This window comes from Micromonospora sp. NPDC048935 (assembly GCF_043197875.1).
In the GTDB taxonomy this organism is placed as follows: Bacteria; Actinomycetota; Actinomycetes; order Mycobacteriales; family Micromonosporaceae; genus Micromonospora.
The window spans coordinates 202,648-314,938 of the sequence record NZ_JBICTZ010000004.1; the positions used below are offsets into that span (position 1 = coordinate 202,648).

Consider the following 112,291-nt stretch of genomic DNA (forward strand, 5'->3'; position numbering starts at 1 on the left):
GACAGCCAGCCCCAGCCCTCCGGCGATCATCGTCGTACCGGCGCCCACGACCAGGGCGCCGAGGTCACCCAGGGCATCGCCGACGAGGGCGGTCGCCGCCGCGCTGCCCGCGGCCGGGAAGTACCGCATGATGCCGGCGGCCACTGTCGGCGGGTCGAACTGTGTGGGCGTGGGTCCGGAACCCGGGAACGACCGGCCGGAGGTGGCCGTGATCGTCCCGTGTGCCGAGGCCGAGCCCGCCGCGAGCGAGCTGCGGAAGGTCGCGGCGGACACGTACCAGATCTACTGGGCGCGCCCGTCCGGCGGCGGCGGATGCCTACAGGTCGACCCCGACCCGAACGGCGAACCATCGACCGCCCACGGGCAGTTGCTGGCACCGCGCGGCTACTGCGATCGTCCGGATCAGCGGTTTGTCCTCGAACCGGTCCAGACGAACGCGGGCCAGGGTTACCGGCTGCACGCCGCGACCGCACCGAAGATGTGCATCGGCCCAGTCGACGGTGGCCGAACGGCGGGCACCGCCGTCGCCCAGGTGTCCTGTTTCAACGACAACGTGCAGGTGTTCCTCTTCAAGCCGTAGCGCCCCCCGGTCCGCGTTTGTGGGAAATTCGTTCCGGGGGCCACGGCTGGCGCTTACTCCGCGTACCGTCGGGGACACGGGAGGCTGGCATGTCGACGGTGGCGGTTACCAGGTTCATCGAGGCGGACGCTGTCGATGTCTGGTGTCTGCTGACCGACCTGCCCGGCCGCGCGGCCCGGCTGACCGCCGCCGGCCCGATCGAGGTGCTCACCCCGGGCCCGTTCGGGCCGGGCACCGCCTGGCGTGAGGAGCGCGCCCAGCCCGACGGCCGCACGCTTACCGAAGAGTTCCTGGTGGTGGAGACATCGGCCCCACACCGGCTGGTGCTCTGTTCCTCCGGTGCCGGCGTGGATTACCGGATCACCTGGAGTCTGCGACAGGTCCGGCGTCGCCGTCGAGGTTGTACGGCGGTCACCGTCACCCACGAGGCCGTGCCGACAGCTCCGTACGGCCGGGTGGTGGCGCTGTTGCTCGGCCACCTCGCCGCGCGGGCGGTCGAGGTGGCGCTCCGGCGCGACCTCGCCGACCTGGCCGTCGCGGCCGGTGCCGGCTCCGTCGAAGCCGCCTGAGCGCGGCCGGTCACCTTCGCCCGCACCTGCGCACGTGGTCGCCGTTACCTGCGCGGGGTCCGGTCGGTTCCGCTGGGTAGGGTGCCGGGCGGAGGTGCGGCATGGGGATCCCGAGGGGCCGACGACGGCTCGCGATGGCGGTCGTGGCGCTGCTCGCGACAGTGGCCGTCGTGGTCATCGGTTACCGGGTGCTCGCGCCGGCCGAGGTGAGCACGGTGGCCCGAGCCGAGTATCCGCCCGCGGCCCAGCCGGCTGCCGGCGTGGTCGGTCGACTGCCGGTCGCCCCGTTGATCGTGGACGGGAGGCTGCGGGTGTACGCCGCGCACCGCCAGGTCTACGCCGACCGGCCGGTGGACGGGCGGTATCGGACCAGCCCGTACTGGTCGTACCGGCGCTGGCCGGCGGAGCTGACCGGGGTGGTGGCCAGCGGCAGCACGGTGGTCAGCCGTTGGTCCGACGGTCGACTTGTCGCGCTCGACGCGCCGACCGGTCGGGTGCTCTGGAGGGCCGACGGCCCGGAGCCCGTCCAGAGCGCGGCAGTGGTGAGGCGTACCGGGGCGGCCACCGTCTGGGACCCGCGAGGGCTGCACCTCACCGACCTTCCGGACCGTCGCACGGTGGTGGTGGTCAGCGGAGACACCGAGGCGCGCGGGGTCGAGGTGAGCGGCGGCCGGCAACTGTGGCGGGTCGACCTGCCCGGCGGTTGCCGCAGTGACGTCGGCACCACCGCCTCCGGGCGGCTGATCGGCCTGGACCGGTGCGCCGGCCCGGCCACTGTCGAGTTCCGGGACGCGGCGACGGGTGCGGTACGCGAACGATGGCGACCGCCGGGTGGGTCGGACGAGTTGGTGGTGACTCCGCTCGGTTGTCGTACCGGCCGGTCGGACTGCCCAGCCCTGCGCACCGCTGGACCGGGCGACGCGGCCGGGCGGGGATGGCTGCTGGGTGCCGGCGAGCCGGTCGCCGCCCCCGCGCTCGATCCGGCCGGGGCCGCGGTGGTGGGTGAACGGGCCGTCGTGGTGCTCGACGGGGTGGCGGTGGGTCGTTCGGCGCGTACGGGTGCAGAGCTGTGGCGGGCGGCCGACCTCGGTGCGGTGCGGGTCCTGGCCGCGCAGCCTGGCCGGGTGCACCTGCTGACCGAGACCAACGAACTGGTGACGCTGGACCCGGCGACCGGGGGGCAACTGTCCCGGTTCTCGCTCAACGTCGGACGGGACGGGACGGGCTGGGCACCCGGGGCGGTGGGGGCCGGGGGCGGCTTCGTCGCGGTGGAACGGCTCCGCAGGCCCGTGGACCCCGACGGAGACGACAAGCGCTACTACCTGACTGCGGAAGCGGTGATCCTGGCCGCCACCTGATCGTGGTGTCTTCGACGCCCGAGGAGCCGAACCGTCCATGCCCTTTGTCCGTAAAGGATATGTTTTTCACGGTTCGGGTTTTTCTCGGGAAGGGGTCGGCGCATGGGCAGGACTTCAGCCAACTACCTCGTGGGCGGCGCGCTGGCCGCCGCCGCGAGCCTCGCGCTGGCGGTCCCGCCGGGGCTGGGTGCGGATCCCGCCTCGGCGCGCGCGTTCGCTGCCGTCCGGGCCGCGCCGTCGGCGGACACCGGCGTCACCTTCGAGATCCTGCCGGCGTCGCCGACGCCCACGCCCACGCAACCCGCACCTCCCACGCCCACGCGACCAACCTCGGCGCCACCCCAGCCCACACCCAGTCACGGTCAACTGCCGGTCACCGGTTCCGGCGGGTCGACGTTGCTGCTCATCGGGCTGGGCGTGCTCCTACTGCTCGTCGGTGGGCTCGCCGCCCGTCGCTGGCGGCGCGTGTGACGTACACCGGCCGTCGGCGGTTGGCGCAAGCCCGCCGCCGACGGCCCGCCTGTCGGGTGGGTCCCGCCGGCGGCTGGCGGAAGCCCACCGGCGGCTGGTCCGTGTGCGGCCCGTCGATGCCGGTGCAAGCCCGCCGCTGGCGGTGGATGCGCTGCGCGGCCGCCAGCGTGGCGTCAGCTTCCGGCCGGGACTCGCTCCCGTGGCGTGCCGGTGGGGGGCCGGGTGGACCGCCGGGATCGGCGGGCCAGCACCGCGAGGCCGGCGATGAGCAGGAGGCCCGCGACGGCCGCCGCCACGATCCAGGCGGACGTCATCCGGGAGATGACGCTGCCCCGCTTGCCGATCTGACCCGCGTCGGGAAACTCGATCCGCGCGGTGATGCTGCGCTTGACGATCCCGCTCTCCAGGTTCACCTCGATCTTCCAGGGCCCGTTCGGCAGCTCGGCCGGTAGCCGGGCGGTGACCTGCCCCGAGCCGCCCGGCGGCAGCGTGACGCCCTGCCCGACCTGGAACGGGCCGGCCCGGCTGCCGGCCGGCCCGTCGCTGAGGGCGACCGAGCCGGTCAGGTCGATGGCACGACCGCCGGTGTTGGTGACCTGGGCGGTCACCGAGGGCACGCCCTCGGGGCCGCGGGCCGGTCGAAGCTCACCGATCGAGAAGTCGGAGACCGGCTCGCCCCCGGGCCCCACGTCGAGATACATCCGGACGCCGACCCGGTGGATCTGGGTGACCTCCCCGTCGGAGCGGGGTGCCGAGGTGGCGGACGCCCAGACCACCCCGTACCGCTCGCCGCGTGCGGCGTCCCGCGGCACCACGATGGTGGCCAGGACCCGGGTCTCCCCCCACGGTTCCACCTCCACGACGGACCTGTCGAGGGTGATCCACGAGGTCAGCTCGTTTGTCGCGCGGCCCTCGCCGAACCTGAACTCGGAATCCTCCACGGTTGCCGCCGCCGGATACACGTCGATGCGGCGTGCTTCGTCGGTTCGATTGCGGATCAGCAGTTGCCGCTTGATGGTGGTGCCCGGCGGCAGGTGATCAACGATGTAGCGCAATGCCCGGGGGTCGTCGCGGCGATTGCTCGGGGCCTCCAGCAGCCGGATTCCGAGGCGGTCGTCGGCGTCAGGCTCGGCCGCGCCGGCCCGGGTCGACAGACCCGGACCGGCGAGGCAGAGCAGCGCCAGAGCGACCGTGACGGTCGACCGGCCCCGGCGGCTAGGCCACCGAATGCGTCACCGTCCCGGTGTAGACGCCCGCGATGCTGTCCAGCGGCACGTTGACGATCAGGGTCGGGTTCCAGGTCGCGGTGTTGCCACCGGTGCCGCCGGTGTGGGTGAACGCCGTGACCGGGGTGACGCTGTCCAGCGGCTCCGCGTCGCCGGAGGTGGCCTGACCCGGCGTGAAGGTGCCGTTGCCGGTGGTCGCGGTCGCCGGACCGGACCAGTAGTCGATCTCGGACGGGAGGACCGTCTCGGGCGGGCTGCCGCCGCCGGTCTGGAAGACCGTGGCGGTCACCGAGGCGACCCAGGAGGCGTCCGCCGCACCCCGGGAATCGTCGACCGTGACCGCGCCGAGTTGGCCGGTGATCGTGCCACCGGGCGCGCCGGTGCCAAGGTCGGCGGTGGCCGGCGCGTCGATGTCGAGGGTGCCGGCGAGCACCTCGAATGTCGTGGTGGTGGTGTCGGTCGGCGCGGCGCTGGCCGGCGCGGCGAGGAATCCCACCATCGCGGCGGCGGCCGCCCCGGCGAGACAGATCTTGGCAGTACGCACTGTTCGTTACCCCGTTCTCGAAGTGAGCCGGCGTGATTCCTCGATACAGCCGGCTACTTCGGAAGATAGGGCACCTAGCGGGCATAAGTGGACAAACAGAACTTATGGCCCGCTCTGGGTCAGGCCAGCGCGGACTCCGCGGCGTTCAGGAACGCGTCGTTCTCGGCCGGGGTGCCGATGGTGACCCGGACCCCGTCCCCGGCGAACGGCCGCACGATCACCCCGCGCGCCTCACACGCCTTGCCGAACGCCACCGCCCGCTCACCCAGCGGCAGCCAGACGAAGTTGGCCTGGCTGGTCGGCACCTCGGGCACGAACTTGCGCAGCGCCTCGGTGACCCGGTCCCGCTCGGCGACGACAAGGGCGCAGCGACGCTCCATCTCCGTCGCCTGGCTCAGCGCGGCGAGCGCCCCGGCCTGAGCCGCCGTGCTGCTGGAGAACGGGGTCGCCACCTTGCGGATGGCGGCAGCCACCACCGGCTGGGCAACGAGCCAGCCCATCCGCAGCCCGGCGAGCCCCCACGCCTTGGACAGCGTGCGCAGCACCGCGACGTTGGGTCGGTCCAGGTAGTCGAGCCCGTCCGGCACCTCCGCGTCGGTGACGAACTCCCGGTACGCCTCGTCGATCACCACCAGCACGTCGTCCGGCACCGCGTCGAGGAACCGGTCCAGGTCGGCCCGGCGTACCGCGGTGCCGGTGGGGTTGTTCGGGTTGCAGACGAAAATCACCCGGGTCCGGTCGGTCACCGCCGCGGCCATCGCCGCCAGGTCGTGCCCGTGCCCGGCGTCGTTGGGCAGCCGCACGCTCGTCGCGCCGCTGGTCGCCACGACGATCGGGTACGCCTCGAAGGACCGCCACGAGTAGAGCACCTCGTCGCCGGGCAGGCAGGTGGCCCGCACCAGGTGCTCGGCGAGCGCCACCGACCCACATCCGGTGGCGATCCGGTCGGCATCCACCCCGTACCGCTGGGCAAGCGCGTCCCGCAGCGCGACCACGCCCATGTCCGGGTAGCGGTGCGAGGTGCTGATCGCCTCGGTGACCGCCTCGACCACGCCGGGCAGCGGACCGTACGGAACCTCGTTGCTGGCCAACTTGATGGCCTCCGGCAGGCCCAACTCCCGAGCCAGGTCGGCGGGACTGCGCCCCGGCACGTAGTTGGGCAGCGCGTCCAGGTCGGCGCGGGTCAGCCGCAGCGCCGGCTGGTGACGTCCGGAGTCGGTCATGGGGTGTCTCCCGGGGGGTGGTTGCGGTCGTTCGAGGAGGTGGGTCCGGTGCGGTGCGGAACCTCGACGACCACCGTCTGCGCGCGCTTGTCGTGCAGCGCCTGGCGCAGCGGGTGGTCGAAGAGTGGCGAGAGGGCGTCGACAAGTTGCAGCACCAGACCGATCCCGGCGCAGTACCAGAGCAGGGTCGGCAGACCCAGCAGGCTCCACCGGCCCAGTGCCCGGCCCATCCCCAGCGGCTGGTCGGCGGCGATCGGCACCGCCCGGATCCGCATCACCCGCTTGCCGACGGTCTGCCCACCAGCGGCCATGGCGGGCACCTCGTACGCCAACCAGAGCGCGGTGGCGACCAGCAGGATCACCACCAGGAGCGAGTTGGCCTGCTGGTCGGGCAACGGCAGGCCCTCGGCGGAGGTGTCCCCCCGCGCCGCCCGCCGGAAGATCTCCTGCCAGTACGGGGTCCACTCCTGCACCCAGCGCCAGACGAACCAGCCGTTCGCCACGATGTTCAGTGCGAAGAGGAGGCCGAAGTCGATGAGCCGAGCAACGAACCGGCGGCCGTAGCCGGCCAGCCGGAGGCCATGCGGCCGTGGCTCGGGCGGTCGCATCGACCAGCCCGGGTGACCGGGAAAGGGCACCCAGCCCGGTTGGCCGGGTTGGGGTGCCCAGCCCGGTTGGCCGGGCAGTGGTCCCGAGCCCGGGTGGCCACCCGGAGGCGCCCAGCCCGGCGGGCCGCCCTGCGGACCCCAGGCCGGAGGGCCGGCCGGTGGCCCCCAGCCTGGGCCCTGCCCCGGCGGCGGGCCGTACCCCGGTGGTGTGCCCTGCTGCGGCGGCCCGCCGGGCGCGACGGCCCCCGGGCCCGAGGTGCCCGCCGCGGCGGGCGCGGCCGAGGTGACCGGCGCGGGCGGCGGCTCGACCGGCGGAGGACCCTCCGGCGGGGTGGCGTCGGCGGGGATCGGCGCACCGAGCCAACCCTCGCCGTCCCAGTAACGCTGGGTCTCCCTGTCGGCCGGGTCGACATACCAGCCGGGCTGAACGCTCACGCCGCCGCTCCGCTTCGCTGCGCGACGGCGCGAGACGCCACGCTGCTGTGCCTGCTGGTTCGCTCGCTGCGCTCGCTCACGCCGCCGCTCCGCTTCGCTGCGCGACGGCGCGAGACGCCACGCTACTGTGCCTGCTGGTTCGCTCGCTGCGCTCGCTCACGTGGACACCTTAACGACGACGGTATCGGCGAACTTGTCATGGAGGCACTGCTGCCACGGCTTGTCCCAGAGTTGCCACAGGCCGTCGACGTAGGCGCCCCCCGGGACCAGCGAGGCTCCCAGGTACTGCACGAGCCAGCGCCGGCCGGCCATCCGCCGGTCCAGCGTGCGGGTCGGGTCGATCGGCACCACGCGCAGCTTCAGCACCTTCTTGCCGAGCGTCTGGCCGTCGCGCTTGAGGTATTCCACGTGGTAGAGCCAGTAGAGCCCGAGCGTCACCACGAAGAGCCCGAGCTGAAGCAGGATGATCGGCAGGAGGAACTCGACGAAGAAGGTGGCCATGTCGGGCTCCACAATTGTGCCGTCCGGGTTGGTCCGGGTCATCTCGGTGAGCATCCGCCACCAGAGGACGAGGAAGAACGGCAGGAACAGCACCAGCGACACGGCACTGGCCAACGCCGTGTCGATCAGCCAGGCGAGCAGCCGGTCGCCGAAGCTCGCCAGCGGCTGACCACCCGGGCTCAGGGTCGGCGGCAGCGGGCCGGGTGGCCCGGCGGGCCACGGTGGCGGGGCGTACCCGGGTGGGGCGTACTGCGGCGGCGCGGCGTACCCCTGGGGGTGTGGTCCGGGCGGCGGCGCGAAGCCGCCGGCGGCGGGCTGAGGCCCACCGACCGGCGGCGTCGGGTACGACGGAGGCTGCGTCACGCTCGCAAGTGTTACAGGTTGCCGCGCGCTTCCTGCTCCCGCTCGATCGCCTGGAAGAGCGCCTTGAAGTTGCCCTTGCCGAAGCCCAGCGAGCCGTGTCGCTCGATCAGTTCGAAGAACACGGTCGGGCGGTCCTGCACCGGCTTGGTGAAGATCTGGAGCAGGTAGCCGTCCTCGTCCCGGTCGACGAGGATCTTGCGGGCCTTCAGCTCCTCGATCGGCACCCGCACCTTGCCGATGCGGGCACGCAGCTCGGGGTCCTCGTAGTACGAGTCGGGGGTGTCCAGGAACTCCACCCCGGCGGCCCGCATCGCGTCGACGCTGGCCAGGATGTCGTTGGTGGCGACGGCGATGTGCTGCGCACCGGGGCCCTGGTAGAACTCCAGGTACTCGTCGATCTGGGACTTCTTACGGGCGATCGCCGGCTCGTTGAGCGGGAACTTCACCTTCCGGGTGCCGTTCGCGACGACCTTGCTCATCAGCGCCGAGTAGTCGGTGGCGATGTCGTCGCCGACGAACTCCGCCATGTTGGAGAAGCCCATCACCCGCTTGTAGAACTCGACCCACTCGTCCATCCGGCCCAGTTCCACGTTGCCGACCACGTGGTCGACGGCCTGGAAGAAGCGCTTCGGCTGAATGCCGGCGGCGATCATCGGCTGCCGGTCCACGATCGGGCCGCGGGCGGCGAAGCCGGGCAGGAACGGGCCGGTGTAGCGGGACCTGTCGACAAGGGTGTGCCGGGTGTCGCCGTACGCGGCGATGGCCGCCATCCGGACCGTGCCGTGCTCGTCGGTCACCTCGTGCGGCTCGACGACGCTGGCGGCGCCCTGCGCGATGGCGTGCGCGTACGCGGCGTCGACGTCCGGGACCTCCAGCGCGATGTCGCTGATCCCGTCGCTGTGCTTCGCCACGTGCTCGGCGCCGTCGGCGTCCGGGCGCACCGCGCCGGTCAGCACGAACCGGGCCGAGCCGCTGGTCAGCACGTACTGGGCGTGGTCGCGGTAGCCCTGCTCGGGGCCCCGGTACGCCACGCAGGTCATGCCGAACGCGGTGGAGTAGTAGTGCGCGGCCTGCTTGGCGTTGCCGACCAGGAAGTGCACGTGGTCGAGGCCCCGGACCGGGAACGGGTCGTGGCTGATGTCGTGGTCGACTGCGCCGACGAGCCGGTCGACGTCGACGTCCTCGGTCGACTGGGGTCGGTCGATCGCCTGGGTCATGATGGCCTCCCTCGCGTACCGGCCGGCCTCGTGGGCCGGTTGTTGACCGAAGGATCGCGGTGCGGGCCACGGCTGGGCAACTGGCCGGGAAAATGCTGGTCAGAATGCGCATTCGGTATGGTCGACACTCGTGAATGGTGAGCAGAATGTACAGCTCGACGCCCTCGACGTGCGCTTGATCGAACTGCTCGCCGAGGAGCCTCGGATCGGGGTGCTGGAGTGCTCCCGCCGGCTCGGGGTGGCCCGGGGCACCGTGCAGGCCCGGCTGGACAAGCTGATCGACCGGGGCGTCATCGGTGGCTTCGGCCCGGAGATCGCACCGGCCGCGATCGGGTTCGGGGTGACCAGCTTCGTCACCCTGGAGATCAGCCAGCGGCACGGCCACGACCCGGTCACCGCCCACCTCGCCGCCATCCCCGAGGTGCTGGAGGCGCACACCATCACCGGCTCCAGTGACCTGCTGTGCCGGATCGTGGCCCGCTCCAACACCGACCTCCAGCGGGTCATCGACCAGATCGTCTCCTCCGCCGGCATCACCCGGGCGTCGACGATCATCGCCCTGGCCGAGCAGATCCCGTACCGCACGCTTCCCCTCGTCCGCAGCGCCGTACGGGCGCTCTAACACCTCGCGCCGCAGAAAGCGCGGCGACACGGCGGCGCGGGCGCACGGAAGATCCGTGATCGTGGCTACGGTGTGCGGGTGGCGAAGGGGAGGGTGCGCGCTGGGCTGCTGGCCGGCCTCGCCGTGGTCGTCGCCCTCGCCGCGACCGGCGTGTGGAATCCCTTCCCCGGCCTGTGGGACTGGGTGGACCGCAGCGAGCCCATCTCCGAGCCCGACGTGGTCTGGCAGCAACGGATCGGCGGCACCCCACGCAGTGTGACGATCGCCGGCGACGCCGTCGTGGTCGAGCAGCGCACCCGGGTGGAGGCGCGCAGCCTGGCCACCGGCGCCCAACTCTGGGAGCGCAAGGCCGACTGGGCGGCGGTCGCCGGCGGTGACCGGGACCCGGTCGTCGCCGTGGGCAAGCTCCTGGTCAAGGGGTACGAGCTGCTCGACCCGGCCACCGGGGCGACCCGGCGACGCGACGACGACGCGGTGGCCGTGTGGACCTACCGCAACCTGCTCCTCGACGCCCGCTGCACGGATGCCACCGACTGCACCCTGAGCGCCTGGGACCCGCGCGGCACCGCGCCGATCTGGACGGCCTTCCTGCCCGGGGTGCACAGCGGCCTGCTCGCCGACAACCCGGGGCTGCGCGGCACCCGCCGGCTCACCGCCACCCGGATCGACGACGGGGTGGCCGGCGCGGAACCTGCGCCGCCGCTGCTCGGCTTCCCGGTGGACGGCCGGGTGCACGTGGTGGACACCGCCACCGGTCGGGTGTTGCAAAATGTCGAACCCGGCCGGGACGAGCGGCTGTCCGTGGTGGGCGGCCGGATGCTGCGGATCGCCGCCCGCTCCCAGGACGGCGCCTGCTATTTCGCCATCTCGGCGCGGGACCCGGCGACCGGGCAGGAGGCGTGGCAGCGGGCCGGGATCAACCTACGGACCGCCGACAGCGCCGGCTGCGTGCAGCGCGAGGACCCGCAGGGTGCGCGGAACGTGCTGATCGGTGTCGGCCCGGACGGCCGCGAGGCGGTCATCGACGGGTACGACGGCCGGCTGCTCTGGGTCGGCGAAGCGGGCACCAAGTTGATCGCGGTCGACGACCGCTACGCGGTGTTCCGGGCAGCCGACAAGCGTTCGGTGGTCGCCCGTCAGCTCGGCACCGACCGGGTGCTGTGGACGCGGCCCGCCAGCGGCAAGGCCGGTGCCGCGCTGACCCCGTACGCGGCGGTGGTCGCGGACGAGAAGCCGTCCCGGTTGGTCGCGGTGGACCCACGCACCGGCCGGGAGTTGGCCGTCCTGCGCACCTCGGCGAACGCCCTCGCGGTCGGCTCGCAGGGCATGATCATTGGTGAGGGGCGCGAGATCGGATACGTCCGCTTCGGTGCTGCCGGAGGCTCGCCCGCTCGCCCGCCCGGCGACGGTGGGAATCCCGGGCCGGGCGGCACCGGCCCCGGTGGGCAGACCAACGGCGGCTGCGGGCCGAAGGGGGAGCTCTGCCCCGATCCGGACGGCGGCAAGGACGGCTGAGTGGCCTGCTCACCGGGTGGGTGAGCGGGCGGCGGGTCCGCGGGATGAGAGCGGCGTCCCAGGACCCGCCCGGCGGGTGGGAGTGATCGACCGGTCTGCCCTAGGCTTGCCGCTCATGAGCAGTGCCGCCGCATTCTCGTACGCCCCCCTGCTGCCGACCGGCCCCGACCAGACGGATTACCGCCTGGTCACCGACGAGGGCGTCGACGTCGTACACGGCCCGGGAGGCCGCCGGTTCCTCACTGTGGAGCCGGCCGCGCTCACCGCGCTGACCGCCGAGGCGATGCACGACATCGCGCACTTCCTCCGCCCCGCGCACCTGGCCCAGCTCCGGGCGATCATCGATGATCCGGCCGCCTCGCCGAACGATCGGTTCGTCGCACTGGACCTGCTGCGCAACGCCAACATCGCCGCCGGTGGGGTGCTGCCGATGTGTCAGGACACCGGCACCGCGATCGTGATGGGCAAGCGTGGCCGGCACGTGCTCACCGACGGCGCGGACGCCGAGGCCATCTCCCGAGGCGTCTACCAGGCATACACCAAGCTCAACCTGCGCTACTCCCAGCTCGCCCCGCTGACCATGTGGGACGAGCGGAACACCGGCAGCAACCTGCCGGCCCAGGTCGAGCTGTACGCCGAGGACCCGGAGGGGCACCCCGACGCGTACAAGTTTCTGTTCATGGCCAAGGGTGGCGGCTCGGCCAACAAGTCGTACCTCTACCAGGAGACCAAGGCGCTGCTCAACCCGACGCGGATGATGCAGTTCCTGGAGGAGAAGCTGCGGCTGATCGGCACCGCCGCCTGCCCGCCGTACCACCTGGCCATCGTCATCGGCGGCACCTCCGCCGAGTACGCCCTGAAGACCGCGAAGTACGCCTCCGCGAAGTACCTGGACGCCCTCCCGACGCAGGGCTCGATGAGTGCGCACGGCTTCCGCGACCTGGAGTTGGAGGCCGAGGTGCTGGAGTTGACCCGCAACTTCGGCATCGGGGCCCAGTTCGGCGGCAGGTACTTCTGTCACGACGTACGGGTGGTCCGGCTGCCCCGGCACGGCGCGTCCTGCCCGGTGGCGATCGCCGTCTCCTGTTCGGCGGACCGGCAGGCGGTCGCCAAGATCACTCCGTCGGGTGTGTGGCTGGAGCGACTGGAGACCGACCCGGCGCGCTTCCTGCCCGACGTCACCGACGATGCGCTCGACGCCGAGCTGGTGGTCCGGGTCGACCTCAACCGGCCGATGGACGAGATCCGCGCCGAGCTGTCCAAATATCCGGTGAAGACCCGGCTCTCGCTGTCCGGCCCGCTCGTGGTGGCCCGCGACATCGCGCACGCCAAGATCGCTGAGCGGTTGGACGCCGGCGAGCCGATGCCGCGCTACCTGCGCGACCACGCCGTCTACTACGCCGGCCCGGCCAAGACCCCCGAGGGGTACGCGTCCGGCTCCTTCGGCCCGACCACCGCCGGCCGGATGGACGCCTACGTGGAGAAGTTCCAGGCCGCGGGTGGCTCGCAGGTGATGCTCGCCAAGGGCAACCGCTCCGGCCAGGTGACCCGATCCTGCCAGCGGCACGGCGGCTTCTACCTCGGGTCGATCGGCGGCCCCGCGGCCCGTCTCGCCCAGGACTGCATCAAGCACGTCGAGGTCCTCGAATACGCGGAGCTGGGCATGGAGGCGGTCTGGAAGATCGAGGTGGAGGACTTCCCGGCCTTCATCGTCGTCGACGACAAGGGCAACGACTTCTTCGCCGAGGTCACCAAGCCGGTGCTCACCGTCGGCCGCCGCTGACCCGACCGGCACCGTCGGTCGCCGCTGACCCGACCGGCACGCGCGAAGGGGCGTCGAGCGAATGCGCTCGACGCCCCTCTTGTCGCCCGTGCTGTACCGACATCGGTGCGCCTGGCCCGCTTCGGCCCCGGGAACGGGCGCACCGCCCCCGTCGGATGCCGTCACCGACAACCCGAAGAGAGTGTCCGATGCACCGCTGCCGATCCGCTCTCACATCGCTCTCGCCTGACTGAGCCGATCCGTGACCGTCGGACTACTCTGCTGGAGGTCGGGCCAGTAAGGCGGGGGAGCAGATGCGGTTCGGGATCCTGGGGCCCCTGCGGGTCGGCGGTGGTGAGTCCACAGTCACCGCTGGTCGTGACCGGATCGTGCTCGCCATGCTGCTGTTGCGGGCCGGCCGGCTCGTGCCGGTCGAAGAGCTGGTCGACGCGGTGTGGGAGGAGCAGCCCCCGGCCACCGCCCGAGCCCAGTTGCAGACCTGTGTGTCGCGGTTGCGCCGCCGCTTCACCGAACTCGGGCTGTCGCCGGAGGCGATCGTCACCGACCCGGCGGGGTATGGCGTCCGTCCCGCACCGAACGACCTGGACGTCGAGGTGTTCGTCCGGGGTGTGGAGGCGGCCCGTGCCGCCGCCGCGGCCGGTCGGCTGGACGACGCGCGTACCGGATTCCGCGCTGCCCTGGCGCTCTGGCGAGGGCCCGCGCTCGGCGGTATCCCGAGCCGGAGCATCCGCCGCCGCGCCCAGGCCCTGGACGAGCAGCGCCTGACCGCGCTGGAGGAGTGCGTCGACGTCGAGATGCGTCTCGGTCGGGGCGTCGAGCTGATCGACGAGTTGGCCGAGAGCGTCGACCAGCACCCGCTGCGGGAGCGACTGCGCGGTCAACTGATGCTCGCCCTCTCCTCGGTCGGTCGGCAGGCCGAGGCGCTGGCGGTCTACCGGGAGGGTCGGCGGTTCTACGCCGACGAGCTGGGCATCGAGCCCGGCGCCGAGCTTCAGGAGCTGCATCAACGGGTGCTCGCCGGGGATCTCGTCCTGGCCGGTCGGGCGTCGTCGCCGAGCGCTCCGGTCCGCTCGCTGCCCCGGGCGATCGGCGACTTCACCGGTCGGCAGCAGACGCTGGCCCGTCTGGTCAAGGACGTGGAGGCCGGCGCGCGGATCCAGCTCATCGACGGGATGGCCGGCAGCGGTAAGACCACCCTCGCCGTGCACGTCGCCACCGCCCTCACGGATGACTACCCGGACGCCCAGCTCTACATCGACCTGCACGGGCACAGCGAGCGCACCCCGCTGACACCGGCCGCGGCGGTGGCCACGTTGCTGCGGCAGCTCGGTGTGCCCGCCGAACGGGTGCCGACGAACCAGGACGACCGGTTGGCGCTCTGGCGCACCGAGTTGGCCGGCCGACGGGCCCTGGTGGTGCTGGACAACGCGGCCACCGCCGACCAGGTGACACCCCTGCTGCCCAACGGCTCGCACTGCCTCGTCCTGATCACCAGCCGGCGCCGGCTGGTCGGGGTGGACGAGGGGCGACCGTCGTCGCTGCCGGTGCTCGACACCGACGAGGCGATCGAGCTGCTCGGGCACGTGGTCGGCGTCGACCGGGTGGCGGCCGAGCCGGAGGCGGCCACCGAGGTCGTCCGCCGCTGCGGGCACCTGCCACTCGCCATCCGGTTGGCCGGTGCCCGACTGGCGCACCGCCCCCGTTGGCGCATCGCCGACCTGGCCGAGCGGCTGACGAGCCGGCCCGACCCGTTGGCCGAGTTCGAAGCGGGTGACAGGTCCGTCGCCCGCGCCTTCGCCCTGTCGTACGCCCAGGTGCCGCCGGCGGCGCAGCGTGCGTTCCGGCTGCTCGGCCTGCACCCGGGGGTACGGTTCGACAACTCGGTCGCGGCAGTCCTCGCCGAGCTGCCCCTGCCCGACGCGCAGGACCTGCTCGACGAGTTGGTCGACGCGCACCTGGTGGAGGAGACGGAGCCGGGCCGGTACCGGCTGCACGACCTGGTCCGCGAGTATGCCCGGACCCTGGTGGCCGAGCCGGAGCGGGCAGCCGAGCGGCGGGACGGCATCGAGCGCCTGCTCGACCACCATCTGCACGTTGCCACGGCGATCGCCCGCACGACGGAACTCTCCTCGCTGCACTCGCTGATCGTGGTGGCGGAGCCGCTGCGCCCCGACCTGGTCGCGCTCGTCGCCGAGCAGGGCCGGGCCTGGCTCGACGAGAACCTGGCCGTGTGGACCGCCCTGGTCCGGTTGGCGGAGACCGAGGATTTCCTCCAGTACTGCTGGCAGTTGGCGAGGGCCTGCTGGTACGCCCAGTTCGAGGGCGGTCGGCTGGACGAGTTGATCGAGACACACACCATCGGCCTGCGCGCCGCCGAGGCGTTGGGTGACGACCGGGCCGTGGCGACGATGCTCAACTATCTGGCCTCGGCCCACTACCGGCTGGGTGATTTTCCCGAGTCGATCCGGGTCATGGAGAGGTCACTGGAAATCTTCCGCCGGCTCGGTCTGCGCCGCGGGTTCCGCAACACGCTCGGCAACCTGGGCAGCTCGTACGCGGCCGACTTCCAGTTCCGCCGTGCCCGGGAGTGCTTCGACGAGGCCAGCGCGGTGGCCACGCGGATGCGCGACACGGTGGCGCTGACGAACGAACTCAACAACCTGTCGTTGACGCTGCTGCTGTGGGGGCGGCACGACGAGGCGCTGCGCTTAGCCCGACGGCACCTGAGCATCGCTCGTGAATTCGGCGACCCGCGCCGGATCGGCAACGCCCTCGGGCATCTCGGGATGATCCGGCATCGGATGGGTGACGTGGTGCCGGCCGCGCGGTTGCTGCGGGTGGCGCTGCGTTTCAAGCGGCAGATGGGCAGCCGGTTCGGTGAGGGTGAGGTGTTGAACGAGATCGGGATGATGGAACGGGAGGCCGGGCGCCCGGAGCAGGCCGCCGAACTGCACCGTGCGGCACTCGTCGCGATGACCGAGGTGGGGGACCGCGTCGCGCAGTGCGGCTCACGCAACCTGCTGGCCCGCGCCATCCTGGACCAGGGCGACGTGACGAGCGCGCTCGACCTGCATCGTCGCGTGCTCGTCGACGCCACCGGGCTGGGCTCCCGATACGAGCAGGGCCGGGCGCTGGAGGGCATCGCCCGCTGCCTGCTGACGACCGACCCGGCCGCGGCGCGCGCACACCTGAGCCGGGCGCTGGTCCTGTTCCGGCAGATCGAGTCACCCGGCCAGCACGAGGTGGAGTGCCTGCTCGCCGAGTTGGGCTGACGGATCATCTGCGAGTCGGCGGTGGGCGCGGCAGGATGGTAGGTGTGACGACTCCAGAGGCGACCGGTTACCGGATCGAACGCGACTCGATGGGCGAGGTGGAGGTGCCCGCCGAAGCCCTGTGGCGGGCACAGACCCAGCGTGCGGTGCAGAATTTCCCGATCTCCGGCCGGGGCATCGAGCCGGCCCAGATCAAGGCGCTCGCCCAGATCAAGGGCGCGGCAGCCGAGGTCAACGGCGAGTTGGGCGTGATCGACGCGAACGTGGCCGCCGCGATCGCCGCCGCCGCCGCACACGTGGCCGACGGTGGTTACGACGACCAGTTCCCGGTGGACGTGTTCCAGACCGGTTCGGGCACCTCGTCGAACATGAACACCAACGAGGTGATCGCCACCCTGGCGAGCCGCGAGCTGGGCTCGCCGGTGCACCCGAACGACCACGTCAACGCTTCCCAGTCCAGCAACGACATCTTCCCGTCCTCGATCCACCTGGCCGCCACCCAGTTCATCGTGGAGGATCTGCTGCCGTCGCTGGCCCACCTGGCGGCGGCGCTGGAGGCCAAGGCTGCGGAGTTCGAGACGGTGGTCAAGGCCGGTCGCACCCATCTGATGGACGCCACTCCGGTCACCCTGGGTCAGGAGTTCGGTGGGTACGCCGCCCAGGTCCGCTACGGCATCGACCGGCTGGAAGGCGCGTTGCCCCGGCTGGCCGAGCTGCCACTGGGTGGCACCGCCGTCGGCACCGGGATCAACACCCCGCTCGGGTTCGCCGCCGCCGTGATCGGCAAGCTGCGCGAGTCGACCGGGCTGCCGTTGTCCGAGGCGCGTAACCACTTCGAGGCACAGGGCGCCCGGGACGCGCTTGTGGAGACCTCGGGGCAGCTCCGTACGGTGGCGGTCGGCCTCTACAAGATCGCGAACGACATCCGGTGGATGGGCTCCGGCCCGCGTGCCGGCCTCCGCGAACTGCGGATCCCCGACCTCCAGCCCGGCTCGTCGATCATGCCCGGCAAGGTCAACCCGGTGGTCGCCGAGGCGATGCGGCAGGTCTGCGCACAGGTGATCGGCAACGACGCGACAGTTGGCTTCGCCGGCTCCCAGGGCGACTTCGAGTTGAACGTCATGCTCCCCGTGATGGGCCGCAACCTGCTGGAGTCGATCCGCCTGCTCTCCGCGGTCAGCCGCCTGTTCGCCGACCGGCTGGTGGCCGGCCTGGTCGCGGACGCCGAGGTCTGCCTGGCGTACGCCGAAGGGTCACCGTCGATCGTCACCCCGCTCAACCGCTACCTGGGGTACGACGAGGCCGCCTCGATCGCCAAGGAGGCGTTGGCCAAGCAGACCTCCATCCGCGAGGTGGTGATCTCCCGAGGTCACGTCGACTCCGGCAAGCTCACCGAGACCCAGCTCGACGAGGCCCTGGACCTGCTCCGGATGACCCACCCCTGAGCTGGGGGTGCCCGCTCAGCGCGTGTCGCCGCGCGGTCTGGCCCAGCCGAGGAAACGGTTGAACAGCGCCGCCGGGTCGGGGCCGTCGTCTGGGTTGAGCCGGTACAGGTCGGCGGCCGCCTCGTGCAGGACCGCGCACAGGTAGACGCTCAACCCGACCCGGTCGTGGGCGTACTCCTGGCGCAGGGTGAGCCGCGCGACCGGGCACGGCCAGGGTGCGGCGCAGACCCGGCACAGCCAGAGCGGTCGCAGGGCCAGGTGCGGTCGACGTGGAGTCGTGGCGCGGTCGTCCGGGGCGGTCCGGGACATGCGGCGGCCTTCCTTGTCGGGCTGAATCGTCTGTGGCGTCACGCCGCGCTCCCCGCGCGTCCCGGGCCGGGCTGCGCGTTCGGGCCGGGCTGCGCGTTCGGGCCGGGCTGCGCGTTCGGGCCGGGTTGTGCGTTCGGGCCGGGTTGTGCGTTCGGGCCGGGCTGTGCGTCCGGGCCGGGTTGTGCGTCCGGGCCGGGCTGCGCCCGGGCTGGGGCTGCGTCCGGGCCGGGCCAAGATCGCGCTCGAACCAGGATGTAGTGGCTTCCGCATGCGAGGAGCCCACTGTTTCCACGACAACCCCGTTGCGTTAGGTGGACCGGCTGTTCGTCAACCGGCACCGCTTCGCCGATCATGGAGTTGTGGTGGGTAACAGAACGCCCGTAAACCCGCAAAGTCGGCACCACAACTCCATGATCGCCAAGCCGGGCCCAACCCGCTCCCCGATCGGGCACCTCCTGTCCCGGGTTGACCCGCCGGCTAGAGCCCTAACGCAACGGTGTTGGTTTCCACGATCGAGCACGATCTTGCGGGGTCAGTCGAGGTTGGTCGGGGCGGTCGGCGTGATTGGGGTCTGGGAGGTGGGACCGCCCGGCACGGGGGAGCGGGCGGTCCCGTGCGATGTCGACAGACCCGGGGGACGGGGAGCGGCGTCGCGCTTCACAGTCTGGTCATCAGACGACTACGGTCGGAAGGGTTTGGTCGCGTCGTCATAGCCACCCTGTGTCGGGTGGCGTCGCCGCTGGCGGCCGACTGGAGTTGATCGTCAGCGGGGTGGAGGGCGGCAGGCATGGCCGATGGGCAGATGACGGCGGCGGCGTTCCTGGTCGCGGAGCTACGCCGGGCGAGGGCTCGGCGGGGCTGGAGTCAGGACGAGTTGGCGAAGGCGGTCAACTACTCGGCGTCGATGGTCAGCGCGGTCGAGCTGGGCCAGCAACAGCCCACCACCAAGTACCTGGAACTCGTCGACCATGCCCTGGACACCGGCGGCCTGTTCGGCCGAATGGCCACCGAGTTGGTCAGCCTGGACAAGGCCCAGGTCTGGTTGCGCGGCTGGCGGGCGATCCTCGCGGAGGCGCGGTCGCTGCGATGGTTCGACCCGCTGCATGTCCCTGGGCTGCTGCAGACCGAAGGTTATGCCCGCGCCATCTTCGAGTCGGACCGCCTACTCGATGCCGACGAGGTTGAGCGTCGACTGGCGGACCGGATGGACAGCCAGCAGGTCCTCTACAGGGATCGCCCGCCGCAGGTGGTCGCGGTGCTTGATGAGTCGGTGCTGAGGCGACGCGTCGGCGGCCGGAAGGTGATGTGCGAGCAGGCTCTGCACCTGGCGCGCTTGGCAACCGAACATCCGCGGGTCCAGCTCCATGTGGTGCCTCGCTCGGCCGAGGAGTATCCCGGCCTGAACGGGCCATTCATCCTTGCCACCGTGGCCGACGGTAGCGACCTCGCCTACCTTGGTGGCCAGATCGGCGGCCAGGAACTCGATCGGCCTGCGGATCTACTGCTTCTACAACGGACCTGGGAAGCTACCCTCGGGCAGGCGTTGCCCCCGCAGGAGTCGATCGAGTTGCTGAGGGAAGTGGCGGAGTCGTGGAGTTGACCCGAGCCAGGTGGCGTAAGAGCAGCCGGAGTGGTTCCAACGACCAGTGCGTCGAGGTGGCGACGAATCTGGGGGACGTGGTCGGGGTGCGAGACAGTAAGGACTCGGACGGGCCCGTGTTGGTTGTCGACGCGTACTCCTGGCGGCTCTTCGTGGTCGCGCCCCCGCGCTGACGTGACCGCCTCGCCCGCGACGGTGGTCGCGGGATTTGTTGGCAGCAACTTCGGCGATGTTGCTGCCTCGGCGCGGCCTGAGGCAACAACTTCCCTGATGTTGTGCGGATCTTGGGCGGGGCGGCGCGGATAAACGGCTCGACGGTGGGGTGCGGCGGCGGGATGATCCCGTGATGAGTGACCTGCCCAACACCGAGCGGTTGCGGTTTCGGCGGTTGGCGATGGCCGACGTGGACGCGCTTGTCGAGCTGGACAGCGATCCCGAGGTGATGCGGTTTCTCAGCGGTGGTGTGGCGACGCCGCTGGAGAAGGTCCGGGATGAGCAGTTGCCGAGGATGCTGGCGCAGTACGAGCGGTGGCCCGGGCTGGGGCGCTGGGCGGCGCTGGATCGGGAGTCGGGCGAGTTTCTGGGGTGGTTCGCGCTCGACCCGTCGGCGGATGGCACCGAGGCCGAGTTGGGCTACCGGCTGCGCCGCTCGACGTGGGGGCGCGGGCTGGCCACCGAGGGGTCGCGGGCGTTGGTCCGGCACGCCTTCGAGATTGTCGGGGTGCGTCGGGTCTGGGCCGAGACGATGACTGTCAACGAACGTTCGCGGCGGGTGATGGTCAAGGCCGGGCTGCGTTACGTGCGGACCTTCCACCTGCAGTGGGACGACCCGATTCCGGGAACCGAGCAGGGTGAGGTGGAGTACGAGCTGCGGGCCGAGGAGTGGCCGACAGCCGGTCAGGAGCGGCCGGCGGCCCGGCGGGCGCGGTAGGCGGTCACGGCGGCACGGTTGCCGCAGCCGGCCTCGCAGAACCGCCGCGACCGGTTGCGGGACAGGTCGATGACCACGTTGTCGCAGTCCGGGTATTCGCAGATCCGCAGCCGGCTCAGCTCACCGGCGCGGACCAGGTCGGCCATGGCCATCGCCGCCTCCACCGCGATCCGGGTGGCCAGCGGCGCGTCGCGGGGCACGGCGTGCAGATGGTACGGCTCGTCGTCGTGCTCGATGAGTTGCGGCAGCGCCCGGTGTTCCAGCAGCAGGCTGTTGACGATGGCGACGATTTCGGACGTCTCGGCGTACCAGATGCGGCGCAGCCCGGGTCGCAACTCTCGGACGGCACGCAGCTCGGCGTCGGTGTGCTCGTGCCGGCCGCTGTAGGAGTAGCGGACGAAGAACGCGTCCAGCGCGGCGACGTCGGGCAGCAGCTCGCCGCCCCGGCCCATGGTGTTGACCAGGGCGGTGGCGGCGATCAGCGAACACTCGGTGTCATGAGCAAATAGCATCTTGACTCCTGTCATGGCTTCCGCCTAGCGTCATCAGCACAAGGATAGTTTGCTCATGACACGGTGCCGACCCGAGGAGCGCGACATGCACTCACGACCTGCTGCCGGCGCCGCGTTGGCGTTGCTCTCCGCGGTCACCTTCGCCACCTCCGGCACCTTCGCCCGTTCACTCATCGAGGCCGGCTGGTCCGCCGAGTCCGCGGTGATCGCCCGGGTCGGCATCGCGGCCCTGGTGTTGGCGATCCCCGCCCTGCTGTCGCTGCGGGGCAGGTGGGCCGTGCTGCGGGGCAACGCCTCGGCCATTGGGCTGTTCGGGTTGCTCGGGGTGGCGCTGGCCCAGGTCTGCTTCTTCAACGCCGTGCGCTATCTGCCGGTCGGTGTGGCGCTGCTGCTGGAATACCTCGGCATCATCCTCGTCGTCGGCTGGATGTGGCTGCGGCACGGGCAGCGTCCCCGCCGGCTCACCGTGGCCGGAGCGGTGGCCGCGCTGGCCGGGCTGGCCTTCGTGCTCGATCTCGCCGGCACCGCCGACTTCCACCCGGTGGGCGTCCTCTGGGGTCTGGGTGCGGCATTCGGCCTGGCCGGATACTTCGTGCTCGCCGGGCGGGTCGACGCTCGGCTGCCCTCGGTCGCCATGGCCAGCGGCGGAATGGCCGTCGGCGCCGCCGTGCTGCTCCTCATCGGGCTGACCGGCCTGCTGCCGCTGCACGCCACCTTCGGTGAGGTCATCTTCGCCGGACAGCCCACCAGTTGGCTGCTGCCCATCGCCGGGCTCTCGCTGGTGGCGGCCGTCGTCGCGTACCTGGCCGGCATCGCCGGCACCCGGATCCTCGGCCCCCGGCTGTCGTCGTTCGTCGGGCTGACCGAGGTGCTCTTCGCGGTGCTGATCGCCTGGCTGTTCCTGGACGAACTGCCCACCGGCTGGCAGCTTTTCGGCGGCGCGTTGATCGTCGCCGGGGTGGCGCTGGTCCGACTCGACGAGCTGCGCGGGACGCCGTCGGCATCCGCGCCCGCCCCGCCCGAGCCGGCGCTGGCGCTCGACGGTCGGTGAGCTGGGGTTCGGCGGTTGGTGGGTTGGGGTTCGGTGGGCTGGCGCTCGGCGGTCGGTGGGTTGGGCCTCGGTGGTTGGTGGGTTGGGGTTCGGTGGGCTGGCGCTCGGCGGTCGGTGGGTTGGGCCTCGGTGGTTGGTGGGTTGCGGTTCGATGGTCGGTGAGCTGGCGTTCGACGGTCGGTGACACAGTGGGGACCGTGCTGACCACTGTGGTGTTCGACGCCGACGAAACCCTGCTCGACCTGCGCCCGGCGGTGACCGGCGGACTGGTGGCCGTCCTCGACGAGATGCGGCGGCGCGCCCCGGCGGCGAGTGAGGTGACACTCGCCGAGCTGGAATCGGACTGGGGTGCGGTCTTCGGTGACCTGAGGACCGCCCCGGTGGCGGAGATCCGCCGTGCCGCGCTGGCCCGGTCGCTGGCCCGCGCCGGGCTGAACGACCACCTGGACGAGGTCGTCGCCCTCTTCTTCGCCCGCCGGTTCGCCCTCACCAGACCCTTCCCGGACGTGCCGGCGGCGCTGGCGACGTTGCGCTCCCGGTACACGCTCGGCTTCGCCACCAACGGCAACAGCCGCACCGAACGCTGCGGGCTCGCCGGCGAGTTCGCCTTCGAGGTGTACGCCCACGACAATCGCCTGCCCAAGAAACCGGCCCCGGAGTTCTACGCGGCGGTGGTCGCCGCAGCCGGGGTGCCAGCCGAGCAGATCGTGTACGTCGGTGACTCGTGGGAGCACGACGTGGTGGCACCTCGGCGGGCGGGCCTGCGATCGGTGTGGTTGAACCGGCATGGGCTGCCTCGTCCGGGCGATCTCATGCCCCATGCCGAAGTGTCCAGCCTGGCCGACCTGCCAGCCGCGCTGGCAGCTCTGCCAGCCGCGCTGGCGGATCTGCGCGTTGACGAGGTCGGTGTGTGAGCCGGGAGGCGGTCGACGCTTGTCGGCGCTCATGATCAACTCGATTTTCATGAAGGCGCGGTGATGGTGCCTGCGGGACACCGGGGTTTCATGAAAACCGAGATGATCGTGGTCATGTGGACGATCCCCGGCGCCATCCGCGGCTGACCAGCGCGTCTTGCACCTCCCGAAGCACCGCCGGGAACTCACCGCTTAACCGACGGCTGGTCACGTGCAGAACGAGCCAACCCCCAGCCACCAACTGATTCAGCCGACGGCGGTCGCGGTGCAGTTGCTCCGCGTCGGAGTGCCACTTCCCGTCGTACTCCACCGCCACCCGATATTGCGGCCAGGCCAGATCGGGGTGCAGGACAACGCCGACGGGCAGGCGTACCGGATGTTGCACCGCGGGGCGCGGAAGCCCACCCAGCACCAACCGCACGCGTAGGTGCGACTCCGGCGGAGATTCGGCTCCGCCGTCGGCCAGGTCGAAGACCCAGCGCGCTCGTCGCCCACCGGGCCGGTCGGCGTTGCGGGCAGCCAAGGCGGCCAGGGTGTCGCGATCGGTCAACCCCTGCCCGAGCAGCGAGTCGACGATGGCGACGGCCCGAACCGGGTCGAGCCAGACAGCCGTTTCCCAGGCGGCCCGCCCAGGGTCGGACCGGGGGATCGGGACATCCCGCTCGCTGGACCCGAGTGTGCTGGCTGCCGCCCGACCAACGCCCGGCCGAGCCGTCACGATCGCCCCTGCTCTGACGGACGCTGCCATCGGGCGGGACAGGTGTCGGGCTGGGCGTGGTGACGTGCCGCCGGCAGGCGGGCGCCCGGCTCCCGTAGGTCGCGCCGCATCACGTGGACGTCCAGCGCTCGGCGGGCGTCCTGTGTCTGGTTGTCGGTTCGCGTCTGGTTGTCGGCTCGCGTCTGGCGGGCGTCCTGCGTCCGGCAGCCGTCCTGCGTCGGGCGGTCGGGTTGCGTCCGTCGGATGGCCTGCGGCTGAGGCTCGTCTGATGGGTGGCAGTCGCCGTGTCGTTGGTGGGGGTGTGGCCGGCTCTGGGGTTTCGCTCGCCATGAGCGGGGTGATGGTGTTGACGTGTACGCGGAGGCCGCGCTGTGGGCCGACCCGCAATGATCGGGGCACGAGGACGTGCACATCGTCGGTGAAACTCGCGGCGTGTTGGACGCCGTGCAGGAAGGCGGCCGACGGGCCGCCGACCACCACTCCGGGTGGTAGCCGAAGGAGTGCGGCGTGACACGCGAGGGCGTGGTCCCGCTCCAGCCGGGCGTCGGCGTAGATGTCGTGGCGCAGCCGCACCCAGGCGGAGTTGCGCAGCTGATGTTCGGTGAGCAGGCCGTCCCGGACAGCGTCGGAGCCGCGGAAGACCTGCCAGGTCAGGGCATCGGGGCGATGCGGACGTGGCGGCATGCCAAGCAGCCTGCCGACTACCGAGTGGCCACCGAAACCCCTGTGGACAGCCCGGCCGGCGCGTTCCGCCGGACCTGTGGACAACCACGAATCCGCCTGCCGATCGTGCTATGGCGCCGGCCCGATCGACCGACACCTGAGCCATTTGGGCCGCCCGCCGGCGATGATCCACTCGCCTTTCTGAAAGTCGGGCGGTCGTTGGCCTTGGGACACCGCGACTTCCGTGAACCCGAGTTGATCAAGCCAGCGGGGCCGGGCGAGGTGGTGGGACGGTGAGGTGAGGCGGCGGCGGGCGGGGCGATGAGGTGGGCGGTGAGGTGAGGTGGGGCGGTGAGGCGGTGAGGCGGTGAGGCGGTGAGGCGGTGAGGCGGCGGGGCGGTGAGGTGGGGCGGGGCGGCGGGGCGGTGAGGTGGGGCGGTGAGGCGGCGGGGCGGCGGGGCGGTGAGGTGGGCGGGGCCGGGTGAGGTGGGGCGGTGGGGCGGGATCAGCTGAGGGCGGCGGCGATGGCTGTCGCGGCGGCCAGCACCTGGGGGCCGATCGTGTCGACGTCCAGCGGGGCGAGCGCGACCACGCCGACGCTGCCCTCCAGGCCGGGTACGCCGAGAACCGGCGCGGCCACCCCGTACGCCCCGGCCTGTAACTCTCCGCTGCTGCTGACCGGCGCAGCCTCCCCGGCTCGACCGGCCAGGATTGCTCGGCCCGCCGCCCCTCGGTCCAGCGGATGCCGTGCCCCGGTGCGGTACGCGACGTGGAACGACGTCCAGCTTGGCTCGACCACGGCCAGGGCGACCCCCTCGCCACCCTCGACGACGGTCAGATGGGCGGTCGCGCCGGCCTGCTCGGCGAGACGGCGAAGTGCGGGCAGTGCCCCCTCGGCGAGTAACGGTTGAGCCCGTCGGGCCAGGTGCAGCAATCCGGCGCCGAGGCGTAGCCGGCCGTCGCCGTCGCGGCGCAGCATGCCGTGTCCGGTCAGCGGGCCGACCAGCCGGTAGACGGCGGCCCGGCCGATGCCGAGCCGGTTCGCGGCCTCGGTGACGGTCAGGCCGCCCGGGGCGTCGGCGACGAGGTGCAGCAGCCGTAACCCACGGTCGAGGGTCTGCGACGTCTCGCCGGCACGCCCCGTGACGTCGTCACCCTGCCTGCCGACGCCGTCGGCCTGCCCCGGAGCCTCGTTGGCGACGGCGCCGGGGCTGGTCGGCGGCTCACCGGCACGTGCGGTCGCATCCACGCCTGGCAGCGTACGACCCGGCACCGGCCGACCCGGACAGGCACGGACAGCTACCCTTGTACGGTGACGCTACGCCTGTATGACACTGCCACCCGATCGGTGCGGGACTTCGTCCCGCGGGAAGCCGGCAAGGTGGGGGTCTACCTGTGTGGTCTCACCCTCCAGGCTCCGCCGCACATCGGTCACCTTCGCTCCGGCGTCAACTACGACGTCCTGCGTCGCTGGCTGCTGGCCGCCGGCTACGAGGTGACCTTCATCCGCAACCTGACCGACATCGACGACAAGGTCCTGGTCAAGGCGGGCGAGCAGGGGCGACCGTTCTGGTCGATCGCGTACGCGAACGAGTTGCTCCTCGCCGAGTCCTACCGGGCGTTGAACGTGCTGCCGCCCACCTACGAACCGCGTGCCACCGGGCACATCCCGGAGATGCACGAGCTGATCACGAAGTTGATCGCCGACGGGCACGCGTACCCGGCGACCGACGGCTCCGGCGACGTCTACTTCGATGTGGCGTCCTGGCCGGCCTACGGGTCGCTGTCGGGTCAGTCTCCGGACGCGATGCAGTCGGCCGGGGACGCTCCCGACCGGGGCAAGCGGGATCCGCGCGACTTCGCCCTGTGGAAGGGTGCCAAACCGGAGGAGCCGGGGGACGCCTACTGGCCGTCACCGTGGGGGTTGGGGCGCCCGGGTTGGCACATCGAGTGCTCGGCGATGTGCTGGCGTTATCTCGGCCCGGAGTTCGACATCCACGGCGGCGGTCTGGATCTGACGTTCCCGCACCACGAGAACGAGATCGCCCAGTCCCAGGCGGCCGGGCTGCCGTTCGCGCGCTACTGGGTGCACCACGGGCTGCTCAGCATCGGCGGGGCCAAGATGGGCAAGTCCGCAGGCAACGCGCTCGACCTGGCGTACGTGGACTCGCTCGGCGTGCGGCCGGTGGAGCTGCGCTACTACTACGCCGCCGCGCACTACCGCTCGGTGATCGACTACTCCGAGGACGCGCTGCGCGACGCGGCGACCGCGTACCGCCGGATCGAGGGTTTCGTGCAGCGGGCGACCGAGCGGGTCGGTGCCGGGCAGCCCGGTGACCTGCCCGGCGGCTTCGTCGCGGCGATGGACGACGACCTCAACACGTCCGCCGCGCTGGCCGTGCTGCAACAGCACATTCGGGACGGCAACACCGCGCTGAGCGCCGGCGACGATGTGACCGTCCGCACCACCCTGGCCGTGGTACGGGCGATGCTGGATATCCTCGGGGTCGACCCCCTCGACCCGGCCTGGACCGGCGGTGGCCGCACGGACGATCTACGTGCCGTGGTGGACTCCCTGATCGCGCTGGCCCTGGAGCAGCGCGCGCAGGCCCGGGGCCGCAAGGACTGGTCCGCCGCCGACGCGGTACGTGACCAGCTCAAGCTGGCCGGCGTGGTGGTCGAGGACACCCCCCAGGGCCCCCGTTGGACTATTGGAGAGCAGGACTGATGGCCGGCAACTCGCAGCGCCGTGGCCGGCGACTGACGTCGAAGGCAGGCGCCCCCAAGGGCACCGGCGGCAAGAACAAGGACTCGTTGGCCGGGCGGGGCCGCACCCTGCCCGCCGACGAGCGGCCGTGGCACAAGGGCTACTCGGGCACCGAGAAGCTGCCCCAGCGCACCGCCTGGAAGCAGGACAAGGAGCGCCGCGCGGCGGCCGAGGAGGGGCGCGCCCCCAAGATCGGCCAGCCGGGCAGCAAGGACACCACCTGGGGCAGGGGCGGCGGTCGGGGCGTACCGGGGGGTCGGGGCGCTGCCACCGGCGGCCGGGGCTCTGCTGGCGGGCGGGGCGCTGCCGGCGGGCGGGGCGGTCCTCGGGTCGCGCCGGGGCGCAAGTCCAACCCGTCCAAGGACACCCCGGAGCTGCTGGTCGGTCGTAACCCGGTGCTGGAGGCGCTGCGCGCCCAGGTGCCGGCGACGGCGCTCTACGTCGCCCAGGGCATCGACATGGACGACCGGATCAACGAGATCATCCGGACGGCCGCCGACCGGGGCATCGCCAACCTGGAGATCAGCCGGGCCGAGCTGGACCGGATGACCGGCGGCGTGCTGCACCAGGGCGTCGGGTTGCAGGTGCCGCCATTCGCGTACCAGCCGTTCGACGACATGGTCGCCGCCGCCCTGGAACAGCAGGCCCCGCTGCTCGTCGCGCTGGACGGTGTCACCGACCCGCGCAACCTGGGTGCCGTGATCCGGTCGGCCGCCGCGTTCGGCGCACAGGGTGTCTTCGTACCCGAGCGACGTGCTGCCGGGATCACCGCGACCGCCTGGCGGACCAGCGCCGGCGCGGCCGCGCGGGTGCCCGTGGCCCAGGTGACGAACCTGACCCGGTCGCTGAAGGCGTGCCGGGACGCCGGCTTCATGGTGGTCGGCCTGGACGCCGACGGCGACACCGACCTGTACGACCTGGAAGCCGCGGTCGGTCCGCTGGTGGTGGTGGTTGGTTCCGAGGGGCGCGGCTTGTCCCGCCTGGTCGGGGAGACCTGCGACCTGACCGTCAGCATTCCGATGATCTCCGAGGTGGAGTCGCTCAACGCCAGCGTGGCCGCCGCGGTCACCCTGGCCGAGGTCGCCCGCCGGCGGGCCGTCGAGCTGTAACGACGTTCGAACGAGGCCCCCTCCCGTGCACGGGAGGGGGCCTCGTCGTCAGATCTGGTGGGTCCAGGCGACGAACAGCACCGCACCGGCCACCGCCATCAGCAGGGTGGTCGGGAGCAGCCAGCGAGGGCTCCGCTCCCCGTCGAGACGACGGGTCAGCCGCTGGTGCACGGTGGCGATGCCGATCAACGCGACCAGGGCGGCGGCGGCCATCGGCAGGCCGACGAGGAAGTGCGCCAGCCACGCGCCGGCCCGGCTCGGACCGCCCCAGGAGTGGTCGTACGGGCCGCGGTCGACGATCCCGTACAGCACCCCGCGCAGCACCATCAGCACCTCGACGCCGAGCGGCAGCAGGGCCACCGCGCCGATAAGCAGGCTGAGCAGCGCGTGACCGAGCACCGCGACCGGGCCGGGCCGCCGGCCGGGCGCGGCGGTGGGTGGCAGGCCGAGTAGCCCGGTCCGCAGGGCCCGCCAGCGTGCGACCGCGGCACCGGCTCCGCCCAGCGGGGCGGTCACCAGCGCGAGCAGGGCGACCGGCACCAGCGTCGCGCAGTAGGCCAGGCTGCGGCCGGCCAGGCGAGCCATCCGGTACGGCCGGAAACGGATCATCGGTTGGGCGGTGGCGGACACGGCGTCTCCTCGGGGTGGGCGTGCCGCGACGCTATGGGCGCGGCCCACCCCGCCGAGTCACCCCACGGAGCCACCTCCGCGCTGGCTCCGTGGTGTGAAAAGCCCTCCCGAGTACGACGACAGGGGCGGCCCGCCGAAGCGGACCGCCCCTGTCGGTTGGGCGTTACGTCAGATCCGGCTGCCGGTGGCGGCGTGGAAGACGTGGCTGCGACCGGCACGCGGCTTGACGAACACGGTGTCGCCCATGTTCGGCATGGTGCGCCGGTCGGTGCGCACGACGAAGCGCTCCGAGCTGCCGCCCAGAGCGGCGTGGCCGTAGACGTTGGCGTCCGAGCCGAGGTCCTCGACAAGCTCGACCACGACCGGCATGCCGCCCTCGGTCGGGCTGACCAGGTCGCAGTCCTCCGGGCGGAAGCCCACGGTCACCTTGCCGTTGCCACCCTCGGAGCGGGCCGCCGCGACCTGCTCGCGGGTCAGCGGGATGCTCAGCTCGGCGAACTCGGCGCCCCGCTCGTTGAGCGCAACGGTCTTGATGTTCATGGCCGGCGAACCCATGAAGCCGGCGACGAACACGTTCGCCGGGGTGTCGTAGAGCGCACGGGGAGTGTCCACCTGCTGGAGGACACCGTCGAGCAGCACCGCGACCCGGTGACCCATGGTCATGGCCTCGACCTGGTCGTGCGTGACGTAGACGGTGGTGACGCCCAGCTTGGCCTGCAGGGACGCGATCTGGGTACGGGTCTGCACCCGCAGCTTGGCATCGAGGTTCGACAGCGGCTCGTCCATGAGGAAGACCTGCGGCTCCCGGACGATCGCCCGGCCCATCGCGACACGCTGACGCTGACCACCGGAGAGCGCCTTCGGCTTGCGGCTGAGGTACTCCTCCAACTGGAGCAGGGCTGCCGCCTCCTTGACCCGCCGGTCGATCTCCGACTTGGAGGTCTTGCGCAGCTTCAGGGCGAACGCCATGTTCTCGTACACCGTCATGTGCGGGTAGAGCGCGTAGTTCTGGAAGACCATCGCGATGTCGCGGGCCTTCGGAGGAAGGTGGGTGACGTCACGCTGGTCGATGTAGATCGAACCGGCGTCGACGTCCTCCAGGCCGGCGAGCATCCGCAGGCTCGTGGACTTGCCACAACCGGAGGGGCCGACCAGGACGAGGAACTCGCCGTCGCCGATCTCGAGGTTGAGCTCGTTGACGGCGGGACGCTCCTGGCCCGGGTAGATCCGGGACGCCTTGGAGTAGGTGACCGTAGCCATGGTGAAGCGCTTCCTTTCACCGGCAGGAACGTGCCGGACGATCCGAGTGAAGGAGCGACAGGCACGTGTCCGTGCCGGTCAGCGGACGGCGGCCCGGTCGCGGGGGCGCCGGGGCTGTCGTCCGTGTGAGTGAACCGTAAACGGCTTTCATCTTGCTGCCAAGGCGGGGCAGCTTCCAACCTCGCCCACGGGGTACGCATTCCGGGCACTCGGGCACGCTCAGCCATCAATCGACGCGTCTGTGGGCCCTCGTGGGTCGGGTTGTTGACGTTTCCCGTGCTCGGGAGGCATCGCGAGCGGGATGTCCGGACGTCACTCGCTATGCTGACCTCGACACACGCGCCCCTGTAGCTCAGCTGGCCAGAGCACTCGCCTTGTAAGCGAGATGTCGCCGGTTCGATCCCGGCCGGGGGCTCCATATCCACAAGGCTTTCCCGCTGGGCGCCGCCCCGAGTCGATCGGCTGGCGGCGATGCCTTGGCGTTCGGATTCACGGAGGGCGGGCGCGCCTACCGCGTCGCGCGGGTGCGTCGCGCGGCGACGTAGCGGCGCATCTTCTCGGCGGTCCCGCAGTCGTCCATGCTGCACCAGCGGCGACTGCGGTTCTTGCTCTCGTCGCTGAAGATGAAGCGGCAGCCTCCGCACCCCTTGATCCGGTCCAGCGCGCCCGTGGTGAGCAGTTGGACCGCCGCGTGCACCACCGGCCGTAGCGGTCGGGCGAGCGTCCGGTCATCTCGCCACACCCACGTGAACGTGCTCCCGCCCGCGAGCTGTGCGTGGCCGAGCGCGTCCGCTTCGTCGTCGCGCAGCCGGGCCAGCGCGGGTGTGCTCGGGGGCCGGCCAGCGGCCAGCGACCGGAACACCTCGTCGAGGTAGTCGCGGATGCCCAACGCCCGCGAGAGGGCAGCGCGGGTGCCGGCCGGATCGTCGCGGGACAGCCGGCGTAACGCTGTCGCCTCCGTTTCGGTGAGGGCGCCCGCGTACACGCCCCACGCGACCAGCTCCGGATAGCCCGTGAGCACGTCGTCGTCCGAGGGCCCGATGGGGGGACCGGAGCGGGTGTTGACGAAGTCCAGGGCGAGGTTGCCGCCCACCAGGTGCATCCGCGTGACGTCCTCGGCTGTTTCCATCAAAACCCACTTTACCAGTTGACCTTCATTGGGCGCGCCGTTAGCTTGTTACTCGCATAGACCGTTTTGGTGGTAACGATCGGGGAGGTCGGATGGGTCGCGGGCGAGCAGTGGGAGCGTTGCTCGGCCTGTCCGGCGGGACGTTCCTCTACACCACCGCCGAGGCGCTGCCGATCGGCCTGCTGCTCCCCATGGCCGCGGACCTCGCCGTCTCGCCGTCGCAGGTGGGCATGCTCGTCACCGCGTACGGCGCGGTGGTCGTCGTCGCGTCGGTCCCGTTGACGGCGCTGGCCAGGAGGATCCCGCGCCGGCGGCTCCTGTCGGCGCTCCTGGCCGGCTTCGTCGTCAGCACCGCGATCACGGTGTTCGCGAGCACGTTCGCGCTGCTGCTGGCCGCCAGGATGGCAACCGCGGCGACCCACGCCCTGTTCTGGGCGGTGGTGGTGCCGGCCGCGGCCGAGCTGTTCCGACCCGGGCTGCGCGGGCGCGTGGTCGCGATCGTGTTCGCCGGCGGCAGCGTCGCCCTGGTCCTGGGGGTTCCGGCGGGCACCTGGCTGGGCGAACGCGCCGGCTGGCGGGTGTCGTTCCTGGCGGTGGCCGGGCTCGGCGCGATCGTGCTCGTCGCGGTGGCCTCGCTCCTGCCGTCGACGCCGCCCGACGAGGGACACGCCGCCCGGGGCGCGACACCCGACGTCCGGCGCTTCTGGCTGCTGGTCGCGGTGGCCATCCTGACGACCGCGGGCGCCATCGCCGCGTACACCTATGTCGCGCTCTTCGTCACCGAGGTCAGCGGGTTCCCCGCCTCGTCGGTGGGTGCCATCCTGCTGGCGCGCGGCGTCGCCAGCGTGCTCGGCATCCTCGCCGTCGGAGCGGTGGTGGACCGCAGCCCGTGGCTCGCCCTGGTCGCGACCATCGCGTTGCAGTCGGTGGCACTGCTCGGGCTGTACGCGATCGGCCACCGGCCGGCGGCTGCCGTGGCCCTGCTCGCGCTGGCCGGGCTGGCGTTCGCGGCGTTCACCGCGGTGCTCGGCGGCGTCGTGCTGCAGGTGGCGCCCGGCCGGTCCGACCTCGCCGCCGCCACCGTCTCCGCAGCCGTCAACGTCGGCATCACCGGCGGTGCCCTGGTCGCCGGCCTCGCGCTACCGGGCCACGGCGTGCACAGCACGGTGCTGCTCGGCGCCCTGCTCGGCTTCGTCGCGCTGCTGCTGATCGCCGGTGGCCTCGCCGGGCGGGTCACCAGCGCATACGCGCAGCGGCGCTGAGTGCCGGCGGTAGCCTGGGGCCGGGCAACGAGCGGAGTGGGACGGGGGCCGATGAGTCGCGCGGTGGAGGAGTCGAACCGGGCGATGCTGCGTGCGCGGGACGCGATGGACCGGGCGTACGCCGAGGCTCTGGACATCCCCGCGCTGGCCCGGATCGCGCACGTCTCCGAGGCGCACTTCATCCGTACCTTCCGGGCCACGTTCGGCGAGACCCCGCACCGCTACCTGCAACGTCGCCGGGTGGAGCGGGCGATGGCGTTACTCGTGGAGACCGACCGGGACGTCACCGACATCTGCTACGCGGTCGGGTTCAGCAGCCTGGGTACGTTCAGCCGGACGTTCCGGCAGATCGTCGGCGCGTCACCCTCGGATTTCCGGCGTCAGCGCGTCGCACCTGTCGACGTGCCGTCGTGCTTCGCCAAAGCCTGGACCCGACCCAGCAGTTTTGGATAAGCAGCAGGTCACGGGCGACCTCTAACGTCATGGGCATGACGATGAACGCGATCAGCCGCTCCCAGATCTACGTCCTCGACCAGGACGAGGCACTCGACTTCTACGTGAACAAGCTCGGCATGGAGGTCAACACGGACCAGGATCTCGGCTTCATGCGCTGGCTGACGGTGAACCTGCCCGGCGACCCGGAGCGGGAGATCCTGCTGGAGAAGCCGGGCCCGCCGGCACTGGACCCGGCCACCGCCGAGCAGGTCCGTGAGTTGCTCACCAAGGGCGCCCTGGGTGGATACCTCTTCATGACCACCGACGACGCCCACAAGACGCACGAGGACCTGGTGGCGAAGGGCGTCGAGATCACCGACGAGCCGACCGAGCGCCCGTACGGGATCGACTTCGGCATCCGGGACCCGTTCGGCAACCGGATCCGCATCGGCCAGATGTTCCCGCGGCACTAGCCGAGCGGACGCGGGTCGAGACCATCGCGTCCGCTGTGTTGCGATGGGCGGCATGGTGACCCGCGTGCTGTACCTGACCCGCCACGCCGAGCAGGATCTGACCGAGCTGGGGGAGTCGGACGCCGGGGAACCGGACACCGGCCTCACCGAGCGCGGTCGGCGGCAGGCCGTCCTGCTCGGCGAACGTCTGCGGGGCCGTCGGTTCGCCGCCGTCCACCACGGGCCGCTGCGCCGGGCCGCGCAGACCGCCGAGCTGGTCGCCACGTCGCTGCCCGAGGTTCCGGTGTACGCGACGGAGTTGGCCGGTGACCACCTCCCGCACGACACGGACCCGGCCGACCTGCCCCCGGCGTACGCAAAGTTCCTGGCCCAGTTCACGGCGGCCGAGCGGGTCGACGGGCCGCGGGTGACGGCGGCGGCGGTGCGCCGGTTCGCCGGGCCGGTCGGCGCGGCAGCCGCCGGCGACGAGCCGGTCCGCGAGTTGGTGGTGACCCACACCTTCCTGATCGCCTGGCTGGTGCGGCACGCGCTCGACGCGCCGGAGTGGCGCTGGCTGGGCCTGAACCTGCACAACGCGGGTCTGACCGTGATCCGGTACCCCTCGGCCGGTCCGCCGAATCTGGTCGCCGTCAACGACGTGGCGCACCTTCCGCCCGAGTTGCGGGGCACCGGTCTGCCCCCGGACTACCTGGTCTGAGTGCCGGTGGTGCGCAACAGCAGTTTGACAAGCGCCTGGGTGGCCGGCGGCGGGGGAGCGTCGGCCGGGCAGTCGGCGTACCCGGTCTCGGTGCCGCCCACGGTGAGCAGGTAGCTGAGCGCGTCCGAGCAGACTGTCGAGCGGGTCGGTTGCCGCGCCTCGGCGGCCAGCCGGGGGTCGGCGGCGAGCCCGGTCAGGCGGCCCAGGTCGGCGGGGGTAAGTCGGCCGGTACGCCGACTGCCGGCCCGGTCCACCGCGGTCCACTGACCGTCCGGCTCGACGGTCACGGCGTCACCACGACCGGCGAAGCCGCCGGAGGTGCGCAAGGTCACCCGGGTCGGCGCGCCACCGGTCCCGGGGCCGACGGTGGCGACGACGGTCGGCGGCGGGGTGGCGGTGCCGGTCGGCGGGGTGGCGGTGCCGGTCGGGCCGGGAGCGGTGGTGGCCGGGGGCGGGAGCGGGGTGGTGGGGGCTCGGGTGACGCCGGTGCAACCGGTCAGGACGGCGGTCAGGAGCGCGATCGTGACTGCGGCCGTCGATACCTGTCTCATCTCCGTCGGACGCGCGACCCCGAGCGTTGGTTCCCCCACCCGGACGGAGGCGGTGCGCGCCGTTTCTGGCAATGTTGGCCGTTGGGATCGCCGTAGCGGCGTGCGCCGCAGTTCGGCCGTAGTGGCGTGCGCCGCCGATCGGCCGCAGTGGCGTGCGCCGCCGATCGGCCGTAGCGGCGTGCCCCGCACAGGGGACGGGGGAGGGGCGGACGTGTCGGACGCGGAGTTGATCGTCGAGGTGACCGGACCGGTCGCGACGGTGGTGATCCACAATCCGGCGCGGCGCAACGCGATGACCGCCACCATGTGGCGTCAGCTCCCCGAGTTGCTCGACCGGCTGGAACCCGACCCCCACGTCCGGGCGTTGGTGCTCACCGGCGCGGGCGACGCGTTCTGCGCCGGTGCGGACCTGGGTGACCTGGCCGAGCTGTTGGACGCCGGCGACACCAGCATCGCGGTGGCCGCCGAGGAACGGCTGGCCCGCTTCGCCAAGCCGACGATCGCTGCCATCCGGGGTGCCTGCGTCGGCGGCGGGGCCCAGCTCGCGGTTGCCTGCGACCTGCGGATCGCCGCGGACGATGCCCGTTTCGGCGTACCGCCGGCCCGGCTCGGGCTGGTCTATCCGGCGCCGACCACCCGCCGGCTGGCCGGGCTGGTCGGCCCGTCCGCGGCCAAGCACCTGCTGTTCACCGCCGAGCTGATCGACGCCGGGCGCGCCCTGCGGATCGGCCTGGTCGATGAGGTGCTGCCGGGCGACCGGCTCGCCGCGCGGCTGGACGAGCTGACCGCGACGATCGCCCAGCGGTCGCCGCTGAGCGTCGCCGCCGCGAAGGAGATCGTCGACGACCGGGCCGGGCCGGCGCGGATCGCCTGGTGGCACCGGAAGGTGTCGACCACCGGCGAGGCCCGGGAAGGGGTCGCGGCGATGGCCGAGCGGCGTACGCCCCGCTTCGCCTGGCGGCCACCGACCGACGACTGATCGGTTTGCGCGGTCGCGGTCGATGGGTAGTTCCCGCTTCACGCGGTGATCGGGGGACCACTGTGGACGCGGCGGCGAAGAACCCAGACCAGACCGGACCGGACCGGGCGGGGCCAACATCGGCCCCGTCTGACTGTGCTCCCGGTGCTGCTGGCCGCGGTGGTCGGCGCGCTCGATTCCGCGGCCGGTAGTCGCACTTCGATACCACTAATCGCGATACCTCGATCCGGGGTGGTCCGCTGCCGGCCGGTACGGCAGGCTGTCCGTCGTGCAGCGTGATCAGTTGCTCGCGGGCCGCTATCGGCTCCTGGAGCGCCTTGGCAGTGGCGGTATGTCGGCGGTGCACCGGGCGTACGACGAGGTGCTCGAACGGGATGTCGCGGTGAAGATGCTCGTCGCCTCGGGCACCTTCGCTCGGCAGCGGATCCGCGCCGAGGCCAAGGCGGCTGCTCGACTGTCGCACCCGCACGTCACAGGCGTGTACGACTATGGCGAGTCGCCGTTGGACGGTTCCCCGGTTCCGTTCGTGGTGATGGAGTTGCTCGGCGGTCTCACCCTCGAACAACGGCTGGCGACCGGGCCGTTGCCGCCACGTGCCGGCCTACGGGTCTGCGCCGAGGTGGCCTCCGCTCTCACGGCCGCGCACGCGCAGGGGTTGGTGCACCGCGACATCAAGCCGAGCAACGTGATGCTCACGCCGACCGGCGCCAAGGTGCTCGACTTCGGCATCGCGGCCGTCGCCGGCGAATCGGAGATCGACTTCGAGGGACGACTGCTGGGCACTCCGGCCTATCTCGCCCCGGAGCGACTGGAGGCCGGCGAGGTGCTGCCGGCCTGCGACGTGTACGCCCTGGGCCTGCTGCTGCACCGGGTGCTCACCGGTCGGCTGCCGTGGGCGGCCGAGACGCAGACCGGGATGCTCCGCGCGCACAGGCACGTCGAGCCGGACCCGCTGCCGGAGATCGACGGCGTGCCGCCCGAGGTCCACCGGCTCTACCGCTGGTGTCTGGCCCGCGACCCCGCCGACCGACCACCGGCCACCGAGGCGGCCCGCATCCTGCTCACCGCCATGAGCGGAGCCACGTCCGAGGAAGCGGGCGTCACCGCGGCATCGGGAGCAGGCTCGGAGGGAACGGGTGTCACCGCGGCATCGGGAGCAGGCTCGGAGGGAACGGGTGTCACCGCGGCATCGGGAGCAGGCTCAGAGGGAACGGGTGTCACCGCGGCACCGGCAGCAGATTCCGCCGAGCCGACCGGCACCGGGACCGTCGACTCGGCCGGGCCGACGAGACGCCTGTCGTGGCGTCGACGTCGGCGTCTGGCCATCCTGGCGGTCGGCGGCGCGGTGCTCACCGCGATCACGATGGCCGGGTCGCTCGGCGACTTCGGCAATCGTCGACCGGAGCAGGGCGCTCCGTCGACCGGCCGGGGCACCACCGCCGTGGGGATGCCGGGCGCCGTGGAGCCGGCCGACGAGATCGCGACCGGGCCGTCCGCCGTCCCACCGGCCCAGGAGACCGCGCCTGGTGCCCGGACCGGCCCCCCGACCGGTCCGGACCCGACGACGACCCCGGCCCCGACAGCGGCCCCGACAGCGGCCCCGACCGCCACCGCGCCCGGCCCGACGCCGACCACGCCCGGCCCGGCCGTGCCGACGCCCACCCTTTCCGCGGACGTACCCGTGCAGGCGCGCGGAGGCACGATCACCATCCGCTGTGTGGGTAACTCCGCCGAGGTGGTCGCGGTGGCACCCGCGCCCGGCTTCCTGGCGGAGGCGTACGACCCGGGCCCGGCGAAGCAGCTCCGGGTCGAGTTGGCCTCCACCGAGCACCGCAGCGAGATCCGGGTGAACTGCCCCGACGGCCGTCCGAACCCGCAGGTGAAGGAACGCGCCGTCTGACCGGGGGCCGGCGGGTGCCACGCCCCGGGACGTGCCCGGAACGCGGCCCCCCGTTCCCGCCGGCCGGTCCGTCACCGCCCGGCCAGCGACCCCCAGCCCGGGTTCACCGGCTCCCGGCGCAGCGGCATGCCCGCCTCCGCCGGCGTCCGGTCACCCTTGCGCTGGTTGCAGCCGTAGCAGGCGGCGGTGGTGTTCCGCCAGGTGTTCCGGCCGCCGCGCGAGCGGGGCAGGACGTGGTCGATGGTGGAGGCCGGGCCACCGCAGTACGCGCAGCACCTGTCGTCGCGGCGCAGCACCCCGGCGCGGGACCAGGCCGGCCCGGAGTTGAACCGCCACCGGGTGACCACGTAGCGGACCAGCCGCACCACCCGGGGCATCGGGAAGACGCCGATCACCTGGTCCGGCTCGGCCTCGTGGATCTCGGCGACGCGCCGGCAGAGCATCCGCACGGCATGTTGAACGGTGACCCGGTGCAGCGGGCCGAGGTCGGCGTTGACGACGAGGACGGCGTCCACCGGGACTCCTTTCACGATGGTGACGGACAGCGAAGAGCCGCCCGGTCCGGCTGGTGGACGGGGCGGCTCGGCGCGTACGGGGACGCGTCAGTCGGGCCGGCCCGCCCGGGGACCTTCCGCTCGGCAACCGTCGCCGGGCAGCGTCGACGGCACGGTGGTGACGTGCGACTTCGTCATGCTCTGCTCCCGTGGCGGTGGTTGACCTTGCCCGCTCACGGTAGGTCGGGGCGGGACAGGCGGGCAACGTATTTCGATCGGTCGCCCGGCTCCTCCGGGCGGCGCTGACGGCGGGTCCGGGGGGCGACGACCACCGAGCGCCGGGCGGTGGTCAGCGGCCGGTTCAGCCGCAGGGCCATTCGCGCGGTGAGTTCGCTGTCCAGCAGGGGCCGGTTGACCTCCCCGGCGACGGCCAGCGCCGGCCCGGAGACCGACCGCCAGATCGCGGCCAGCCCGGCGCCGAGACCCACCAGGGCGACGGTGGCCCGGGTGGTCGGTGAGCCGGCGGCCGCGGCGGCGCTCACGCCGACCACCGCGAAGAGCACAAGCAGCAGGGGTACGAGAACCGGCCAGAAGATGCCCCGCGCCGCCTGCGCCACCAGCCGCCGATCCCGGATGATCAGGTTTCGGGCGATCACCGCGTAGTCCTCCTCGTCGAGCAGGTCGCGGGGGTGCAGGCCGCCGGTGAGCACGTCCCGCCAGAGGTCACCCTGGCCCCGCAGGGCCCGGCTCAGCTCGGCGGGCGCCGGCTCGGCCGGGTCCCCGTGGCCGGCCCGGTCCACCGCCGTCGCCCAGGCGGCCAGCGACCGGCGCACCACCGCGGCCGAGTACGGCGGCAGCACGCTGGCCAGCTCGTCCAGCCAGCGGCTGATCTGGATCTGCCGACCGCCGAACTGCCGCAGCAACTGGGCGGCGTCACCGGCTCGGACGGTGTCGGCCACCGATCGACCCAACCGGTAGGCCAGCCCGACCCGGTGGTTGGTGGCCATCGCCCAGCGCAGCACCTCGACGTTGAGGTCGTCGAGGGCGAGCAGCAGCGGCACCGGATCGGCGGGGTCGGGCGGGGCCGGGGCGGGCAGCAGGGCCCGGGCGGCCGACGTGTCGGGCACCGGCCCGGTGTGCCTGGTGAGTTCGGCGATCTGGGCCAGCGCGACGTCCACCCCGTCGAGGTACATGCGCATGCGCCGGTGGGGGGACATCTCGGTGAGGTTGGAGAGCTTCGTCGGTGGCACGGAGGGGCGGGCCTCGACGGGTACGCCGAGTTCCGTGTGCTGCCCGTGGTGGTAGGCGTCGGCCATCCACCAGCCCAGGCGCAGTGCGGTGACGATGCAGGCCCGTTCGTCGCGGATCAGTGGATACGCGTCGTCGCGGCCGCTCTCGCCGATCGGTGGGCGGTTCTCCGCGCCGGCGCGGTGCAGTGGTGACATCCCCCGCTGCCCTCCCGCCCGGTCGATCGACGGTTGATCAACCAAGCGTACGGCAGCGTACCGTTGCTTATGTTGTGTTTTGTCGGTTTGGGGTGCGGCGGCCGGCCAGCAGCCCCCGGGGCCGGATCGAGCGCACCGGCTCCGCCGCGCCGCCCACGGCCCGCAGGATGTGGTTCGCGGCGATGATGCCCGTCGCCGCGGAGCGTTCCATCAACGCGCTCGGGAAGTCCGTGGCGATACCGTCGCCGGCCAGGTAGAGGCCGGACGCGTCGGTGCGTACCCCTGGTCGCCAGGCGTGGCTGCCCGGCGTGAACGCCGGCGCCTGCGCCTCCACCCGGGCCCGCAGCTCGCGGACCCGCAGGTCGCCGGCCTCCGGCCAGAGCGCGACAAGCTCGCGGCGCATCCGCTCGGCCAACTCCTCGGCCGGCACCCCCGGCTCGCAGGCATACGCGTGCAGCTCGATGACCGACCCGCCGGTCTGCCGCGCCCACCGCCGAGGCTCGTTCTCCAACCTGTGGTAGAGCGTCACCGAGTCCAACGTGGGCTGACGGGACACACCGCTGAACACCGCCCGCTCGGCGGCCACGTCGCCGGCACACCAGTACCGGGCCACCGCGTACGGCGGGCCGGGCCGGCCGAAGGCGGGCATCCGTGCGGCCAGCTCCGGTGCCCGCCCGACCAGGTCGGGGGAGGCCGCGACGAGCGCGGCGAGTGCCGGTGGGTCGACGGCCAGCACCACGTGGGGCGCCGGGTGGCTGCCGCCGTCGGTGGTCGTCACCCGCCAGCCGTCGGCGTCGGGGTGCACCCCGGTCGCGGCGCAGCCGGTGCGCACCCGGCCGCCGTGCTTCTCCACGTGCCGGGTCAGCGGCTCCCAGATCGCCGTGGCGTAGTCCTCGTCCGGGCAGTCGAACGCCAGTCCCTCCGGGTTGCCGAGCAGATAGAAGTGGAACTGCGCGACCATCTCGGCGGCCGACATCTCCGCCTCGTGGTTGAAGAACGAGTGCGAGAAGACCTCGAACAGCATCGCCCGCGCCCGGTCCGGCAGCCCCAACGACGCCAACAGCTCTTCGGCGGTGGTGTCGTCCAACTCGGCGTAGGTGCGGACCGGGTCGTAGGTGAGCAGCGGCAACGCGGCGTCGCGGTCCATCACCCGCAGGTCGGCCAGGCGCAGGCTGGGGCTGCGCAGCAGCAGCGCGAGCAGGTTCGCCGGTGGTGCGGGTGGCAGCCTGCCGAACTCCTCGGTCGGCCACTGGGCACTGAGGATCGGGTAACCCGCAACGGGCTGGAGGAAACCCAGGTCGGGATCGACGCGGCGGAGGATGGACCGCCAGTTGTAGTACTGCCGGAAGAACGCGTGGAAACCATGCTCGGTCTGCTGGGCGCCGTCGGCAAGCGCCTCCGGCCAGGCGCCAAGTCGACCGCCGAGCGTCGGCGCGGCCTCCAGCACGGTGACCGCGACACCCCGCTCGGCCAACACCACAGCCGCCGACATGCCGGCGATGCCGCCACCCACCACAAGCGCCGAGGTGGGTCGCGGCACGCGCTCCGCGCCACCGCCGCCCGGGTCCACCAGGTGCTGTCGTACGCCGATGAGCCGGCCCACCACCTGCGACAGCGCCACGGGCACCTACCTCTCTCCGGCCCAGTCTCCCCTACGCAAGGCAGCGGCGCGCGCGGTCGGAGGCGGGCCAGACGTACTCCAGATCCGCTGGGACGTCGTCGCCGAAGAGCGGCCGGTAGTGCTCGGGGTCCTTGCGGACCAGCGACGAGCGGTGGCTCAGGTGCAGGTCGTCGCGGCCCAGCCACGGTGGCAGCTCGCCGGCCCGGGCCAACTCGTCCTGGGTCCGTACGACACCGGGCCCACAGGCCGCGGCCAGGTCGACGGTCATCGTGGTGGCGCAGGTGTCGGCCCGCCCCGGCTCGGTCCACACCGCGCACATGTCCAGCCCGTAGCGGGTCAGCGCCTCCTCGTACCCGGCCCACATCTTCACCGCCGGGTGGTTGCGCCAGCCGTACCCGGGTCGGGTGAGCCCGCGCAGCACCTGGATGGCCTCCACCCGCTGCTTGCCCAGCCGCTTCTGGTCCAGCGTGCGGGCGCTGGCCAGGAAGTCCGGGTACGGGAGGAACGTCTGCATGCGGCTGCACTACCCGTCGCGGGGGCCGGCATGCCTGGCCGCGGGATGATCCGGACGGGGTCGCCCAGCGCGGCCGTGCTGATTACGATCCGGGCATGGCGGAGCCGTGGCGGGACCGGGCGCGACGGGCGGTCGAGTGGAACTGGCGACTGCGGTCCGTCGGTGATCCGCGCCCGCACTACGTGATCTGCGGGAAGGACGCGCTGGCCTACTACGTGGCCCGGGCGATGCTCGAATCCGAGCTGCCGGCGGGCGGGGCCCGGGTGACAGTCGTGGTGCCGGAGCGCTACCGCAGCAACGGCCCGGACGTGGCGGGGTTGCGCGGCGTCCGGGTGGTCCGTTCGGATCGGCTGGACGTGGCCACCTTCGAGGCCGCCGGCGTGGCCGGGGCGACCGGGTTGGCCCTGCTGCACCAGGACGACGTCGGCAACCTGCACGCGGCGCTCTGCGCGCAGGCCGTCGACCAGCAGGTCCGTCAGGTGCTGCGGATGTTCAACGGCACCCTCGCCGACGGCGTGCGCAAACTGATCAGGGCACCTGTCGAGGTGCTCTCCGACGCCGAGATGGCCGCGCCGGCCTTCGTGGCCGCCGCGCTCGGCGAGGTCGACCCCAGCTCCTTCCAACACCGGGACAAGACGCTGCGGGTGGCGCGGCGGGCCGACGTCCGCCCGCAGGACGTGGTCTGCGCCCTGGCCCACCTCACCGAGGCGCAGGGGGTGGAGCTGCTGCCGGCCGAGCAGGCCGGGGCCGACCTGGTGCTCGCCGAGGCGACCGGGCAGCCGCCGGGCACCGAGGTCGCCGCCCGTCGCCTGGTCCGGGCCCGCCAGCGACGTCGCCCGGTCACGGTGCTGCTGGGAGCGGTCCGCGGCTTCGCCACCCGCAAGATCGGCGTCGCGGTGATGCTGGTGCTCGCGGTGATCGCGGTGTTGGGGGCGCTGATCTCCCGCACCGAGGGCGCCTCCCCACTGGAAGCCCTGTACCTGACCCTGGTCACCACGCTCAGCGGCGCCGACCCGGACACCACCAAGTCGGCCGGCGCGCAGATCATGCAGGTGGTGCTCAACCTGGCCGGGTTGGCGCTGATCCCGCTGATCACCGCCGCCGTGGTGGATGGCATCGTCAACGCCCGACTGGCCCTGCACACCGGCCGGATGCAGCCCGCGCGGGCCGGGCACGTCGTGCTGATCGGCCTGGGCAACGTCGGCACCCGCGTGATGGCGCAGCTCCGCGAGTACGACGTCGAGGTGGTGGCGATCGACAAGGATCCGCAGCCGCGCGGCGGTGCCCTGGCCCGTCAGTTGGAGGTGCCGCTGATCGTCGGTGACGCCGCGCTGCCGGAGACCCTGGTCGCCGCGTCGGTGGCCGACTGTCAGGCGCTGGTGGTGGCGTCCACCGACGACGTGGCCAACCTGGAGGCGGCGCTCGCCGCCCGGGACATCCGCGACGACCTGCGGGTGGTGCTCCGACTCTTCGACGGTGACTTCGCCGAACGGGTGGAGGAGACGTTCGCCCTCGGGGTGTCCCGGTCGGTCTCCTACCTGGCCGCGCCGGCCTTCATCGGGGCACTCACCGAACGCGCGGTGATCACCACGATCCCGGTCGACCGGCACGCGCTGCCGGTCGCCGAGGTGCCGGTCGCCGCCGGCTCCGAGTTGGACGGCCGACCGTTGGACGTGGTCAACCGCGACGGGCAGGTCCGGCTCATCGCCCGGACCCCGGCGGGCGGCACCAGGACGATCTGGTGGAAGGATCTCGACCCCCGACAGGTGATCTTCGCTGGTGACCGGTTGACAGTCGTCGCCCGTCGGCGCGGCCTGGACTGGCTGACCCACCAGTGCGCCCCGCCCGCCCGGCCGGGCCCCATCCCTCGGCCGGCCGGTGCGGTCCACGGCGGGGTGCACATCCCCGCCACGGCATCCCCCGGAGGGCTGAGCCCGACGGGCTCGGAGGTCGGCGTGGCACCCCCCGTTCCTCCCGCTGGGGGTGCTCCCTCGACGTCTCCTGACCGCCCAGCGGACGAATTCGAGCTGACTCGCCGGCAGGACGGCAACGGCGAAGTGAGCTGAAGGGTTTATCTTCCGGCGCTGCGCGACAATCGGTGCCATGCGTTTCCGCATCCTGGGGCCGACCCAGGTGGTGCTGGCCGACGGGCGCGAGATTCCCGTCGGCGGTCCGCGGCTGCGCGCACTACTGGCTCTGCTCCTGCTCGACGCGGGCCGGGTGGTCCCCGCCGAGCGGCTGATCGACAACCTGTACGGCGAGCACCCGCCCCGGGGTGCTGCCAACGCACTCCAGTCCCAGGTGTCGCGCCTGCGTCAGGCCCTGCCCGCCGAACACACCCCGGTCGAGTTCCATCCGACCGGCTATCGGCTCGTCGTGGATCCCGCGGATGTCGACGCGTACCGGTTCGAGCGGCTCGCCGAGGCGGGGCGCCGGGCGCTCGCCGGCGGTGACTGGGCCCGCGCGGCGGCCGAGTTGCGCGCGGCGTTGGAGTTGTGGCGGGGCCCCGCCCTGGCCGACGTCATCGACGTGGCCGGCGCACCCGTGCAGGCCGCCCGGCTGGACGAGCTGCGGCTGGCCGCCGTCGACGATCGGATCGAGGCGGACCTGGCGCTGGGCGCGTCCGCCGCGCTGGTCCCGGAGCTGCGGGAGTTGGTCGTCGCGCACCCGTTGCGGGAGCGGTCGCGGGGCCAGCTCATGCGTGCGCTGTCCGCACTGGGCCGGCCGGCCGAGGCGCTTGCCGAATTCGAGGCGGCCCGCCGCACGCTGACCGAGGAACTCGGCGTCGGCCCGCCGCCGGAGCTGGCCGCGATCCACCTGGCGGTGCTGCGCGGCGCGGACCGCCCGGCCGAACGCGCGGCTGCCGAACGGGTGCTGCCGAGCCAACTCACCACGTTCGTCGGGCGAGAGGAGGAGCTCAAGCGGGTTGGGGAGCTGCTCGGCGAGCGCAGACTTGTCACCCTCACCGGCCCGGGGGGCGCGGGCAAGACCCGGTTGGCGATCGAGGCGGCGAGCCGTTCGGACGGCGAGGTCCGCTTCGTCGAGCTGGCCGGGCTGGCTGACGGTTCGGACGTACCGCAGGCGGTGCTGAGCGCCCTCGGCCTGCGCGACGCGGGCCTGCGCGACGCGGGCCTGCGGGCCCCGGCCGAGCCGGGCCGGCAACCGACCGACCGGCTGGTCGAAGCGCTCGCCGAGCGGCGGCTGCTGCTCCTGCTCGACAACTGCGAGCACGTCGTCGCCGACGCGGCCCGGCTGGCCGCACGGCTGCTCGGCGCGTGCCCGGCACTGCGGGTCCTGGCCACCAGTCGTGAGCCGCTCGGGCTGGCCGGCGAGGCGTTGTGCCCGATGTCCGGGCTCGCCCTGCCACCGCCCGACGCGTCGGCGCGGGACGCCGACGACTACGCGGCGGTCAGCCTGTTCGCCCAGCGGGCCGCCGACGTGGCGCCCGACTTCACCGTCACACCGGCCAACGCCGAGCTGGTACTGCGGATCTGCCGCACCCTCGACGGTCTGCCGCTGGCGATCGAGCTGGCCGCCGCGCGACTGCGGGCGCTGTCGGTAGCCGAGGTGGCCGCCCACCTCGACGACCGGTTCCGGCTGCTGTCGATGAGCAGCCGGGCCGTGTCGCCCCGGCACCGGACACTCCGGGCGGTGGTCGAGTGGAGTTGGGACCTGCTCGACGATGCCGAGCGGACACTGGCCCGACGGCTGACCGTCTTCGCCGGCGGTGCCACGCTGGAGGCGGCCGGGCGGGTCGCCGAGATGCCCTCGGCCGAGTTCGTCGACGCGCTGACCGGTCTGGTCGACAAGTCCTTCGTGGAGTTGACCGGAGGCCGGTACCGGATGCTGGAGACCGTGCGGGCCTTCTGCGCCGAACGCCTCGCCGAAGCCGGCGAGGCCGAGCGGCTGCGCCGCGCACACACCGCGTACTTCCTGGAACTCGCCTGGACCGCCAGCGACCACCTGCGCCGGGCCGAACAACTGCACTGGTTGCGGCGGCTCGACGCCGAGCGGGACAACCTGCACGCGGCGCTGCGTCGTGCCACCGCGGCCGGTGACGCGTCCGAGGCCGCCGGGTTGGTCGCCGCCCTGTCGTTCTACTGGTGGTTACGCGGCATGCGTGGGGAAGGGGCCCGGCTGGCCGCCGACGTCCTCGACGTGCTCGGTGCCGAGGCGCCGCCCGGGTTGGGCGAGGAGTTCGCCCTCTGCGTCTACAACGCCTCGCTCGCCGGTTCCGGTCACCTGCCGTCGCTCGGCACGCAGGGGTCCGTGATCCGCAGCCTCGACCGGCCCCCTCGACAACCGTTCCTGCTGTATCTGTCGGGGATCTCGACCGGCCCCCCACCCGGCGGAGCCGAGGACGTCGAAGAGCTGATGCGGGAGCTGCGGCGGCTGGTCGGCCCGGACACCTGGATCAACGCGCTCGGCGCGATGGGACACGGCTCGGCGCAGATGTGGGGTGGCCAGTCGGACCGGGCCGGGGCCGCACTCGCCACCGCGCTCGACGGCTTCCGGAGCACCGGAGACCGATGGGGTTCCATGATCACACTTGGCGCGCTCGGCGAACTGGCCGCCTGGCGGGGTGACCCGGAAGCGGCGGGCGAGCACATGAACCGGGCCATGGGGTTGGCCGAGGAACTCGGCTCGGCCGTCGACCAGGCCGACATGCTGCGTACGCGGGGCGAGATCAGGCTGCGTGCCGGTGACCTCGCGGCGGCCCGGGACGACTTCGCCGCTGCGCTGCTCCTCGCGCAGGGCAGTGGCGCGCCCGAGTTCGTGTCCGCCGCCCGACTCGGCCTCGCCCAGGTGGCACGGCTGCGCGGTGATCTCGCCGAGACGAGGCGGCTCTGCGAGGCGGCGTTGGCCGGCGGGCTCACCGGCTGGTACGTCGGCGAGGCGACGCGTGCGGAGATCATCCTCCTTCTTCAGCAGATCACCGAGGAGCAGAGGGCCGGGGCCGCGAGCGGGTCTGGTGCGCCGCCGTCAGCGGACGGTGCGTGACCCGTCAGCGCCCGACCGCACCCTGGCGGCATGACGACATACGAGGTGGTGGCCGAGGGGCTGGGTAAGCGGTACGGCCCGACCCGCGCGCTTGACGCGTTCGACCTGACCGTACCGGCGGGCACGGTGTACGGGCTGCTGGGACCGAACGGCGCAGGCAAGACGACTGCCGTACGGATCCTCACCACGCTGCTGCGCTTCGACGCCGGCCGGGCCAGTGTGGCCGGGTTCGACGTGCGGCGTCAGCCGGACGAGGTGCGGGCCCGGATCGGGCTGACCGGGCAGTACGCGGCGGTCGACGAGACCCTGAGTGGCCGGCAGAACCTGGAGTTGTTCGGCCGGCTGTTCCGGCTGGGACGACGGGCGGCCCGCCAACGCGCCGACGAACTGCTGGAACGGTTCGGGCTCGCCGAGGCGGCGGGGCGGTCCGCCGTCGAGTATTCGGGTGGGATGCGGCGACGGCTGGACCTCGCCGCCAGCCTGATCCGTACGCCGCGGGTGCTCTTTCTCGACGAGCCGACCACGGGTCTGGACCCGCGTAGCCGCAACCAGGTGTGGGACCTGGTCCGCGGTCTCGTGGCGGAGGGGACCACGGTGCTGCTCACCACGCAGTACCTGGAGGAGGCCGACCAGTTGGCCCACCGGATCTCGGTGATCGACGCCGGTCGGGTGGTGGCCGAGGGGTCGCCGGACGAGCTGAAGTCGATGACCGGCGGAGACCGGGTCGAGGTGGTGGTGCGCGATGCCGACGCCCTGACCCGGGCTGCCGGCATCGTCGCGCGCATCTGTGGCGCGGAGCCGGAGCACGACCGTGCGGTCCGGCGGCTCAGCGTGCCGGTGGTCGACCGGGTCGCCGGGTTGGTGGACGTGGTGCGGGCGTTGGACGACGCCGGGATCGCGGTCGAGGACATCGGCCTGCGGCGGGCCACGTTGGACGAGGCGTTTCTGCATCTGACCGGGCATCGGCCGGACGCGGCCCGCGAGCCTGTCGGCGTCGGCGGGAAGGGGGACGTGGCATGACGGCGGCGGTTGTCGACGGCTGGACGATGACCAGGCGGAACATGATCCACGTGGTCCGCGCTCCGGAGGAGCTGATCCTCTACTTCTCGCTGCCGATCATGTTCGTGCTGGTCTTCGGGTACGTGTTCGGCAGCGGCATGCAGGTGGCCGGTGGCGGCAACTACCGGGAGTTCCTGCTGCCCGGGGTCTTCGTGATGACGATGCTGTACGGCCTCGGCGCGACCGCGAGCGGCGTGGCACTGGACCTCAGCCGGGGCGTCGTCGACCGGTTCCGGTCGATGCCGATGGCCCGGTCGGCCCTGCTGACCGGCCGCAGTGCCGCCGACCTGCTCCGCGCCCTGCTGGAGATGTCCACCCTGCTGGTCTGTGGCCTGCTCGTCGGATGGCAGTGGCGACAGGGTGTCGGCAGGGCGTTGCTCGCCGTCGGGCTCCTCCTGCTGCTCCGGGTCGCGATCACCTGGGTCGGGATCTACCTGGCGCTGCTGGTCCGCAACCCGGACACGGTCGGTGTGATCGTCTTCCCGGCGGCGTTCCCGTTCACCGCGATCTCCAACGTCTTCGTGTCGCCCGAGCTGATGCCGTCGGTCATCGGGACGATCTCGGAATGGAACCCGTTGTCGGCCACCGTCGCGGCGATCCGTGAACTGTTCGGCAACCCCGGTCTGGGTGGCGACTCCTGGCCGGCACAACACGCGATGCTGTTGGCGGTGGTGTGGCCGGTGCTGCTGATCGCGACGTTCGCCCCGCTGGCGGTGCGCCGATACCGGCGGTTGAGCCGCTGACCCCTGGCCGCCGGTGGCCTGCTCAGGTCACCGGCGGGCGGGGCGCAGCGCGTACCAGGCGGCACCGGCGGCCAGCACACCGAAGCCGGCGAGGACGCTGCCGGTCGGCAGGTTGATCGCGAGCAGCAGGCAGCCGAGCAGCCCCAGGCCGGCGAGCACCTGCACGGGCAGCCGCCGGCCCGGCTCCCGGCCCAGCGTCAGCGCCGCCGCATTGGTGATCGCGTAGTAGACCAGCACCGTGCAACTGGAGAAGCCGATGGCATCGCGCACGTCGCCGAGCAGCACCACCACGATCACCACGGCGGCCACCGCCAGCTCGGCGCGGTGCGGCACCTGGTGCACCTGGTGCACGGCGGCCAACGCGGCGGGCAGGTCGCGGCGGCGAGCCATCGCCAGGGTGGTCCGGCCGACCCCGGCGACCAGGGACAGCAGCACCCCGACGACCGCGATGGTGGCCCCGGCGCGAACCACCCAGGCCAGGCCGGGCAGCCCGGCGGCGGTCACCACGTCGACCAGTGGCGCGGCGGAGTCGGCCAGCCGGTCGGCGCCGAGCACGCCGAGCGTGATCACGGCCAGCACCAGGTAGATCGCGAGCACCACCCCGAGCGCCAGCGGCACCGCGCGGGGAATGGTCCGCTGCGGGTCGCGGACCTCCTCGCCGAGCGTGGCGATCCGGGCGTACCCGGCGAACGCGAAGAACAGCAGCCCGGCGGCGGCGAGCACGCCCCGGGCGGAGCCGCCGGGCTCGCCGAGCCGATCCAGGTGCACCGGCCCACCCACCAGGCCGACGACCGCGACCAGGGCCAACACCGCGAGCACCAACGCGACAAGAGCCCTGGTCACGGTGGCCGTCTTACCGATGCCGCGCAGGTTCACCGCGGTCACCGCGAGCACCGCCGCGACGGCGACCAGCCGGGCCTGCCCCGGCCACAGGTACGCCCCGATGGCCAACGCCATCGCCGCACAGCTCGCCGTCTTGCCGACCACGAAGCCCCAGCCGGCCAGGAAGCCGGCGAACGGCCCGAGCCGTTCCCGGCCGTAGACGTAGGTGCCGCCGGACTCCGGATATCGGGCCGCCAGCCTTGCCGAGCTTGTCGCGTTGCAGAAGGCGATGAAGCCGGCCAGCACCAGCGCGGGCAGCAGGCCGGCGCCGCCGGCCTCCGCCGCGGCCGGGCCGAACACCACGAAGACGCCCGCACCGAGCATCGAGCCCAACCCGATGACCACCGCATCGGGTACGCCCAGCCGCCGCGCCAGTTGATCCACGAACAGAAACCCTAGGGGTACGAGGTGAACGGCCGGTCCCATTCGCGTAGCCGGCCGGGGAGGGGCACATCGTCCCACGGCACCCGGTGCAGCAGCCGGTCCAGGAGCAGGCCCAGCAGCAGCCCCGCCACCGAGTCGGTCAGCCAGTGCCAGCCCAGGTAGGTGGTGGTGGTGAGGACGACAAGCGGTGGCGCGACTCGGATCACGGTGACGAGCCGGGCCGGCAGTTGCCGGCCGAAGCTGCGGGCCAGCGGGGCCAGCAGCAGCGCGATGACCCCGTACCAGACGATGGCGTTGGCGACGTGCCCCGACGGGTAGGACTGGGCGAACCGCACCGGCAGGTCGTCGTGGAACAGCGGCAGGGTCTGCTCGGGCGTCAGGAACGGCTCCTTGACGCTGGCGCTCGGTGCCGCCCGGGCCGTCCAGACCTTGAGCGGCCCGATGGTCAGAAGGGTCAGCACGAACCCGACCACCGGCGGCAGGATCGGCCGCAGCGACCGCAGCCGGACGGCCAGCAGCACGCCCAGCCCGGCGGCGATCAGGGTCAGCGGGCTGCCCTGGCCGAGCAGGTTGAACACCCGGGCCACCCAGTAGGCGACAGTCGGTCGGTGCCCCTCGGCCCAGTCGGCGACCGCCCGGTCCAGCCCGAAGAGCTGGTCGGCGGCGAGCGCCACCGTCAAACCGACCAACCCGATCAGCAGGAGCGCGTCGAACCACCAGCCGGCCGGGCGGACAGGCCGTAGCCGCAGGTCACGTCGTACCGCCGTGGGTTTGAGCACGCGACCACGCTACCGGCCCGACGCGAGCCCGGGGTGTGCGGCGCTGTGGGACCAACCACGATCAGAGGCGGATGCGGGGGCGAGGCGTCATGCTTGGGCCCGTGCGGATCACGTCTGCCCTCGTGGACCCGGCGCTGCTCGACCTGCCCTGGTCGACACCGCTGGAGGAGTGGCCTGCCCAACACCTGGTGGCTCTGCCGCAGGGCATCTCCCGACACATCGTCCGGTTCGTCCGGCTTGGTGACTACGTGTACGCGTTCAAGGAGACCCGCGAGCGGATCGCCGAGCGGGAGTACGACCTGCTCCGGGCGCTGGAACGGATCGACTTCCCGTCGGTCGAGGCGGTGGCGGTCGTCGCCGACCGGCAGACCGAGGACGGGGAACCGCTGGAATCGGTGCTGATCACCCGGCACCTGCAATTCTCCCTGCCGTACCGGGCGTTGTTCTCGCACACCCTGCGGCCGGAGACGATGAGCCGGCTGCTCGACGCGCTCGCCGCCCTGATCGTGCGGATGCACCTCACCGGCTTCTTCTGGGGTGACTGCTCGCTGTCGAACACGCTGTTCCGCCGGGACGCGGGAGCGTTCGCCGCCTACCTGGTGGACGCGGAGACGGGCGCGTTGCACAACTCGCTCTCCAACGGTCAACGCGGTGAGGACCTGGAGATCGCCCGGGTGAACATCTTCGGCGAGGCACTGGACCTACAGGCCGCCGGCCTGCTGCACGAGTCCATCGACCCCGAGGTGGTCTGCGAGGAGGTCGTGCAGCGTTACGAGCGGCTCTGGCACGAGATCACCTACGAGCAGGCCGTCGAGCGGGAGGCCCGGCACGACATCGAGGGCCGGATCCGCCGCCTCAACGAGCTGGGCTTCGACGTGGCCGAGGTGGCCATGTCCTCCATCGACGACGGGCGTTACCTGGTCCGGCCGAAGGTCGTCGACGCCGGCTACCACACCCGGCGGCTGCTGCGGCTCACCGGTCTGGACGCCGAGGAGAACCAGGCCCGCAAGCTGCTCAACGACCTGGACGCCTACCGGGCGGAGAGCGACCTGGTCGACGAGCAGCAGGCCGCCCACCGCTGGCTCACCGAGGTCTTCGAACCGGTGGTCCGGGCCGTTCCCGCACACCTGCGGCAGAAACTGGAGCCGCAGGAGCTGTTCGCGCAGATCATCGAGCACAAGTGGCTGCTGTCCGAGCAGGCCGGTCGGGACGTCGGGATGCGCCACGCGGTTCAGTCCTACCTGGCCGACGTGCTTGTGCACCGCCCGGACGAGCAGGCCGTGCTCGGCGTCGACGTCCCCACCTTCAGCTGATCCTCCGCTGGCCTCCGCTGGCCCTCCGCTGGCCCTCCGCCTCGGGACGGTCCGACCTGCCTTCGTTCAAACGGGCTGGATCGCCGGGCAGGATGGGGTGACCAGTGTGGTTGGTGGGCCCTGTAGAGCTGCCCCAGATATGGGGCGGTCTGCGATGTCATGCCGCTGACATCGATCGTCGCTGGCGCCTCGCCCGAAGACATGCTGGGGCGGCTTGCCGCCCAACCGGCGAACCGTCGCACTGTGGCGCTGCCGGCCCCGCAGGCCCGCGTGTCCCGTGGCTTCGCCCGTCCCCCTGGTCTGCCTGCCCGCGCTGGTCTGCGTGCCTGCGCTGGTCTGCGTGCCTGCGCTGGTCTGCGTGCCTGCGCTGGTCTGCGTGCCTCCGCATGTCCGCGCGTCCAGTGGCTTCGCCTGCCCCATATCTGGGGCAGCTCTACAGGCCGCCAAACAGGCATGGCCTCCGGCGTTGCGGCGGCCGGGCATGGCCTCCGGCGTTGCGGCGGCCGGGCATGGCTTCCGGCGTTGCGGCGGCCGGGCATGGCTTTCGGCGTTGCGGCGGCCGGGCATGGCCTCCAGCGGCAGACTGCTGTCGAGCGCTGTCACGCAACCGATGGCGGCAAGCGCGCAGGAAGGGCTCGTGCTCACTCCACCCAGGTGCCGCCGCGGAGGACCCGGACCACGTTCAGGTCGGCGTCCAGCACCACCAGGTCGGCGCGGAGGCCGACCTGTAGGGAGCCCACCCGGTTGCCCAGGCCGATGGCGCGCGCCGGGGTGGTGGCCACCATCCGTGCCGCGTCGGCGATCGGGATTCCGGCATTCACGGCGTGCCGCAGCGCGGCGTCCATGGTCAGCGTGCTGCCGGCGATCGCCCCGTCGCGGGCGAGTCGGGCCACCCCGTCGGTCACGGTGACGGCCTGGCCGCCCAGCTCGTAGTCGCCGTCGGCCATTCCGGCGGCGGCCATCGCGTCGGTGATCAGCGCCGCCCGGTCCGGGCCCGCGGTCGCGGTGGCGAAGGTCAGCGTGCCGCCGTGCAGGTGCACCCCGTCGGCGATCAGCTCGCAGATGACGGTGGGCGCGTCGAGCAGGGCCACCACCGGCCCCGGCTCGCGGTGGTGCACGGGGCGCATGCCGTTGAACAGGTGGGTGCCGACACTGGCGCCGGCGGCGATCGCGGCGCGGGTCTGCTCGTACGTCGCGTCGGTGTGGCCGACCGCCGCCACCACCCGCTGCGCGGTGAGCAGCTTGATCGCCTCCAGGGCGCCGTCGCGTTCCGGAGCGAGGGTGACCATCCGGATCGCTCCCCGACCCAGCTCGATCAGCTCGGACAGCTCGTCGGTCGACGGGTCGCGCAGGTACTCGGGGTTCTGCGCGCCGCAACGGGCAGCGGAGAGGTAGGGCCCTTCGAAGTGGACCCCCGCCAGCACGCCCTCGTCGACAAGTGGGGCGTACGCCTCGGTGGCCGCGCGCATCAGCGGGAAGGGCGCGCTGACCAGACTGGCCAACAGGGTGGTCGTGCCGTGCGCGAGGTGGAAGTCGGCCGCCGCCCGGGCCTCGTCGGCGTCCCCCGTGGTGAAGGTGTGCCCACCACCGCCGTGGGTGTGCATGTCGACGAAACCGGGCAGGATCCAGTGTCCGTCCCGGACCGACGGATATTCGGCCACGGCGGTGATCCGATCCCCGTCCCACTCGACGCAGCCCTGTCGGATGACACCGGTCGGGGTCACCACTCGGCCGTCCACCCGCACGGTCATCGCTCCTCCAGCTGGTCTCGGACGCGCACCGCGTCATGGTCAGCGACGCGCACCGCGTCATGGTCTCGGACGCGCACCGCGTCTTGGGCACCGACGCCTACGGCGTCGTGGTTTCGGACGCGCACCGCGTCCAGGGCGAGGAGGGCGGCGCCGAGACAGCCGGCCTCGTCGCCCAGGGCCGCCGCGACCAGCCGCGGCTCCCGGTGGAAGGTCATCCGCTCGTGCAGCGCCGCCCGCAGCGGGATCAGCAGCCGGTCCCCGGCCTGGGCCAGGCCGCCGCCGAGCACGATCGTCGCCACGTCGAACAACGCCTGCCCGGTGGCGAGGCCGTCGGCGAGCGCATTGACCGCCTCCTGCCAGACCTGGCCGGCGAGCGGTTCCCCGGCCGCGGACCGCTCGGCCACCTCGGCGGCCGTGGCCGCCGCACCAGCCAGCTCCGCGTAACGGCGACCGATCGCCGCGGCGGAGGAGACCGCCTCCAGGCAGCCAGGTCGACCGCAACCGCAGCGGGGGCCGTCGGGCCGGACCAGGATGTGGCCGATCTCCCCGGCGGCGCCGTGCGCGCCCGTCGAGGCCGAGCCGTCGACCACATGCGCGGCGGCGATGCCGGTGCCGATCGCCACGAACAGCACCTGCCCGGCGCCGCGTCCAGCACCGAGGCGGGCCTCGGCGAGACCGCCGACGCGCACGTCGTGGCCGAGCGCCGTGGGCAGGCCGAGCCGCGCCACCGCCAGGTCCCGCAGGGGTACGTCCCGAAATCCCACGTTCGCCGACCAGACCGCCACGCCGCGCGCCTCGTCCACCACCCCCGGTACGGCGATGCCGACGGCGATCGGGGTGAGCCCGTCGGCGCGGGCCTTGGCGGCCAGCCCGTCGGCCACGTCCAGGATCGTGTCGACCACGGCCGTCGGGCCGCGCCCGGCGTGTGTGGGGTGCCGCTCGGTGCGTACCGCGACGCCGTCCGGTCCCACCAGGGCGCACTTCATGCCGGTGCCGCCCACATCCAGCGCGACGACGACCTGGTCGGCGGGCCCGGCGTCGCCGCCGGTCACGCCAGCACCACCGACCGGGAGAGGTGTCGGGGCGCGTCCGGGTCGAGGCCCCGGCTGGTCGCCAGCGCGACCGCGAAGCGTTGCGCCAGGATCAGGTCGGCCATCGGGTCGACCGGGGTACGACCGGCGGACCAACTGCCCAGCACCGTGCGCCAGCCGTGCGTGCGACTGTGCACGAAGGCCGCGCCGGTGGCGGCCACGTCCTCGGGGAGCCCGTCGGGCAGCTCGCCGAACGCCCACACCAGCCGGCCCGGCGCGGCGACCGAGATGGGGCCGTGCCGGTAGTCCATCGCCGGGTACGCCTCGGCCCAGAAGGTGGCCGCCTCACGGCACTTCAGCGCCGCCTCCTGGGCCAGACCGACCGTCCACCCCCGACCGAGGAAGGTGACCTGTCCGATGGTGGCCGGGTCGATCGGCAGCGGGGATCGCACCGCGACTTCGGCGTCCGCGGCGAGCGCGGTCACCGGGTCGCCGAGGTGGGCCCGGAGCAGGGCCAGTGCGGTGGTCGCGAAGCGGGTCTGCACCACCGACCGCTCGTCGGCGAAGGGCATGGTCACCACGGCGCTGGCCAGGTCGACGGCGGGTGACGCCGGGTCACCGACGATGACGGTGGTGGGGGTCGTCCCGCGCAGCGCGGCGAGCAGCTCCAGCACCTCCGTGGTGGTGCCGGAACGGGTGATCGCGATCAACCGGTCATAGTGGCGGCCGGCGGGGAACTCGGATGCCTGGAAGGCGTCGGTCTCGCCCTGGCCGGCCTGCTCGCGGCGGCCCGCGTACGCCATCGCCATGAACCACGACGTGCCGCAACCGACGACGGCGACCCGCTCACCGGGGCGTGGCAGGTCACCGTGGACGACGCCGGCCAGTTCGGCGGCCTCCCGCCAGCAGTCGGGCTGGCTCGCGATCTCCGCGTGCACGTACGCCATGGGAAACTCCTCGCAGAGGCGACCGGTGCGCAATACGGCTCGTTAAGCACGTATTTCGCGCGTCATTCTGCGCGAACGGCGGTGGCCGTGGCAACCGACCACCCGATCGCGCAGGTCACTCTTTTGCGCCAGCCTAGTTTCGCGCACTAGTGTGCACGCAATCAATCACCGTCCGTGTCACTGGAGGGCCCCCGCGGTGGACCGGTACGCCAGATGGAACGCCCTGCTCGAGATGCTGACCGACAACGGCCGGGTCAGCGTCGAGGCGGCAGCCGAGCGGCTGGACGTCTCCCAGGCCACCATCCGGCGTGACTTCGACCAGCTCGCCCAACAGCAGATGATCACCAGGACCCGGGGTGGCGCGGTCGCCAACGGTGTGTCGTACGACCTGCCCCTGCGCTACAAGACGGCCAAGCACTCGGCCGAGAAGCAGCGGATCGGGGCGGCCGCGGCGGCGCTCGTCACGCCGGGCACCGTGGTCGGCCTGAACGGGGGCACCACCAGCACCGAGGTGGCCAGGGCGCTCGCCGTGCGTCCGGACCTGAACACCAGTGCCGAGGGCGCGCAGCTCACCGTGGTGACCAACGCGTTGAATATCGCCAACGAGTTGCTGGTCCGGTCGCGGATGAAGGTCGTGGTGGCCGGCGGGGTGGTGCGCCCGAAGTCGTTCGAGCTGGTCGGCCCGCTGGGCGGGGCCCTGCTGCGCGAGGTCACCCTGGACGTCGCGTTGCTCGGCGTGGACGCGATCGATCCGCACCTCGGCGCCGCCGCCCACCACGAGGGCGAGGCCGCGATGAACAACCTGATGGTGGCCCGGGCGAAGCGCGTGGTGATCATCGCGGATTCGTCCAAGCTGGGTGGTCACGCCTTTGCCCGGATCTGTCCGATCGAGCGGGTCGAGACGCTGGTGACCGACTCGGGTGCCGCCCCGGAGGTGGTGGACGCGTTCCGCGTCGCGGGCGTACAGGTGATCTGCGCCTGAGCGGTCACGCTCCGTCGATGAATTAGCCCTTTCGGCGCGTCGATGCATACCGCGTATTGCGTGCGTCTGCATACCGCGTATGGTGTCGGCTGTCACGCCCACCCATCGGGGGAGGTGCAGCTTGCCTGCTGTCCTGGAGATCGAAGGTCTACGTAAGACGTACAAGAGTCGTCGACGCGGCACCCGCAACGCGCTCGACGGCTTCGACATGCGGGTCGACGTGGGGCAGGTGCACGGCTTCCTGGGCCCCAACGGGTCCGGCAAGACCACCACGCTGCGTACCCTGCTCGGCCTGATCCGACCCGACGGCGGCCGGATGGCGCTGCTCGGGCACGAGGTGCCCGACGCGCTGCCCACGGTCGCCGGCCAGGTCGGTGCGATCGTGGAGAGCCCGCAGTTCTTCCCGCACTTCTCGGCACGGGACACGCTGTCCCTGCTGGCCGGGGCGGGCGAGGTGCCGGCCGTCCGGGTCGACGAGGTGTTGGAACTCGTCGGGCTGCGCGACCGGGCCGGCGAGCGGGTCAAGACGTACTCGTTGGGCATGAAGCAGCGGCTCGCGGTCGCGTCGGCCCTGCTGAAGAACCCGAAGCTGCTCATCCTCGACGAGCCGGCCAACGGCCTCGACCCGGGCGGCATCCGGGAGATGCGCACACTGATGCGCAACCTCGCCGAATCCGGGATGACCGTGGTGCTGTCCAGCCACATCCTCGGCGAGATCCAGCTGATCTGCGACTCGGTCACCATCATCTCGCTGGGCCGGCGGGTCGCCTTCGGCCCGGTCGACGAGGTGCTCGCACAGCACTCGTCAAGTGCGGTCCGGATCCGTCTGGAGGCGGTCAGCGACCTGCCGGCGGCCACCGAGGCGCTGACCCGGGCGGGGATCCAGGTCACCGAGCACCCCGACCATCTGATGCTGGCCGGCGTCGACAAGCCGGCCTCGGTGACGCGGCTGCTCGCCGAGCAGCACCTCTATGTCAGCGAGTTGGCGCCGATCGCCGTCGATCTGGAGAGCGTCTTCCTCGAACTGACCGCCACCGCACCGGTCCCCGGTCAGCACCGGCAGGTCGACGAGTCCATGCAGGTCGGCGGGGCGGGTCAGCCCGGCCCCGCCGGAGGAGGGTGGGGCGCGTGAGCCTCTTTCGTACGGAGTTGCGCCGGTTCACCAAACGGCGGTTCACCAGGTACATGACGCTGCTCGGCCTGCTGGTGCTGGCCGCGGTGGTGGTCGGGGTGTTCTTCACCAACCAGAAGATCGGTGCCAGCCAGCTCGCGCAGGCCGAGCGTCAGGCCGACCAGCAGTACCAGCAGCAGGTGCGCTGGAGCGAGCAGGAGCGCGCCGCGTGTGAGCAGGCCAAGACGGCCGGCACCGCGAGCGACGGCCGCTACCCGGACGACTGCTCGGTGATCACGGCACCGTCCCGGGACCAGATCCAGGCGAGTTGGTTCCTGCCCTCGACGTTCGACTTCAAGAAGTCGTTCGACGAGACCCTGATTCCGTTCGCGGCGATCCTCGCCCTGGTCGGGTTCGTGGTCGGCGCGTCCTTCGTCGGTGCCGAGTGGAGCAACGGCGGCATGATGAACCTGCTGCTCTGGCGGCCGAAGCGGCTCACCGTACTGCTCACCAAGCTGGCCGCGCTGCTCACCGGCATGCTGGCGGTGACGCTTCCCGCCGCGGTGCTCTGGTTCGCCGGGTTCTGGGCGGTCGCCAACTTCCGGGGCAGCACCGAGAAGGTGACGTCGGGGGTCTGGCAGTCGGTCATGTTGACCGGCGTACGCGGTGTGGTGCTGGTGCTGGTGGTCACCACCATCGGCTTCGCCCTGGCCTCGCTGGGTCGGCACACCGCGATGGCCCTCGGCGGCGTGGTGGCGGTGATGGTGGTCGGCCAGTTCGGCCTGGGCATCCTGCTGTCGATGGCGAACGTGCGCTGGGCCGAGGCGTTCCTGCTGCCCACGTACATGCTGGCCTGGATGACGAAGACCGTGAAGCTGGAGGATTGGAACTCCTGCAACGCGAACTACTTCGGGGAGTGCAAGCCGGACACACTGACCATCACCTGGCAGCAGTCCTCGATCCTGCTCTCGGTCGCGGTGGTGGTGATCCTCGGAGCGTCGCTCTGGGCGATGCGTCGCCGCGACATCTCCTGACCTGACCGAAGTGACGCGGCGCGGCCGGCCCGGCCGTCGGGGTTCCCGGCGGTGCGGACTGGCCGCGCCGCTTGCTGCGTCCCTGGTCGCCGCTGGCTAGGCTGAGCGACATGTCCGCCGACACCACCCCGGCCGCCCCCGAGCCGTCCATTGACGCTCGTCCGGGTGAGGTCGCGGGTGCTGCCGGCCCGACCGTCCCGAATCCCCGACCGGCGCCGCCCATCGAGACCGCCGACGCGCCGCCCGCCGACGAGTCGGCGCAGCCCACTGATCCCGCGCCAGGGCTGACCGAGCGGGAGCGGGCCATCCTCGCCTTCGAGCAGCAGTGGTGGCGGCACGCCGGCGCCAAGGAGCAGGCCGTCCGGGACACCTTCGGAATCTCGTCGACGCGGTACTACCAGCTGCTCAACGGCTTGCTCGACAACCCGGCCGCGCTGGCCGCCGACCCCGTGCTGATCAGCCGGCTTCGCCGCTTGCGCTCGTCACGCGCCCGCAACCGCCGCCGCTAACCGCCCCCGCTACCCCCCGCTGCCCCCCCGCGATCTTGCACTTTCTGTCGCCGTTTCGCGACTTTTGCACGTCTTTGTGGGGACACAAAGTGCAAGATCGCGGGGCGGTTGGCGGCCGCCGATCGCCGTCTTCCCGCCCTGGGCAGCCGGCCCAGCCGCATGGCGGCTGGCCAGACGGGTAGGCGGGGGGCGTTCCGGGGCCGCTTGCGACCTCGGGCTCAGGAAGGGAGCGGGGTATGACGGCAACGAACCAGAGCGGCACGGGACAGCAGGCCCGACAGGAGGCCTCGCGGGTCGGCCAGCAGACCGCGCAGGCCGGGGGTCAGGTCGCCCACACCGCAGCCGAGCAGGGCGGGCAGGTGGCCGCAGAGGCGCGGCGGCAGGCCCAGCAGTTGACAGGTGAGGCCACCGGGCAGCTTCGGGATCAGGCGCAGACGCAGCAGCGGCGGGCCGCCGAGGGCCTGCGCGACCTGGGTCAGAACCTCAGTTCGATGGCCGAACGGGACGGCGATTCCGGGCTGGCCGGTCAGGTGGTACGCAAGGCGGCCGACGCCGCCCAGCAGGCCGCCGGATGGCTCGACCAGCGCGAACCTGGTGAGGTGCTCGACGAGGTCCGCACGTACGCGCGGCAGCACCCGGGGACGTTCCTCGCGGGCGCGGCGGTGGCCGGGCTGCTGGTCGGGCGGCTCACCCGTGGCCTGACCGCGCCGGCCGCCGGCAACGGTCAGGGTGGAAGCGCCTCCGGTGCTCCGTCACCCGCGCAGGGCGCACCGGCGAACGCCGGTCAGCAGCCGTACGTGGGGACGGCACGGGCGCAGAACGTCGCGCCCGCCGGTGAACAGGCGCGGGACCTGCCCGGCGGGGTGGCACCGTGAGCGCCCCGGAGAAGGAGCGGACCCAGGCCTCCGTCGGCGACCTGATCGGCGACGTGTCCCGGGACATGTCCACCCTGGTGCGCAAGGAGGTCGAGCTGGCCAAGGCCGAACTCCGTGAGGAGGTCAGCCAGGTCGGCAAGGCCGGCGGTATGTTCGGCGGTGCCGGGGTCGCCGGCTTCCTGGCGGTGCTCTTCGTGTCGTTCGCCCTGTGGTGGGGGCTGTCCAACACGATGGACCAGGGGTGGGCGGCGCTGATCGTCGCGGTCCTCTGGGCCGCCGTGGCCGGCGGTCTCTTCATCAACGCCCGGACCCAGCTGAAGCGGGCACGTGCGGTGCTGCCCCGGACGAAGCAGACTGCCCGGGAGCTGCCGGACGCCCTGCGGGGTCGGTGACGGAATCGGGGAGGGAGCAGATCATGTCCAGTGATCCGGATCGGATCCGGCGGGAGATCGAGACCACCCGCACCGAGTTGAGCAATGACGTCGACGCGCTGACCGACAAGGTCAACCCGCGTCGGATCGCCGGTGACCGTGCCGGGCAGGCCCGGGACGCGTTCACCCGAGCGAAGGAGAAGATGATGGGCAGCTCAAGTCACCTGGGGCAGGAGGCTGGCCAGCGGATGTCGCATGCGGCCGGCTCGGTACGCGAAGAAACCCGTTCACTCGGGCAGCACTCCCGCGAGCAGGCTCAGGGCAACCCGATGGCCGCCGGCCTGGTCGCCTTCGGAGTCGGCTTGCTGGCCGCCTCGCTGATCCCGCCGAGCGGACGCGAACGGCAACTCGCCGGACGCGCGCGGAGCATGGTGAGTGAGCACTCCGGTGAGCTGCGTGAGCAGGCGAGCCAGGTGGGCCACCAGATGCAGGACAACCTGCGCGAGCCCGCGCAGCAGGCGGCGCAGTCGGTGCGGTCCAGCGCCCAGCAGGGCGTGTCGGCGGTACGCGACCAGGGCCGTTCGGCCGCCGGTCAGGTGCAGGGAGAGACGCATGCGGCCGTCGACGACCTTCGGCAGCGCTGACCCGAGCGGTGTGCCGGGGCCGGCGCCGGTGATGCGGGTACGGTCCGCGTCCGCGCCGGCCCCGGGCCGGCCGGTCAACGAGGATCTGGTCTTCCGGTTCGGCCCGTTGGTCGGTGTCCTGGACGGCGCGACGGTGCCGGACGGGTTCGACACCGGCTGCGTGCACGGGCCGGAGTGGTACGTCTGGCACCTGGCCGCCCGGCTCGGCGTCGCCGAGGCGGCCCGCCCGGCGGCGCGGCTGACCAGCAACCTGGCCGCCGCCATCCTGGCGGTCCGCGCCGACCACGGTGGGCAGTGCGACCTGGACCATCCCGGCACCCCGTCCAGCACCGTCTGCCTCCTGCGGGACTGCGGTGACCAGGTCGACTACCTGGTGCTCTGCGACAGCCCCCTGGTCCTGGACGCGGGTGGTCAGGTCAGCGTGGTCACCGACAACCGGCTGGACACGGCCATGGCGGAGCTGCGGGAGACGGTGGCCGCCGTGCCGGGTGGCGGGGCGGACCCGGTCACCCGGTTCCGGCACGCCGTGAGCGTCCAGCGGGAGCGGATGAACCGTACCCACGGCTACTGGGTGGCGGCTGCCGACCCGGACGCGGCCTTCCACGCGGTGACCGGGACGATGCCCCGGCGAGGTCCGGCGGCGATCCGCCGGGCGGCACTGCTCAGCGACGGCGCGTCCAGCGCGGTGGAGCAGTTCGCGCTCACCGGCTGGGCCGGTCTGCTGGACCTGTTGGGGGCCGAAGGGCCGGGCGGGTTGCTCGACCGGGTCCGGGCCGCCGAGCGCGACCACCCCGACCGGTTGCGCCGGCACAAGCCCACCGACGACGCGTCGGTGGTGTTCTGCGAGTTCGGACCGACGGTTTCCACACCCTGACACCCGGTCGGGTGACAACAGAGCGTGATGTGGAACACCCCTTCCGCCCGACCGGCCGGTACCGCTGTCCGGACCGCCAGTGGATGGCCAATGGGGTGGACTTCAGCCGATGAGGGCGGCAGACTGCGGCACGTGGCGGGTGCGGTCCGGCTGGAGCCGGTGGACGAGCAGAACCTGGAGCCGTTGCTCTCCGTAGCGGCTGCCGAGGCGGAGCCGAGTGACGTGATGCCTCCGGTCGAGGCCCCCGCCGGCTGGTCGCTCGCCCGTCGAGAGGCGTTTCGGGAGTTCCACCGGGCGAGCTTCGGCGGGCTGGACGGCCCGACCCGCTCGCAGATGTACGCGATCGTCGTCGGTGGCGAGGTGCTGGGTATGGTCCGGATGACACGCTGTGACGAGCCCGGCACGGTGGAGACGGGAATGTGGCTCGGGCGCTCGGCACGGGGGCAGGGGATCGGTGCGGCCGCCCTGCGGGAGTTGTTGAACGCCGCCGCTCGGGCGGGCATGCGGGTGGTGGTCGCCGAGACGACCCCGGACAACGTCGGTGCGGTCGCCGTGCTGCGCACGTGCGGGGCCAAACTGCACGAGGACGACGGCAGGGTGCGCGCCGAGATCTGCCTGGACTCGACGCCGCCGGCGCTCTGAGGCGTACCGGCGTGCCGGTCGGCGGCGACCGCGGGGGGCACCGCCGACCGCCTGGATCAGGCCGGCACCCGGACGATGTCGAAGTCGGTGGTCGGCGTCGGCTCCACGTCGAACCGGCCGTTCACCACGTACAACGCCGAGCCGAGCAGGTCACCGGTGGCCGGTGACCGGAGCTGCGGGCCGGTGATCTCCCGCTGCACGACCCCGGCGGTGTAGCCGGCATTCAGCCGGACCACCGCGATGACGTTGCTCAGGTTCCGGATCACGTGGAGGGTGCGACCGCGCAGCACGAGCCCGTCGGCCCGGTCCACCGAGTAGCCGCCGAGACCGAAGACGCGGCTGCCCCCGGTGCGCGGGTCGACGCGGACGAGCTGGCCGGTCAGCATCTGCGCGACGAGCAGGTCACCGTCCGGGAGCGCGACGATCCCGTTGTTGAACGCGTCCGGCGTCGCGCCCGGACCGGTGAGCGACAGCACCCGGATGGCGGTGGGGGCCGGCAGTCGGCCATCCGGGCCCAGCGGCACCACGTACAGCACCGGCCGGGTGGAGTCGGTGAAGTAGACCGCCCGCTTGGTGATCACCAGGTCGTTGACCAGGCTGTTGGGGTCGGCGGTGAACTGGTAGTGGGCCAGCCGGGCGCCGCTGCCCGGGTCGTACACGGTGGCCCCGCCGCCGGTGAAGTCGGCGGTCCAGAGTCGGCCCCGCGGGTCGATCTTGAGCCCTGCCTTGGCCGCGCCGGGGGTGCCCGGGATCAGCACGGAGCCGCGCCCGGTCCGTAGGTCGCCCCGCCACACCGCACCGTCCAGGACGGAACCCACGTACACCGTGGTGCCGCGACCGATCGTCAACCCTTCCGGAGTGAAACCGTCGGGCAGGGCGATCCGGGCCGGGAACGGCTTCGGCGGGTGCGCGGTCGCCGGTGCACCGACCGTGACCAGGGTCGCCGCCGCGAGCACGGGGACGAGGAAAAGAGACAGCAGCTTTCGCAAGGAACACCGCCTGACGTCCATGTGGAATTCTCCACAGAGGAGTGTGACGCCCTAAGGACACGTCGGAGCCGCCAAAAGGTTGGGCCGGGTGTTCAATCCCGCCGTGCGGCGTACGCGGCCAGCGCGGCGACCTGGGCCGGGTCCAACGAGGGGCGCACCCGTGCCCGTGCCGTCGCGACGTGCCCGGCGGTGACCGTGGCCGCGGCGAGGGACTCCCGCATCGCGGCCAGCGCCGCCTCCCGGACCAGCGCCGCGCAGTCCGCCGCGGAGAAACCGGCCAGCTCGTCGCCGAGGGCGGTGAGGTCGACGTCCGGTGCGAGGGGCACCTGCCGGGACGCGGCTCGCAGGATCTCCGCGCGGGCCGGCCCGTCCGGCGGTGGCACGTAGACCAGCCGCTCCAGCCGGCCCGGCCGCAGCAGCGCCGGGTCGACCAGGTCGGGGCGGTTGGTCGCGCCGACCACCACCACGTTGCGCAACGTCTCCACCCCGTCCAGTTCGGTGAGCAACGCGGCGACCACCCGATCCGTGGTGCCTCCGTCGGTGGCCTGGCCGCGTACCGGCGCCAGGGCGTCCACCTCGTCCAGGAAGATCAGGGTGGGGGCCGCCTCCCGGGCCCGGCGGAACAGCTCGCGAACCGCGCGTTCGCTCTCGCCGACCCACTTGGAGAGCAACTCCGCGCCCTTCACCGACAGCACGTTGGCCCGCCCCGACCCGGCGAGCGCGGTGACCAGGTAGGTCTTGCCGCAGCCCGGTGGCCCGTAGAGCAGCACGCCGCGCGGCGGCTGCACCCCGAGCCGGGCGAAGGTGTCCGGGTAGGTCAACGGCCACAGCACCGACTCGGTCAACGTCTGCTTGACCTCGTCCAGGCCACCCACGTCGTCAAGCGTCACCGAGGCCAGATCCAGGGTCGACGCCGCCATCGTGGTCGGCCGGACCACCTCCCGGGCGGCCGAGAAGTCCGCCATCGACACCGTCGGCGTCTCGGCGGACTTCTGCCGCAGTGCCGCGCGTACCCCGGCCTCCCGGACCAACGCGGCCAGGTCCGCCGCGACGAACCCGGGGGTACGCGCGGCCACCTCGTCCAGACGCACGTCGTCGGCCAACGGCACCTGCCGGGTCAGCACGGTGAGCTGTTCGCGGCGTAACGCCTGGTCGGGGAGTGGGATGCTGATCCGCAGCGACAGCAGGTCCGGTGCGCGCAGCGCGGGATCGACCGCCTCCGGTCGGCCGGTGGCGCAGACCACTGCGACGCCGGCCCGGACGCACTCCGCGAGCACCTGGCGGAACACCGCCGCCACCGGGCCGGGCTCGTCCGCCGGTGCGAGCGCCTCGACGTCGCTGACCAGCAGCACCGCCGGGCCGCCGGCTCGGGCCGCCGTCGCCGCACCGCGCAGCCGGTCGGCGGCGGCCTGGTTGGTCGACGCGGCCAGCTCGGGCGCCCACAGCGGATGTACGCGGGCACCGACCCGGGTGGCCACGGCCCGGACCAGCGCCGACTTCCCGGAGCCGGCCGGGCCGACGAGCAGCACCCCCAGCGAGATGGTGGTGCCCAGCCGACCCAACACCTCCCGGTGGTGGAAGCCGAGGTCGAGCAGCTCGGTCAGCTCCTCGGCGTGGGCCCGCAACCCGGGCAGCTCGTCCACGTCGGGCGCCTCCTCCGCCGGCACCGCCTCGATGGTCGCACCCGGCCGGGCCGGCGCGGTGGCGGCCGGATCGGGCCCGCCGTGGGTGGCTGGACCGTGCTCCCACACCACCACCGTGTCCATGGTGACCAGCGCGCCGGGGCCCGGCTCGACAGTGCGCACGGTGAGCAGGGTGCTGGTCCAGGCGAAACCGACAGTGTTGGCGAGGCTGCCCCGAGCCGCCTCGATGAGGCTGCGCACCGAGGCGTCCGGCAGCACGTCCTGCGGCAGCAGCGACACGTCGTCGCCGGCGGTGAGCACCTTGCCCAGCAGCGCGAGCCGCAGCATCTCCGGACTCACCGCCGCGACCACCCCGGCCGGCCCGGCCAGGACGACCCGACTCGCCGGTGCCAACGGTGCCGGGCTGACCCGCACCTGAGCGCCGTCGCGTACGCCCAGGTTGCCCAGCGTCAGGTCGTCGGCGTACAGCAGGGCGCTGCTCGCGCCCGGCGCGGCGGCCGCCACGATCCCCGCCGTCTCCCGGCGGCCGGCAAGCCGGACCGGGTCGCCGGGCCGCAGCCCCAGCGCGGTCAGCGCCTCCGGGTGCAGCCGCACGATGCCCCGTCGGGCGTCCAGCGCGGCCGGCCGTAGGCTCGCCGTCAGGGTCAGGTCGGGTTGCGCCACCGCCCGACCGTAGCCGCCGCCGGCCAGCCCCGCCGGTCAGCGCCGCGGATCCAACTCGTCCAACAACGACGGGTCCCGCCGGATCAGCTCGGCCAACCGGGCCGCCGGGTCCGGGGTCAGCCCGTCCGGGCCGGGGGCCCACTCGGGCACCGTCCGGCCGGACAGGGGCCACGCCGGCGGGGGTTCCACCGGCACCGTCGGGGGCACCGGCCCGACGGTGACGTCCGGGCCGTCCCAGGAGACCCGCAGCGGGTACGTCCGCCCCTCGTGCTGCACCTGCACGGTCACCACCAGCCCGGGATAGGTGCCGACGACCTGACGGACCGCCTCGGCCACCTCCTCGACCGGCCCCCACCCGGCCACGTCACCCGGGGAGTCCGCCCCCGCGTGCCGGGCGTCGTGCCGTGCCGGCCCGGCGTTCGGGGTGTCGCCGCCGCCCGGACCGGGGAGGCCGGAGGGTGGCGCGGTGTCGTCACGGTCGTTGGCCCGCCGGCGCAGCGCCTCCTCGCGCCGGGCCAATCGGGCCAGCGTCTCGTCCAGGTCGCCCCTCACCAGATCACCTCTTCCCGTCACGGCCCGAGCCGGTCGGCTCAGGCCTGTCTCTCCCGGGTGGCACGTTCCAGCGCCCGGTCCAGGACGACCAGCAGGGCGTCCCGCACCGACAGCCGGTCCCGGGCGTCGAACTGCACCAGGGGCACATGGTCGCCGATGGCCAGCGCCCAGCGGATCTCGCCGAGTTCCAGGGCCAACCGCCCGTCGAAGGCGTTGACCCCGACCACGAACGGCAACCCGGCCCGCTCGAAGAAGTCGATTGCCGGGAAGCAGTCGTCCAGCCGGGCGCTGTCCACCACGACCAGCGCGCCGAGCGCCCCCCGGGCCAGGTCGTCCCACATGAAGCCGAACCGGGCCTGCCCCGGCGTGCCGAACAGGTAGAGCTTCAGGCTGCGGTCGATGGTCACACAGCCGAAGTCCATCGCCACCGTCGTGGTGGTCTTGGTGGACCGGACACCCGGATCGTCCACGCCGATCCCGGCGCTTGTCATCTCGGCCTCGGTGGTCAGGGGAGCGATCTCGGAGATCGCACCCACGGTGGTGGTCTTGCCCACCCCGAACCCGCCGGCCACCAGGATCTTGACCGGGATCGGCGGGGCCGCCGGCTTGCCGACCGGCGGCGACGCCCCCGCCCCGGACGGCGGCTGGTACGGCGGCGGCGGTGGACCGGAACGCCCGCTGATCGGCGCGGTGCCCGGCACCGCGTAACGGCCGGCGGCGCTGTTTCCGGCAACCCCGCCGAGCGGGGCGACCGGCCATTCAGGAGATCGCACGGAGTCCATCAATCACTCGCAGGATGAGGTCGGGGTCGACGGCGTCGTTGGTGTCGGTGACGTGCACGTCCAGATGTCCGGCCGCCCGCAGGTCGCCGACCAGGACCCGCGTCACTCCGAGGTGCAGCCGGGCGCGGGCCGAGATCTCGGCGACCGAGATCGGTTCCGCGCAGAGCGCGATGATCGCCTGGAACTCCGGTGCCAGCAGGGCACCGGTCGGGACTGTCGACCAGCCGCTGTCCGGGCGGACTGTCACCTGCGTCTCCACGCCGATCGCCGGGTCGGCGCCCGCCACCCGGCCGGAGGTGAGCACGAACGGGCGGGGCCCGGCCGGGCGACCGCCACCCGACTCGGGCTCCGGCTGCGCCGGTGTCTCCACCACGCCGGCCTCCGTCGGGCTGGCCGTGTGCAGGTACGGACGGATCCGGACCGTCGGTTCCGGGTCCGGGTCCTCGCCGTCGACGTCGGGGGTCACTGCTGAGCGGCGTTCTTCAACTCGACGATCAGCCGCGGGGTCAGGGCGCCACCGGCCCGCCCGGCGAAGAGCGTCATCTCGTACGCGACGGTGCCCAGGTTGGCCGACCGGTCGGCGACCACCCCGAGCACGGAACCACTGCTGATCGCGCTGATCAGCAGGTAGCCGTCGGCCATGTCGACGATCACCCGGTTCAGGCCGCCGAGCGCGTACCAACTGGCCGCCCCACCGGCGAGACTCGTCATCCCGGAGACCACCGCGGCCAACCGCTCCGCGTTGGACCGGTCCTTGATCGCCGACATGGCCATCAACAGGCCGTCCGAGGAGACCGCGATCGCCTCCAGGACACCTGCGGTGCCGGAGGTGAAGGAGTCCAGCAACCAGTTGAACGTACGGGCCTCCGGGCTGAGGTCCCCGCTGGTGCCGGACTGGCTCTGGTCGATGTTGTCGTGCAGGAAGGGGCTGGTCACCGTGATGATCCTTCTTCGTTCCGGCGGTCGGGGCTGACTTCGCGGAGAGCGCGGGCTACGCCCTCCTCGAAGTCGATGATGAGTCTGCGGACCTCGGCCGGGTCACCGAGGTGCGTACTGAGAGGTTGACAGGCCGGGACGACCGTGAGGTTCGCCCCCGGCACGCGTCGGCTCAGTCGGGGGCGATCGGGTGTGGTGTCGGACGGGCCGGCGCCACCGGTCGCCGTCGGACCGACACCTGCGGGTGTGTTCGGCAGGTGGACACCTCCGGGTGTGTTCGGCAGGTCGACGGTGTGCATCTCGGCCCGGCGTACACCGGCCTGGAAAGCCTCGACGAGCGCGCGGGCGGCGGCGGGGTCCGCGCCGGTGGCGTCCACCGGCCGGGTCGGTGCGGTGGCGGCATGCAGGCTGGCACCGGGCACCCGCTGCCGGATCCGTGGCGTGTTCGGCGAGCCCGACGGCTCCGGCTCCGGGGGTGCGGCAACGGGCTGCGGTGGCGGGCCGGAGCCGAACGCGTTCCAGGACGGGCCGGCGTCCAGGCTGCGGGTGGCCCGGCTGAGCAGGTCCGAGTCGAAGCGGGCGGGTTCGGCGACGGCCGCCGTGCTGGGTCGCGCGGCGCGGCTGGACGCTGCCGCCGTACGCCTGTCCCGTTCCGGCACCGTGGCCCGGGCGACGGTGCTCCCGGCCCGGTCGGCGCGGCGCAGCACCAGTGCCGCCGACGGGATCTCCAGGTGTGCCGTGACCCCACCGCCGGCGGTGGCGGCCAGGCCCACCTCCCAGCCGTGGCGGCGGGCCAACCGGCCCACCACGAAGAGACCGAGCACCTCGGTCGGTGCCAGGTCGAGTCGTTCCCGGCGGGTGAACCGGGCGTTCTCCTCGGCCAGCCGTTGCTCACCCATGCCGATGCCGTGGTCCACGACGGTGATCCGCGCGCCGATGCCGGACGTTTCGGCGGCCACCAGCACCCGGGTGTGCGGCGGGGAGAAGGCGGTGGCGTTCTCCATCAGCTCGGCCAGCGCGAGGATGAGGTCACCGACCACGGCCGGTGCGGCCGAGATACCGGCCGGCACCCGCACCTCCACGCGGGTGTAGTCCTCGATCTCGCCGAGCGCCAACCGGACCACGTCGGCCAGCGGCACCGGTGCGGTGTGGGCGTCGGCACCGGCCGAGCCGGAGAGCACCACGAGGCTGCCGGCGTTGCGCCGCAACCGGCTGGAGATGTGGTCGAGCCGGTACAGGTCTTCCAGCCGACCCGGGTCGGCCTCCTGCTGCTCCAACCGGTCGATGAGCGCGATCTGCCGGCCCACCAGATTCTGGGTGCGCCGCCCGACGTGGCCGAACATCTGCGCCACGTTGCGGCGACCGGCGACCTGCCGCTCGACCAGCCGCGCGGCGGTGCTCTGCACCCGGTCGAAGGCCCGCGCCAGGTCGCCGATCTCGTCGTTGGCCCGGATATCCACCGGCTCCAGCCGGATGGGCTGCGGGCTCTCCCCCTCGTCGTCGGTGACCCGGACCAGCTCCGCCTCGGCGACCCGGGCGACCCGGTCGGCCGAGTGGGTGAGGCGGGTCAGCGGTCGGGCCACCGTCCGCGCGACGGCCGCACTGAGCAGCACCACCAACGCCAGGATCAGTGCCGCCGCGGCACCGACCAGGTACGCGGCCGTCAGCGCGCGGCGCTGGTCGGCGGTCACCTCGGTGAGTACGTCGGCGACCAGCTTCTTCTCCACGAACTGACCGAGCCGGATCATCGTGCGGACGGCCGGGAAGAGCGCCTCCAGCGGCACGTCGCGGACCGCGGCGGCCGGGTCGCGGGCGCTGGTGACCAGGAAGTCCGAGCTGGTACGCGCGGCCACCGCCGCGTCGTTGAGCTGGGCCACCTTGAGCTGCTCGGGCGTGATCAGGCTGCGGAACCGCGAGTTGTCGACCATGAGCGCGGCGATGCACGCCACGTACCCGGTGATGGTGTCCGAGCTGCCGACCGCCTTGACCAGCAGGCTCAGGGTGGCGCAGGCGCCCAGGCCCTCGTCGACGCGCAGCAGCCCGTCGAGGGCGAGCACCTGACGACCCGGCAACGTCTCGGTGTCCACACCGAAGGCCAGCCGCAGCGACTCGATCAGCCCCACGTTCACCGGGCCGAAGGCCTCCATCACCTGGCCCGGGTTCGCGACCCGGGCCAGCACGGACGTGCGCAGGTCGGTGAGGCTGGACACCCCGTCCAGGGCGCTGTCGACCTGGCCGGTCAGCGCATCGCTTCCGCTGGCGCGCAGGTCGGCCACCCGGTCGTCCACGTCGGCGGACTTGCGGACCACCTCGCTGCGCTCGACCCGGCCGAGCAGGAAACCGACCGAGAGGATGCGTTCCTGCTGGAGGTCCTGGACCAGGCTGCCGACCCGGCTGGCGAGCCGTACCCGCTCGGCGGTGTCGCTGGCCCGCTGCGCCGCGGCCACCCGGTCGAGCACCACGGGCACGGCCAGGCCGACCATGCTGAGCAGCGGGATGACCACGAGCAGCGCGAGCTTGCCGCGGATCCGGAGCCTACCGAGCAGCATCGAAGGCCCCCCACTGTGCGGGCTGCGGGTCGCGGGCCGGGCCGGCGGGTTGCCGCCCGCGCGGATCGCCGGGCACCGGTTGCCAGGCGTCCGCCGGCGGCGGGGTGTCGGCGGTCTCCGTGTGGGTCGCGGCCATGGTCGCCCGGCGTCGGGCCCGACCGCGGGCGGTGAACAGCAGCGCGGCGAGCCAGCTCAGCAGCAGCACGGCGAGTGCTGTCGCCGCGGTGGTCAGCCAGCGGTCCCGGTCGAGTTCGTCGATGCGCGCGACGAGCAGGGCGTCCAGCTCGGCGAGGATGACCGGCTGAAGTTGGCGGGCCGCGCGGTGCGTGTTGAGCCCGGCGGCGCTCAACTGACCGGGGTCCACCAAACTCGTGCCCCTGGTCGGGGTCGAGTACGCGGCCAGCGCCTCCACCGAGCGTTGGTAGGTGTCCAGCGGGGTCAGCACGTTGGCGCCGAGATCGGTGCTCTCCGAGCCGTCCACGGCGGACCGCAGGTTGTCGACGGCGTCACCGGCGGGTGCCAGGGCGGCCACCCGCAGGCCGGTCAGCTCCAGCAGGCCGCGTGGTTGTTCGGCGGCTGGCCGGCGGGCGACAAGCGTGCCCAGATCGGCGAGCCGGCCGGTGGCCACCACCGCCTCGGGCAGCTCCTGGCCGGCGCTGTCCTGGAGGAAGTAGGAGTCGGCGACGGGATCGCGGACCAGCCCGGAGCTCTCCCGGACCTTGCGGTGCAGCGCCAGCAGCAGGTCCGACACCTCCCCGTACGCCGTGTAGGCGGACTCCGGGTCGGCGGGGCTGCGCCCGCGCAGTGCCTCCAGCTTGGCTCGCACCCCGGCCCAGCGTTCCTGGCTGAGCAGTTCGGCGCCGATGCGGGCGTCCACCGCTGCGGCCTCCTCGACCGCCCGGTTCAGCGCGTCGCCGGATACCTGTCGGTTGTTGACCGCCGCGGACTGGGCCTCCACGAGCGCGTCGGTGACCGAGCCCAGAGCGGTGAGGTACCGCACGCCGAGCCGTTCCCGAACGGCCAGGTCCCGGTCGGCGGTGGTCTGCCGCCAGGCGGACGTGCCGAGCAGACCCACCGGCGCCAGTAGCGCCCCGATGAGGAGCAGCGGCAGCAGTCGGCCCAGGGTGGACGGACGTCGACGGGCCCGCGGTGCGGGGACTGTCATGTATGTCTCCTCCGGCATGGGGCGCGGATCGGCGCGGTGTCGGGCGACCCGGCAAGTCCCGTGCACCGGACCGGAAAACTAACCGACCCCCTCCCTGGTCAGACCTCGGTCGACGAGTCAGGTTCGCGTCAGTTGGAGCAACGTCACCAATTGCGCGCGTTCCCGACACGCTCTGTTTCGTCAGTGGGTGTGACATGTGGTGATCGAGGGGAAATCCGTGAAAGATCGGAATTCACGGGATCCGAACTCAACTCACTGCGTCGCGTCGGACATGGCGCGCTCGCAGCCGTCGGGTCACCGATCGGGGCAACCGGACGGACGTACGGCGGATCTCAGCCAACGCTCAGGCTGTGAGCCGTACCGTGTGCCGCATGACATCGCCGTCGCCGGCCGCGTGGTTCCGGCGTGCCCTGCCCACCCGCCGTCGCGCGATTGCCGCAACGGCGGTCGTCGTGCTGCTGGCCGCCGCCGTGACCTGGGCGGTGTGGCCGCAGGGGGCGGGCGTACGCACCGAGAGCGCGATGCTCACCGTCCGCTCCGGACCGTCCGACGACCAGCCGGTGGACCTCGACACCACCTTCTACCTGCCCGACGACGCGTCGTCGGGGCGGAAGGTCCCGGCGGTGCTGTTGGCGCACGGGTTCGGCGGCACGAAGGAGTCGGTGCGCTCCGACGCGGAGGAGTTCGCCGGGCGCGGCTACGCGGTGCTCACCTGGACCGCGCGGGGTTTCGGCCGCAGCGGCGGAGAGATCCATCTGGACAGCCCGGACTACGAGGTGCGTGACGCGCAACGGTTGCTGGACTGGCTGGCCGCGCGACCGGAGGTCCGCACCGACGCCGCCGGTGACCCGAAGGTCGGCGTGGTCGGCGGCTCGTACGGCGGCGGTCTGGCGCTGCTGCTGGCCGCCCAGGACCGGCGGGTCGACGCGATCGTCCCCATGATCACCTGGAACGACCTGTCCCGTGCCTTCCTGCCGGAGAGCACCGGTGGGGCACCGACCGAGGGCGTGTTCAAGAAGGGCTGGGCCGGTCTCTTCTTCGGTGGCGGCGGCAACGTGGGCTCCGGCCCGGCCGGGCTGTCCGGCGCGACCGCGGCCCAACCGCAGGGCGCGCCCGCGTCGGCCGGCCCACCCAGCCCGGCACCGGGTGCCGGCCCGGGCAGCGGACCCGGTGGCGCCCCGGCCGGTGCGGCCGACCCGTCCTGCGGGCGTTTCGCCGCCGACGTGTGCGCCGCGTACCTGCGGATCGCCACCACCGGGCGGGCCGACCAGGCGGCCGTGGACCTGCTGCGCCGGTCCAGCCCGGCCGGTGTGCTGGACCGGATCAAGACGCCCACCCTGCTGGTGCAGGGCGAGGCGGACACACTCTTCGGTCTCGGCGAGGCGGACGCGAACGCCAAGGGCATCGCCGCCACCGGCACCCCGGTCCGGGTCGCCTGGTTCACCGGCGGCCACGACGGTGGCAGTGGACCCCGCTCCGACGAGGACCGGGTGAAGTTCCTGACCGTCCAGTGGCTCGACCACTACGTCAAGGGCGAGGGCGAAGCGCCCGGCGACGACTTCACCTGGTCGCGGATCGCCGGCTTCGACGCGCTCGACCGGGGTCTGGTCGCCACCGGCTTCCGCCGCGCCGACTACCCGGGCCTGACCGGAAACGCCCGCCGGGACGTCACGGTCGCCGGCCCGGCCCAGCCGATCGCGAACCCACCGAACGGCAACCCGGCCGCGATCTCCTCGATCCCGTTCGCCGGCGGGCTCACCTCGCTGCTGGACGGCGTGGCCGGTGACGTGCCCGGCCAACACGCCCGGTTCGAGTCGACGCCGTTGACCGAGGCGGTGGACGTGGCAGGTGCGCCCACCATCACCCTGCGGGCCGCCTCGCCGACCGGGTCGGCGGTGCTCTTCGTCAAGCTCTACGACGTCGACAAGGACGGCGCGGCGACCCTACCGAACGGGTTGGTCGCCCCGATCCGACTCACCGGCCTACCGCAACGGGTGCAGGACGCCCGCCCGGTCACCGTGACGCTGCCCGGGATCGTCCGCCGGGTGGAGGCCGGGCACCGGCTGCGCCTGGTGGTGGCCACCTCCGACCAGGCGTACACCACACCCGCCGAGCCCACCGTCTACACGGTGGCCGCGGACGGCGCGGTCAGCCTGCCCACGGTCAGCGGCGAGCCGATCCCCACCGCGGCGACGATCTGGCGCTGGGTGCTCGCCGGCCTGCTCGCCGCCATCGTGATCGGGCTCGTCGTGGTCGTCGCCGTGCTCCGCCGCCGGCACCGCCGCCAGGACCGGTCGGTGCATCCGGAGTACGCGGACACGCCGCTGGCCGTGCGCGCGCTGCGCAAGGAGTACGCGGACGGCTTCGTGGCGGTGTCGAACGTGGACTTCGAGGTGCACCCCGGTCAGGTCGTGGGGCTGCTCGGGCCCAACGGCGCCGGTAAGACCACCACCCTGCGGGTGCTGATGGGGCTGACCCAGCCAACCGCCGGGGAGATCTACGTCTTCGGTCGTCGGCTGGTGCCCGGCTCGCCGGTGCTGTCCCGGATCGGCGCGCTCGTCGAGGGGCCCGGCTTCCTGCCGCACCTGTCCGGTCTGGAGAACCTCCGGGCGTACTGGCGGGCCACCGGCCGGCCGTGGGAGGACGCGCAGTTCGACGCGGCCCTGGAGATCGCCGGGCTGGGCGACTCCGTGCAGCGGAAGATCAAGAACTACAGCCACGGCATGCGTCAGCGCCTCGCCATCGCCCAGGCCATGCTGGGCCTGCCCGAGCTGCTGGTGTTGGACGAGCCGACCGACGGGCTCGACCCGCCGCAGATCGCCGAGATGCGCCGGGTGCTCCAGCGCTACGCCACCGACGGTCGGGCGGTGCTGGTCTCCAGCCACCTGCTGGCCGAGGTGGAACAGACCTGCACGCACGCCGTGGTGGTGAACAAGGGCCGGATCGTGGCGTCCGGGCCGGTGGAGGAGATCGTGGGCGAGTCGCCGAGTGTGCTCTTCGACGTCAGCGACCCGGCGGCGGCGCGGGTGGTGCTGGACCGCCTGCACGGCGTACGGGTGCTGCCGGAGAGCGACGGTCAACTGGTGGTCGACACGAACGGCACGGCCCGCAGCGAGGTGGTGGCCGAGCTGGTGCGCGCCGGCATCGGGGTGGACCGGGTGGTGCCGCGGCGCCGCCTGGAGGACGCGTTCCTCGCCCTGGTGGGCGACAACTCTCGGGGAAGCGGTGACCGGTGATGGCTGTTGTCGACGCGGGCGAGGCCCGGGGCTACCGGCCGTCGGCCACCATGCCGTTCGCGGCGGAGTTCCGTCGGCAGGCGTCCCGGCGGCGCACCCAGTTGGCGCTCGGGTTCATGGTGCTGCTGCCGCTGATCATCCTGATCGCGTTCCAGTTCAACTCCGGTGGCGACGACGACAACGGCAACAACGAGTTCGCCAGTCTGGTCGACCTGGCCACCTCCGGCGGCCTCAACTTCACCCTCTTCTCGATCTTCGTGTCGGCGTCGTTCCTGCTGGTGGTGGTCGTCGCGCTGTTCTGTGGCGACACGGTGGCCAGTGAGGCGAGTTGGGGCAGCCTGCGCTACCTGCTGGCGGTCCCGGTGCCCCGGGCGCGGCTGTTGACGGTGAAGCTGGTGGTCGCGCTGGCGTACTCGGGACTGGCTCTGGTGCTGTTGGCCGGCACCGCGCTGCTGGCCGGCACCCTGCGCTACGGCTGGTCGCCGCTGCGCAGCACCGTCGCCGCCGAGCTGGAACCCACCGAGGGCCTGCTCCGGCTGCTGGCGGTGCTCGGCTACCTGGCGGTCGTACTCCTGGTGGTGGCCGGCCTGGCGTTCCTGCTGTCGGTAACCACCGACGCCGCGCTCGGCGCGGTCGGCGGCGCGGTGCTGCTGTGGATCCTGTCCAGCATCCTGGACCAGATCACCGCCCTGGGCGCGCTGCGCGACTTCCTGCCCACCCACTTCAGCACCGCCTGGCTGGGCCTGCTCTCGACCCCGGTGCAGACCGACGACGTGGTACGCGGCTGTATCTCGGCAATCGGCTACGCGACGCTGTTCTGGGGGTTGGCGTTCTGGCGCTTCACCCGCAAGGACATCACGTCCTAGGGTTCGACACAGACCCTGGCGGCGGGGTTCACAGTCGGCTGTCGGGTGGGCTCACCGAGGACGGCACCGCGCTCGGCGCTGGCGGCGGAGCCGGCCGGGTCGGCACCGGCGCGGCCGGGTCGGCCTTCTTCCAGGCGCTGACGCCGATCCGGCCGGTGTTGCCCAGGTCGATCGGCCCGTCCGGGTCGACCTCTTCGCCCGGCTGCCCGGCCGCGGGTGCCACCGTCAGGTACGCGCCGTTGGTGGCCACCACCGTCGAATCGGTGACCAGGTTGCGCCAGAGCACCACGGCCGTGGCCCGCTCGCCGTGCGCGAGGGTGACAGTCCGGGGCGGCTGGTCGAACCCCGACGTGATCTCCTTGCCGCCGTTGACCACCCGCAACATGATCGGCTCGTGGTGGTCGTCGAACACGTGCAGCACCGGGTACCCGTTGAGCTGGTACGGCTGGTCACCGCAGTTGACCAGCTCCAGCCCGAGGGCGCGCAGCCCCATCGCGGCGTCCCCGCCGGTCGACCAGATCCGGACACCGGAGGCCGGGCAGGCGGGCGGCGGGTCGGTGCTCGCCGACGGGCTCGGCGCGGTCAGCGGCCGACCCGGTGGGTCCCCGCCCTGGCCGTGATGGTCGTCGAGAGCGCAGCCGCCAAGTGCGAGAGCCATCGCGACAGTCGCGCCGATGCGCCGCCGTGCTGCCGAGTCGCGGGAGGCCATCCCCTCATCTTCGCCCACGTGAGCGTGCCACCGTCGTCCTGGCCTCGGTGCCGTCGTCCTGGCCTCGGTGCCGGCCCCACAGTCGCGTGTCCTGTCGAGCTGCCCCGTATCTGGGGCGGCTGCACTGTCCCCGCCGTGTCGGCCACCGAGCGATCTCGAACCCGCCACGGCGAGTAGGTCGAGGGACCGAGACACCTCATCAAGGGGTGTGGGCTTCTGTCTGCCCCAGGCGTGGGGCAGCTCGACAGGACCGTACCCACAGTGTGGGAGCGCGCCCACGGCGGACCGCTCTGCCGGTATTCGGGCGTATTGGCAGCTCAGTGGCTCAGGCGGCGCGGCCAGGGCTGCGCATGTGGTCGACACCAGGCTGTGGACAGCGGTACATTCCGACCGGGGACTTTCCCACTAGCAAGGAATTTATAAGCTTCGATGGCTTCATGCCTCACATTGAAGAGATCAGATTCCCTTCGATGGAGGTTCCCATGAACATTTCCCGGCTCGGCGAGCTGACCCTCTCCCTGTTCCGCATCGTGATCGGCCTGCTGTTCACGTTGCACGGCCTGACCTCGGTCTTCGGGTTGTTCGGCGGCAATCCGGGGACCGGTGAGGCGATACCCGTCGGCACCTGGCCGGGCTGGTGGGCCGCGCTGATCCAACTGGCCTGCGGCGCACTGGTGCTGGCCGGGCTCTGCACCCGACCCGCCGCTCTTCTCGCCTCTGGCTCGATGGCATACGCCTACTTCGTCGTGCACCAGCCGGACGATCTGCTGCCGCTGCACAACGGTGGCGAACTGTCGGCGCTCTTCTGCTGGGCGTTCCTGCTGGTCGCGGCCCTCGGCCCGGGTTCCTGGGCGCTCGACACGCTGCTCGCCCGACGCCGCGACGTTCGGCCGGCGTCGGCGGCCCCGGTGGCCGAGCCCAACTCGATCGTCGTCTGACCGCACCCGTACCGCGCGTCGCCGGGCCTCGACGAGACGGCACCGGCGACGCGCCCCGTCGGTCTCACCCGCCCCGCGCGAGGGCCGGGGCGGCGACGCGGGAACGTCAGGCCGGCGTGCGCGGGCCGAGCACCGCGGCCAGGAGGCCGGGGTAGAGGCGGTCCAGCTCGTCGCGGCGCAGCCGGACCAGGCGGCTGGTGCCGGCGGCTCGGGTGCGGGTCAGACCGGCCTCGCGCAGCACTTTGAGGTGGTGGCTGCGGGTCGCCTTGGAGACGCCGAAGTCGAAGCTGCCGCAGGCGGCCTCGCCATTCTCGACGAGTGCCCGAACGATCTGTAGCCGCACGTCGTCAGCGAGTGCGGCCAGCACAGCGGTGACCGGAATGTCGGTCAGGTCGGGTTCGTGCGGCTCCATGTGACCAGTGTAACCGTTGTTCGACAATAATCGAACAACGCCCTATGGTCGGTGTTGTTGGTTCGACGATACTCGAACATTGGAGCTGACGATGCGATCCCGTGCCGCCGCCTACCCGCTGCTCGCCGTGCTTGGTTGGGGCGTGATGTTCCCGGTTCTGGCAAGTGCGCTGACCCGGGTCGACCCGCTCAACCTGACCACCGCCCGCTACCTGCTCGCCGCCCTCATCCTGGTCGCCGTCCTCCTGCTCCGCGAAGGCACCGGTGCGCTGCGGCACGGCGGCCGCACCGGCGAGATCGTGGTGCTCGGCGTGGTCGGCTTCGCCGGCTTCAACGTGCTCACCAACCTGGCGCTCGAACACGCCGCGCCGCAGCAGATCGCTCTCTTCGTGGCCACCACCCCGCTGATCACCCAACTGGTCCGCTGGGCCCGTGACGGCGTACGGCCAAAGCCGCTCCTGCTGGCACTCTCCCTGGTGGCGCTCCTCGGAGTCGGCCTGGTGATCACCCGCGGGAGCCTGACCGGGCTCGGTCAGTTCGGTCTCGGTGGGCTGATGATGGTCGGTGCGGTGCTCGGCTGGGGCATCTACACGCACGGCGCCAGCCGGTTCGGTGCCTGGTCGCCGCTGCGCTTCACCACCCTGACCGCGCTCGCCGGCACGGCGGCCATGCTGGCCGCGAGCATCGCCGCCGACGCCGTCGGCTGGCAGCACGCGCCGTCCGCCGCCGACCTCGCGGCGGTCACCCCACAGTTGACGTACGCCGTGGTCATCGGCGCGGTGATCGCCGTCCTGGCCTGGAACACCGGTGTGCAGCGGCTCGGTGGCGCCAACGCCGCGCTGTTCATGAACCTGGTCCCGGTCGTCACCTTCGCGGTGCAGATCGCCCGCGGCTACCGCCCCGAGGTCATCGAGCTGGTCGGTGCGGCAATCACGATCGGCGCGCTGGTCGCCGCGAACCTCGCCACCAGGCCACGGACCCGGCCTTCGGCTTCGCCGCAGGCGACCGCGACCACGGACCGGATCGCGGTGATCGACCCGGTGGCGGTGAGCGTCCGCTGACTCCACCTGCCGGTAACTGGCTGAGTCGGTCGGCTCACAGCGTGGGATCCGCGGTGGAAGCCGCGGGCGGAGTTGCCTAGACTCGGCAGCACAACTGCATACCTCATCCAGAGGGGCTGAGGGATACGGCCCGACGACGCCCCGGCAACCACCCCGCGCGCTCACCGCTGAGCGACCCGCGGGGCAGGTGCCAATTCCGTCCCCGCCGCACGGTGCGATGTGGGGGAAGATGAGAGGACTTCTCGACATGACGTCGACGCTCGCCGCCTCCGGCATCGACACCTCCGCCAGCCCCGCCCGCGCCCTGGTCTGTCGTGCCTGTTCGGCCCGTTACCCGCTCGCCGCCCAGCACGCCTGCTACGAGTGTTTCGGCCCGCTGGAGGTCGACTACGACACCGCCGCGCTGGCCACCGTCACCCGCCAGCAGATCGAGGCCGGTCCGAAGAACATCTGGCGGTACGCCGCGCTGCTCCCCGCCGGTCAGGACCCGGCCAGTCGGGTCACCCTCGACCCGGGGCTGACCCCGCTTGTCGCGGCCCCGCACCTCGCCGCCGAGCTGGGCATCTCCGCCCCGCTGTGGGTGAAGGACGACAGCGCCAACCCGACCCACTCGTTCAAGGACCGGGTCGTCTCGGTGGCGCTCACCGCCGCGAAGGCGCTCGGTTTCACCAGGTTCGCCTGCGCGTCGACCGGCAACCTGGCCAACTCGGTGGCCGCGCACGCCGCCCGCGCCGGGGTGCCCTCGGTGGTCTTCATCCCCAGCGACCTGGAACAGGGCAAGGTCATCACCACCGCGGTCTACGGTGGCGAACTGGTCGCCATCGACGGCTCGTACGACGACGTCAACCGGCTCTGCGGCGAGCTGGTGGAGACCGACGAATTCGAGGACACCGCGTTCGTCAACGTGAACGTCCGGCCGTACTACGCGGAGGGCTCCAAGACCCTCGGCTACGAGGTGGCCGAGCAGCTCGGCTGGCGTATCCCGGCGCAGGTGGTCATCCCGATGGCCAGCGGCGAGCTGCTCACCAAGATTGACAAGGCGTTCTCCGAGCTTGTCGAGATCGGCCTGGTCGAGGCGCCCGCCGGTGGCTGGAAGGTCTTCGGAGCCCAGTCCGCCGGCTGCAACCCGATCGCCACCGCCCTGCACGCCGACACCGACACGATCATCCCGGTCAAGCCCACCGGCATCGCCAAGTCGCTCAACATCGGCGACCCGGCCGCCGGCCTCTACGCTCTGGAGGCGGTCCGCCGCACCGGCGGCTGGATGGAGTACGCCGACGACGACGAGATCCGCGCCGGCATCCGCGATCTGGCCCGCACCACGGGTGTCTTCGCCGAAACCGCAGGCGGGGTCACCGTGGCGGTGCTTCGCAAGCTTGTCGAGTCCGGTCGGCTCGACCCGACCGTGGAGACCGTCGTGTTCAACACCGGCGAAGGTCTGAAGACCATCGACGCGGTCGCCGGCCAGGTCGGGCCGACCCACCACATCAAGCCGTCGCTGCGCGCCGCCCGCGACGCCGGCCTCCTCGGCTGACCCGCCCCGCCGGTCGGCTCGTGGCCCTGCCGGTCGGCCCGCTGTCCCGCCGGTCGGCTCGCCGGTCGCCGGTCGCCGGCCGCTTGCCGGCGGCTGTCGGTCAGGTTGATCCACTCGGGTTCCTGAAAGGCGCGGTATCCGCCCGGCCCGGACACCGCGTTTTCAGGAAGCCCGAGTGGATCATTCGTGTAACTGGGCTTTCGCTGTGAGTATGGAAAACCCGCCGCTGCGGACTTGACGGCAGGAACCGGACGGCGCAAGATGCTCCGTGCGGGAGGGCATTTCGCCGAAGACTTTTGAAGTTCTTGCGACCCAACGCCGGAGGCGTTGTGCGAGTGTCCCTCCCGACCACGTCCGATCGGGCCAGCGAATTTATTCGCTGGCCCGATCGCTTTCCCGGGGCGCACGCTCACCGCATGAGCATCACGATCGCGTCGTTCGACGGCGCCGACCGAACTGCCGTAGACGAGGCGTACCTGATCGGCGCGGCGGCCAACGACGCCGATCTGCCGGACCTGCCGCCCTTCTGCCGGCGGCGCTTCGACGCGTACTTCCACACACCGATGCCCGGTACCGAGTCGCTCTGGGCGCTGGCCCGGCTCGACGGGGTGCCGGCCGGCTACCTTGAGCTGGGCCTGCCGTACCTCGACAACCCCGAAAACGCCAGCGCCGTGCTGACCGTGCATCCCGAGCTGCGGCGGCGGGGCGTCGGTCGGGCGCTGCACGAGTACGGGGTGCGCCTGCTACGCGAGCGCGGCCGCAAGCGGGTGGTCGCGATGGCCGTCTCCGCGCTGCCCGACGGGCCAGCCCGAAGCGGGGCGGGCGATGCGTTCGCCGCCGCCATCGGTGCCGAGCCGGCCCTCGCCGAGGTGCGTCGCCGGCTCGACGTCGAGGAGATCGACCGGGTCGCGCTGCGGGCGGCGCTGGCCGAGGCCCGGCCGCGGGCCGAGGGCTACCGGTCGGTCTGCTGGCAGGGGGCGACCCCGCAGGAGTACGTCGCGGACATCGCCTACCTGGACGGCCGGCTGCTCACGGACGCGCCGATGGGGGACGTGCGGTGGGAACCGGAGCGGGTGGACGCCGAACGCATCCGCGGCAACGAACGGGCGTTGGCCGCCCGGGGCCGGCGGTGCTACCACCTCGGGATGCGGCACGAGGCGACCGGTCGACTGGTCGCCTGGACCATGCTGGACGTGGGTGCCTCCGCCGACTGGCACGCGTTCCAGCAGATCACCATCGTCGACCCGGACCACCGTGGGCACCGGCTCGGCCTCATCGCCAAGGCCGAGAACCTGCACCACCTGCTCACCCACGAGCCGGCGGTCCGCGTGATCGACACCTGGAACGCGGCCAGCAACAGCTACATGGTGGCGATCAACGAGCAGCTCGGGTTCCGCCCGGTGGACGCCTGGACCGACTGGCAGCTCACGCTCTGACCGGCACTCGCGCTACTGCTCGCGGGCCGTACTCAGGCATGCGCCGCTGCCGGGCATTCGCGCTACTGCTCGCGGGCCGTACTCAGGCATGATGGCGGGCATGACGGAGACCCCGCATCCCCTGTACGACAGGCACGCCGACACCCTCACCCGTGCGCTGACCGCGATCACGGAGCGGGGCTACTGGTCCGCCTATCCCGAATCCCCCAGCCCCCGGGTGTACGGCGAGACCGCCGCCGCCGACGGCAAGGCCGCCTTCGAGGCGTACCTCGGCCGTGACTTCCCGCTCGACCAGCCGGGCACCGGCGACCGGGTCGCCACCGAGACGAGCCCGTTCGGGGTGGAGCTGGCGGTGCGGTACCCGCACGCCGGCCCCGGCGAGCTGGTCGACGCCGCCTCCGCCGCGCTGCCGGCGTGGCGCGACGCCGGCCCGCAGGCCCGGGTGGGTGTCTGCCTGGAGATCCTCGACCGGCTGCACAAGCACATCTTCGAGTTGGCCAACGCGGTGCAGTTCACCAGCGGGCAGGCGTTCGTGATGGCCTTCCAGGCCGGCGGTGCGCACGCGCTGGACCGGGCGCTGGAGGCGCTGGCGTACGCGTACGCCGAGATGACCCGGCACCCGGGCACGGCTGGCTGGGAGAAGGCCGCCGGCAAGGGCGACCCGCTGCGGATGACCAAGACGTTCCACGTGGTGCCGCGCGGGGTGGCGCTGGTGATCGGCTGCAACACCTTCCCGACCTGGAACTCGTACCCCGGGCTGTTCGCCTCGCTGGTCACCGGCAACCCGGTGATCGTGAAGCCGCACCCGCGTGCGGTGCTGCCGCTGGCCATCACCGTGAGGTACGCCCGGGAGGTGCTCGCCGAGGCCGGCTTCGACAGGAATCTGATCATGTTGGCGGCCGAGGCCCCCGGTGAGAAGCTCGCCAGCGACCTCGCCCTGCACCGTGCCGTGAAGATCGTCGACTTCACCGGCTCCACCGAGTACGGCGACTGGCTGGAGACGCACGCCCGGCAGGCGTCGGTCTACACCGAGAAGGCCGGGCTGAACACGGTGGTCATCGACTCCACCGACGACTTCGCCGGCATGTGCCGCAACCTCGGATTCACGCTGACCCTCTACAGCGGCCAGATGTGCACCACCTCGCAGAACATCCTCATCCCGGCCGGTGGCATCGAGACCGACCAGGGGCACAAGAGCTTCGACGAGGTGGCCGGCGGGATCGCCGCCGCCGTCGGCAAGCTGACCGCCGACCCGGCGCGGGGCGTCGAGCTGACCGGCGCCATCGTCAACGACGGGGTGCTGGAGCGGCTGGCCGAGGTGACCAAGGTCGGCGAGCCGGTGCTGGAGTCACGGGCCGTGACCCACCCGTCGTACGCCGACGCGGTGGTGCGTACCCCGACGATCGTGAAGCTGGCCGCGGACGACGCGGAGACGTACGGCCGGGAGTGGTTCGGGCCGATCTCGTTCGCCATCGCGACCGACTCCACCGCGCACAGCCTGGAGTTGCTGCGCCGGACGGTGGGCGAGAAGGGCGCGCTCACCGCGGGGGTCTACTCCACCGACGAGGCGGTGCTGGACGCCACCGAGGCGGTCGCTGTCGAGGTCGGTGTGCACCTGTCCTGCAACCTCACCGGCGGGGTCTTCGTGAACCAGTCGGCGGCGTTCTCCGACTTCCACGGCAGTGGCGCCAACGCGGCGGCGAACTCGGCGTTGACCGATGGGGCTTACGTGGCCAACCGGTTCCGGATCGTGCAGTCTCGGCGTCACGTGTAGGTGGTTGCGGTTGTGGGTTTCCGGGGCAGCCCACCCCGCTCCGGGCGGTCAGGCTTGATCCCTGCGCGGGGCGGGCTGCCCCGGAAACCCTTCGTGGGCACGGTGGTGGCGGCGCTGCCAGCATTTTGAGGGCAGCATCTCAGTGGTTTTGCCCTGGGTTACGCGGTGCGGCGCATTTGTAGCTCGGTCAGGACTGGGATGGTGGGGTGGGGGACGCGTACCCCGGTGTCTGTGAAGCCCAGGCGTTGGTAGGCGCGGTAGGCGCGGTCGTTGCCGACCACCACCTCCAGCAGCAGCTCCGGTCGGCCGCAGGCCCGTGACCAGGCAGCCACCCCGTCGATCAGTTCGCCGAGCAGGCCGCTGCCCCGCCAGGCCGGCGTGACGTACACGGCGTAGATCACGGTGAGCCCGGGTTCGTTCGGGGCGACCGTGCCACCGGCGTGTCCGACCAGTCGGCCACCGGGGTCGGCGACGAACTGCGCGTTAACGGGACCGGTCGAGGTGTACGCGACCCGGGCGGCGAACTCGGCGTGCGGTCGGGCCGCCGCGTCCGCCAGGGTCTCCAGGAAGGCCAACGGCGCGTCGGCGAGCATTTCCAGGCGCAGTGCCCGCATCCGGGCGGCGTCCTCCGGGCGGACCCGGCGGATCTCCGCCCGCCGTTGGGCGGTCGCGCCCGTATCGGTGGTCATGCCCGCATGCCTACCACAGGGTCCGTGGCCGTTCCGGCCGAGCTGCGCCGGCATTCGTCGACGTGGATCCGGTGGATCGAAAAACCCGACCGGCCGGCGCAGTCGGACCGCCCCGGAAGGTGTCAGATTTGTGGCCGTGCGCGGCCGTCACTCCTCGTGTAGCGTGCGATTTCGGTCACCTTATTCAATGGTCGCCATCGATCGCTGGGGTGGTGGCCGGTGGGCGTCCGGCCGTGCCGAGCGCCAGGTCAGGCAACACCGCGCAGAGTGAGGGAAGTGCACCGTGGCACAGGGCACCGTGAAGTGGTTCAACGCCGAAAAGGGCTACGGCTTCATCGCCGTCGACGGCGGTCAGGACGTGTTCGTTCACTTCTCCGCGATCGAGATGGACGGCTACAAGGCGCTGGACGACGGCCAGCGGGTGGAGTTCGAGATCGCCCAGGGTCAGAAGGGCCCGCAGGCCGAGCACGTCCGCGTCGTCGGCTGAGTTTTCCTCCTCGATCGGCCCCGCGCGTCGGGGCTGGCGGCACGGGCACGCAACCGGGAAGATCGTGGCCGTTCCAGCCGATGCCGAGGAGCGTTCATGACTGACCAGCCGCCCCCGCCCAACCCACCCTCGGGGCAGCCGGGTCCGTCCGATCCGACCGTGCCGTACGGCAGTTCCGGCGCGGCACCGGAGACGCCACCCGAGGTGCGGCCGGGCGTACCTCCGGCTGGCCCGCCACCCGGCTGGGATCCGGCGCAGGGCGCCTGGGGTCCATCGCCGCAGGGTTGGGCGTTCCCGCCCACCGGCGGCTACCCACCCGGGTCGGGTCCCTACGGCGCCCAGCCGTGGTATCCGGGGCCGCCGGTCAGTTGGTACCCGCCGGGCTACGGATTCGACCCGAACGATCCCCTGGTCACCCTACCCGGTGCCGGTCTGGCCGGCTGGTTCAACCGGGGTACGGGAGCGTTGCGCCGGGGCTGGCGGCAGTTGGTGCCCATCATGCTGCTCACCCAGGCGTTGCCGGCGGCCGCGCTCTCGGTGATCTCCCTCGGCGTCGACCCGACGGCGAGATGGCAGGCCCAGGTCGGCTCGGAGTCGACTCCCGTGCTGCCGGACACCTTCGTCGCCGATCTCGTCGGCCTTCTCGTGGTGCTGCTCGGCGGCAGTCTGTTGGTCGGCCTGGTGCAGGCCGTCGGGTGGGCCGCCGGCAGTTGGGTGATCACGCAGCAGGCGTCCGGTCAGCCGGGCAGCCTGGATTCCGCGCTGCGCTACGGCCTCCGTCGGGCATTCGGACTCTGGGGCTGGACCCTGCTGATCGGCCTGCTCGTCGGCATCGGCATGTGCTTCTGCCTGCTGCCGGGCATCTACCTGACGTTCGCGCTGAGCATGGCCGGCCCGGTCTACCTCTTCGAACGCCACAACCCGATCGGCCGGTCGTTCCGGATGTTCCACGACCGGCTCGGCCTCCTGCTCGGTCGGGTCGCTCTGGTGGCCCTGGCGGTCATCGTCGTCAACGTGATCTCCGGTGCCCTGGAGGAGGAGGGCACGGCCGCGTTCGGCACGGATCCCCTCTCGTCGCCCGGCACCGCGATCGGGGCGGTGGTGGTGATCGGGGTCACCGCCGTGCTGGCCCTGCCGGCCCACCTCGCCCAGCAGGCCGGCCTGCTGGTGACGTACGCCGAGCAACGCGCCCATGAGGGGCCGGTGAACACTGCCGGACTGGCGACGGAACTCGGCTGAGCGGCACCATCGTGCTTGCACTCGGCAGGGGAGAGTGCTAAACAAGTCATTGGCACTCGCATACCGTGAGTGCCAATGGTCGGGACGGTGGGGCCAGGTTGCACCGGCGTGGAGACGCCGGGGCGGCACATGGCCGGTCGTCGCGGGCTATCCGGCCCGGCCGAAGGACGTCGTCGTCGCCAGGTGGCGACGTCCCAAGGTGCGTACACCAGGCGGCCCATCCGGGGCACACATCTCGGGTGGCCCGTGAGTGTCCAGGAGGACAACGCCGTATGGCCAAGATGATCGCGTTCGACGAAGAGGCGCGCCGCGGCCTCGAGCGGGGCATGAACCAGCTCGCCGACGCCGTAAAGGTGACCCTCGGCCCCAAGGGCCGCAACGTCGTGCTCGAGAAGAAGTGGGGTGCCCCCACCATCACCAACGATGGTGTGAGCATCGCCAAGGAGATCGAGCTCGAGGACCCGTACGAGAAGATCGGCGCTGAGCTGGTCAAGGAGGTCGCCAAGAAGACCGACGACGTTGCCGGTGACGGCACGACGACGGCGACCGTCCTGGCCCAGGCCCTGGTTCGCGAGGGCCTGCGCAACGTGGCCGCCGGCGCCAACCCGATGGCCCTGAAGCGGGGCATCGAGGCCGCGGTCGCGAGCGTCTCGGAGGAGCTGTCCAAGCTCGCCAAGGACGTCGAGACCAAGGAGCAGATCGCCTCCACCGCCTCCATCTCCGCTGGCGACAGCACCGTCGGCGAGATCATCGCCGAGGCGATGGACAAGGTCGGCAAGGAAGGCGTCATCACCGTCGAGGAGAGCAACACCTTCGGGCTGGAGCTGGAGCTCACCGAGGGTATGCGCTTCGACAAGGGCTACATCTCGGCCTACTTCATGACCGACCCGGAGCGTATGGAGGCCGTCTTCGACGACCCGTACATCCTGATCGCCAACAGCAAGATCTCGTCGGTGAAGGACCTGCTCCCGATCCTGGAGAAGGTCATGCAGTCGGGCAAGCCACTGCTGATCATCGCCGAGGACCTGGAGGGCGAGGCCCTCGCCACCCTGGTGGTCAACAAGGTCCGTGGCACCTTCAAGTCGGTCGCCGTCAAGGCGCCGGGCTTCGGTGACCGCCGCAAGGCCATGCTGACCGACATCGCGATCCTCGCCGGTGGCCAGGTCATCAGCGAGGAGGTCGGCCTCAAGCTCGACGCCGCCAGCCTCGACATGCTGGGCCGCGCCCGCAAGGTCGTGGTGACCAAGGACGAGACCACCATCGTCGACGGTGCCGGTGACGCCGAGCAGATCCAGGGTCGGGTCAACCAGATCCGGGCCGAGATCGACAAGAGCGACTCCGACTACGACCGGGAGAAGCTGCAGGAGCGGCTGGCCAAGCTGGCCGGCGGCGTTGCGGTCATCAAGGTCGGCGCGGCCACCGAGGTCGAGCTCAAGGAGCGCAAGCACCGCATCGAGGACGCCGTTCGCAACGCGAAGGCGGCCGTCGAGGAGGGCATCGTCCCGGGTGGTGGCGTCGCGCTGGTGCAGGCCGGCAAGACCGCCTTCGACAAGCTCGACCTGGTCGGCGACGAGGCCACCGGTGCGAACATCGTCAAGGTCGCGCTGGACGCCCCGCTGCGGCAGATCGCCGTCAACGCCGGCCTTGAGGGCGGCGTCGTGGTGGAGAAGGTCCGTAACCTCGAAGCGGGTCACGGCCTCAACGCCGCCAACGGCGAGTACGTCGACCTGCTGGCCGCGGGCATCATCGACCCGGCCAAGGTGACGCGCTCGGCGCTGCAGAACGCCGCTTCCATCGCGGCGCTGTTCCTCACCACCGAGGCCGTCGTCGCGGACAAGCCGGAGAAGACCCCGGCTGCCCCGGCTGGCCCGGGTGGCGGGGACATGGACTTCTGAGTCCAGTTCCGACACACCGAACGGGGCGGGCCGCTGACGCGGTCCGCCCCGTTCGTCGTCAGGTGGGCAGTGGGCGCTGGTTGCGCCGTTTGTGCGCCCGGTCGTACGGCGGGAGCAGTTGGATCGGCGCGTCGACCATCTCCTGCGGCTGGTCGACCACCGACGACTCGCCGTCGGTGGTCATCTCGGCCAGTTGCTCGGCGTCGCCGTAGTCCAGCCGGTCGAACGGCAGTTGGCCGGGGAGTTCACCGACCGGCTTCCAGGTGATCGGCGGGCCGTCCTCGGTCTGGTCGTCATCCGTGGTCATGGCTGCCTCCTCTACCAAGACGGTAGGGGGCGTCGATGGCCGACGCGGGCGAATGGATCTATGTCCTGTTTGCCCTGTTTATCCCGGCAGGGTCCGGCGGTACAGGAAGAAGACCCGCTCGATTCGCGCACCCGCGCTGCCCGAGTAGAACGGCACCGGCCCCACCCAGCCGATCTCCGCCCGGGTCAGCCCCGCCGCCCGCTGGTCGGCCAGGCAGCGTCGCAGCAGCACACCACCGATGCCCAGCCCTTCGGCGGCCGGCGCGGTGCCCATCGGCCCGAACCAACTCGGCCGGGACGACCCGTACGCGGCGAAGCCGAGCACCTCGCCGTCCCGCTCTGCCAGGTGGCAGCCCGCGCCGTCGCGACCCACCGACCCGGCCAGCTCGCCGTCCCACGTGCCACCGAAGGTGGACCGGGCGAACGCGGTGAGCGCCGGCAGGTCCGCCGGCTCCGCGCGGCGTACGGTGACGCCCTGGTCGGCCAGCCGCCGCTCGGCGGTGTCGGTGGGCCGCAGTGCCGGCGACCCGTCGTACGACAGGTCGGTGGTCATGTTCCAGGCGGTCCGGTCCTGCTGGTAGCCCAGCGCGAGGGCGGCGCAGACCGCCGGGGTGTAGCGGACGTCGATGCCCGGCCACGCGTAGTACGGCGGGTTCCCGGCCAGCAGCACCTCGGTCACCCCGCGTTCGGCCAGCACCCGCTCGGCCCGCCGCAGCAGTGCCCGGCCGACGCCCCGGCGGCGGTGCTCCGGGAGGACCGCGACCAGGTCCACGTGCCCGCTGTCCGGCTTGGTCGACGACACCGAGCAGAACAGCACCCCGACCAGCTCCACACCCCGGTACGCGCCCAGCCCGACCACCGGCCGGTCCGCACTGGCGCGGGGCCAGAGCACGTCCACGAGGGGAGCGGCCTCGGCGGCGTCCTCGGGCAGGTCGAGGGCCTGCCCGAGGAGCCGTACCACGGTGTCGGCCAGGTCGGGGGTCAGCTCGGTGATCTCGACGTCCATGGTCGCCGACCATAGATCACCGCGTGCCGGCCCGCGCTCCCGCCCGCGGCATCAGGAAGGAAACCTGCCTACTGCTGGGCGGCGCGGACGGCGGCGAAGGCGTCGACCTGGCCGGCCCCGGTGACGTTCGCCGGAGCACCGCAGGCGTCGGACGGGTTGTCGGAGCGGTAGGTGGGCGTCGCCGCCGTGGCGGTGTCCCGCAGGATCTGCCGGGTGCGGTCCACGTCGCCGACAAGCGTCGGGTTCGCCGACCACATCAGCGCGACCACCCCCGCCACCTGCGGGGTCGCCATGGAGGTGCCGTCCAGCGCCGCGTACGTGCCGCCCGGCATCGCCGACACCACACCCACCCCGGGTGCCAACACGTCCGGCTTACCCGGGCCACCCGGCGCCGGCCCGCGCGAGGAGAACTCCGCCACCCGCCGCTGCGCGTCCACCGCTCCCACGGTCAGCACGTCCGGGTACGGGGCGGGCGGGTCGTCGATCGACGCGCACCAGGGGCCGGTGTTGCCGGCGGCGGCGACCACGAAGATCCCGGCGGCGTCCAACGCGGCGGTGGCCGGCCGCAGCACGCGCCTGTCGCATCCCTCGATGGGCGGGCAGCCCCACGAGTTGGTGAGCACCTGCGGGGCGCGCTCCGGACGGCCGTCGGTGAACGGGTCGCCGCCGGCCGGGAAGGGTGCCAGCATGAACTGGAGGCAGTCCAGATAGTGCCCCGGGCTGCCGAGGTTGCGGTCCAGGTTGACGCAGCCCACCCACTGCGCGTCCGGTGCCACCCCGATGCCGTCCCGCCCGACCGCGCTGCCCACCGTGTGGGTGCCGTGCCCACCCGTGTCGGTCGGGCTGCGGCTGCCGTCCCACGGGTCGTACCAGGAGTCGTCCCCGCCACGGAAACCGGCTCGCAGCGCCGGATGGGTGCCGTCCACGCCCGAGTCCGAGCTGCCGACCACGATGCCCGTGCCGGTGACGCCGAGCTGGGACCACACCCGGTCGGCGCCGATCTGGCGGATGTTCCATTCCGGGCCGGTGGGCCTGGGCGCGGTGCCCCGGCTCTGCCCGGCGGGGGCCGGCAGCGGGCGCAGACGCTGACTGACCAGCACCCGGGCCACCTCCGGTCGACGGGCGAGCCAGGCCCGCACCGCCGGGCCGCCGTCCACCTCGACCGCGTTGACCAGGTAGTACGACACCGGGTCGAGGCGCAGCCGGTTCAACCCGCGCAGCAGGTCACCCTGGCTCTGCTCGGCGGTCGTCACCAGCCGCCGGTAGACCTCCACCGCACGGGCGTTCCGCCCGGCCCGACCGGGCTGGCCGGCCGGAAGATCGCTCAGGTCGGCCTGCGCGCGCAGCACCACGAACAGTCGCTCGCCGTACAGGCCCGGCTGGCCGGGGCCGAGGTCGACCGCGCCGAACGCCACAAGCAGCACCACGGCTGCCACCGCGGCGACCCGCCGGTTCGGGGTACGTGCCGTCGGCCGGGCGAGCAGCACCGCGTACCCGATGGCGAGCAGGACCGCGACGGCGAGCCCGGCGCCGGTGGCGACCGCTACCCAGAACGGGACGTCCCGGGTGCCGACCAGCAGCAGGGTGATCTCTTCCGGGTCGGTGAAGGCCAGCGGCCCGAGTGCGGCCAGGCCCACCAGCCAGCGGGTCGCCGATCGGCCGGCCCGGGTGGCGTCGGCCGGGTCGGCGGCGGGCCGCCAGGCCGCCGCCCACAGCGCGGCAAGCGCGAAGCCCGCAGGCGGCAGGATCAGCAGCGCGGGCAGCTGCGCGCCGGACTGGCCGGTGCCGGCCGCGAGCAGCAGCAGCGCCACCCCGGCGACCAGACCTCCGACCAGCACCAGCCGGGCCGGCCGGGGGGGTCGACCGCTCGCGAACCGGGACCAGAAGGCGGCGTCCAGCAGCGTCGCGGCCAGCATCCCGAGCGCGGCGGCGGCTAGGAGCGCGAGCGTGGTCTCCAGGAGCCCGCCCAGCGCGCCCAGCCAGGCCCACGGCAGCAGCAGCGCCAACCCGGCGGCGACCGCGAGCAGCGGCACCGCGCCGAGCCGCCGTGACCGCCGCACCGGCTCGGCATGCGCGGTGGCCTCGGGCCGCGTGGCGTCGCCGTCTCCGGTGGCCTCGGGCCGGGTGGCGTCGCCGTCTCCGGTGGCCTCGGGCCGGGTGGCGTCGCCGTCTCCGGTGGCCTCGGGCCGGGTGGCGTCGCCGTTTCCGGTGGGTGCCGGGCCGCCGACCGGGGCAACCAGCCCGGGGTACGCCCACCGGCGCGCCGACAGGCGCACGGCGAGCGCGCTGAGCAACGCGGTGCCCGCCAGCGCGGCGAGATACGCCTCGTGGTGCACCGGTGGCACGACCCGCAGCAGGGTCAGCACGCCGAGGGCGAGTGTGGCCGCCAGCCAGACACGCCCGGTGGCCCGGACCGTCGTGGACCGGGGCAGCACGGCCAGCAGCAGGGCGGGTGTGCCCACCAGCACGACGGTGGCCAGGCCGAGCACCGCCCAGAGCCAGCCGACCCGGTCGCGTCCGAAGCCCAGCAGCACCTGGTCGGTGAGCCAGCCACCGGCCTGCGCCGCGACGGTGACCGCGACCGTCCAGCAGCCGACGAACACGGCCGCGACCACCGGCCACGGGGAACTCCGGTCGCTGTTTCCGGGGTACGCAGGCTCAGCGTGCATCCGAGAACCTTACGACTGTGGTGAACCGTTTTGGCGTGGCCGTCGCGTTGCCGGTCCGCTGGCAAGTGGCACTGCAGTCCAACACGAGGGAGTGCTTGCAGTTTAGGGTCCCTCTAATCTGCAAGTGGCGAGGGTAAGGTGGCCAGATGTTGCCTTTCAGTCCGGGAGCGGACCTGGTCGAAGCCCGAGACCGACTCCGCGTCCTGGTCGATGGCGTGCTTACCAAGCTCGCAGAAGGCGTCCTCCCGACAGAGGTGGAACGCGAGCGGATCGATTGCAAGGAGGAGGCTGGCCGGCGAGGACCCGGCGGCACCCTGCTGGTGGGCGATCCGCACAACAAGGAAGCTGCGCGGCAGTTGGCCAACGAGGTGACCTGCATGGCCAACACCCCGGGGGGCGGTGCGCTACTGGTCGGCATCGAAGATCGGACTGGCCAGTTACTCGGGGCAGGCCTTGACGTGGATTGGCTCAGGCATCGGGTGTACGAGCTTGTCGGGATCGCGCCGGCCGTGGAGGAGAGGCGGGTCGACGGCGTCCGGCTGCTCGTCATCTACGTTGCCGAGGCGCGGGAGCCAGCCGAGAACCTGGATGGCCAGATCAGATGGCGAACAGGGGGGCACTGTGTCGGGGTGGATCGAGCGGAGTGGTGGCTGCACCGTCAACTGAGTGCCGGCCACGACCCGATGGCCCAGGTCACCGAACGGACTGAGCGGGACATCTCGCCCGGTGCGGTCGCAGTCGCTCGACGCTATCTCGCGCAAAATAGCAAAGCCGATGTCAGCGCCGTGCTCGGCGGCAGTGTGCGCGAGTTGCTGACCTCGCTGGGCGTGCTTCGGCCGGACGGGCGGCTCACTGCTGCTGGAGCATTGACTTTCTGTCCGGCTGACCGGACCCACATCACACTGTCAGTACTCGATGTGGAGGGCGGGGACCTCATCACAGCGCCCCGGGATCTTGCTGGCCTGAGCCTGCTGGAGCAGGTTGCGGCGATCGACGATCGGTTGGAGACCCTGAACAAGTCCGTTCGCGTGACCCAGGCAACCGGCTTCGCGCAACCCCACGTGCGTCAGCTTCCGCCGCAGGCACTTCGGGAAGCCGTACTCAATGGCGTGGTGCACCGGGATTGGATGCAACCGGACCCGGTCTCCGTGACCTGGGTCGAGGAAGACTCTGCAGTGCAGGTGGTCAGCCCAGGTGGATTCGTCGGCGGAATCACCTCCGACACCGTGCTGACCCAGCGGTACGCAAGGTATCCGGCGCTTGCCGATCTGTTTCGGGCGTTGCAATTGGTCGAGAAGCAGGGCTTGGGTGTGGACCGGATGTATCGAGACATGGTGGCCCTGGGGCACCGACCGCCGGTGCTGGTGGAGGAGGGTGGCCCCCGGGTGCGGACCCGACTGGTGGGTGGTACGCCGGTGCTGCCGGTGATGAACCTGATGGGTGCGATCCGCCCAGAGGTGCGTCAGCGAGACGTGAAGGTAGCTCTGATTGTGCACGCGCTCCTGCACGAGCCATTCGTGACCGCGCACATGCTCACTCATCTCTTGCAGCGTGGCGAGTCGGAGGTGCTTGAGGCGCTCGAGGTGGCCGCGGAATGCTCGGTGGGTCAAGATGCCTTGATCACCCAGTACAAGGACGTATGGACTTTGACGTGGGGGGCGATTTCAATCGTCAACAAGAGTTCGGGACACGAGGTCCTTAGGCGCCGTGGAGTGCTTCGCCATGTCAAACCGGACGTCGTCGCTGCGCAGCTAGTGGCCCGCCAATGGCTCAGCACGCACGAACGCTATTCGTCCGGTGATCACTCGACCTTGACCGGATTAACCTATGCCGGCGCTCGGGGGCAGTTGGAGCGGCTTGAACAAGCCGGCCTGCTTCGACGGGGCGAGGGTAGTGGTCGTAGTGCTCACTTCGTAGCCGGCCCTCAGATGACGTCAGCTCCAGTTGAGGGGTTTCCAACATGAGTGGTGGGCAGTAGGCAGCACGGGGCGGCCGGCGAATGTCGACATGCCGGCGCTGCGGTTACGGTGGACTTGTGCGTGACCCCAATATCTCCCGTGCCGTCGCCGGTCAGCTCTCGCCGGTCCGCCGTGCGTCCGACCTGCGTCGACTGCGCGCCGAGCGCTTCGACGTGTTGGTGATCGGTGGCGGTGTGACCGGTGCGGGCGCCGCCCTGGACGCGGCGTCCCGGGGCCTGAAGGTGGCACTGGTCGAGGCGCGCGATCTCGCCGCGGGCACGTCCAGCCGGTCCAGCAAACTCATCCACGGTGGCCTGCGTTACCTGGAGCAGTTGGAGTTCCACCTGGTCCACGAGGCGCTCACCGAGCGCGGGTTGTTGGCCACCCGACTCGCCCCGCACCTGGTGCGCCCGGTGCCGTTCCTGGTGCCGCTGCCCGCCGGGCGGGGCCTGCGGGACCTGCCGGCGCGGATCTTCCGCCGCTCCTACTACGGCGCCGGCGTGGCCGCCTACGACGCCTTCGCCGGCGTCTTCGGCGCTGGCCGGGGCATGCCACTGCACCGGCACCTGACCCGGGAGGGTGCCCGGCGGATCTTCCCGAGCCTGCGGGCCGACGCGGTGGCCGGGGCGATCCGCTACTACGACGGTCAGGTCGACGACGCCCGGTTGGTCGTCACCCTGGCCCGCACCGCGGCCAGCCTCGGCGCCACGGTGGTGAGCAGCGCCCGAGCCGTCGGGCTGATCCGGCAGGCGCGTGAGGTGACAGGCGTACGCGTCCGGGACCTGGAGGCGCCGGCGGGCTCACCGGACGCGGAGTTCGAGGTGCAGGCCCGTACCGTCATCGCCGCCACGGGTGTGTGGAGCGACGACATGTCCCGGATGCTCAACGACGTGGGCCTGCGGCCCGGCGTCCGGGTGCGCGCCTCCAAGGGGGTGCACCTGGTGGTGCCCCGCTCGGCGATCACCGGTGAGACGGGGCTCATCCTGCGTACGGCGAAGTCGGTGCTCTTCGTCATTCCGTGGGGCGGGCACTGGATCATCGGCACCACGGACACCGACTGGCGACTGGACCGGTCCCACCCGGCCGCCTCGGCCCGCGACATCGACTACCTGTTGGAGCAGGTCAACACCGTGCTGGACCGCCCGTTGACCATCGCCGACATCGAGGGGGTGTACGCGGGGCTGCGACCACTGCTGGCCGGCGAGGCCGACTCGACCTCGAAACTCTCCCGCGAGCACGCGGTCTTCGAGCCGATGCTCGGGCTGCTGCTGGTGGCCGGTGGCAAGTACACGACGTACCGGGTGATGGCCTCCGACGTGGTCGACCGAGCCGTCCGCCGGCTCGGCGGCGCGCGCTCGTCGCGTACCGCCGATCTGCCTCTGCTGGGCGCGGATGGTTACCCGGCGATGTGGCGGGACCGGGCCGACCTGGCCCGCCGGCACGGCGTGCCGGTGGGCGTGGTGGAGCACCTGCTGGAGCGGTACGGCACCCTCACCCTGGACCTGTTGGCGCTTGTCGACGCCGATCCGCTGCTCGCCTCCCCGCTGGCCGGTGCCCCGGAATACCTGGCCGCGGAGGTCGCCTACGCGGCGCGGGCCGAGGGTGCGCTGCACCTGGAGGACGTGCTGACCCGGCGGACCCGGATCTCGTTCGAGACCAGCCACCGGGGGTTGGAGTCGGCGGAGCACACCGCCGAGTTGATGGGCGCGGTGCTCGGCTGGGACGCGGCGACCCGGGCCCGGGAGGTCGAGCACTACCGCGCCCGGGTGGAGGCGGAGCGGCAGTCGCAGTTGATGCCGGACGACGCCGCGGCGGACGCGGCCCGGCTGGGCGCTCCGGACGTCCGGGGTTACGCGGCCGATCGGGGTGGCGACGACCAGGTGGGGCTGCGTCCGTCCGCTCGGTGACGAATTGCGACGTTACCGAGGGGTAACCGGCGATACCGACCCGGATGGTGGTTTCGAACGCTACCTACGGTGGGGTAGGTTTCCGCGCGTGCTACCCCGCGCGCGCCCTCGTCTGCTGGTGCCCCTTCTCGCCGTCGCGCTCGGCGGTGCCCTGACCGGGTGCTCGCTCTTCGACCGGGACGAGCCGGGCACACCGCAGGCGCAGTCGTCGGCCTCGGCCGGGGGCGGCGCGCGGTTGGAGATCCCCACCACGGTCGCCGCCGGCCAGGTCAGCCTGATTCAGCGGCTCGGCGACGACGGCCCACTGCGCACCCTGAGCGTCGAGCGCAACGGCGCGTGGCAGTGCGTCGACTGCGCCGGCGACGGGGTCACCTCCCGGGGCACTCTCGCCCCGGAGCTGACCGAACGGCTCCAGGTGCTGCTCGCGACCCCGGCGCTGGCCGACGAGACAGATCAGGCCCGGCGGTACCGGACCACCTGCATCGACGCGCTGACGTCCAGCCTCCTGACCTCCACCGGGCTGATCACCTCACAGGACTGCCCCGGCGAGGAGCGCACGCCGGTCGCCGGTGAGATCCTGCTGCTGCTCACCCAGGCGACCCCGGCCGAGATCAAGGGCTGACCCCGGGCCAGCTCAGAGCACCTTGCCCGGGTTGAGCAGACCAGCCGGGTCCAACGCCGACCGGATCGCCTGGTGCACCCGGACGCCGACCGGCCCGATCTCCCGGGCCAGCCAGTCCCGCTTGAGCAACCCCACCCCGTGCTCTCCGGTGCAGGTGCCGCCGAGGTCCAGGCCGAGCCGCATGATCTCGTCGAACGCCCGCCGACCCCGCTGCACGCTCGCCGGATCGGCCCGGTCGACCACGATGTTCGGGTGCATGTTGCCGTCCCCGGCGTGCCCCACCACGCCGATCGGCACCTCGCACTCCGCCGCGATCCGGGCCACGCCGTCCAGCAGCGCGGCGAGCGAGCCGCGCGGCACCGCCACATCGTCGATCACCAGTCCGCCGTTGCCGCCCGGGTAGGTGTCGGCCGCGAACTTCTCCATCGCCGGATGGGCCAGCCGCCGCGCCTGCAACAGCGCCGCCGCCTCCACCGCGTCGGTGGCCGCGTACACCTCGTCGGCGCCGGTGGCCGCGCACACCTCGGCCAGGTCGGCCAGGTCGTCGGCGGCCCGGGTGCCGGTGTCCGTGGCGGCCAGCAGCAGCGCCTGCGCGTCGGTCCGCAGCCCCATCGGCTGGTACGCCTCGATCGCCCGCAGGTGGGTCTGGTCGAGCAGTTCCAGCAGGCTGGGGGTGAGCCCGCGGGCCGCGATCTCGGCCACCGCCGCGCCGGCTGCCGCCGTGGACGGAAAGACCGCCACCATGGTCAGCGAGTCGGCCGGTGCGGGCCGTAGCGCCACGGTCACCTCGGTGATCACGCCGAGGGTGCCCTCCGAGCCGACGAAGAGCCGGGTCAGGTCGTAGCCGGCCACCCCCTTGGCGGTACGCCGGCCGGTGCGCAGCACCTCACCCGAGGCGAGCACCACCTCCAGGCCGAGCACGTACTCGGTGGTCACGCCGTACTTCACGCAGCACATGCCGCCGGCGTTGGTGGCCACGTTGCCGCCGATCGTGGACGACTGCCAGGAGCCGGGATCGGGCGGATACCACAGCCCCTGCTTGGCCACCGCCCCGGCCAGCGTCGCGTTGACCACCCCCGGCTGGACCACCGCGATCCGGCTCACCGGGTCGATCTCCCGGATCTCGTTCATCGCGACGGTGCTGAGCACCACCGCGCCGTCCACCGCGTTCGCCGCGCCGGCCAGCCCGGTCCGCGCGCCCTGCGGCACCACCGGTACGCCGTGTCGCGCCGCCGCCCGGACCACCGCGACCACCTGTTCGGTGCTGCGGGGGCGGGTCACCACCAGCGGGGTGCCGGCCGGGCACAGGTCGGCCTCGTCCCGCTCGTGCACGCGCAGCAGGTCCGGATCGGTGAGCACCGCGTCGGCACCGAGCGCGGCGCGCAGGTCGTCGAGGAGCGTGGTGGGGGCCATGCAGCCGAGGCTAGGTCGCCGACCGGCGATCATCAACGCGGGATAGCTTGGACGCCATGCTCTATCTGGACCGACCGGCCTGGCCGTGGCGCGGTCGGCTCTGGTCGCACCTGATCAGCGACGTCTCGTACGCCGAGCTGCACGTCTTCGCCGAGGCGCTCGGCGCGCCCCGACGCGCCTTCGACCGGGACCACTACGACATCCCGGCCGACCGGTTCGCGGCGGCGGTGTGGCTCGGCGCCCAGGTGGTGTCGAGCCGCGAGCTGGTCCAGTTGCTCCGCGCCGCAGGTCTGCGCCGCCCGAAACACGTGGTCAGCCCGCGCCCGTCGGCGGCACCGCAGCGGTGAGCGTGGCCAGTTCGCGGCGCACGTTGCCCCGGGCGGCCTCCTCCCACACCTCGGCAAGCGGCGGCAGCCGGAACAGCGCGGGCAGCGCCAGCAGGCCGCTCAGCACGGCGGCCCGTCCAGCCCGGAACGCGGGCTCCGGAACGTGCGCGTACTCCCGCCGGATCGCCGCCGCATAACTGTCGTAGACGGCCGGGGGCGCGGCCAACACGGCCAGGTCCGCGTCGCAGAGCAGGGCGCCGTCCCGGTCGTCCGGGCCCACGGCGTGCCCGGCGGTGAGCAGCACCAGGCGGCGTACCTCAGCCGCCGTGGACGTCGGCACCCCGAGCCCGGTGAGCACACTCTCGGCCAGGGCGGCGCTGTCCTGTTCGTTGGCGTCACCCGCGGCCCGGGGGTCGTAGACCGCGTCGTGCCACCAGGCCGCCAGCCGCACCAGGTCGGCCCGGTCGGCCAGCCCGGCGTGCTGGTCCACCACGTCGAGCACGGCCGTCAGGTGCGCCACCGTGTGGTAGTGCCGGTGCGGCTCCCGCCACCGGTCCAGCAGTTGCTCGCCGGCACGGGCCGACCCCGCGTCCGCCCTCGCACCAGCACCCCGGGCTGCCGCCCGCCACCGTTCCAGGAGATCGACCACCGCCCGAGTCTGCCATCCCGCCCAGGGCGTGCCGGGGCGCCAGGACCCAGTGGGCCGGTCAGGGCGCGCGGCGCGGCAGGATTCAGCCGGCCTGTCCCGGGTAGTCGCGCCCATGGCCGTGGCCCGGGACAAGCGACCACCCGTGGTGCGACGCACCGCGCTGCGCGACGGACTGGTGGACGTCGACGGCGCACGCATCGCCGAGGCCACCCAGGAACTGCGCCATCGCGGCCGGGCCACCCTGCACGACCGGCTGCACCGGGTCCGGATGGCCGGTGGACTGGCCGTGCAGGCGGGACTGGCCGCCGGGCTCGCGTACCTGATCTCGCACAAGCTGCTCGGCAACCCGCAACCGGTCTTCGCGCCGATCTCCGCGGTCGGCACCCTGGCCGCGTCGGTCGGCCAGCGATTCCGCCGGACCGTGGAGCTGATCGTCGGGGTCGGGGTCGGGGTGGCCGTCGGCGACCTCCTGATCTACCTGCTCGGCACCGGGGCCTGGCAGCTCGGTCTGGTGGTCACGGTGGCGATCCTGCTCACCATCTTCGCGGGGGCGAGCGTCGCCATCGTCATCCAGGCGGCGGCCACGGCGGTGCTGATCGTCACGCTGAGCCCCTCGACGCAGAACCTGGAGATCCCACGGTTCGTCGACGCGTTCCTCGGCGGCGGGGTCGCGCTGCTGGTGACCGCGGTGCTGCTGCCGCTGAACCCGCTCCGGGTGATCAACCGGGCCGCCCGACCCGCCCTGGACCTGCTCGCCGCCCAGCTCGACGTCACCGCCGACGGGCTGCGCAGCCGGGACCGGGCCAGCATCCAGCGGGCCCTGGACCGACTGCGCAACAACAAGGACGAACTGGCCACGCTGGCCGAGGCGATCGAGGGCGCGAAGGAGACCGCCACCCTCTCCCCGGCCCGCTGGCACCGCCGCAGCGAGCTGACCCACTACGCGGAGGCCGCCGAACCGATCGACCGGGCGATGCGCAACAGCGGCACGCTGATCCGCCGGTCCGTCACGCTTGTCGAGGACGAGGAGCCGGTGCCGGATCCGATGCCGGACGCGATCGGCCACCTCGCCGAGTCGGTCCGGCTGCTCAAGCACGAGTTCGCCGTCGGCGAGGAACCGGAGAAGGCCCGGGAGCGATCGCTGCGGGCGGTCAGCGAGGCCGGCCGGGCGTACGGCGCCGGGGTCGGTTTCTCCGGCAGCGTGATCGTCGCCCAGATCCGGACCACCGCCAGCGACCTGCTGGTGGCCTCCGGCATCGAGCAGGAGGAGGCGAACCGGTGGATCCGCACCGCCTTCGGCGAACAGGAGCGACCGGCGGGTGAGCCGGCCGAAGCGGGCGAGGCACCGAAGCCGCCCACCGCGCCGCCGGTCGGCTGAGCGGCCTCCGCCGCCGGCCGGCCCTCCGCCGCCGGTCGCTGAGCGGCCGGTCGGGCCTCAGCCCAGCTCGGCGAGCGCCGCGAGAAGCCGGTCCACCTGGTCGACGGTGCTGCCCAGGCCGATGCTGGCGCGCAACGCGGTGGGCGGAAGGTCCCGTCGGCCGCTGCGCGCCGCCGCCTCGGTGAGCAGCCGCCGGGCCAGCGGGTGGGCACAGAACAACCCGTCGCGTACGCCGATCCGGTGCTCACTGGCCAGTCGCGCGGCCACGTCGGCGGAGTCCCGGCCGGCCACCACGAACGAGACGATGCCGACGCGGGGCGCGTCCGGGCCGAAGGTGCGCAGCTCCACCACGTGCGGCAGGGCGGCGATGCCGGTCCGCAGTCGGGCCAGCAGCGCCTGCTCACGGGCGGCCAGCGCGACCCGGTCGGCGTCGTCGAGCGCCGCGCACACCGCCGCCAGCGCCACCGCGCCCAGCAGGTTCGGGGTGCCGCCCTCGTGCCGGGCCGGACCGGTCGTCCAGGTCACGTCGTGGGTGGCCGGCCCGACGTGGCGGGTGGCACCCCCGCCCGCCAGGTACGGCGGGGCGGCGTCCAGCCAGTCCGCCCGGCCGATCAGCACGCCCGCGCCGAACGGGGCGTACAGCTTGTGGCCGGACACGGCCAGGTAGTCGACGTCGAGCGTGGGCAGGTCGACCGGGGCGTGCGGGGCTAGTTGCGCGGCATCCAGCACGATCCGGGCGCCGTGCCGATGTGCCACCCGGACCAACTCGGCGACCGGCCACCGCTCACCTGTCACGTTGCTCGCACCGGTCACCGCGACGAGCACCGGCAGCGCCGGGCTGCTGCCCCGACGTAACTCGGTGAGAGCGGCGGCGAGGTCGCGTACCGCCCCGGCGGGATCGCTGGGCACCGGCAGCCGTACCGAGCCGCGCGGCCAGGGCAGCAGGTTGGCGTGGTGCTCGCCCGCGAAGGTGACAACTGTCGTGCCGGCCGGCAGCGCCCGCCCCAGCAGGTTGAGCGCGTCCGTGGTGTTGCGGGTGAAGATCACGTGGTCGTCGGCGCGGGCGCCAAAGAAGTCACCGATCGTCTGCCGGGCCTGCTCGTAGGCGAGGGTGCAGCGCCGGGACAGCGCTCCCGCGCCGCGATGGACGCTGGCGTACCAGGGCAGCAGCTCGGCCACCGCGTCGGCGGCGGCCTGCGCGCACGGTGCGGTGGCCGCGTAGTCCAGGTTTGTCTCACCCGGCACGCCGAGGACGTCGAGGGGCGCCGACGACGTGACGGTGGGCAGGGTGGGCAGCGAGGGAACGAGGGTGACGGGCACGCCGGAGCCTCCGGGGTCAGGGACCCCGGGTGCGGCATCGGGACGGGGTCCGCGCTTGCCCAGCACGCCGATCGGGCTGGGCCCGGTCATCACCCGGGGCACCCCACCGCGAACTCGACGAGGGTTGCCGGCCAGCAAGCCGGGGCTTGACGCTGGCGCTCGTGACCTGGCCGCAGCATAGCGCTGCCGATGCGACCGGACCAGCCGGCGGCGGATGGCTACGCTGACCGCATGGCCGACACCCCGCCCGGTTCACCGCTGCCGTCGCCGCCGCCCGTGCCCGCGGCTCAGTCCACCGGCGTGGCGCCCCCGGTGCCGCCGCACAGCAAGGTCTGGCGGTTCGTGGCGCTGGCCGGGGTGGCGTTGTTCATCGCCGTGTGCGCGGGGTTCATGGTCCTCAAGCTCGGCCAGTCGCTCGGGCTACAGGCGCTGCTGGTCGGCCTGGTCGCGGCCGTCCTGCCGGTGCCGGTGCTGGTCGCCTGCTTCCTCTGGCTGGACCGGTACGAGCCGGAGCCGCTGAAGTATCTGGTCTTCTGCTTCACCTGGGGGGCGTTCGTCTCGACTGCCGCCTCGCTCAAGGTGAACGAGTTCGCCGCCGGGCAGTTCGCCGACTGGGGGCTGCCGGACGCGCTCACCGGTGTGCTGGTGGCACCCTTCATCGAGGAGCTGACCAAGGCGCTGGGCCCGATCCTGCTGCTGGTGTTCCGCCGGCGGGAGTGGTCCGGGATCACCGACGGCCTGGTCTACTGCGGTCTGTCCGCGGTCGGCTTCGCGATGGTGGAGAACATCCTCTACCTGGGCGGTCTGGGCTACGCGGCGGGCGCCGAGCGCTATGGCCCGGTTACCGGCATCCAGCAGGTGATCGGGATCTTCATCCTGCGGATCCTGTTGTTCGGGTTCGCCCACCCGCTCTTCACCTCGATGACCGGTGTGGGGCTCGGCATCGCGGCCCGGACGGCGGACCGCCGGGTCCGGGTGCTCGCCCCGATCGCCGGCCTGCTGCTGGCGATGATGTTGCACGGCACGTGGAACCTGCTGCCCACGCTGACCCAGGCCACCGGCGAGGCGTTGATCATGCTGTACGGCTTCCTGGGCCTCATGGTGCCGGTCTTCTTCGGCGTGGTGGGTCTCGCGATCTGGCTGCGCGCCTGGGAGGGGCGGCTCACCGAGCGGACCCTGCCGGACTACGTACGCGCCGGCTGGTTGACCCCGCCCGAGGTGGCCGCGCTGAGCAGCCTCGGCAGGCGGCACGCGGCCCGCAGTTGGGCGCGGCGGGTGGCCGGCGACGCCGGGGTGCGGGCGATGCGCGGCTACCAGTCCGCCGCCACCAGACTGGCCCTCCTGCGCGACGGGGCACTGCGCGGCCTGGACCGCGAGCCCGCCGACCAGGAGCGGACCGCGCGGGAGGAGCGGGAGTTGCTGGACGCGATAAGCGCGTACCGGTCGTTCTTCGTCGGTCGGGACCCGCAGGCCCCGGTGGGGGTCTGGGACGGCAGCCGTTACCACCTGCGCTTCCCCGACGGTACGCAGCGCGCGGTGGACGCGCCGGACGAGCCGGTGGTGCCGATCCCGGTGGTGCTGGTCCCCGCGCCAACGCCGCAGGTGGGCTACGCCCCGCCCGGCTGGCCCGGCCCGCGCCCGGCGGCGCCGTGGTCGCCGGGTCGTCCCTGACGGCCGGCGGCCTCAGGTCATCAGGGAGGTGAGGAAGTCACCGAAGCCCTGGAACATCGCGATCAGCGCGCCCCCGATGGCCCTGAACATCTGCGCGGCACCGTCCGGCCGGAAGGCCACGAAGTAGATCAGGAACGCGACACTGCCCCAGGTCAGCAGCTTCTTGACGAATACTGGCATCGTCCCTCCCCAGGGCCACGGTCGCCGGATGGCTTCCCGTCGTGCGGCCGGGCAAACGATGCGCGGCGCGGCCGGCTGGCCGGGGGAGGTGTGTCAGAGGTAGAGGCCGGTGGAGTCGTTCTCGATCCGCTCGGCGGCCACGGCGTGCACGTCGCGCTCCCGCAGCAGCACGTACCCGCGGCCGTGCAGTTCGACCTCGGAGCGGTCGTCCGGGTCGAAGAGCACCCGGTCACCGGAGACGATGGCGCGAACGTTCGGCCCCACCCCGACTGCCGTGGCCCAGGCGAGGCGCTTGCCCACCGCGGCGGTCGCCGGGATGACGATGCCGGCGGTGGAGCGGCGCTCGCCCTCGCTGCCCTCCGTCCGCACCAGCACGCGGTCGTGCAGCAGACGGATCGGCAGGCCGGCGTCGAGATCATTGTCGGCGGTCACGCCGCAGACGCTACCGTGTCGCCAGCGGTGGTTACGCCGGTGGTCGGCGGGGCATTCTGTGGCGGAACTGCCCTACCGTGCCGGGAACGGACGTATGCTGTCCGACCTGTCGCCGTGGGCGGACCGGTTTCGTTGCCAGGAGGTGCGCTTGAGCCGCTTCGAGCGGGTACGCGGGCGGCTCCGCCGCGCCTACCAGTCACGGCAGGAGTCGGCGCGGGCCGAGGAGGGCGTGCCGGCTGACGCGGTGAGCGACACGTCGGAGGCGGCGCGGGTGGCGTCGCCAGCCGCGCCGGGGCCGGTCGCCCCACCGACGGCCACCGTCGTCGGCGCGGAACCTCCGGTGGACGTGCACAGCTCGACCTCCAGCCGCGACGACGCGGACGTCCCACACGGGCTGCGGATCGCCGCCGCCTGGTGCTGGCGGCTGATCGTGATCGGTGTGGTCGCCTGGGCGCTGGTCAGGGTCGTCAGCACCGTCAAGATCGTGATCATTCCGCTGGCCATCGCGTTGCTGCTCTCCGCGCTGCTCGCGCCGGCGGTGGGCTGGCTGCTGCGGGCCCGACTGCCCCGGTCGTTGGCGACGGCGGTGGTGCTTGTCGGTGGTCTCGCCGCGGTGATCGGCACGTTGACGCTCGTGGTCAACGAGTTCATCCGCGGCGTGCCGGAGCTGAGCGAGAAGTCCTCGGAGGGCGTCCGGCAGATCCAGAACTGGCTGAAGACCGGCCCGCTGCATCTCTCCGACACCCAACTCGACCGTTACATCAACGAGGCGCAGGACTGGATCAACAACAACACCTCACGGTTCACCAGCGGTGCCCTGAGCACCGCCGCGACGCTGGCCGAGGTGCTGACCGGCACGCTCCTGGTGCTCTTCGCGACGTTCTTCTTCCTGCGCGACGGCAACCGGATCTGGCGCTTCCTGGTCCGGTTGTTGCCGGTGGCCGCCCGGTGGAAGGTCGACGACGCGGGCCGCGCCTCCTGGCAGACGCTTGTCGCCTACGTCCGCGCGACAGTCCTGGTGGCCTTCATCGACGCGGTCGGCATCGGCATCTTCCTGGTCATCTTCGACATCCCGTTCGCCTTCCCGCTCGCCGCGCTCGTCTTCCTCGGCGCGTTCATCCCGATCGTCGGCGCGGCGCTCTCCGGTGGCGTGGCGGTGCTGGTGGCGCTCGTCGACAGCGGCCCGGTCACCGCGTTGATCATCCTGGGCGTGGTGATCGGGGTGCAGCAGGTGGAGGGGCACGTGCTCCAACCGCTGATCATGGGACGAGCGGTCGCCCTGCACCCGCTGGCGGTGATCATCGGGATCGCCGCAGGTGTCGTACTCGCCGGCATCACCGGTGCGCTCGTCTCCGTGCCGCTCATCGCCGTGTTGAACACCGCGGTCCGCCGGCTCGCCGCCCGCCGGGTCCCGGACACCCCACCCGACGCGGTGGTCGTCGCCTCCCAGGCCCCCTGACCACACGGCGGTCTCAGGACTTGGCGAGGCGTTCCAGGGCGCCGCGGGCCACCTCGGGGCGGGTCGTGTACCAGAAAGGCGGCAGCGAGCGGCGCAGGAACGGCCCGTAGCCACGGGCCGTCTCCAGCCGGGAGTCGAGCACCGCGACCACCCCCCGGTCGCCGGTCGCCCGGATCAGCCGGCCCACACCCTGCGCCAGCCGCACGGCCGCGATCGGCACGCTCACGGCGGAGAAGCCGGAACCGCCGCCCGCGTCCACGGCTGCCGCGCGGGCCGCCGCCAACGGCTCGTCCGGTCGCGGGAAGGGCAGCCGGTCGATGACGACGAGCTGACAGGCGTCACCCGGCACGTCCACCCCCTGCCAGAGCGACATCACCCCGAACAGGCAACTGGCGCGATCCTCCCGGAAGCGCCGGACCAGCAGCGGCAGCGCCTCCTCACCCTGCAACAACACCGGCAGGTCGGTCCGCGCGCGCAACAGCTCCGCCGCCTGCTGCGCGGCCCGCCGAGACGAGAAGAGCCCCAGAGTACGACCACCGAGTGCCTCGACAAGCGCCAGCAGCTCCTCCCCGGCGGCGTCGGGCAGCCCGGAGACACTGGGCCTGGGCAGGTGCGCGGCGACGTAGAGGATGCCCTGGCGGGCGTAGTCGAACGGCGACCCGACGTCGAGTGACCGCCAACCGGGGCCCTCGGTCGCCGGGACGACGGCACTCGGGACGGCCTCGCCGGCAAGCCGACGGCCTGGCGCCTCGGCGGCCGGGCGACCCGGACCGGTGCGGGCGGCCAGCGTGGCCGCGGCGGGAGACGGCGGGGCGGGCGGCGGCGCGTCCAGCCCGAGGGCGCGGGCCACCGTGTCGAACCGGCCGCCCAACGCCAGAGTCGCCGAGGTGGCGACGACGGTGCGTTCGTCGTACAGGTGGGTGGCGAGGGTGCCCGCGACCGACAGCGGCGCGACCACAAGTGCCCGGCGGCTGCCGCTGTCGTTCTTCTCCACCCAGGCCACGTCGTGGTCGGCCTCCTCCAGTAGCCGCTGCGCGGTGGTGGACAGCTCGTCCAGTGCGGCCTTGGCCTGCTGCTTGCGGACCGGGTCGGGATCATCGGCCTTGATGTCGCCGATCGCGTCCAGCGCGGAGCGGGTCGCCGCGTCGAGCAGGGTGCACGCCTCCCGCAACGGCGTCGGCAGCCCGGCGGTGAGCCGCCCCGCCGGCACCTCGGCCAGCCCGACCGCGAGAGCGTCACCGGCCGCGGTGAGCGCCTCGGCGGTCTCCGGCCGCAGCAGCGTACGGGCCCGGCGGGTGGTCCGGTCGATCAGCTCCGGCACCAGCTCCGCCTGCGCGGCGGAGGAGACCCGGTCGGCCAGCTCGTGCGCCTCGTCGACGATGAGCAGCTTGTGCGGCGGCACGATGTGCCGGTCGGCGAGCATGTCGACGGCGAGCAGGCTGTGGTTGGTCACCACGATGTCGGCCTCCCGGGCGCGGGCCCGCGACGCCTCGGCGAAGCACTCCTGCCCGAACGGGCAGCGGGTCGCCCCGACGCACTCCCGGGCCGGCATCGACACCAGCCGCCAGGCCTGGTCGTCGACGCCCGGGTCCAGTTCGTCCCGGTCGCCGGTGGCGGTCTTCTCGGCCCATTCGCGCAGCCGCTCGACCTGCTTGCCCAACCGGCCCGCCTCACCGAGCCACTTCGTCCCGCCGCCGGGGCGGGCCGCCGGGGCGTCGAAGAGCGTGTCCTCCGGCTCCTCCTCGGTGGAGTTGTCCAGTCGGGCGAGGCAGAGATAGTGGTGGCGGCCCTTGAGCACCGCGAAGGTGGGCCGCCGGCCGAGCAGCGGCTCGACCGCGTCGGCCAGTCGGGGCAGGTCGTGGTCGACGAGCTGGGACTGCAACGCCAGGGTGGCCGTGGAGACCACCACCGGGCCGTCCACGGTGAGCGCCGGCGCGAGGTAGGCCAACGACTTGCCGGTGCCGGTGCCCGCCTGCACGAGCAGGTGCTCCCGGTCGGCCACGCACTCCTCGATCGCCGTGGTCATCTGCAACTGGCCGGGGCGTTCCGACCCGCCGGGCACCGCGCCGACCGCCGCCGCCAGCAGCTCCGTGCCGCTGGGCCGGGCACCCCGGCGCCGGCCCTTCGCACGGGCCGATGGGGTGGCGGAACCGGTGGCGGTGCGGGGCGGAGTCACCGTGCGACGGTACCCGTCGCCGCCGACAGCGGGCGCGCCCATCCGCCGCGTGGCGCGCTGCCGGCCGGGCAGGTCGTCGTGGTCACGTCGTCCGGTTACGGCCGCGCTACGACGCGTGGCCAGTATCGGTTAGGGTGCGAATCATGCCGAGCGACATGGTCCGCGTGATCTACCGCAAGTACGACGGCAGCGCCCACCGCGACTACCCGGCCCGCCGGCTCACCGAGGACGACCTCGGCATCTGGCTCGGCGTCCCCCAGGGCACCGAGTCGGTCTACCACGGCCGGCCGTCGGTGGAGAAGATTCCGTTCATCCTGCTGGTGCCACACCGCGCCTGGTGGACGGCGATGTTCAACCCGCCGCCGCGCACCAGCGAGGTCTACTGCGACATCACCACCCCGGCCCGCTGGGAGTCCGGTGACACCGTCCACCTGATCGACCTGGACCTGGACGTCGTCCGCCGTCGCGCCACCGGCCTGGTGGAGCTGCTCGACGAGGACGAGTTCGCCGAGCACCGGGCGCGGTTCGGCTACCCGGACGACGTGGTCGCCGAGGCCGAGGCGGCGGCGCAGCGGCTCTTCGGGGCGCTCGGCGACGGCACCGAGCCGTTCGCCACCTCGTACCGCAAGTGGTTGGCCCTGGTGGTCTGACGCCACACGCGCGGCCGGCTCACCAGCGCGGCGGCCAGCGGTCGTCGTCGCCGAGCGGGGGCAGGTCGGCCAGCTTCTCCGGGTTGATCTGGTTGTAGATGGCGGTGATCCGGTCCTGGTCCTCGCGGATCTCGGCGCGGGCGGCCGGGTCGGCGAGCGCCCCGGCGTAGCGCAGCCGGCCGGTGCGCGGGCCGTGCCGACCGGTGGTGGGTGAGGTGGGCCTCGGCGGGCGGATCGCCCGCGGGTGGGCGATGATCCGTGGATGAGCGCACCACAGCAAGGGCAGATCGTGGCACCGGACGGCGGCTCGGTACGGGAGCTGCTGCGGGTCGGCGCACCTGTGGATCTGAGCGCCATCGACCCGCGCTCGACGCCGGGCGTGCCGGGCGCGGCGGGGCGCGGCGAGCACCGTAAGGCCTGGGCGCGGGAGCAGGTGGAGTTGGTCGGCGGGGAGCTGGGCCGACAGCAGGAGATGCTCTTCGCGATGGCCAAGACCGGGTCGGACCGGCCGCCCCGCCGGGTGCTGCTGGTGCTCCAGGCGATGGACTGCGGTGGCAAGGACGGCACGATCAAGCGGGTGGCCGGCGCGATGAACCCGCTGGGCCTGCACATCCGCTCGTTCGGGCCGCCGACCCGCCAGGAGTTGCGGCACGACTTCCTGTGGCGGATCCGGCGGGAGTTGCCGCCGCCGGGGTACGTGGGGATGTTCAACCGCTCGCACTACGAGGACGTGTTGATCGCCCGGGTCGGTTCGCTGGTGCCCGAGGCGACCTGGCGGGCCCGCTACGACGAGATCAACGCGTTCGAGCGGGAGTTGACCGACGATCGGGTGACCCTGATCAAGGTGATGCTGCACATCTCGTACGCCGAGCAGGGCAAGCGCCTGCTGGAACGCCTCACCGACCCGCACAAGCACTGGAAGTACAACCCCTCCGACGTCGACTCCCGGTCGCACTGGGACGACTACCAGGCCGCGTACGCCGAGGCCCTCAGCCGGTGTGGCACGGACGTCGCGCCCTGGTTCGTGGTGCCGGCGGACCGCAAGTGGTATCGGGACTGGGCGGTGGCCCATCTGCTGCGTGAGACGTTCGACACCCTCGACCTGGGGTATCCGGCTGCCGATTTCGACGTCGAGCACGAGCGGGAGCGGTTGGTCGCTGGGGGAGTGGGTGCGGGTGGGACTGCCGAGATGAACAGCAGATGAACGACCGGTGAATGACGCCTGGCCAGGGGTGGGCCGGCGAATTCGCGGTTCTGTCGTTTCCTAGCATTCACCGAGCGGGGTGCCCGACGGGTGCCGCCACCTTCCACCGACGCGACGAGGTCTGTGCTGTGAAGTTTTCCTTCCGCCCCACCGAGGGCGCCTTCTACGAGCTCTTCACCAGGGCCGCGCAGAACCTGGTCCGGGGCACCGCGCTGCTCAACGAGCTGGCCCTGCCCGGCGTGGACGTGCAGTCGGTCAGCGAGCGGCTGACCGAGGTCGAGCACGACAGCGACCAGATCACCCACGACCTGTACAAGAAGATCAACTCGACGTTCATCACGCCGTTCGACAGGGAGGACATCTATCGGCTCGGCTCGCTGCTGGACGATGTGATGGACCACCTGGAAGCGGTGGGCGACCTGCTCTACCTGTACGGGCTGACCGAGCTGCCGGCACTGCCCCGCGAGCTGCACGAGATGGTCAACGTGCTCGACCAGCAGGCCAAGCTGACCGCCGACGCGATGCCCCGGCTGCAGTCGATGAAGGATCTTGAGGACTACTGGATCGAGTGCAACCGCCTGGAGAACGAGGGCGACCGGATCAACAGGCAGTTGCTCGTCCGCCTCTTCTCCGGCGAGTACGACGCGTTGACGGTGCTGAAGATGAAGGAGGTCGCCGACGAGTTGGAGGCCGCCTGCGACGCCTTCGAGCACGTGGCCAACACCGTCGAGACCATCGCCGTCAAGGAGTCCTGAGCCGGTGTCTACCGAACTCATCGCCGTCCTGGCGGTGATCGCGGTGGCCCTGGCGTTCGACTACACCAACGGCTTCCACGACGCCGCCAACGCGATCGCGACAAGCGTCTCCACCCGCGCCCTGACACCCCGGATCGCCCTCGGCCTCGCCGCGGTCGGCAACTTCATCGGCGCCCACTTCGGCGCCGGTGTCGCGAAGACCGTCGGCGACGGCCTGGTCACTCTGCCCACGGGGGTGAGCAGCCTCGGTGTGGTCTTCGCCGGGGTGTTGGGTGCCATCGCCTGGAACCTGATCACCTGGTACTTCGGCCTGCCCTCGTCGTCCTCGCACGCGCTCTTCGGCGGCCTGGTCGGCGCGACGCTGCTGTCCACCGGCGGCATCGTGCAGTGGGGCAACATCGGCGAGAAGGTGCTGCTGCCGATGGTGCTCTCGCCGATCGTCGGCCTGACCCTCGGCTACCTGCTGATGCTGGCGATCCTCTGGCTGTTCCGCAAGGGGCAGCCCGGCAAGCTCAACCGGGGTTTCCGCCACGCGCAGACCGTGTCCGCCGCCGCCATGTCGGTCGGCCACGGCATGCAGGACGCCGCCAAGACCATGGGCATCGTGGTGCTGGCGCTCTACACCGGTGGTTTCCAGGAGAGCAAGACGCACATCCCCGGGTGGGTGTTCTGGACCTCGGCGACGATGCTGGCCCTCGGCACGTACGCCGGCGGCTGGCGGATCATCCGCACCCTCGGTCGCAAGATCATTGACCTGGGGCCGCCGGAGGGCTTCGCCGCCGAGACGGTCGCCAGCGCGGTGCTCTACTTCAACGCACTGGTGCTGAAGGCCCCGATCTCGACCACGCACACGATCACCTCGGCGATCATGGGTGTGGGTGCGACGAAGCGGCTCTCCGCGGTCCGCTGGAACGTCGCCGGCAACATCGTGCTCGCCTGGATCATCACGTTCCCGGCCGCCGCACTGATCGCCTGCGTCACCTACCTGCTGGTCCGGCCGCTCTTCGGCTGACCGTCGCGAAGAAAGGGCCCTTCCGCGCGGAGGGGCCCTTTCCTTTCACGCGTACCGCACGCCGATCTGTTCCCGCACCGTGTCCAGCAGCGCCATCACCTCAAGCGTGGTCGCGTGCGGCACGAGTGGGCTCTCGGTCAGCCCGGCCGCCAGGCAGCGCTGCACCTCGATCGCCTCGTACTGGTAGCCGTTGCCGGCCCCGTCGGCGACGATCGTCTCCGGCTCCGCGCCGGCCCGGTGCAGGAGCACCGAACCTGGCCGGAAGAACGGCTCCGGCAGGTCGATCCGCCCGGTGGTGCCCGTGATCGAGGCGGTCTGCCCGCTCAACCCGACCATGCCGGCGCTCAGCGTTGCCAGCGCTCCGCTGTCGTAGCCGAACAGCATGCCGGTGTTCTCGTCCGTCCCCTCCGGCCCGAGCTGCGCCCAGGACCGGATGTGCTGCGGCACGCCGAGCAGCAGGTGGGCCAGGCTGATCGGGTAGATCCCCAGGTCGAGCAGTGCACCCCCACCCAGCGCCGCGTTGCGCATCCGGTGTTCCGGCGGGAACGGCCCGGCCACCCCGAAATCGGCCCGGACACCGGTCACCGTGCCGATCGCCCCCTGCGCGATCAACTCGACCACCCGGAGGATGAGCGGGTTGGTCCGCATCCACATGGCCTCCATCAGGAAGACCCCGGCGGCGCGGGCGGTGTCCACCAACTCGGTGCTGGTGGCCAGGTCGAGGGTGAACGGCTTCTCCAGCAGCACCGCGCGTCCGGCGGTCAGGCAGGTCATCGCCGCCTCGTAGTGCGCGGAGTGCGGAGTCGCCACGTAGATCGCGTCGACCTCCGGGTCGGCGGCCAACTCCACCCAGGAGCCGTACGCGCGCTTCGCGCCGTACGTGTCGGCGAAGCGGCGCGCGCTGTCGGCGGCGCGGGAACCGACCGCGACCAGTTCGGCGTCCGGCACCAGCCGGAGGTCTTCGGCGAAACGGCTGGCGATGTGGCCGGTGGCCAGGATGCCCCAACGAGTCATGC

Annotated in this window: 103 protein-coding genes, 1 tRNA gene and 2 riboswitches (1 of these 106 cut by a window edge); of the genes, 59 read left to right on the forward strand and 45 right to left on the reverse strand. The window is 72.4% G+C overall.

Annotation, left to right across the window (positions count from 1 at the left end; genetic code table 11):
• From ACGFIW_RS14155 to ACGFIW_RS14170, 4 genes are all read left to right on the forward strand, one after another.
• Positions 1 to 580, forward strand: partial view of a helix-turn-helix domain-containing protein gene (locus tag ACGFIW_RS14155; protein ID WP_393314508.1) — the end only. Its footprint begins 1,286 nt before the window's first position; the window shows 580 of its 1,866 coding nt (coding positions 1,287-1,866); its start codon lies beyond the left edge, outside the window; the stop codon is at positions 578 to 580.
• 89 nt (positions 581 to 669) lie between these two features.
• Positions 670 to 1,149, forward strand: a complete 480-nt coding sequence (locus tag ACGFIW_RS14160) for an SRPBCC family protein (RefSeq protein WP_393314511.1) — start codon at positions 670 to 672, stop codon at positions 1,147 to 1,149.
• A gap of 101 nt (positions 1,150 to 1,250) precedes the next feature.
• On the forward strand, positions 1,251 to 2,507 hold the full coding sequence (locus ACGFIW_RS14165) for a PQQ-binding-like beta-propeller repeat protein (protein WP_393314514.1): 1,257 nt from the start codon (positions 1,251 to 1,253) through the stop codon (positions 2,505 to 2,507).
• Between the two features lie 102 nt (positions 2,508 to 2,609).
• A complete protein-coding gene (locus tag ACGFIW_RS14170) occupies positions 2,610 to 2,978 on the forward strand; it encodes an LPXTG cell wall anchor domain-containing protein (RefSeq protein ID WP_393314517.1) in 369 nt (122 codons plus the stop codon).
• Between the two features lie 173 nt (positions 2,979 to 3,151).
• Here ACGFIW_RS14170 and ACGFIW_RS14175 read toward each other — a convergent pair whose 3' ends face one another.
• The 6 genes from ACGFIW_RS14175 to hppD form a co-directional block, all read right to left on the reverse strand.
• The gene (locus tag ACGFIW_RS14175) at positions 3,152 to 4,033 is read right to left on the reverse strand and encodes a hypothetical protein (RefSeq protein WP_393314520.1); all 882 of its coding nucleotides are present in this window, start codon (positions 4,031 to 4,033) and stop codon (positions 3,152 to 3,154) included.
• 160 nt (positions 4,034 to 4,193) lie between these two features.
• The gene (locus tag ACGFIW_RS14180; RefSeq protein WP_393314523.1) at positions 4,194 to 4,748 is read right to left on the reverse strand and encodes a hypothetical protein; all 555 of its coding nucleotides are present in this window, start codon (positions 4,746 to 4,748) and stop codon (positions 4,194 to 4,196) included.
• Positions 4,749 to 4,867: 119 nt separating this feature from the next.
• The gene (gene hisC, locus ACGFIW_RS14185) at positions 4,868 to 5,971 is read right to left on the reverse strand and encodes a histidinol-phosphate transaminase (protein ID WP_393314526.1); all 1,104 of its coding nucleotides are present in this window, start codon (positions 5,969 to 5,971) and stop codon (positions 4,868 to 4,870) included.
• Positions 5,968 to 7,014 carry an RDD family protein gene (locus tag ACGFIW_RS14190; protein WP_393314529.1) on the reverse strand — a complete coding sequence of 349 codons (1,047 nt, stop codon included), beginning with the start codon at positions 7,012 to 7,014 and terminating at the stop codon, positions 5,968 to 5,970. The genes hisC and ACGFIW_RS14190 overlap by 4 nt, the downstream gene beginning before the upstream one ends.
• A 156-nt stretch (positions 7,015 to 7,170) precedes the next feature.
• Positions 7,171 to 7,878 (reverse strand): RDD family protein, encoded by a 708-nt coding sequence (locus ACGFIW_RS14195; protein WP_393314532.1) that lies wholly within the window; start codon positions 7,876 to 7,878, stop codon positions 7,171 to 7,173.
• An 11-nt stretch (positions 7,879 to 7,889) separates the two neighbouring features.
• Positions 7,890 to 9,095 carry a 4-hydroxyphenylpyruvate dioxygenase gene (gene hppD, locus ACGFIW_RS14200; protein WP_357252721.1) on the reverse strand — a complete coding sequence of 402 codons (1,206 nt, stop codon included), beginning with the start codon at positions 9,093 to 9,095 and terminating at the stop codon, positions 7,890 to 7,892.
• Positions 9,096 to 9,225: 130 nt separating this feature from the next.
• Between hppD and ACGFIW_RS14205 the strand changes: the two genes are divergently transcribed.
• The 5 genes from ACGFIW_RS14205 to ACGFIW_RS14225 all read left to right on the forward strand — a co-directional run bounded on the left by ACGFIW_RS14205 (position 9,226) and on the right by ACGFIW_RS14225 (position 17,732).
• Entirely contained in the window at positions 9,226 to 9,717 is a 492-nt protein-coding gene (locus ACGFIW_RS14205) for an Lrp/AsnC family transcriptional regulator (protein ID WP_393314535.1), read from the forward strand.
• A gap of 78 nt (positions 9,718 to 9,795) precedes the next feature.
• On the forward strand, positions 9,796 to 11,232 hold the full coding sequence (locus tag ACGFIW_RS14210; protein ID WP_393314538.1) for a PQQ-binding-like beta-propeller repeat protein: 1,437 nt from the start codon (positions 9,796 to 9,798) through the stop codon (positions 11,230 to 11,232).
• A 115-nt stretch (positions 11,233 to 11,347) separates the two neighbouring features.
• Complete coding sequence (locus ACGFIW_RS14215; protein ID WP_393314541.1) at positions 11,348 to 13,015, forward strand: fumarate hydratase; 1,668 nt, start codon at positions 11,348 to 11,350, stop codon at positions 13,013 to 13,015.
• Positions 13,016 to 13,308: 293 nt separating this feature from the next.
• Positions 13,309 to 16,287 (forward strand): BTAD domain-containing putative transcriptional regulator, encoded by a 2,979-nt coding sequence (locus ACGFIW_RS14220; RefSeq protein ID WP_393314544.1) that lies wholly within the window; start codon positions 13,309 to 13,311, stop codon positions 16,285 to 16,287.
• A gap of 35 nt (positions 16,288 to 16,322) precedes the next feature.
• Entirely contained in the window at positions 16,323 to 17,732 is a 1,410-nt protein-coding gene (locus ACGFIW_RS14225) for a class II fumarate hydratase (protein WP_393314547.1), read from the forward strand.
• Between the two features lie 15 nt (positions 17,733 to 17,747).
• Here the strand turns inward: ACGFIW_RS14225 and ACGFIW_RS14230 are convergent, their stop codons facing one another.
• Entirely contained in the window at positions 17,748 to 18,041 is a 294-nt protein-coding gene (locus ACGFIW_RS14230) for a hypothetical protein (protein ID WP_393315289.1), read from the reverse strand.
• 787 nt (positions 18,042 to 18,828) lie between these two features.
• Between ACGFIW_RS14230 and ACGFIW_RS14235 the strand changes: the two genes are divergently transcribed.
• The 3 genes from ACGFIW_RS14235 to ACGFIW_RS14245 all read left to right on the forward strand — a co-directional run bounded on the left by ACGFIW_RS14235 (position 18,829) and on the right by ACGFIW_RS14245 (position 20,572).
• Positions 18,829 to 19,641 (forward strand): Scr1 family TA system antitoxin-like transcriptional regulator, encoded by an 813-nt coding sequence (locus tag ACGFIW_RS14235; RefSeq protein ID WP_393314550.1) that lies wholly within the window; start codon positions 18,829 to 18,831, stop codon positions 19,639 to 19,641.
• Positions 19,632 to 19,814: a DUF397 domain-containing protein gene (locus ACGFIW_RS14240; protein ID WP_124818937.1), complete on the forward strand. Its 183-nt coding sequence runs from the start codon at positions 19,632 to 19,634 to the stop codon at positions 19,812 to 19,814. Before ACGFIW_RS14235 ends, ACGFIW_RS14240 begins: the two co-directional genes overlap by 10 nt.
• Positions 19,815 to 19,987: 173 nt before the next feature.
• Entirely contained in the window at positions 19,988 to 20,572 is a 585-nt protein-coding gene (locus tag ACGFIW_RS14245; RefSeq protein WP_393314555.1) for a GNAT family N-acetyltransferase, read from the forward strand.
• Here ACGFIW_RS14245 and ACGFIW_RS14250 read toward each other — a convergent pair.
• Positions 20,539 to 21,084: a CGNR zinc finger domain-containing protein gene (locus ACGFIW_RS14250; RefSeq protein ID WP_393314558.1), complete on the reverse strand. Its 546-nt coding sequence runs from the start codon at positions 21,082 to 21,084 to the stop codon at positions 20,539 to 20,541. The two genes, ACGFIW_RS14245 and ACGFIW_RS14250, sit on opposite strands and share 34 nt — an antisense overlap.
• A gap of 85 nt (positions 21,085 to 21,169) precedes the next feature.
• On the opposite strand from ACGFIW_RS14250, the gene ACGFIW_RS14255 reads away from it, so the two are divergent.
• A complete protein-coding gene (locus tag ACGFIW_RS14255) occupies positions 21,170 to 22,135 on the forward strand; it encodes a DMT family transporter (protein ID WP_393314561.1) in 966 nt (321 codons plus the stop codon).
• 197 nt (positions 22,136 to 22,332) lie between these two features.
• Positions 22,333 to 23,049: an HAD family hydrolase gene (locus tag ACGFIW_RS14260; RefSeq protein ID WP_393314563.1), complete on the forward strand. Its 717-nt coding sequence runs from the start codon at positions 22,333 to 22,335 to the stop codon at positions 23,047 to 23,049.
• 112 nt (positions 23,050 to 23,161) lie between these two features.
• Here the strand turns inward: ACGFIW_RS14260 and ACGFIW_RS14265 are convergent, their stop codons facing one another.
• Positions 23,162 to 23,767, reverse strand: a complete 606-nt coding sequence (locus ACGFIW_RS14265; protein ID WP_393314566.1) for an endonuclease domain-containing protein — start codon at positions 23,765 to 23,767, stop codon at positions 23,162 to 23,164.
• A 507-nt stretch (positions 23,768 to 24,274) separates the two neighbouring features.
• On the opposite strand from ACGFIW_RS14265, the gene ACGFIW_RS14270 reads away from it, so the two are divergent.
• Positions 24,275 to 24,727, forward strand: coding sequence for a hypothetical protein (locus ACGFIW_RS14270; protein WP_393314568.1), 453 nt, complete (start codon positions 24,275 to 24,277; stop codon positions 24,725 to 24,727).
• A gap of 208 nt (positions 24,728 to 24,935) precedes the next feature.
• Here ACGFIW_RS14270 and ACGFIW_RS14275 read toward each other — a convergent pair whose 3' ends face one another.
• Positions 24,936 to 25,679 carry an IclR family transcriptional regulator gene (locus ACGFIW_RS14275; RefSeq protein WP_393314571.1) on the reverse strand — a complete coding sequence of 248 codons (744 nt, stop codon included), beginning with the start codon at positions 25,677 to 25,679 and terminating at the stop codon, positions 24,936 to 24,938.
• A gap of 63 nt (positions 25,680 to 25,742) precedes the next feature.
• Here ACGFIW_RS14275 and cysS point away from each other — a divergent pair, with 63 nt between their 5' ends.
• Together cysS and rlmB are read left to right on the forward strand one after the other, a co-directional pair.
• Positions 25,743 to 27,158 carry a cysteine--tRNA ligase gene (gene cysS, locus ACGFIW_RS14280; RefSeq protein ID WP_393314574.1) on the forward strand — a complete coding sequence of 472 codons (1,416 nt, stop codon included), beginning with the start codon at positions 25,743 to 25,745 and terminating at the stop codon, positions 27,156 to 27,158.
• Positions 27,158 to 28,306 carry a 23S rRNA (guanosine(2251)-2'-O)-methyltransferase RlmB gene (gene rlmB / locus ACGFIW_RS14285; RefSeq protein ID WP_393314577.1) on the forward strand — a complete coding sequence of 383 codons (1,149 nt, stop codon included), beginning with the start codon at positions 27,158 to 27,160 and terminating at the stop codon, positions 28,304 to 28,306. The genes cysS and rlmB overlap by 1 nt, the downstream gene beginning before the upstream one ends.
• A gap of 48 nt (positions 28,307 to 28,354) precedes the next feature.
• Here the strand turns inward: rlmB and ACGFIW_RS14290 are convergent, their stop codons facing one another.
• Both ACGFIW_RS14290 and ACGFIW_RS14295 read right to left on the reverse strand, forming a co-directional pair.
• Positions 28,355 to 28,936, reverse strand: a complete 582-nt coding sequence (locus tag ACGFIW_RS14290) for a hypothetical protein (protein ID WP_393314580.1) — start codon at positions 28,934 to 28,936, stop codon at positions 28,355 to 28,357.
• Between the two features lie 168 nt (positions 28,937 to 29,104).
• On the reverse strand, positions 29,105 to 30,196 hold the full coding sequence (locus ACGFIW_RS14295; RefSeq protein ID WP_393314584.1) for an ABC transporter ATP-binding protein: 1,092 nt from the start codon (positions 30,194 to 30,196) through the stop codon (positions 29,105 to 29,107).
• 341 nt (positions 30,197 to 30,537) lie between these two features.
• Here ACGFIW_RS14295 and ACGFIW_RS14300 point away from each other — a divergent pair.
• Positions 30,538 to 30,614, forward strand: a tRNA-Thr gene (locus ACGFIW_RS14300).
• Between the two features lie 90 nt (positions 30,615 to 30,704).
• On the opposite strand, the gene ACGFIW_RS14305 is transcribed toward ACGFIW_RS14300, so the two are convergent.
• A complete protein-coding gene (locus tag ACGFIW_RS14305; protein ID WP_393314587.1) occupies positions 30,705 to 31,325 on the reverse strand; it encodes a CGNR zinc finger domain-containing protein in 621 nt (206 codons plus the stop codon).
• A gap of 92 nt (positions 31,326 to 31,417) precedes the next feature.
• On the opposite strand from ACGFIW_RS14305, the gene ACGFIW_RS14310 reads away from it, so the two are divergent.
• Genes ACGFIW_RS14310 through ACGFIW_RS14325 form a run of 4 tightly spaced genes read left to right on the forward strand, consistent with a single transcriptional unit; the run spans position 31,418 to position 34,192 of the window.
• Complete coding sequence (locus ACGFIW_RS14310) at positions 31,418 to 32,587, forward strand: MFS transporter (protein WP_393314590.1); 1,170 nt, start codon at positions 31,418 to 31,420, stop codon at positions 32,585 to 32,587.
• Positions 32,588 to 32,638: 51 nt separating this feature from the next.
• A complete protein-coding gene (locus ACGFIW_RS14315; protein ID WP_393314593.1) occupies positions 32,639 to 33,040 on the forward strand; it encodes a helix-turn-helix domain-containing protein in 402 nt (133 codons plus the stop codon).
• 35 nt (positions 33,041 to 33,075) lie between these two features.
• Entirely contained in the window at positions 33,076 to 33,495 is a 420-nt protein-coding gene (locus ACGFIW_RS14320; RefSeq protein ID WP_393314596.1) for a VOC family protein, read from the forward strand.
• A 52-nt stretch (positions 33,496 to 33,547) separates the two neighbouring features.
• The gene (locus ACGFIW_RS14325; RefSeq protein ID WP_393314599.1) at positions 33,548 to 34,192 is read left to right on the forward strand and encodes a histidine phosphatase family protein; all 645 of its coding nucleotides are present in this window, start codon (positions 33,548 to 33,550) and stop codon (positions 34,190 to 34,192) included.
• Here ACGFIW_RS14325 and ACGFIW_RS14330 read toward each other — a convergent pair.
• On the reverse strand, positions 34,180 to 34,743 hold the full coding sequence (locus tag ACGFIW_RS14330; protein ID WP_393314602.1) for a hypothetical protein: 564 nt from the start codon (positions 34,741 to 34,743) through the stop codon (positions 34,180 to 34,182). The two genes, ACGFIW_RS14325 and ACGFIW_RS14330, sit on opposite strands and share 13 nt — an antisense overlap.
• Before the next feature lie 211 nt (positions 34,744 to 34,954).
• Here ACGFIW_RS14330 and ACGFIW_RS14335 point away from each other — a divergent pair, with 211 nt between their 5' ends.
• A complete protein-coding gene (locus ACGFIW_RS14335; RefSeq protein WP_393314605.1) occupies positions 34,955 to 35,722 on the forward strand; it encodes an enoyl-CoA hydratase/isomerase family protein in 768 nt (255 codons plus the stop codon).
• Between the two features lie 268 nt (positions 35,723 to 35,990).
• The gene (locus ACGFIW_RS14340; RefSeq protein ID WP_393314608.1) at positions 35,991 to 37,622 is read left to right on the forward strand and encodes a protein kinase; all 1,632 of its coding nucleotides are present in this window, start codon (positions 35,991 to 35,993) and stop codon (positions 37,620 to 37,622) included.
• Between the two features lie 71 nt (positions 37,623 to 37,693).
• Here ACGFIW_RS14340 and ACGFIW_RS14345 read toward each other — a convergent pair whose 3' ends face one another.
• The 4 genes from ACGFIW_RS14345 to ACGFIW_RS14360 all read right to left on the reverse strand — a co-directional run bounded on the left by ACGFIW_RS14345 (position 37,694) and on the right by ACGFIW_RS14360 (position 41,696).
• Complete coding sequence (locus ACGFIW_RS14345) at positions 37,694 to 38,137, reverse strand: HNH endonuclease (protein ID WP_393314611.1); 444 nt, start codon at positions 38,135 to 38,137, stop codon at positions 37,694 to 37,696.
• 212 nt (positions 38,138 to 38,349) lie between these two features.
• Positions 38,350 to 39,561 carry a hypothetical protein gene (locus ACGFIW_RS14350; RefSeq protein WP_393314614.1) on the reverse strand — a complete coding sequence of 404 codons (1,212 nt, stop codon included), beginning with the start codon at positions 39,559 to 39,561 and terminating at the stop codon, positions 38,350 to 38,352.
• Between the two features lie 67 nt (positions 39,562 to 39,628).
• Positions 39,629 to 41,182, reverse strand: a complete 1,554-nt coding sequence (locus ACGFIW_RS14355) for an FAD-dependent oxidoreductase (protein WP_393314616.1) — start codon at positions 41,180 to 41,182, stop codon at positions 39,629 to 39,631.
• 31 nt (positions 41,183 to 41,213) lie between these two features.
• Positions 41,214 to 41,696, reverse strand: coding sequence for an MSMEG_6728 family protein (locus ACGFIW_RS14360; RefSeq protein ID WP_393314619.1), 483 nt, complete (start codon positions 41,694 to 41,696; stop codon positions 41,214 to 41,216).
• A 95-nt stretch (positions 41,697 to 41,791) separates the two neighbouring features.
• Between ACGFIW_RS14360 and ACGFIW_RS14365 the strand changes: the two genes are divergently transcribed.
• Genes ACGFIW_RS14365 through ACGFIW_RS14380 form a run of 4 tightly spaced genes read left to right on the forward strand, consistent with a single transcriptional unit; the run spans position 41,792 to position 48,499 of the window.
• Positions 41,792 to 43,762 carry a potassium channel family protein gene (locus ACGFIW_RS14365; RefSeq protein ID WP_393314622.1) on the forward strand — a complete coding sequence of 657 codons (1,971 nt, stop codon included), beginning with the start codon at positions 41,792 to 41,794 and terminating at the stop codon, positions 43,760 to 43,762.
• Positions 43,763 to 43,799: 37 nt separating this feature from the next.
• A complete protein-coding gene (locus ACGFIW_RS14370; RefSeq protein ID WP_393314625.1) occupies positions 43,800 to 46,697 on the forward strand; it encodes a BTAD domain-containing putative transcriptional regulator in 2,898 nt (965 codons plus the stop codon).
• 30 nt (positions 46,698 to 46,727) lie between these two features.
• The gene (locus ACGFIW_RS14375; RefSeq protein WP_393314627.1) at positions 46,728 to 47,717 is read left to right on the forward strand and encodes an ATP-binding cassette domain-containing protein; all 990 of its coding nucleotides are present in this window, start codon (positions 46,728 to 46,730) and stop codon (positions 47,715 to 47,717) included.
• Entirely contained in the window at positions 47,714 to 48,499 is a 786-nt protein-coding gene (locus tag ACGFIW_RS14380; protein WP_393314630.1) for an ABC transporter permease, read from the forward strand. The genes ACGFIW_RS14375 and ACGFIW_RS14380 overlap by 4 nt, the downstream gene beginning before the upstream one ends.
• A 27-nt stretch (positions 48,500 to 48,526) precedes the next feature.
• On the opposite strand, the gene ACGFIW_RS14385 is transcribed toward ACGFIW_RS14380, so the two are convergent.
• Both ACGFIW_RS14385 and ACGFIW_RS14390 read right to left on the reverse strand, forming a co-directional pair.
• A complete protein-coding gene (locus ACGFIW_RS14385) occupies positions 48,527 to 49,765 on the reverse strand; it encodes an APC family permease (protein ID WP_393314633.1) in 1,239 nt (412 codons plus the stop codon).
• An 11-nt stretch (positions 49,766 to 49,776) separates the two neighbouring features.
• Positions 49,777 to 50,514, reverse strand: a complete 738-nt coding sequence (locus ACGFIW_RS14390; protein WP_393315292.1) for a phosphatase PAP2 family protein — start codon at positions 50,512 to 50,514, stop codon at positions 49,777 to 49,779.
• A 119-nt stretch (positions 50,515 to 50,633) separates the two neighbouring features.
• On the opposite strand from ACGFIW_RS14390, the gene ACGFIW_RS14395 reads away from it, so the two are divergent.
• Positions 50,634 to 51,857 carry a DUF4032 domain-containing protein gene (locus ACGFIW_RS14395; protein ID WP_393314636.1) on the forward strand — a complete coding sequence of 408 codons (1,224 nt, stop codon included), beginning with the start codon at positions 50,634 to 50,636 and terminating at the stop codon, positions 51,855 to 51,857.
• 641 nt (positions 51,858 to 52,498) lie between these two features.
• Here the strand turns inward: ACGFIW_RS14395 and nagA are convergent.
• Genes nagA through ACGFIW_RS14410 form a run of 3 tightly spaced genes read right to left on the reverse strand, consistent with a single transcriptional unit; the run spans position 52,499 to position 55,586 of the window.
• Positions 52,499 to 53,608: an N-acetylglucosamine-6-phosphate deacetylase gene (gene nagA / locus ACGFIW_RS14400; RefSeq protein WP_393314639.1), complete on the reverse strand. Its 1,110-nt coding sequence runs from the start codon at positions 53,606 to 53,608 to the stop codon at positions 52,499 to 52,501.
• Positions 53,605 to 54,660: an ROK family protein gene (locus ACGFIW_RS14405; RefSeq protein WP_393314642.1), complete on the reverse strand. Its 1,056-nt coding sequence runs from the start codon at positions 54,658 to 54,660 to the stop codon at positions 53,605 to 53,607. The genes nagA and ACGFIW_RS14405 overlap by 4 nt, the downstream gene beginning before the upstream one ends.
• A complete protein-coding gene (locus tag ACGFIW_RS14410) occupies positions 54,657 to 55,586 on the reverse strand; it encodes an SIS domain-containing protein (protein WP_393314645.1) in 930 nt (309 codons plus the stop codon). The genes ACGFIW_RS14405 and ACGFIW_RS14410 overlap by 4 nt, the downstream gene beginning before the upstream one ends.
• 196 nt (positions 55,587 to 55,782) lie before the next feature.
• Between ACGFIW_RS14410 and ACGFIW_RS14415 the strand changes: the two genes are divergently transcribed.
• The 9 genes from ACGFIW_RS14415 to ACGFIW_RS14455 all read left to right on the forward strand — a co-directional run bounded on the left by ACGFIW_RS14415 (position 55,783) and on the right by ACGFIW_RS14455 (position 62,628).
• Positions 55,783 to 56,568 (forward strand): DeoR/GlpR family DNA-binding transcription regulator, encoded by a 786-nt coding sequence (locus ACGFIW_RS14415; RefSeq protein ID WP_357068116.1) that lies wholly within the window; start codon positions 55,783 to 55,785, stop codon positions 56,566 to 56,568.
• Positions 56,569 to 56,689: 121 nt separating this feature from the next.
• Positions 56,690 to 57,700, forward strand: a complete 1,011-nt coding sequence (locus tag ACGFIW_RS14420) for an ATP-binding cassette domain-containing protein (RefSeq protein ID WP_393314648.1) — start codon at positions 56,690 to 56,692, stop codon at positions 57,698 to 57,700.
• Positions 57,697 to 58,713: an ABC transporter permease subunit gene (locus ACGFIW_RS14425; RefSeq protein ID WP_393314651.1), complete on the forward strand. Its 1,017-nt coding sequence runs from the start codon at positions 57,697 to 57,699 to the stop codon at positions 58,711 to 58,713. Before ACGFIW_RS14420 ends, ACGFIW_RS14425 begins: the two co-directional genes overlap by 4 nt.
• Before the next feature lie 110 nt (positions 58,714 to 58,823).
• The gene (locus ACGFIW_RS14430; RefSeq protein WP_393314654.1) at positions 58,824 to 59,222 is read left to right on the forward strand and encodes a DUF3263 domain-containing protein; all 399 of its coding nucleotides are present in this window, start codon (positions 58,824 to 58,826) and stop codon (positions 59,220 to 59,222) included.
• Positions 59,223 to 59,458: 236 nt separating this feature from the next.
• Positions 59,459 to 60,097 carry a hypothetical protein gene (locus tag ACGFIW_RS14435; protein ID WP_393314657.1) on the forward strand — a complete coding sequence of 213 codons (639 nt, stop codon included), beginning with the start codon at positions 59,459 to 59,461 and terminating at the stop codon, positions 60,095 to 60,097.
• Positions 60,094 to 60,489, forward strand: a complete 396-nt coding sequence (locus ACGFIW_RS14440; protein WP_393314660.1) for a phage holin family protein — start codon at positions 60,094 to 60,096, stop codon at positions 60,487 to 60,489. The genes ACGFIW_RS14435 and ACGFIW_RS14440 overlap by 4 nt, the downstream gene beginning before the upstream one ends.
• A 23-nt stretch (positions 60,490 to 60,512) precedes the next feature.
• Positions 60,513 to 61,112, forward strand: a complete 600-nt coding sequence (locus ACGFIW_RS14445; RefSeq protein ID WP_393314663.1) for a DUF3618 domain-containing protein — start codon at positions 60,513 to 60,515, stop codon at positions 61,110 to 61,112.
• Positions 61,081 to 61,986 carry a hypothetical protein gene (locus ACGFIW_RS14450; RefSeq protein WP_393314666.1) on the forward strand — a complete coding sequence of 302 codons (906 nt, stop codon included), beginning with the start codon at positions 61,081 to 61,083 and terminating at the stop codon, positions 61,984 to 61,986. Before ACGFIW_RS14445 ends, ACGFIW_RS14450 begins: the two co-directional genes overlap by 32 nt.
• A gap of 132 nt (positions 61,987 to 62,118) precedes the next feature.
• Positions 62,119 to 62,628 (forward strand): GNAT family N-acetyltransferase, encoded by a 510-nt coding sequence (locus ACGFIW_RS14455; protein WP_393314669.1) that lies wholly within the window; start codon positions 62,119 to 62,121, stop codon positions 62,626 to 62,628.
• Positions 62,629 to 62,684: 56 nt separating this feature from the next.
• Here ACGFIW_RS14455 and ACGFIW_RS14460 read toward each other — a convergent pair whose 3' ends face one another.
• The 8 genes from ACGFIW_RS14460 to ACGFIW_RS14495 all read right to left on the reverse strand — a co-directional run bounded on the left by ACGFIW_RS14460 (position 62,685) and on the right by ACGFIW_RS14495 (position 71,907).
• Positions 62,685 to 63,617, reverse strand: a complete 933-nt coding sequence (locus ACGFIW_RS14460) for an SMP-30/gluconolactonase/LRE family protein (protein ID WP_393314672.1) — start codon at positions 63,615 to 63,617, stop codon at positions 62,685 to 62,687.
• Positions 63,618 to 63,709: 92 nt separating this feature from the next.
• The gene (locus tag ACGFIW_RS14465; protein WP_393314674.1) at positions 63,710 to 65,923 is read right to left on the reverse strand and encodes an AAA family ATPase; all 2,214 of its coding nucleotides are present in this window, start codon (positions 65,921 to 65,923) and stop codon (positions 63,710 to 63,712) included.
• A gap of 36 nt (positions 65,924 to 65,959) precedes the next feature.
• Complete coding sequence (locus ACGFIW_RS14470) at positions 65,960 to 66,475, reverse strand: hypothetical protein (RefSeq protein WP_393314677.1); 516 nt, start codon at positions 66,473 to 66,475, stop codon at positions 65,960 to 65,962.
• Between the two features lie 38 nt (positions 66,476 to 66,513).
• Positions 66,514 to 67,257 carry an ATP/GTP-binding protein gene (locus ACGFIW_RS14475; protein ID WP_393314680.1) on the reverse strand — a complete coding sequence of 248 codons (744 nt, stop codon included), beginning with the start codon at positions 67,255 to 67,257 and terminating at the stop codon, positions 66,514 to 66,516.
• The gene (locus ACGFIW_RS14480) at positions 67,235 to 67,723 is read right to left on the reverse strand and encodes a DUF742 domain-containing protein (RefSeq protein WP_393314683.1); all 489 of its coding nucleotides are present in this window, start codon (positions 67,721 to 67,723) and stop codon (positions 67,235 to 67,237) included. Before ACGFIW_RS14480 ends, ACGFIW_RS14475 begins: the two co-directional genes overlap by 23 nt.
• Positions 67,720 to 68,193 carry a roadblock/LC7 domain-containing protein gene (locus ACGFIW_RS14485; RefSeq protein WP_393314686.1) on the reverse strand — a complete coding sequence of 158 codons (474 nt, stop codon included), beginning with the start codon at positions 68,191 to 68,193 and terminating at the stop codon, positions 67,720 to 67,722. The genes ACGFIW_RS14480 and ACGFIW_RS14485 overlap by 4 nt, the downstream gene beginning before the upstream one ends.
• Positions 68,190 to 70,742, reverse strand: a complete 2,553-nt coding sequence (locus ACGFIW_RS14490) for a nitrate- and nitrite sensing domain-containing protein (protein WP_393314689.1) — start codon at positions 70,740 to 70,742, stop codon at positions 68,190 to 68,192. Before ACGFIW_RS14490 ends, ACGFIW_RS14485 begins: the two co-directional genes overlap by 4 nt.
• On the reverse strand, positions 70,729 to 71,907 hold the full coding sequence (locus ACGFIW_RS14495; protein WP_393314692.1) for a hypothetical protein: 1,179 nt from the start codon (positions 71,905 to 71,907) through the stop codon (positions 70,729 to 70,731). The genes ACGFIW_RS14490 and ACGFIW_RS14495 overlap by 14 nt, the downstream gene beginning before the upstream one ends.
• 371 nt (positions 71,908 to 72,278) lie before the next feature.
• On the opposite strand from ACGFIW_RS14495, the gene ACGFIW_RS14500 reads away from it, so the two are divergent.
• Together ACGFIW_RS14500 and ACGFIW_RS14505 are read left to right on the forward strand one after the other, a co-directional pair.
• Entirely contained in the window at positions 72,279 to 75,143 is a 2,865-nt protein-coding gene (locus ACGFIW_RS14500; RefSeq protein ID WP_393314695.1) for an alpha/beta fold hydrolase, read from the forward strand.
• Positions 75,143 to 76,009 carry an ABC transporter permease gene (locus tag ACGFIW_RS14505; RefSeq protein WP_393314698.1) on the forward strand — a complete coding sequence of 289 codons (867 nt, stop codon included), beginning with the start codon at positions 75,143 to 75,145 and terminating at the stop codon, positions 76,007 to 76,009. Before ACGFIW_RS14500 ends, ACGFIW_RS14505 begins: the two co-directional genes overlap by 1 nt.
• A gap of 28 nt (positions 76,010 to 76,037) precedes the next feature.
• On the opposite strand, the gene ACGFIW_RS14510 is transcribed toward ACGFIW_RS14505, so the two are convergent.
• Positions 76,038 to 76,718 carry a DUF4232 domain-containing protein gene (locus tag ACGFIW_RS14510; RefSeq protein WP_393314701.1) on the reverse strand — a complete coding sequence of 227 codons (681 nt, stop codon included), beginning with the start codon at positions 76,716 to 76,718 and terminating at the stop codon, positions 76,038 to 76,040.
• Positions 76,719 to 77,200: 482 nt separating this feature from the next.
• Between ACGFIW_RS14510 and ACGFIW_RS14515 the strand changes: the two genes are divergently transcribed.
• Positions 77,201 to 77,656 (forward strand): DoxX family protein, encoded by a 456-nt coding sequence (locus ACGFIW_RS14515; protein WP_393314704.1) that lies wholly within the window; start codon positions 77,201 to 77,203, stop codon positions 77,654 to 77,656.
• A 106-nt stretch (positions 77,657 to 77,762) separates the two neighbouring features.
• On the opposite strand, the gene ACGFIW_RS14520 is transcribed toward ACGFIW_RS14515, so the two are convergent.
• A complete protein-coding gene (locus ACGFIW_RS14520) occupies positions 77,763 to 78,068 on the reverse strand; it encodes an ArsR/SmtB family transcription factor (protein ID WP_393314706.1) in 306 nt (101 codons plus the stop codon).
• A 91-nt stretch (positions 78,069 to 78,159) separates the two neighbouring features.
• Between ACGFIW_RS14520 and ACGFIW_RS14525 the strand changes: the two genes are divergently transcribed.
• The 4 genes from ACGFIW_RS14525 to paaN all read left to right on the forward strand — a co-directional run bounded on the left by ACGFIW_RS14525 (position 78,160) and on the right by paaN (position 83,872).
• On the forward strand, positions 78,160 to 79,128 hold the full coding sequence (locus tag ACGFIW_RS14525; protein WP_393314709.1) for a DMT family transporter: 969 nt from the start codon (positions 78,160 to 78,162) through the stop codon (positions 79,126 to 79,128).
• Positions 79,129 to 79,228: 100 nt separating this feature from the next.
• Positions 79,229 to 79,364: riboswitch (SAM riboswitch) on the forward strand.
• A gap of 11 nt (positions 79,365 to 79,375) precedes the next feature.
• Positions 79,376 to 80,662, forward strand: a complete 1,287-nt coding sequence (gene thrC / locus ACGFIW_RS14530) for a threonine synthase (RefSeq protein ID WP_393315295.1) — start codon at positions 79,376 to 79,378, stop codon at positions 80,660 to 80,662.
• A 416-nt stretch (positions 80,663 to 81,078) separates the two neighbouring features.
• A complete protein-coding gene (locus tag ACGFIW_RS14535) occupies positions 81,079 to 82,098 on the forward strand; it encodes a GNAT family N-acetyltransferase (RefSeq protein WP_393314712.1) in 1,020 nt (339 codons plus the stop codon).
• A gap of 100 nt (positions 82,099 to 82,198) precedes the next feature.
• Positions 82,199 to 83,872: a phenylacetic acid degradation protein PaaN gene (paaN, locus tag ACGFIW_RS14540; RefSeq protein ID WP_393314715.1), complete on the forward strand. Its 1,674-nt coding sequence runs from the start codon at positions 82,199 to 82,201 to the stop codon at positions 83,870 to 83,872.
• 158 nt (positions 83,873 to 84,030) lie between these two features.
• Here the strand turns inward: paaN and ACGFIW_RS14545 are convergent, their stop codons facing one another.
• Positions 84,031 to 84,561, reverse strand: a complete 531-nt coding sequence (locus tag ACGFIW_RS14545) for a GNAT family N-acetyltransferase (RefSeq protein ID WP_393314717.1) — start codon at positions 84,559 to 84,561, stop codon at positions 84,031 to 84,033.
• A gap of 283 nt (positions 84,562 to 84,844) precedes the next feature.
• Between ACGFIW_RS14545 and ACGFIW_RS14550 the strand changes: the two genes are divergently transcribed.
• The 3 genes from ACGFIW_RS14550 to groL all read left to right on the forward strand — a co-directional run bounded on the left by ACGFIW_RS14550 (position 84,845) and on the right by groL (position 88,182).
• Positions 84,845 to 85,048 carry a cold-shock protein gene (locus tag ACGFIW_RS14550; protein WP_363611926.1) on the forward strand — a complete coding sequence of 68 codons (204 nt, stop codon included), beginning with the start codon at positions 84,845 to 84,847 and terminating at the stop codon, positions 85,046 to 85,048.
• A 96-nt stretch (positions 85,049 to 85,144) separates the two neighbouring features.
• Entirely contained in the window at positions 85,145 to 86,287 is a 1,143-nt protein-coding gene (locus ACGFIW_RS14555) for a hypothetical protein (protein WP_393314720.1), read from the forward strand.
• 272 nt (positions 86,288 to 86,559) lie between these two features.
• A complete protein-coding gene (groL, locus tag ACGFIW_RS14560) occupies positions 86,560 to 88,182 on the forward strand; it encodes a chaperonin GroEL (protein ID WP_030490078.1) in 1,623 nt (540 codons plus the stop codon).
• Positions 88,183 to 88,240: 58 nt separating this feature from the next.
• On the opposite strand, the gene ACGFIW_RS14565 is transcribed toward groL, so the two are convergent.
• The 3 genes from ACGFIW_RS14565 to ACGFIW_RS14575 all read right to left on the reverse strand — a co-directional run bounded on the left by ACGFIW_RS14565 (position 88,241) and on the right by ACGFIW_RS14575 (position 92,163).
• Positions 88,241 to 88,489 (reverse strand): hypothetical protein, encoded by a 249-nt coding sequence (locus ACGFIW_RS14565; RefSeq protein WP_393314723.1) that lies wholly within the window; start codon positions 88,487 to 88,489, stop codon positions 88,241 to 88,243.
• A gap of 78 nt (positions 88,490 to 88,567) precedes the next feature.
• Positions 88,568 to 89,494: a GNAT family N-acetyltransferase gene (locus ACGFIW_RS14570; protein ID WP_393314726.1), complete on the reverse strand. Its 927-nt coding sequence runs from the start codon at positions 89,492 to 89,494 to the stop codon at positions 88,568 to 88,570.
• A gap of 68 nt (positions 89,495 to 89,562) precedes the next feature.
• Complete coding sequence (locus tag ACGFIW_RS14575) at positions 89,563 to 92,163, reverse strand: S8 family serine peptidase (protein WP_393314729.1); 2,601 nt, start codon at positions 92,161 to 92,163, stop codon at positions 89,563 to 89,565.
• Between the two features lie 146 nt (positions 92,164 to 92,309).
• Here ACGFIW_RS14575 and ACGFIW_RS14580 point away from each other — a divergent pair, with 146 nt between their 5' ends.
• From ACGFIW_RS14580 to ACGFIW_RS14590, 3 genes are all read left to right on the forward strand, one after another.
• A complete protein-coding gene (locus tag ACGFIW_RS14580) occupies positions 92,310 to 94,127 on the forward strand; it encodes a DUF5635 domain-containing protein (protein ID WP_393314732.1) in 1,818 nt (605 codons plus the stop codon).
• A gap of 86 nt (positions 94,128 to 94,213) precedes the next feature.
• Positions 94,214 to 96,028 (forward strand): glycerol-3-phosphate dehydrogenase/oxidase, encoded by a 1,815-nt coding sequence (locus ACGFIW_RS14585; protein ID WP_393315298.1) that lies wholly within the window; start codon positions 94,214 to 94,216, stop codon positions 96,026 to 96,028.
• Between the two features lie 118 nt (positions 96,029 to 96,146).
• A complete protein-coding gene (locus ACGFIW_RS14590) occupies positions 96,147 to 96,650 on the forward strand; it encodes a hypothetical protein (RefSeq protein WP_393314734.1) in 504 nt (167 codons plus the stop codon).
• Between the two features lie 12 nt (positions 96,651 to 96,662).
• On the opposite strand, the gene ACGFIW_RS14595 is transcribed toward ACGFIW_RS14590, so the two are convergent.
• Positions 96,663 to 98,063, reverse strand: a complete 1,401-nt coding sequence (locus ACGFIW_RS14595; RefSeq protein ID WP_393314737.1) for an FAD-binding oxidoreductase — start codon at positions 98,061 to 98,063, stop codon at positions 96,663 to 96,665.
• A gap of 56 nt (positions 98,064 to 98,119) precedes the next feature.
• On the opposite strand from ACGFIW_RS14595, the gene ACGFIW_RS14600 reads away from it, so the two are divergent.
• Positions 98,120 to 98,410 carry a DUF4031 domain-containing protein gene (locus ACGFIW_RS14600; RefSeq protein WP_393314740.1) on the forward strand — a complete coding sequence of 97 codons (291 nt, stop codon included), beginning with the start codon at positions 98,120 to 98,122 and terminating at the stop codon, positions 98,408 to 98,410.
• Here the strand turns inward: ACGFIW_RS14600 and ACGFIW_RS14605 are convergent.
• Positions 98,376 to 99,038: a metal-dependent phosphohydrolase gene (locus ACGFIW_RS14605; RefSeq protein WP_393314743.1), complete on the reverse strand. Its 663-nt coding sequence runs from the start codon at positions 99,036 to 99,038 to the stop codon at positions 98,376 to 98,378. The genes ACGFIW_RS14600 and ACGFIW_RS14605 overlap by 35 nt on opposite strands.
• 118 nt (positions 99,039 to 99,156) lie before the next feature.
• On the opposite strand from ACGFIW_RS14605, the gene ACGFIW_RS14610 reads away from it, so the two are divergent.
• Entirely contained in the window at positions 99,157 to 100,416 is a 1,260-nt protein-coding gene (locus tag ACGFIW_RS14610) for an aromatic acid exporter family protein (RefSeq protein ID WP_393315301.1), read from the forward strand.
• A 57-nt stretch (positions 100,417 to 100,473) separates the two neighbouring features.
• Here ACGFIW_RS14610 and ACGFIW_RS14615 read toward each other — a convergent pair whose 3' ends face one another.
• The gene (locus ACGFIW_RS14615; protein WP_393314746.1) at positions 100,474 to 101,736 is read right to left on the reverse strand and encodes an aminotransferase class V-fold PLP-dependent enzyme; all 1,263 of its coding nucleotides are present in this window, start codon (positions 101,734 to 101,736) and stop codon (positions 100,474 to 100,476) included.
• Positions 101,737 to 101,782: 46 nt separating this feature from the next.
• A riboswitch (SAM riboswitch) is annotated at positions 101,783 to 101,903 on the reverse strand.
• Positions 101,904 to 101,925: 22 nt separating this feature from the next.
• Here ACGFIW_RS14615 and ACGFIW_RS14620 point away from each other — a divergent pair.
• Positions 101,926 to 103,407, forward strand: coding sequence for a PrsW family intramembrane metalloprotease (locus ACGFIW_RS14620; RefSeq protein ID WP_393314749.1), 1,482 nt, complete (start codon positions 101,926 to 101,928; stop codon positions 103,405 to 103,407).
• Positions 103,408 to 103,419: 12 nt separating this feature from the next.
• Here the strand turns inward: ACGFIW_RS14620 and ACGFIW_RS14625 are convergent, their stop codons facing one another.
• Together ACGFIW_RS14625 and ACGFIW_RS14630 are read right to left on the reverse strand one after the other, a co-directional pair.
• Positions 103,420 to 103,587, reverse strand: coding sequence for a hypothetical protein (locus tag ACGFIW_RS14625; protein ID WP_393314752.1), 168 nt, complete (start codon positions 103,585 to 103,587; stop codon positions 103,420 to 103,422).
• A 93-nt stretch (positions 103,588 to 103,680) separates the two neighbouring features.
• Complete coding sequence (locus tag ACGFIW_RS14630) at positions 103,681 to 104,019, reverse strand: GroES family chaperonin (protein ID WP_393314755.1); 339 nt, start codon at positions 104,017 to 104,019, stop codon at positions 103,681 to 103,683.
• Between the two features lie 94 nt (positions 104,020 to 104,113).
• Here ACGFIW_RS14630 and ACGFIW_RS14635 point away from each other — a divergent pair, with 94 nt between their 5' ends.
• On the forward strand, positions 104,114 to 105,478 hold the full coding sequence (locus ACGFIW_RS14635; RefSeq protein WP_393314758.1) for an AI-2E family transporter: 1,365 nt from the start codon (positions 104,114 to 104,116) through the stop codon (positions 105,476 to 105,478).
• A 13-nt stretch (positions 105,479 to 105,491) separates the two neighbouring features.
• Here ACGFIW_RS14635 and ACGFIW_RS14640 read toward each other — a convergent pair whose 3' ends face one another.
• Positions 105,492 to 107,696 (reverse strand): ATP-dependent DNA helicase, encoded by a 2,205-nt coding sequence (locus tag ACGFIW_RS14640; protein ID WP_393314761.1) that lies wholly within the window; start codon positions 107,694 to 107,696, stop codon positions 105,492 to 105,494.
• Between the two features lie 101 nt (positions 107,697 to 107,797).
• Here ACGFIW_RS14640 and ACGFIW_RS14645 point away from each other — a divergent pair, with 101 nt between their 5' ends.
• A complete protein-coding gene (locus tag ACGFIW_RS14645) occupies positions 107,798 to 108,304 on the forward strand; it encodes a DUF402 domain-containing protein (RefSeq protein WP_393314764.1) in 507 nt (168 codons plus the stop codon).
• Between the two features lie 19 nt (positions 108,305 to 108,323).
• Here the strand turns inward: ACGFIW_RS14645 and ACGFIW_RS14650 are convergent, their stop codons facing one another.
• Entirely contained in the window at positions 108,324 to 108,584 is a 261-nt protein-coding gene (locus ACGFIW_RS14650) for a hypothetical protein (protein ID WP_393314767.1), read from the reverse strand.
• Between ACGFIW_RS14650 and ACGFIW_RS14655 the strand changes: the two genes are divergently transcribed.
• The 3 genes from ACGFIW_RS14655 to ACGFIW_RS14665 all read left to right on the forward strand — a co-directional run bounded on the left by ACGFIW_RS14655 (position 108,567) and on the right by ACGFIW_RS14665 (position 111,275).
• Positions 108,567 to 109,508 (forward strand): PPK2 family polyphosphate kinase, encoded by a 942-nt coding sequence (locus ACGFIW_RS14655; RefSeq protein ID WP_393314771.1) that lies wholly within the window; start codon positions 108,567 to 108,569, stop codon positions 109,506 to 109,508. The two genes, ACGFIW_RS14650 and ACGFIW_RS14655, sit on opposite strands and share 18 nt — an antisense overlap.
• 128 nt (positions 109,509 to 109,636) lie before the next feature.
• Positions 109,637 to 110,263, forward strand: coding sequence for a DUF47 domain-containing protein (locus ACGFIW_RS14660; protein ID WP_110563272.1), 627 nt, complete (start codon positions 109,637 to 109,639; stop codon positions 110,261 to 110,263).
• Positions 110,264 to 110,267: 4 nt separating this feature from the next.
• A complete protein-coding gene (locus ACGFIW_RS14665; RefSeq protein ID WP_393314774.1) occupies positions 110,268 to 111,275 on the forward strand; it encodes an anion permease in 1,008 nt (335 codons plus the stop codon).
• Positions 111,276 to 111,320: 45 nt separating this feature from the next.
• On the opposite strand, the gene ACGFIW_RS14670 is transcribed toward ACGFIW_RS14665, so the two are convergent.
• Complete coding sequence (locus ACGFIW_RS14670; protein WP_393314777.1) at positions 111,321 to 112,289, reverse strand: Gfo/Idh/MocA family protein; 969 nt, start codon at positions 112,287 to 112,289, stop codon at positions 111,321 to 111,323.
• Positions 112,290 to 112,291 lie beyond the last annotated feature (2 nt).

Excerpts from the sequence above, each read along its gene's own strand:
- ACGFIW_RS14160 (WP_393314511.1), top strand. The coding sequence starts at position 670 with ATGTCGACGGTGGCGGTTACCAGGTTCATCGAGGCGGACGCTGTCGAT.
- ACGFIW_RS14165 (WP_393314514.1), top strand. The coding sequence starts at position 1,251 with ATGGGGATCCCGAGGGGCCGACGACGGCTCGCGATGGCGGTCGTGGCG.
- ACGFIW_RS14170 (WP_393314517.1), top strand. The coding sequence starts at position 2,610 with ATGGGCAGGACTTCAGCCAACTACCTCGTGGGCGGCGCGCTGGCCGCC.
- hisC (WP_393314526.1), bottom strand. The coding sequence starts at position 5,971 with ATGACCGACTCCGGACGTCACCAGCCGGCGCTGCGGCTGACCCGCGCC.
- hppD (WP_357252721.1), bottom strand. The coding sequence starts at position 9,095 with ATGACCCAGGCGATCGACCGACCCCAGTCGACCGAGGACGTCGACGTC.
- ACGFIW_RS14215 (WP_393314541.1), top strand. The coding sequence starts at position 11,348 with ATGAGCAGTGCCGCCGCATTCTCGTACGCCCCCCTGCTGCCGACCGGC.
- ACGFIW_RS14220 (WP_393314544.1), top strand. The coding sequence starts at position 13,309 with ATGCGGTTCGGGATCCTGGGGCCCCTGCGGGTCGGCGGTGGTGAGTCC.
- ACGFIW_RS14225 (WP_393314547.1), top strand. The coding sequence starts at position 16,323 with ATGGTAGGTGTGACGACTCCAGAGGCGACCGGTTACCGGATCGAACGC.
- ACGFIW_RS14230 (WP_393315289.1), bottom strand. The coding sequence starts at position 18,041 with ATGTCCCGGACCGCCCCGGACGACCGCGCCACGACTCCACGTCGACCG.
- ACGFIW_RS14235 (WP_393314550.1), top strand. The coding sequence starts at position 18,829 with ATGGCCGATGGGCAGATGACGGCGGCGGCGTTCCTGGTCGCGGAGCTA.
- ACGFIW_RS14245 (WP_393314555.1), top strand. The coding sequence starts at position 19,988 with ATGAGTGACCTGCCCAACACCGAGCGGTTGCGGTTTCGGCGGTTGGCG.
- ACGFIW_RS14250 (WP_393314558.1), bottom strand. The coding sequence starts at position 21,084 with ATGCTATTTGCTCATGACACCGAGTGTTCGCTGATCGCCGCCACCGCC.
- ACGFIW_RS14255 (WP_393314561.1), top strand. The coding sequence starts at position 21,170 with ATGCACTCACGACCTGCTGCCGGCGCCGCGTTGGCGTTGCTCTCCGCG.
- rlmB (WP_393314577.1), top strand. The coding sequence starts at position 27,158 with ATGGCCGGCAACTCGCAGCGCCGTGGCCGGCGACTGACGTCGAAGGCA.
- ACGFIW_RS14295 (WP_393314584.1), bottom strand. The coding sequence starts at position 30,196 with ATGGCTACGGTCACCTACTCCAAGGCGTCCCGGATCTACCCGGGCCAG.
- ACGFIW_RS14305 (WP_393314587.1), bottom strand. The coding sequence starts at position 31,325 with ATGGAAACAGCCGAGGACGTCACGCGGATGCACCTGGTGGGCGGCAAC.
- ACGFIW_RS14310 (WP_393314590.1), top strand. The coding sequence starts at position 31,418 with ATGGGTCGCGGGCGAGCAGTGGGAGCGTTGCTCGGCCTGTCCGGCGGG.
- ACGFIW_RS14315 (WP_393314593.1), top strand. The coding sequence starts at position 32,639 with ATGAGTCGCGCGGTGGAGGAGTCGAACCGGGCGATGCTGCGTGCGCGG.
- ACGFIW_RS14320 (WP_393314596.1), top strand. The coding sequence starts at position 33,076 with ATGACGATGAACGCGATCAGCCGCTCCCAGATCTACGTCCTCGACCAG.
- ACGFIW_RS14325 (WP_393314599.1), top strand. The coding sequence starts at position 33,548 with ATGGTGACCCGCGTGCTGTACCTGACCCGCCACGCCGAGCAGGATCTG.
- ACGFIW_RS14330 (WP_393314602.1), bottom strand. The coding sequence starts at position 34,743 with ATGAGACAGGTATCGACGGCCGCAGTCACGATCGCGCTCCTGACCGCC.
- ACGFIW_RS14350 (WP_393314614.1), bottom strand. The coding sequence starts at position 39,561 with ATGTCACCACTGCACCGCGCCGGCGCGGAGAACCGCCCACCGATCGGC.
- ACGFIW_RS14360 (WP_393314619.1), bottom strand. The coding sequence starts at position 41,696 with ATGCAGACGTTCCTCCCGTACCCGGACTTCCTGGCCAGCGCCCGCACG.
- ACGFIW_RS14365 (WP_393314622.1), top strand. The coding sequence starts at position 41,792 with ATGGCGGAGCCGTGGCGGGACCGGGCGCGACGGGCGGTCGAGTGGAAC.
- ACGFIW_RS14370 (WP_393314625.1), top strand. The coding sequence starts at position 43,800 with ATGCGTTTCCGCATCCTGGGGCCGACCCAGGTGGTGCTGGCCGACGGG.
- ACGFIW_RS14375 (WP_393314627.1), top strand. The coding sequence starts at position 46,728 with ATGACGACATACGAGGTGGTGGCCGAGGGGCTGGGTAAGCGGTACGGC.
- ACGFIW_RS14380 (WP_393314630.1), top strand. The coding sequence starts at position 47,714 with ATGACGGCGGCGGTTGTCGACGGCTGGACGATGACCAGGCGGAACATG.
- ACGFIW_RS14395 (WP_393314636.1), top strand. The coding sequence starts at position 50,634 with ATGCTTGGGCCCGTGCGGATCACGTCTGCCCTCGTGGACCCGGCGCTG.
- nagA (WP_393314639.1), bottom strand. The coding sequence starts at position 53,608 with ATGACCGTGCGGGTGGACGGCCGAGTGGTGACCCCGACCGGTGTCATC.
- ACGFIW_RS14410 (WP_393314645.1), bottom strand. The coding sequence starts at position 55,586 with ATGGCGTACGTGCACGCGGAGATCGCGAGCCAGCCCGACTGCTGGCGG.
- ACGFIW_RS14430 (WP_393314654.1), top strand. The coding sequence starts at position 58,824 with ATGTCCGCCGACACCACCCCGGCCGCCCCCGAGCCGTCCATTGACGCT.
- ACGFIW_RS14435 (WP_393314657.1), top strand. The coding sequence starts at position 59,459 with ATGACGGCAACGAACCAGAGCGGCACGGGACAGCAGGCCCGACAGGAG.
- ACGFIW_RS14445 (WP_393314663.1), top strand. The coding sequence starts at position 60,513 with ATGTCCAGTGATCCGGATCGGATCCGGCGGGAGATCGAGACCACCCGC.
- ACGFIW_RS14450 (WP_393314666.1), top strand. The coding sequence starts at position 61,081 with ATGCGGCCGTCGACGACCTTCGGCAGCGCTGACCCGAGCGGTGTGCCG.
- ACGFIW_RS14475 (WP_393314680.1), bottom strand. The coding sequence starts at position 67,257 with ATGGACTCCGTGCGATCTCCTGAATGGCCGGTCGCCCCGCTCGGCGGG.
- ACGFIW_RS14490 (WP_393314689.1), bottom strand. The coding sequence starts at position 70,742 with ATGCTGCTCGGTAGGCTCCGGATCCGCGGCAAGCTCGCGCTGCTCGTG.
- ACGFIW_RS14495 (WP_393314692.1), bottom strand. The coding sequence starts at position 71,907 with ATGACAGTCCCCGCACCGCGGGCCCGTCGACGTCCGTCCACCCTGGGC.
- ACGFIW_RS14500 (WP_393314695.1), top strand. The coding sequence starts at position 72,279 with ATGACATCGCCGTCGCCGGCCGCGTGGTTCCGGCGTGCCCTGCCCACC.
- ACGFIW_RS14505 (WP_393314698.1), top strand. The coding sequence starts at position 75,143 with ATGGCTGTTGTCGACGCGGGCGAGGCCCGGGGCTACCGGCCGTCGGCC.
- ACGFIW_RS14510 (WP_393314701.1), bottom strand. The coding sequence starts at position 76,718 with ATGGCCTCCCGCGACTCGGCAGCACGGCGGCGCATCGGCGCGACTGTC.
- ACGFIW_RS14515 (WP_393314704.1), top strand. The coding sequence starts at position 77,201 with ATGAACATTTCCCGGCTCGGCGAGCTGACCCTCTCCCTGTTCCGCATC.
- ACGFIW_RS14520 (WP_393314706.1), bottom strand. The coding sequence starts at position 78,068 with ATGGAGCCGCACGAACCCGACCTGACCGACATTCCGGTCACCGCTGTG.
- ACGFIW_RS14525 (WP_393314709.1), top strand. The coding sequence starts at position 78,160 with ATGCGATCCCGTGCCGCCGCCTACCCGCTGCTCGCCGTGCTTGGTTGG.
- thrC (WP_393315295.1), top strand. The coding sequence starts at position 79,376 with ATGACGTCGACGCTCGCCGCCTCCGGCATCGACACCTCCGCCAGCCCC.
- ACGFIW_RS14535 (WP_393314712.1), top strand. The coding sequence starts at position 81,079 with ATGAGCATCACGATCGCGTCGTTCGACGGCGCCGACCGAACTGCCGTA.
- paaN (WP_393314715.1), top strand. The coding sequence starts at position 82,199 with ATGACGGAGACCCCGCATCCCCTGTACGACAGGCACGCCGACACCCTC.
- ACGFIW_RS14545 (WP_393314717.1), bottom strand. The coding sequence starts at position 84,561 with ATGACCACCGATACGGGCGCGACCGCCCAACGGCGGGCGGAGATCCGC.
- ACGFIW_RS14555 (WP_393314720.1), top strand. The coding sequence starts at position 85,145 with ATGACTGACCAGCCGCCCCCGCCCAACCCACCCTCGGGGCAGCCGGGT.
- groL (WP_030490078.1), top strand. The coding sequence starts at position 86,560 with ATGGCCAAGATGATCGCGTTCGACGAAGAGGCGCGCCGCGGCCTCGAG.
- ACGFIW_RS14565 (WP_393314723.1), bottom strand. The coding sequence starts at position 88,489 with ATGACCACGGATGACGACCAGACCGAGGACGGCCCGCCGATCACCTGG.
- ACGFIW_RS14570 (WP_393314726.1), bottom strand. The coding sequence starts at position 89,494 with ATGGACGTCGAGATCACCGAGCTGACCCCCGACCTGGCCGACACCGTG.
- ACGFIW_RS14575 (WP_393314729.1), bottom strand. The coding sequence starts at position 92,163 with ATGCACGCTGAGCCTGCGTACCCCGGAAACAGCGACCGGAGTTCCCCG.
- ACGFIW_RS14580 (WP_393314732.1), top strand. The coding sequence starts at position 92,310 with ATGTTGCCTTTCAGTCCGGGAGCGGACCTGGTCGAAGCCCGAGACCGA.
- ACGFIW_RS14595 (WP_393314737.1), bottom strand. The coding sequence starts at position 98,063 with ATGGCCCCCACCACGCTCCTCGACGACCTGCGCGCCGCGCTCGGTGCC.
- ACGFIW_RS14600 (WP_393314740.1), top strand. The coding sequence starts at position 98,120 with ATGCTCTATCTGGACCGACCGGCCTGGCCGTGGCGCGGTCGGCTCTGG.
- ACGFIW_RS14620 (WP_393314749.1), top strand. The coding sequence starts at position 101,926 with ATGCGACCGGACCAGCCGGCGGCGGATGGCTACGCTGACCGCATGGCC.
- ACGFIW_RS14625 (WP_393314752.1), bottom strand. The coding sequence starts at position 103,587 with ATGCCAGTATTCGTCAAGAAGCTGCTGACCTGGGGCAGTGTCGCGTTC.
- ACGFIW_RS14635 (WP_393314758.1), top strand. The coding sequence starts at position 104,114 with ATGCTGTCCGACCTGTCGCCGTGGGCGGACCGGTTTCGTTGCCAGGAG.
- ACGFIW_RS14640 (WP_393314761.1), bottom strand. The coding sequence starts at position 107,696 with ATGGGCGCGCCCGCTGTCGGCGGCGACGGGTACCGTCGCACGGTGACT.
- ACGFIW_RS14645 (WP_393314764.1), top strand. The coding sequence starts at position 107,798 with ATGCCGAGCGACATGGTCCGCGTGATCTACCGCAAGTACGACGGCAGC.
- ACGFIW_RS14655 (WP_393314771.1), top strand. The coding sequence starts at position 108,567 with ATGAGCGCACCACAGCAAGGGCAGATCGTGGCACCGGACGGCGGCTCG.
- ACGFIW_RS14670 (WP_393314777.1), bottom strand. The coding sequence starts at position 112,289 with ATGACTCGTTGGGGCATCCTGGCCACCGGCCACATCGCCAGCCGTTTC.